This window comes from Streptomyces sp. NRRL F-5650, from assembly GCF_000721365.1.
Taxonomy (GTDB): Bacteria; Actinomycetota; Actinomycetes; order Streptomycetales; family Streptomycetaceae; genus Streptomyces; species Streptomyces ardesiacus.
In genome coordinates, this window is sequence record NZ_JOGV01000012.1 from 54,231 (window position 1) to 150,119 (window position 95,889).

The 95,889-nt window shown below is 69.9% G+C and carries 89 protein-coding genes, 1 tRNA gene and 1 riboswitch (1 of these 91 cut by a window edge); of the genes, 44 read left to right on the forward strand and 46 right to left on the reverse strand.

What is annotated here, in order from left to right; all coding sequences use genetic code 11:
• The 3 genes in view from IG88_RS38680 to IG88_RS0114330 are tightly spaced (at most 3 nt apart) and all read left to right on the forward strand, a layout consistent with a single transcriptional unit that may run on beyond the window.
• Positions 1 to 763 carry the 3' portion of an N-acetylmuramoyl-L-alanine amidase gene (locus IG88_RS38680; RefSeq protein ID WP_234332146.1) on the forward strand. Its footprint begins 83 nt before the window's first position, so only the last 763 of its 846 coding nucleotides appear in the window; the start codon falls outside the window, past its left edge; its stop codon occupies positions 761 to 763.
• Between the two features lie 3 nt (positions 764 to 766).
• Positions 767 to 1,021, forward strand: coding sequence for a hypothetical protein (locus tag IG88_RS0114325; protein WP_031039932.1), 255 nt, complete (start codon positions 767 to 769; stop codon positions 1,019 to 1,021).
• Positions 1,021 to 1,281 (forward strand): hypothetical protein, encoded by a 261-nt coding sequence (locus IG88_RS0114330; RefSeq protein WP_031039933.1) that lies wholly within the window; start codon positions 1,021 to 1,023, stop codon positions 1,279 to 1,281. Before IG88_RS0114325 ends, IG88_RS0114330 begins: the two co-directional genes overlap by 1 nt.
• A 42-nt stretch (positions 1,282 to 1,323) precedes the next feature.
• Here the strand turns inward: IG88_RS0114330 and IG88_RS0114335 are convergent, their stop codons facing one another.
• Positions 1,324 to 1,923 (reverse strand): DUF5919 domain-containing protein, encoded by a 600-nt coding sequence (locus tag IG88_RS0114335; protein ID WP_031039935.1) that lies wholly within the window; start codon positions 1,921 to 1,923, stop codon positions 1,324 to 1,326.
• 308 nt (positions 1,924 to 2,231) lie between these two features.
• Between IG88_RS0114335 and IG88_RS0114340 the strand changes: the two genes are divergently transcribed.
• Positions 2,232 to 2,819 carry a hypothetical protein gene (locus IG88_RS0114340; RefSeq protein ID WP_037835894.1) on the forward strand — a complete coding sequence of 196 codons (588 nt, stop codon included), beginning with the start codon at positions 2,232 to 2,234 and terminating at the stop codon, positions 2,817 to 2,819.
• Here IG88_RS0114340 and IG88_RS41180 read toward each other — a convergent pair.
• A complete protein-coding gene (locus tag IG88_RS41180; RefSeq protein ID WP_078861493.1) occupies positions 2,773 to 3,096 on the reverse strand; it encodes a hypothetical protein in 324 nt (107 codons plus the stop codon). The two genes, IG88_RS0114340 and IG88_RS41180, sit on opposite strands and share 47 nt — an antisense overlap.
• A 35-nt stretch (positions 3,097 to 3,131) precedes the next feature.
• A complete protein-coding gene (locus IG88_RS0114345) occupies positions 3,132 to 3,377 on the reverse strand; it encodes a GntR family transcriptional regulator (protein ID WP_031039942.1) in 246 nt (81 codons plus the stop codon).
• 175 nt (positions 3,378 to 3,552) lie between these two features.
• On the opposite strand from IG88_RS0114345, the gene IG88_RS0114350 reads away from it, so the two are divergent.
• The 3 genes from IG88_RS0114350 to IG88_RS0114360 all read left to right on the forward strand — a co-directional run bounded on the left by IG88_RS0114350 (position 3,553) and on the right by IG88_RS0114360 (position 4,577).
• Positions 3,553 to 3,903, forward strand: a complete 351-nt coding sequence (locus IG88_RS0114350) for a hypothetical protein (protein ID WP_031039946.1) — start codon at positions 3,553 to 3,555, stop codon at positions 3,901 to 3,903.
• Positions 3,900 to 4,103 (forward strand): hypothetical protein, encoded by a 204-nt coding sequence (locus IG88_RS0114355; RefSeq protein WP_031039949.1) that lies wholly within the window; start codon positions 3,900 to 3,902, stop codon positions 4,101 to 4,103. The genes IG88_RS0114350 and IG88_RS0114355 overlap by 4 nt, the downstream gene beginning before the upstream one ends.
• Before the next feature lie 72 nt (positions 4,104 to 4,175).
• On the forward strand, positions 4,176 to 4,577 hold the full coding sequence (locus IG88_RS0114360; RefSeq protein WP_031039952.1) for a hypothetical protein: 402 nt from the start codon (positions 4,176 to 4,178) through the stop codon (positions 4,575 to 4,577).
• Positions 4,578 to 4,704: 127 nt separating this feature from the next.
• On the opposite strand, the gene IG88_RS0114365 is transcribed toward IG88_RS0114360, so the two are convergent.
• Together IG88_RS0114365 and IG88_RS0114370 are read right to left on the reverse strand one after the other, a co-directional pair.
• Positions 4,705 to 4,944 (reverse strand): helix-turn-helix domain-containing protein, encoded by a 240-nt coding sequence (locus IG88_RS0114365; protein WP_031039954.1) that lies wholly within the window; start codon positions 4,942 to 4,944, stop codon positions 4,705 to 4,707.
• Between the two features lie 427 nt (positions 4,945 to 5,371).
• Complete coding sequence (locus IG88_RS0114370) at positions 5,372 to 6,340, reverse strand: hypothetical protein (RefSeq protein ID WP_158853936.1); 969 nt, start codon at positions 6,338 to 6,340, stop codon at positions 5,372 to 5,374.
• 137 nt (positions 6,341 to 6,477) lie between these two features.
• On the opposite strand from IG88_RS0114370, the gene IG88_RS0114375 reads away from it, so the two are divergent.
• A complete protein-coding gene (locus IG88_RS0114375; protein ID WP_158853939.1) occupies positions 6,478 to 6,699 on the forward strand; it encodes a hypothetical protein in 222 nt (73 codons plus the stop codon).
• A gap of 266 nt (positions 6,700 to 6,965) precedes the next feature.
• Here IG88_RS0114375 and IG88_RS0114380 read toward each other — a convergent pair.
• The 9 genes from IG88_RS0114380 to dnaA form a co-directional block, all read right to left on the reverse strand.
• A tRNA-Ile gene (locus tag IG88_RS0114380) sits at positions 6,966 to 7,039 on the reverse strand.
• Positions 7,040 to 7,150: 111 nt separating this feature from the next.
• On the reverse strand, positions 7,151 to 7,876 hold the full coding sequence (locus tag IG88_RS0114385; RefSeq protein ID WP_078861494.1) for a DUF3566 domain-containing protein: 726 nt from the start codon (positions 7,874 to 7,876) through the stop codon (positions 7,151 to 7,153).
• Positions 7,877 to 7,894: 18 nt separating this feature from the next.
• Positions 7,895 to 10,489, reverse strand: coding sequence for a DNA gyrase subunit A (gyrA, locus tag IG88_RS0114390; protein WP_031039962.1), 2,595 nt, complete (start codon positions 10,487 to 10,489; stop codon positions 7,895 to 7,897).
• 42 nt (positions 10,490 to 10,531) lie between these two features.
• Positions 10,532 to 12,589, reverse strand: coding sequence for a DNA topoisomerase (ATP-hydrolyzing) subunit B (gene gyrB, locus IG88_RS0114395; protein ID WP_199807453.1), 2,058 nt, complete (start codon positions 12,587 to 12,589; stop codon positions 10,532 to 10,534).
• 434 nt (positions 12,590 to 13,023) lie between these two features.
• The gene (locus IG88_RS0114400; protein ID WP_031039969.1) at positions 13,024 to 13,614 is read right to left on the reverse strand and encodes a DUF721 domain-containing protein; all 591 of its coding nucleotides are present in this window, start codon (positions 13,612 to 13,614) and stop codon (positions 13,024 to 13,026) included.
• Positions 13,611 to 14,732, reverse strand: coding sequence for a DNA replication/repair protein RecF (recF, locus tag IG88_RS0114405; protein WP_031039971.1), 1,122 nt, complete (start codon positions 14,730 to 14,732; stop codon positions 13,611 to 13,613). The genes IG88_RS0114400 and recF overlap by 4 nt, the downstream gene beginning before the upstream one ends.
• Positions 14,733 to 14,796: 64 nt before the next feature.
• Positions 14,797 to 15,675, reverse strand: coding sequence for a phosphogluconate dehydrogenase (NAD(+)-dependent, decarboxylating) (gnd, locus tag IG88_RS0114410; protein ID WP_031039975.1), 879 nt, complete (start codon positions 15,673 to 15,675; stop codon positions 14,797 to 14,799).
• A 197-nt stretch (positions 15,676 to 15,872) separates the two neighbouring features.
• Entirely contained in the window at positions 15,873 to 17,003 is a 1,131-nt protein-coding gene (gene dnaN, locus IG88_RS0114415) for a DNA polymerase III subunit beta (protein ID WP_031039978.1), read from the reverse strand.
• A gap of 913 nt (positions 17,004 to 17,916) precedes the next feature.
• Complete coding sequence (gene dnaA / locus IG88_RS0114420) at positions 17,917 to 19,884, reverse strand: chromosomal replication initiator protein DnaA (protein ID WP_031039981.1); 1,968 nt, start codon at positions 19,882 to 19,884, stop codon at positions 17,917 to 17,919.
• A gap of 377 nt (positions 19,885 to 20,261) precedes the next feature.
• Between dnaA and rpmH the strand changes: the two genes are divergently transcribed.
• The 9 genes from rpmH (at position 20,262) to IG88_RS0114465 (ending at position 27,218) form a co-directional block, all read left to right on the forward strand.
• Positions 20,262 to 20,399, forward strand: a complete 138-nt coding sequence (rpmH, locus tag IG88_RS0114425; RefSeq protein ID WP_003956500.1) for a 50S ribosomal protein L34 — start codon at positions 20,262 to 20,264, stop codon at positions 20,397 to 20,399.
• 21 nt (positions 20,400 to 20,420) lie between these two features.
• Positions 20,421 to 20,792: a ribonuclease P protein component gene (gene rnpA, locus IG88_RS38685; RefSeq protein WP_037799078.1), complete on the forward strand. Its 372-nt coding sequence runs from the start codon at positions 20,421 to 20,423 to the stop codon at positions 20,790 to 20,792.
• A complete protein-coding gene (gene yidD / locus IG88_RS0114435; RefSeq protein ID WP_031039985.1) occupies positions 20,789 to 21,163 on the forward strand; it encodes a membrane protein insertion efficiency factor YidD in 375 nt (124 codons plus the stop codon). Before rnpA ends, yidD begins: the two co-directional genes overlap by 4 nt.
• A 3-nt stretch (positions 21,164 to 21,166) precedes the next feature.
• Positions 21,167 to 22,462: a membrane protein insertase YidC gene (yidC, locus tag IG88_RS0114440; protein ID WP_031039988.1), complete on the forward strand. Its 1,296-nt coding sequence runs from the start codon at positions 21,167 to 21,169 to the stop codon at positions 22,460 to 22,462.
• A gap of 15 nt (positions 22,463 to 22,477) precedes the next feature.
• Positions 22,478 to 22,990, forward strand: coding sequence for a protein jag (locus IG88_RS0114445; protein WP_031039991.1), 513 nt, complete (start codon positions 22,478 to 22,480; stop codon positions 22,988 to 22,990).
• A 126-nt stretch (positions 22,991 to 23,116) separates the two neighbouring features.
• Positions 23,117 to 23,836: a 16S rRNA (guanine(527)-N(7))-methyltransferase RsmG gene (gene rsmG / locus IG88_RS0114450; protein WP_031039993.1), complete on the forward strand. Its 720-nt coding sequence runs from the start codon at positions 23,117 to 23,119 to the stop codon at positions 23,834 to 23,836.
• A 264-nt stretch (positions 23,837 to 24,100) separates the two neighbouring features.
• Positions 24,101 to 25,174, forward strand: coding sequence for a ParA family protein (locus tag IG88_RS0114455; RefSeq protein WP_078861495.1), 1,074 nt, complete (start codon positions 24,101 to 24,103; stop codon positions 25,172 to 25,174).
• The gene (locus IG88_RS0114460) at positions 25,171 to 26,271 is read left to right on the forward strand and encodes a ParB/RepB/Spo0J family partition protein (protein WP_031039999.1); all 1,101 of its coding nucleotides are present in this window, start codon (positions 25,171 to 25,173) and stop codon (positions 26,269 to 26,271) included. The genes IG88_RS0114455 and IG88_RS0114460 overlap by 4 nt, the downstream gene beginning before the upstream one ends.
• A gap of 329 nt (positions 26,272 to 26,600) precedes the next feature.
• Entirely contained in the window at positions 26,601 to 27,218 is a 618-nt protein-coding gene (locus IG88_RS0114465) for a GNAT family N-acetyltransferase (protein ID WP_031040001.1), read from the forward strand.
• 75 nt (positions 27,219 to 27,293) lie between these two features.
• On the opposite strand, the gene trxA is transcribed toward IG88_RS0114465, so the two are convergent.
• The 7 genes from trxA to IG88_RS0114500 form a co-directional block, all read right to left on the reverse strand.
• A complete protein-coding gene (trxA, locus tag IG88_RS0114470; protein WP_031040003.1) occupies positions 27,294 to 27,626 on the reverse strand; it encodes a thioredoxin in 333 nt (110 codons plus the stop codon).
• A 40-nt stretch (positions 27,627 to 27,666) separates the two neighbouring features.
• Entirely contained in the window at positions 27,667 to 28,638 is a 972-nt protein-coding gene (gene trxB, locus IG88_RS0114475) for a thioredoxin-disulfide reductase (RefSeq protein WP_031040007.1), read from the reverse strand.
• A 159-nt stretch (positions 28,639 to 28,797) separates the two neighbouring features.
• On the reverse strand, positions 28,798 to 29,649 hold the full coding sequence (locus tag IG88_RS0114480) for an anti-sigma factor family protein (protein WP_031040011.1): 852 nt from the start codon (positions 29,647 to 29,649) through the stop codon (positions 28,798 to 28,800).
• Positions 29,650 to 29,666: 17 nt separating this feature from the next.
• On the reverse strand, positions 29,667 to 30,392 hold the full coding sequence (sigM, locus tag IG88_RS0114485; protein ID WP_031040013.1) for an RNA polymerase sigma factor SigM: 726 nt from the start codon (positions 30,390 to 30,392) through the stop codon (positions 29,667 to 29,669).
• 27 nt (positions 30,393 to 30,419) lie between these two features.
• Complete coding sequence (locus tag IG88_RS0114490) at positions 30,420 to 32,114, reverse strand: protein kinase family protein (protein WP_031040015.1); 1,695 nt, start codon at positions 32,112 to 32,114, stop codon at positions 30,420 to 30,422.
• Between the two features lie 138 nt (positions 32,115 to 32,252).
• The gene (murJ, locus tag IG88_RS0114495; RefSeq protein WP_031040016.1) at positions 32,253 to 34,658 is read right to left on the reverse strand and encodes a murein biosynthesis integral membrane protein MurJ; all 2,406 of its coding nucleotides are present in this window, start codon (positions 34,656 to 34,658) and stop codon (positions 32,253 to 32,255) included.
• Between the two features lie 44 nt (positions 34,659 to 34,702).
• On the reverse strand, positions 34,703 to 37,111 hold the full coding sequence (locus IG88_RS0114500) for a DUF6049 family protein (RefSeq protein WP_031040018.1): 2,409 nt from the start codon (positions 37,109 to 37,111) through the stop codon (positions 34,703 to 34,705).
• A 226-nt stretch (positions 37,112 to 37,337) separates the two neighbouring features.
• Here IG88_RS0114500 and IG88_RS0114505 point away from each other — a divergent pair, with 226 nt between their 5' ends.
• A complete protein-coding gene (locus tag IG88_RS0114505) occupies positions 37,338 to 38,783 on the forward strand; it encodes a CCA tRNA nucleotidyltransferase (protein ID WP_031040020.1) in 1,446 nt (481 codons plus the stop codon).
• A 53-nt stretch (positions 38,784 to 38,836) separates the two neighbouring features.
• Here the strand turns inward: IG88_RS0114505 and IG88_RS0114510 are convergent, their stop codons facing one another.
• The 4 genes from IG88_RS0114510 to IG88_RS0114525 form a co-directional block, all read right to left on the reverse strand.
• Entirely contained in the window at positions 38,837 to 39,430 is a 594-nt protein-coding gene (locus tag IG88_RS0114510) for an LppU/SCO3897 family protein (RefSeq protein ID WP_037835898.1), read from the reverse strand.
• Between the two features lie 46 nt (positions 39,431 to 39,476).
• Positions 39,477 to 40,739, reverse strand: a complete 1,263-nt coding sequence (locus IG88_RS0114515; RefSeq protein ID WP_031040025.1) for an MFS transporter — start codon at positions 40,737 to 40,739, stop codon at positions 39,477 to 39,479.
• Positions 40,740 to 40,818: 79 nt separating this feature from the next.
• Complete coding sequence (locus IG88_RS0114520; protein WP_031040027.1) at positions 40,819 to 41,901, reverse strand: inositol-3-phosphate synthase; 1,083 nt, start codon at positions 41,899 to 41,901, stop codon at positions 40,819 to 40,821.
• A 44-nt stretch (positions 41,902 to 41,945) separates the two neighbouring features.
• Positions 41,946 to 42,623, reverse strand: a complete 678-nt coding sequence (locus IG88_RS0114525) for a PadR family transcriptional regulator (RefSeq protein ID WP_019324689.1) — start codon at positions 42,621 to 42,623, stop codon at positions 41,946 to 41,948.
• Positions 42,624 to 42,975: 352 nt separating this feature from the next.
• Between IG88_RS0114525 and IG88_RS0114530 the strand changes: the two genes are divergently transcribed.
• Both IG88_RS0114530 and IG88_RS0114535 read left to right on the forward strand, forming a co-directional pair.
• A complete protein-coding gene (locus IG88_RS0114530; RefSeq protein ID WP_234332148.1) occupies positions 42,976 to 45,675 on the forward strand; it encodes a transglycosylase domain-containing protein in 2,700 nt (899 codons plus the stop codon).
• Between the two features lie 110 nt (positions 45,676 to 45,785).
• Positions 45,786 to 47,294: a glycosyltransferase family 87 protein gene (locus tag IG88_RS0114535; protein ID WP_031040032.1), complete on the forward strand. Its 1,509-nt coding sequence runs from the start codon at positions 45,786 to 45,788 to the stop codon at positions 47,292 to 47,294.
• Positions 47,295 to 47,391: 97 nt separating this feature from the next.
• Here the strand turns inward: IG88_RS0114535 and IG88_RS0114540 are convergent, their stop codons facing one another.
• The 3 genes from IG88_RS0114540 to IG88_RS0114550 form a co-directional block, all read right to left on the reverse strand.
• Positions 47,392 to 48,423: an alanine racemase gene (locus IG88_RS0114540; protein ID WP_031040035.1), complete on the reverse strand. Its 1,032-nt coding sequence runs from the start codon at positions 48,421 to 48,423 to the stop codon at positions 47,392 to 47,394.
• A gap of 61 nt (positions 48,424 to 48,484) precedes the next feature.
• Complete coding sequence (femX, locus tag IG88_RS0114545; RefSeq protein WP_031040037.1) at positions 48,485 to 49,606, reverse strand: peptidoglycan bridge formation glycyltransferase FemX; 1,122 nt, start codon at positions 49,604 to 49,606, stop codon at positions 48,485 to 48,487.
• A gap of 139 nt (positions 49,607 to 49,745) precedes the next feature.
• A complete protein-coding gene (locus tag IG88_RS0114550; protein ID WP_031040040.1) occupies positions 49,746 to 50,051 on the reverse strand; it encodes a hypothetical protein in 306 nt (101 codons plus the stop codon).
• Positions 50,052 to 50,327: 276 nt separating this feature from the next.
• On the opposite strand from IG88_RS0114550, the gene rpsF reads away from it, so the two are divergent.
• From rpsF to rplI, 4 genes are all read left to right on the forward strand, one after another.
• Positions 50,328 to 50,618 (forward strand): 30S ribosomal protein S6, encoded by a 291-nt coding sequence (rpsF, locus tag IG88_RS0114555; protein WP_019324683.1) that lies wholly within the window; start codon positions 50,328 to 50,330, stop codon positions 50,616 to 50,618.
• Positions 50,619 to 50,698: 80 nt separating this feature from the next.
• Positions 50,699 to 51,289 (forward strand): single-stranded DNA-binding protein, encoded by a 591-nt coding sequence (locus tag IG88_RS0114560; RefSeq protein WP_031040043.1) that lies wholly within the window; start codon positions 50,699 to 50,701, stop codon positions 51,287 to 51,289.
• A gap of 44 nt (positions 51,290 to 51,333) precedes the next feature.
• Complete coding sequence (rpsR, locus tag IG88_RS0114565) at positions 51,334 to 51,570, forward strand: 30S ribosomal protein S18 (RefSeq protein WP_003949403.1); 237 nt, start codon at positions 51,334 to 51,336, stop codon at positions 51,568 to 51,570.
• An 18-nt stretch (positions 51,571 to 51,588) separates the two neighbouring features.
• On the forward strand, positions 51,589 to 52,035 hold the full coding sequence (rplI, locus tag IG88_RS0114570; RefSeq protein WP_030403087.1) for a 50S ribosomal protein L9: 447 nt from the start codon (positions 51,589 to 51,591) through the stop codon (positions 52,033 to 52,035).
• 135 nt (positions 52,036 to 52,170) lie between these two features.
• On the opposite strand, the gene IG88_RS0114575 is transcribed toward rplI, so the two are convergent.
• A complete protein-coding gene (locus tag IG88_RS0114575) occupies positions 52,171 to 53,508 on the reverse strand; it encodes an MATE family efflux transporter (RefSeq protein ID WP_031040047.1) in 1,338 nt (445 codons plus the stop codon).
• Between the two features lie 459 nt (positions 53,509 to 53,967).
• Here IG88_RS0114575 and dnaB point away from each other — a divergent pair, with 459 nt between their 5' ends.
• Both dnaB and IG88_RS0114585 read left to right on the forward strand, forming a co-directional pair.
• Positions 53,968 to 55,446 carry a replicative DNA helicase gene (gene dnaB, locus IG88_RS0114580; protein ID WP_031040050.1) on the forward strand — a complete coding sequence of 493 codons (1,479 nt, stop codon included), beginning with the start codon at positions 53,968 to 53,970 and terminating at the stop codon, positions 55,444 to 55,446.
• Positions 55,447 to 55,540: 94 nt separating this feature from the next.
• Positions 55,541 to 56,926 carry a serine hydrolase domain-containing protein gene (locus tag IG88_RS0114585; protein ID WP_031040052.1) on the forward strand — a complete coding sequence of 462 codons (1,386 nt, stop codon included), beginning with the start codon at positions 55,541 to 55,543 and terminating at the stop codon, positions 56,924 to 56,926.
• A gap of 79 nt (positions 56,927 to 57,005) precedes the next feature.
• Here IG88_RS0114585 and IG88_RS0114590 read toward each other — a convergent pair whose 3' ends face one another.
• Complete coding sequence (locus IG88_RS0114590) at positions 57,006 to 57,458, reverse strand: GNAT family N-acetyltransferase (protein WP_031040056.1); 453 nt, start codon at positions 57,456 to 57,458, stop codon at positions 57,006 to 57,008.
• A gap of 21 nt (positions 57,459 to 57,479) precedes the next feature.
• Positions 57,480 to 57,944 (reverse strand): MarR family winged helix-turn-helix transcriptional regulator, encoded by a 465-nt coding sequence (locus IG88_RS0114595; protein WP_031040058.1) that lies wholly within the window; start codon positions 57,942 to 57,944, stop codon positions 57,480 to 57,482.
• 140 nt (positions 57,945 to 58,084) lie between these two features.
• On the opposite strand from IG88_RS0114595, the gene IG88_RS0114600 reads away from it, so the two are divergent.
• Positions 58,085 to 59,293, forward strand: a complete 1,209-nt coding sequence (locus tag IG88_RS0114600; protein WP_031040061.1) for an MFS transporter — start codon at positions 58,085 to 58,087, stop codon at positions 59,291 to 59,293.
• A 116-nt stretch (positions 59,294 to 59,409) separates the two neighbouring features.
• Positions 59,410 to 59,829: a GlcG/HbpS family heme-binding protein gene (locus tag IG88_RS0114605; protein ID WP_031040063.1), complete on the forward strand. Its 420-nt coding sequence runs from the start codon at positions 59,410 to 59,412 to the stop codon at positions 59,827 to 59,829.
• Between the two features lie 93 nt (positions 59,830 to 59,922).
• On the opposite strand, the gene IG88_RS0114610 is transcribed toward IG88_RS0114605, so the two are convergent.
• The 6 genes from IG88_RS0114610 to IG88_RS0114635 all read right to left on the reverse strand — a co-directional run bounded on the left by IG88_RS0114610 (position 59,923) and on the right by IG88_RS0114635 (position 64,600).
• Complete coding sequence (locus tag IG88_RS0114610; RefSeq protein WP_031040065.1) at positions 59,923 to 60,789, reverse strand: GNAT family N-acetyltransferase; 867 nt, start codon at positions 60,787 to 60,789, stop codon at positions 59,923 to 59,925.
• Between the two features lie 77 nt (positions 60,790 to 60,866).
• Positions 60,867 to 61,349, reverse strand: a complete 483-nt coding sequence (locus IG88_RS0114615) for an NUDIX domain-containing protein (RefSeq protein WP_031040069.1) — start codon at positions 61,347 to 61,349, stop codon at positions 60,867 to 60,869.
• 61 nt (positions 61,350 to 61,410) lie between these two features.
• Positions 61,411 to 62,316, reverse strand: a complete 906-nt coding sequence (locus tag IG88_RS0114620) for a LysR family transcriptional regulator (RefSeq protein WP_031040072.1) — start codon at positions 62,314 to 62,316, stop codon at positions 61,411 to 61,413.
• Positions 62,317 to 62,544: 228 nt separating this feature from the next.
• Entirely contained in the window at positions 62,545 to 63,723 is a 1,179-nt protein-coding gene (locus IG88_RS0114625) for a cystathionine gamma-lyase (RefSeq protein ID WP_031040076.1), read from the reverse strand.
• Positions 63,720 to 64,217 carry a low molecular weight protein-tyrosine-phosphatase gene (locus IG88_RS0114630; RefSeq protein WP_031040079.1) on the reverse strand — a complete coding sequence of 166 codons (498 nt, stop codon included), beginning with the start codon at positions 64,215 to 64,217 and terminating at the stop codon, positions 63,720 to 63,722. The genes IG88_RS0114625 and IG88_RS0114630 overlap by 4 nt, the downstream gene beginning before the upstream one ends.
• 5 nt (positions 64,218 to 64,222) lie before the next feature.
• Positions 64,223 to 64,600 carry a phage holin family protein gene (locus IG88_RS0114635; protein WP_031040082.1) on the reverse strand — a complete coding sequence of 126 codons (378 nt, stop codon included), beginning with the start codon at positions 64,598 to 64,600 and terminating at the stop codon, positions 64,223 to 64,225.
• A 59-nt stretch (positions 64,601 to 64,659) separates the two neighbouring features.
• Here IG88_RS0114635 and IG88_RS0114640 point away from each other — a divergent pair, with 59 nt between their 5' ends.
• The 4 genes from IG88_RS0114640 to IG88_RS0114655 all read left to right on the forward strand — a co-directional run bounded on the left by IG88_RS0114640 (position 64,660) and on the right by IG88_RS0114655 (position 66,910).
• Entirely contained in the window at positions 64,660 to 64,977 is a 318-nt protein-coding gene (locus IG88_RS0114640) for a cupin domain-containing protein (RefSeq protein ID WP_003975009.1), read from the forward strand.
• A gap of 141 nt (positions 64,978 to 65,118) precedes the next feature.
• Positions 65,119 to 65,331, forward strand: a complete 213-nt coding sequence (locus tag IG88_RS0114645) for a DUF5326 family protein (protein ID WP_030403101.1) — start codon at positions 65,119 to 65,121, stop codon at positions 65,329 to 65,331.
• A 327-nt stretch (positions 65,332 to 65,658) separates the two neighbouring features.
• Positions 65,659 to 66,372: an IclR family transcriptional regulator domain-containing protein gene (locus IG88_RS0114650; RefSeq protein ID WP_234332149.1), complete on the forward strand. Its 714-nt coding sequence runs from the start codon at positions 65,659 to 65,661 to the stop codon at positions 66,370 to 66,372.
• A gap of 100 nt (positions 66,373 to 66,472) precedes the next feature.
• A complete protein-coding gene (locus tag IG88_RS0114655; protein ID WP_007388906.1) occupies positions 66,473 to 66,910 on the forward strand; it encodes an SsgA family sporulation/cell division regulator in 438 nt (145 codons plus the stop codon).
• Between the two features lie 52 nt (positions 66,911 to 66,962).
• Here the strand turns inward: IG88_RS0114655 and IG88_RS0114660 are convergent, their stop codons facing one another.
• On the reverse strand, positions 66,963 to 68,447 hold the full coding sequence (locus IG88_RS0114660) for a YibE/F family protein (RefSeq protein WP_031040093.1): 1,485 nt from the start codon (positions 68,445 to 68,447) through the stop codon (positions 66,963 to 66,965).
• Positions 68,448 to 68,518: 71 nt separating this feature from the next.
• Positions 68,519 to 68,708, forward strand: a riboswitch (TPP riboswitch).
• On the opposite strand from IG88_RS0114660, the gene thiC reads away from it, so the two are divergent.
• Both thiC and IG88_RS0114670 read left to right on the forward strand, forming a co-directional pair.
• Positions 68,701 to 70,524 (forward strand): phosphomethylpyrimidine synthase ThiC, encoded by a 1,824-nt coding sequence (gene thiC, locus IG88_RS0114665; protein ID WP_031040097.1) that lies wholly within the window; start codon positions 68,701 to 68,703, stop codon positions 70,522 to 70,524. Its footprint overlaps the riboswitch before it by 8 nt.
• Positions 70,525 to 70,604: 80 nt before the next feature.
• Positions 70,605 to 72,125, forward strand: coding sequence for a VWA domain-containing protein (locus IG88_RS0114670; RefSeq protein ID WP_031040101.1), 1,521 nt, complete (start codon positions 70,605 to 70,607; stop codon positions 72,123 to 72,125).
• A gap of 24 nt (positions 72,126 to 72,149) precedes the next feature.
• On the opposite strand, the gene IG88_RS0114675 is transcribed toward IG88_RS0114670, so the two are convergent.
• The 3 genes from IG88_RS0114675 to IG88_RS0114685 form a co-directional block, all read right to left on the reverse strand.
• The gene (locus IG88_RS0114675; RefSeq protein WP_031040105.1) at positions 72,150 to 73,025 is read right to left on the reverse strand and encodes a hypothetical protein; all 876 of its coding nucleotides are present in this window, start codon (positions 73,023 to 73,025) and stop codon (positions 72,150 to 72,152) included.
• A gap of 181 nt (positions 73,026 to 73,206) precedes the next feature.
• A complete protein-coding gene (sppA, locus tag IG88_RS0114680; RefSeq protein WP_107452163.1) occupies positions 73,207 to 74,310 on the reverse strand; it encodes a Ser/Thr/Tyr protein phosphatase SppA in 1,104 nt (367 codons plus the stop codon).
• Between the two features lie 531 nt (positions 74,311 to 74,841).
• Positions 74,842 to 75,957, reverse strand: coding sequence for a LacI family DNA-binding transcriptional regulator (locus IG88_RS0114685; protein ID WP_063760613.1), 1,116 nt, complete (start codon positions 75,955 to 75,957; stop codon positions 74,842 to 74,844).
• A gap of 430 nt (positions 75,958 to 76,387) precedes the next feature.
• Between IG88_RS0114685 and hisC the strand changes: the two genes are divergently transcribed.
• The 6 genes from hisC to IG88_RS0114715 all read left to right on the forward strand — a co-directional run bounded on the left by hisC (position 76,388) and on the right by IG88_RS0114715 (position 86,883).
• The gene (gene hisC, locus IG88_RS0114690; RefSeq protein WP_031040112.1) at positions 76,388 to 77,467 is read left to right on the forward strand and encodes a histidinol-phosphate transaminase; all 1,080 of its coding nucleotides are present in this window, start codon (positions 76,388 to 76,390) and stop codon (positions 77,465 to 77,467) included.
• Positions 77,468 to 77,851: 384 nt separating this feature from the next.
• Complete coding sequence (locus IG88_RS0114695; protein ID WP_031040114.1) at positions 77,852 to 79,357, forward strand: cytochrome ubiquinol oxidase subunit I; 1,506 nt, start codon at positions 77,852 to 77,854, stop codon at positions 79,355 to 79,357.
• A gap of 20 nt (positions 79,358 to 79,377) precedes the next feature.
• Positions 79,378 to 80,382: a cytochrome d ubiquinol oxidase subunit II gene (gene cydB, locus IG88_RS0114700; protein WP_031040117.1), complete on the forward strand. Its 1,005-nt coding sequence runs from the start codon at positions 79,378 to 79,380 to the stop codon at positions 80,380 to 80,382.
• Positions 80,383 to 80,440: 58 nt separating this feature from the next.
• Positions 80,441 to 83,947, forward strand: coding sequence for a thiol reductant ABC exporter subunit CydD (cydD, locus tag IG88_RS0114705; protein WP_031040120.1), 3,507 nt, complete (start codon positions 80,441 to 80,443; stop codon positions 83,945 to 83,947).
• Positions 83,948 to 84,028: 81 nt separating this feature from the next.
• A complete protein-coding gene (locus IG88_RS0114710) occupies positions 84,029 to 85,708 on the forward strand; it encodes a GAF domain-containing protein (RefSeq protein WP_031040122.1) in 1,680 nt (559 codons plus the stop codon).
• Between the two features lie 122 nt (positions 85,709 to 85,830).
• Positions 85,831 to 86,883 (forward strand): M23 family metallopeptidase, encoded by a 1,053-nt coding sequence (locus IG88_RS0114715; protein WP_031040126.1) that lies wholly within the window; start codon positions 85,831 to 85,833, stop codon positions 86,881 to 86,883.
• A 46-nt stretch (positions 86,884 to 86,929) separates the two neighbouring features.
• Here the strand turns inward: IG88_RS0114715 and IG88_RS0114720 are convergent, their stop codons facing one another.
• The 5 genes from IG88_RS0114720 to IG88_RS0114740 form a co-directional block, all read right to left on the reverse strand.
• Positions 86,930 to 87,817, reverse strand: a complete 888-nt coding sequence (locus IG88_RS0114720) for an HAD family hydrolase (protein WP_031040129.1) — start codon at positions 87,815 to 87,817, stop codon at positions 86,930 to 86,932.
• Between the two features lie 75 nt (positions 87,818 to 87,892).
• The gene (locus tag IG88_RS0114725) at positions 87,893 to 88,798 is read right to left on the reverse strand and encodes an LLM class flavin-dependent oxidoreductase (RefSeq protein ID WP_031040131.1); all 906 of its coding nucleotides are present in this window, start codon (positions 88,796 to 88,798) and stop codon (positions 87,893 to 87,895) included.
• Between the two features lie 51 nt (positions 88,799 to 88,849).
• Positions 88,850 to 89,308, reverse strand: a complete 459-nt coding sequence (locus tag IG88_RS0114730) for a hypothetical protein (protein WP_031040132.1) — start codon at positions 89,306 to 89,308, stop codon at positions 88,850 to 88,852.
• A 6-nt stretch (positions 89,309 to 89,314) separates the two neighbouring features.
• Positions 89,315 to 89,902 (reverse strand): RNA 2'-phosphotransferase, encoded by a 588-nt coding sequence (locus IG88_RS0114735; RefSeq protein WP_037835903.1) that lies wholly within the window; start codon positions 89,900 to 89,902, stop codon positions 89,315 to 89,317.
• Positions 89,903 to 90,013: 111 nt separating this feature from the next.
• Entirely contained in the window at positions 90,014 to 91,771 is a 1,758-nt protein-coding gene (locus tag IG88_RS0114740; protein ID WP_031040136.1) for an SDR family oxidoreductase, read from the reverse strand.
• Between the two features lie 277 nt (positions 91,772 to 92,048).
• Here IG88_RS0114740 and IG88_RS0114745 point away from each other — a divergent pair, with 277 nt between their 5' ends.
• From IG88_RS0114745 to IG88_RS0114760, 4 genes are read left to right on the forward strand one after another with little or no spacing between them, the layout of a single operon-like run.
• Positions 92,049 to 93,011, forward strand: coding sequence for an ABC transporter ATP-binding protein (locus IG88_RS0114745; protein ID WP_030403121.1), 963 nt, complete (start codon positions 92,049 to 92,051; stop codon positions 93,009 to 93,011).
• A complete protein-coding gene (locus tag IG88_RS0114750) occupies positions 93,001 to 93,909 on the forward strand; it encodes a membrane protein (RefSeq protein ID WP_031040139.1) in 909 nt (302 codons plus the stop codon). Before IG88_RS0114745 ends, IG88_RS0114750 begins: the two co-directional genes overlap by 11 nt.
• Complete coding sequence (locus tag IG88_RS0114755) at positions 93,906 to 94,817, forward strand: ABC transporter ATP-binding protein (protein ID WP_031040141.1); 912 nt, start codon at positions 93,906 to 93,908, stop codon at positions 94,815 to 94,817. The genes IG88_RS0114750 and IG88_RS0114755 overlap by 4 nt, the downstream gene beginning before the upstream one ends.
• Before the next feature lie 11 nt (positions 94,818 to 94,828).
• Complete coding sequence (locus tag IG88_RS0114760) at positions 94,829 to 95,548, forward strand: ABC transporter permease (RefSeq protein WP_030403124.1); 720 nt, start codon at positions 94,829 to 94,831, stop codon at positions 95,546 to 95,548.
• Positions 95,549 to 95,889 lie beyond the last annotated feature (341 nt).

A 95,889-nucleotide genomic window follows, 5' to 3' on the forward strand; every position in this document is an offset into this window, starting at 1 on the left:
CCGACCGCCGTCGGAGCACAACCGGAACCACAAGGGCGCGTGGGGCCCCGTCCACGGGGTGATGATCCACCACACCGTGACCCGCGGCCACGACAGCACCGTGGACATCTGCCGAAAGGGCTACGCCAGCCTGCCCGGCCCGCTGTGCCACGGCGTGATCTGCAAGCAGGGCCACGTCCACGTCGTCGGCTACGGCCGCGCCAACCACGCCGGCCTCGGCGACGGCGACGTGCTCCGCGCCGTCATCGCCGAGAAGGCGCTGCCCCCGGACAACGAGGCCGACACCGACGGCAACCGGCACTTCTACGGCTTCGAGTGCGAGAACCTCGGCGACGGCAAGGACCCCTGGCCCGCCGCCCAGCTCCTCGCGATCGAGCGGGCGGCCGCCGCAATCTGCCGCCACCACGGCTGGGACGAGCGGTCCGTCATCGGCCACCTGGAGTGGCAGCCCGGAAAGGTCGACCCGCGCGGCTTCACCATGGCGTCGATGCGCGCCCGGGTCGCCGCCCGCCTCCACGGCAAGACCCCGACCAACAGCAAGCAGGAGGACCCCATGGCGGGCTACAGCAAGGCCGAGATCGGCGACGCAGTCCTGTACAGGGACAACATCGCGGCCCCGGAGTTCGCGCCGGACGTCAAGAAGAACCCGAAGTGGTCACTGTCCAGCTACATCCGCTCCATCTACAACGCGGTCATCACCATCCGCGACGAGCTGCGGGCCCTCCGCAAGGCCGTCGACGCCCTCGCCCAGAAGGAGTCCTGACCCATGCCTGAGCTGCACTTCGACGGTGAGACCGTCGTGAAGACCGCGAGCACCTACGGCCGCGACCTCCTGGAGCGCGTCCTGTCCACCTTCCTCCAGAGCTTCATCGGCGGCGTCGTCGTCACCACTCCGCTGGACGGCAGCATGTGGTACGCCGCCGGAGCGGGCGGGGTCGGCGCCGTCCTCGCCCTCGGCAAGGGGTTGGTGGCCCGCTGGCGCGACGTCACCAACAGCGCCTCCCTTGCCAAGGGGGTGTAGTGACACCGCAGGACCCGGGCGTCTACATCCCGCCCGCGCAGATGTACACGGAGCTGAGATCCCTGAGCGACGGCCTGACCCGAGTAGAGACCAAGCTGGACGGCATCGGGCAGGGCCTCACAGACCTCGGCAAGGACGTCGCCGACCACGAGACCCGCCTCCGCGCCCTGGAGCGCGGACGCTGGCCCCTGCCGACCATCGCCGCGCTGACCGGCGTGGCTGGCGCAGCGACCGGTGCCCTTGCCCTCTTCGCCCGATGACCGCGGCCCCGCTCTCCCAACTGGGAGGGCGGGGCCGCTTCGTCATGTCTGGGGAGCAGTGGCGCTTGAGGCCGGCACCCCTCGGCTCCACAGCTCTTCAGCGTGCTCGGAGAACCGGTCGAACAGCCCGCCCTGCCCGCGACGCCGCACGTGCATCAGCGGGGAGTCGTGGCCGACGACGCGCGCCAGGTGGGGCGTGATGAGCGCCTGGTCGTCGAAGCGGAAGACGCTCAGGCTCACGTGGTTCATGGCGTCCTCGGCGGCCGAGTACCGCACCTCGATCTGCGGGATGTCGGCCAGCTTGGCCAGCTCCTCCAGGGACATGTGGATGCGCGTGGACACGGTGAGGGCGACGCCCTCGATGGCCTCACGCTGCCTGGTGACGTCGCCGGCGGGGTCGCCGAGCAGGAACCGCACCCGGCACCCGGACGCCGCCTTCTGCCGCAGCGTCGCCGAGAATGCGGGGACCTGGGTCCACAGGAAGTAGTTGGTGTACCCGGCGAAGAGCAGCTCCTCGGAAGCGTCCTCGATCAGCTCCGTCCAGACGGTCGACGGGCAGGCGGACCGGTACGGGTACGTCTGGATGACTTCGAGGTCCCCGCCGGTCTTCAGCCGGTCCCTGACGGCCTTGGGCCACAGCATGTCTGCGTCCACTCCCAACACGATCGCCACCTCGTCCCGCGTCCGTGGATGCGGGACGCGACTCGGGTCAGATACCCAGCGATCCACGGTCTTGACGCTCACCCCGACTCTACGGGCCAGCCGAGACCGGGATAATCCGGCCGTCTCGATAGCGCGCTGCAGCTCCTGATGCAAGGTCACCCCCGGGGACGTTTGGGCCACTTCGGACGGTAGCGCGTGGCGTCCCAAACGGACCCCATCTGTCAGTACAACCGTCCCAACCGCCAGCCCACCATGACGGTCACCAGCAACCCCCAACGGAGGTAGCAGTGGCCATCACCCTGACTCGTCCCGCGCCGGAGACGGTCGCCGAGCGGGCCCGCGAGATCCACACCGCGTGGATGGAGGACCCGGAGATGCCCGCCGTCCTCGACGGCTGCAAGAAGTACAGCAGCGACTGGACCGACGACTACGGCCAGGTCCTCATCCCCGAGTACAACGTCGAGCGCGACGCCCCGCCGCTCATCGACGACGCCCTGCGCGTCATGGCGCTGAAGAGCGCGGTGTACGAGATGACCGACGGCGACGAGCTGGCGGCCGAGCTGCCGGTCCCGGTGCCGGTCGACACCGCGGTGCACGCGCTGTGCGCCCAGTTCACCGCCCTGTCCCGGGTGCAGCAGCGGACGGGCCGCCTGTTCGTGCACAGCACGGTCCGCGAGCACGAGGCCGGCCGCGGGTGGCGGCTCGGCGACTACACGCACCAGGCGTACCGCGCCACGTTCGGGCCGGTCGACGAGCGGTACTGGATCGACGAGCCGGAGGCCGAGCGCCGCCGCCAGGTCCTCGACGAGAAGTACGCGTCGATCGGGATCACCGAGCGCGGGATGGCCTCCACCATCGACTACGCCGCGGCGTAGCCGACTGGTCCGCAGGCTCCGCCTCCAGCGGCTTCGGAGGCGGAGCCTGCCGGTCTGGCTCCAGCCCGATCTTGTGCGGGTGCACGCAGGCAGGCGTCCCGTCGGCGGTGTACCGGCGGCCGTCGTCCGGGTCGAACGGTGCCTCCCAGGTTGGCCGGTCGTAGATGACGAAGGCGTCGCGCGGGAAGCGCAGGCTGGGGCAGATCCCGCACACTGGCCGATCGTCGTGGTCGGAGTCGGGGTCGATGTACGGCTGCTGCGCGGCGGCGTCGTCCATGTCGGGAGGCTACCGACTGGGCCGCTCACTCGGAGTCATGCTCGGGGCGGCTCGTCAACCACGTAAGAGCCCTTGCCCCGCACGGTCCGGACCAGGCCGCGGTCGACGAGCAGCTGCACGGCGGCGCGAGCCGTCGGCCGGGACACCCCGAACTCGTCCACGATCTGCGCCTCCGAGGGGATGCGCCGGCGGGGCGGGTAGGTGCCGTCGGCGATCCGCGCGGTGAGCACCGTCGCGATCTGCTCGTACAGGGGGTCGGGCCCGTCCAGGTCCACGGTCATATCTCGACCGTAGGAGCGATACGACAATGCTTCTCGTCGTGTGACGTCACCTGACAACAGGTTACAAGCGGAGTAGCTTCGACAGAGAAGACCCCCGCGACCGTGCGACCGGTCCGGGGGCGTGGCCGACTGCGAAGGAGTCGACAGGATGCACCGTACCGGCCGCTCTGCCCTGATGGCAGAGGCCCTTTCCACTCTCGACATTCCGCCCACCGTCGCCGCCGTGCTCGCGCTACCCTCCGGTCTCACCGCCGCCCAGGCCCGCGGCGCCGTCTGCGTCTGGGGCACCGAGCGACTCACCGCTGAAACGGCCGTCGACCTCGGCGAGTACGTGGGGTCCGAAGGGCGGCTGTTCCTGCGCGCCTGCCGCACCCACGCCGCCGACTGCGCGTACCGCGCGCACCGCGGTCTCCTCGATCACGCGCCCGGCTGCGACGACTGCCGCAGGGAGCTGGCGCCCGGCGAGCCCGTCGTGTGCGAGACGGCGCGCGTCCTGTACCGCCTCGTGAGGGAAGGCCGCCGATGAGCCAGTCCGACTCCAGCCTCGCCGCCGCCCGCGCCGCCGGGTACTGCTGGCGGGTGTTCGGCCCACGGGGCCTGCACTGCACGCGGCACATCGGGCATGAGGGCGACTGCTACGACAAGTACGACGCTGCGACCCTGCGCGCCCGCGCCCTCGCAGAAGACTCCGCTCCCGACGCGCAGAAACGCCGGCCGCGCCGGTAGCGGACACTGCGGCCCGCCTCCGTACCCCTCGTCGAGGGCAGACCGCTCACCCTGCGATCAAAGGAAGGCCGAATGAGCGGCTACCGATGCACCGCCACGACCGAGGTACACGCCGCCACCCGGGCCGCCGCGGAGACGATCGGCTCGCCCCGCGACGGCATCGACTGGACGTCGGACACCATCCTCCAGTGCCTCATCGAGGACGTGGCCCACGACTTCCACGCCGCGTTCCTCCGCACCGGCGCGCGCCCCGACTCGAACGTCTTCCTGTGCTGGACCGACGGCTCGCCGGACCAGAGCCTTGCAGACCTGGACTGCTGCCTGGGTAGACGCACCCCGATGGACACGGGGTGCACGATCTTCGCGCACCACCCGGGGCTGTGCGAGTGGGCGTACATCGACCCGCCGTACATCGCCGTGACCGCGCGCGCCGACCAGCTGCTGAAGGAGCTGGGCATATCCCCGCCCACCTGACTCCTGCTGGCGTCACAGGGCGGACGTGGCGCCAGCAGGTCGGCTGTCACCGGCGTGCCCTCGGGCCGCCGTCGCGCCGGTGACCGGGGCGGCCCGTTCCTCGCCTCCCCCGTCGGGGGCGGGCCGCTCAGCGCCGCGTCAGCTCCTCCAACTCCACGCCCATGGCGTCGGCAATGCGGATCAGCGTGTCCAGCTTGGGCGAGGAGTGTCCCTGCTCGATGCGGCTGTACGTGGCGACGTCGATGCCACTCCTGCCGCAGACGTCCAGCTGACTCAGGTTCAGGTGCTCGCGCACGCGCCGGATGCGTTCCCCGACCTGGCGGCGGCGGGCGATGACCCGGTCATCGGGTGGGGTGGGGCGCGGCACGCGTCCACCCCACCCGGCCCATGATCAAATGTGATTAGGGTTGACCCTAATTTCTGCGATCTTGATAGTGGTCGAATGCACCACAGAGAACCATGAGACCTCCGACCGAGCCCGCAGGCTGGTCGGAGAAGGTGGCGGCAGCGTGATGTGCCTCCGCTGCCGCCGCGAGCGCCAGCCACTCCCGGCTGAGCGCGATCGCCCCGTCCTCCGTACTGGAGGGCGGGGCGATCCCTTTACGCTCCGACGACCCCCGCCGAATCTCGCGGCGGGGGTCGCCCTTCCGACCGGAGACCTCCCGAGTACCCCGGCCGGGCTTGTCTGGGGCTGTGCCTCAGGCGGACGGAATGCACACGTCCGCCTCCCCTACCAGCACTGTACCCAGCGCGTCCGCTGATCTACAGCATGTAGACGAGTGGGTGTGACCTCCTCACTCGACCCGGCCACCCTGAGTCCTTCCGTACCAGGCCATGAGCTGGAACGTCGTACGGAGGCTCAGCGCCTGGCGGGCGGACGCGATCTCCTTGTCCACGGCCCGACGGCTGAGGCCGATGCGCGGACCGACCTGCTGCTGGGAGTAGCCGGCGGCCAGCTCCCGGAGGATGCGCCACTGCCGCTCGCTCAGCGGCGAGGCGTTGACACCGATGTCTTGCCACCGCGTGGCCCGGTGCCAGAACAGGTCGAAGAGGGACCGCGTCCAGGCGACAGACGCTCTGTCGAAGACGTGCCAGCCGGAGTTGCCTTCCGCCCCGGGGATCACGTGATTGTCGATGAACAGGTGCTGCCGGTCGACGAGGATCACCCGAGGCCCCGGCGCGCTGGAGGCACGCACCTCGGCACCGTCCTTCATCATGGCGGCCACGTAGTCGCGGGTTTGGCCGTGCTCGTGGGCACTGCGGTGGTAGAGCGACCGGACCTGGACGCCGCGGAGCAGGGCGGAGCGGGTGCGCTCGACGCCTAGGCGCAGGATGGCGGGGTCACGGTCGGCTGGCTCGCCGGGCTGGACCGAGCAGATCTCGGTGGCGGCCGCCGCACAGACCTCGCCCACGCGGGCGTTCATCTGGGGGGCCGAGGCCAGGAACTCGGAGCCCGGGCCGCCGTAGAGGCGGTGTGGGTCGAAGTCTTCGGCCAGGCGCTCCAGGACGGGTACCTGATTGAGCCGCTGCACGATGGTGCTGAGTCCGTGCAGGGCGGCTGCCGTGACGCTCTGGGCGGCTGCGCGCGGGTCGTGTGGGATGTAGCGGCCGGGCGTGTAGGGGTCAGGGTCGACGAGTCGCATGGCGATCAGGCGGGCGACGTCGTAGCCGTCGGGCGGTTGCTGCGTCTCGGCTATGCGCCGGTACGCCTCGACGTCGTGCTGGGTGAGTGGGTCCTGCTGGCCCGTGTCCAACTCGCTCACGTTCGCCCCCTGTTGCGCGTGCGGATTTCTGCATATGCAGTTTTCCGTACGGCTGGCCGCTTGGACCTCACCGATCTCGCATGCAACTCTAACGTTCAGTAACAGAGATTCGTAAGCGCGTTCGAAATGAGGTCAGCATGACTCCACGTCTCCGACTTGTGGGCGCTTCCGCGCTGCTGGCCCTGGCCGCCCTTGTCACCCCAGCAGCCGCGGCCGCGGCCACGCCCGCCACCCCCCTGGCGCAGGATGTCGGCTGGGGCGTCGCCTCGACCGGCACCGGCGATCAGGCCGAGCCCGAAGAGGGCGAGGCCGCGCCGGCGCCGACCGACAATGCCGCGAGCGACGTCGGCTGGGGCTGAAGCCCCTCCCACAGACTCCGGTCGGCTCGCTCGGGAGGCTATGCCGCACCGGAACCAGAGACGCCCCCTGCCGCGAGATTCGGCAGGGGGCGTCTTGCTGCACAGAGTAGAGGGTGAGCAACCGGTTCCGCGACAGCAGGAAGTTGCAGGTCCCGGGGCCCACGGATCAAGTTACGGGGTAGTAGCGGGGTAACAAGATCAACCAATGTAGACGGCCGGTAGATCCTGGAGATCTACCGGCCGTTCTACCTGGCGCTTTGCCGCTGTGGGGCTAACAGGATTTGAACCTGTGGCCTCATCCTTATCAGGGATGCGCTCTAACCAACTGAGCTATAGCCCCGCCGCGCTCTGCGGTGTGTGTCCCGCGCGCTGACTCCTGAAGATTAGCGCACGAGGCGGGCAGTCCCAAAATCGGTTGTCGCGCGGCCGACGAGCACGATCGGCTCGCGGATCACTCGTCCTCGGCGAGGGTCAGTTCCACCCCGCCGACGAAGCCGGCGGACAGGTTGTAGATGAACGCGCCGAGGGTCGCCAGGGCCGTCGCGAGGACGACGTCGATCACCGCGATGATCGTCGTGAACATCAGCACGTTGGGCAGCGACAGGAAGGACTGCAGGTCGAAGCCGTTGGACTCGTTGGAGCCGGTGGCCTCGGCGATCGTGCCGCCGACCGTGGAGAAGACGCCCATGGCGTCCATGACCATCCACAGCACGGCGGACGCGACGATGGTGCAGATGCCGAGGGCGATGGAGAGCAGGAAGCTGACCTTCATCACCGACCAGGGGTCGGCCTTCGACACCCGCAGGCGCGCCTTGCGGACGCGGGGCGTGGTGCGGGCGCCGGTGCGCGGGCGGCGCACGGCGGACGCGTTGCCGCCCTGGGTCTGGTAGGCCTGCGGCGGGTGGTAGGGCCCGCCGGGCTGCTGCGGCTGCCGCTCCCCCGGCAGCGGTGAGGCCGCCTGCCGGGTCCGCTGGCCTCGGGTGTCCGTCACAGTTCCCCCCTGGGATCCATGCGTTGAGGACGAGCTCCCCGAGTGCGAGTCGGTCGCTCCGTCGTCGATCTTGCGCAGTTGAGTCGTGTGCGAATCCGTCGCACGCGCGGCGGAGCCACGGCCGCCGCCGCCCGTTTCCGTACCCGTGGGGGTACCGGCCGATCCGGCGCCCGTGGCTCCGCTCACGATGACTCTCTCCTCGTGTTACTCGGCCGAGGGCGCCTCGCCCTCGTCCGTGCCGGTGGTCGCGGCACCCTCGGCGGTCTCGTCGACGGCCACATCGCCGTCGACCTCCTCCGCCTCGCGTCCCGCCTCGGCGTTGCGTGCGATGCCGACGACGGCATCGCGCTTGCCCAGATTGATCAGTTGGACGCCCATGGTGTCACGGCCGGTCTCCCTGACCTCGCTGACTCGCGTACGAATCACACCGCCCGAGAGTGTGATGGCGAGGATCTCGTCGCTCTCCTCGACCACCAGCGCGCCCACGAGCGACCCGCGGTCCTCGACGATCTTGGCGGCCTTGATGCCGAGGCCGCCGCGACCCTGGACGCGGTACTCGTCGACGGAGGTGCGCTTCGCGTAACCGCCGTCGGTGGCAGTGAACACGAACGTACCGGCTCGAACAACATTCATCGAGAGCAGCTCGTCCCCTTCGCGGAAACTCATGCCCTTGACGCCCGAGGTGGCACGTCCCATCGGCCGCAGCGTGTCGTCCGACGCGGTGAACCTGATCGACTGTGCCTTCTTGCTGATCAGCAGCAGATCGTCCTCGGCCGAGACCAGTTCGGCCCCGATCAGCTCGTCGTCGCTTCCGTCCGCCTGCTCCCGCAGGTTGATGGCGATGACACCGCCCGAGCGCGGCGAGTCGTAGTCCTTCAGCGGCGTCTTCTTCACCAGGCCGGCCTTGGTGGCCAGGACCAGGTAGGGCGTCGCCTCGTAGTCGCGGATCGCGCGGATCTGGGCGATCGTCTCGTCCGGCTGGAAGGCCAGCAGGTTCGCCACGTGCTGGCCGCGCGCGTCCCGGCCGGCGTCCGGCAGCTCGTAGGCCTTGGCCCGGTACACGCGGCCCTTGTTCGTGAAGAACAGCAGCCAGTGGTGCGTGGTGGACACGAAGAAGTGGTTGACGATGTCGTCTTCCTTGAGCTTCGTGCCGCGCACGCCCTTGCCGCCGCGCTTCTGCGCCCGGTAGTCGTCGGTCTTGGTGCGCTTGATGTACCCGCCACGCGTGACCGTGACGACGATGTCCTCCTCGGCGATCAGGTCCTCGATGGACATGTCGCCCTCGTACGGGATCAGCTTGGTCTTGCGGTCGTCGCCGTACTTCTCGACGAGCGCCGTCAGCTCCTCGCTGACGATGCCGCGCTGGCGGACGGGGGAGGCGAGGATCTCGTTGTACTCGTTGATCTTCGCCTGGAGCTCGTCGTGCTCCCGGACGATCTTCTGCCGCTCCAGGGCCGCCAGGCGGCGGAGCTGCATCTCGAGGATCGCGTTGGCCTGGATGTCGTCGATCTCCAGGAGGTCCATCAGGCCCCCGCGCGCGATCTCGACGGTCTCACTGCGCCGGATCAGCGCGATGACCTCGTCGATGGCGTCCAGGGCCTTGAGCAGGCCGCGCAGGATGTGCGCCCGCTCCTCTGCCTTGCGCAGCCGGAAGCGCGTACGGCGGACGATGACCTCGATCTGGTGGTTCACCCAGTGGCGGATGAACGCGTCCAGGGAGAGGGTGCGCGGCACGCCGTCGACCAGGGCCAGCATGTTGGCGCCGAAGTTGGTCTGCAGGTCGGTGTGCTTGTACAGGTTGTTCAGGACGACCTTGGCGACCGCGTCCCGCTTGAGGACGATGACCAGGCGCTGGCCGGTGCGGGAGGACGTCTCGTCGCGGACGTCGGCGATGCCGCCGATCTTGCCGTCCTTCACCAGGTCGGCGATCTTCTGGGCGAGGTTGTCCGGGTTGACCTGGTACGGCAGCTCCGTGACCACCAGGCACTGGCGGTTCTGGATCTCCTCGACCTCGACGACCGCGCGCATGGTGATCGAGCCGCGGCCGGTGCGGTAGGCCTCCTCGATGCCCTTGCGGCCCACGACCAGGGCGCCCGTCGGGAAGTCGGGGCCCTTGATCCGCTCGATGAGCGCGTCCAGCAGCTCCTCGTGCGAGGCCTCGTAGTTGTCCAGGTACCACTGGGCGCCGGCCGCGACCTCGCGCAGGTTGTGCGGCGGGATGTTGGTCGCCATGCCGACCGCGATGCCCGCCGAGCCGTTGATCAGCAGGTTCGGGAAGCGGGCGGGCAGGACGGTGGGCTCCTGGGAGCGGCCGTCGTAGTTGTCCGTGAAGTCGACGGTCTCCTCGTCGATGTCCCGGACCATCTCCATCGACAGCGGCGCCATCTTGCACTCGGTGTAGCGCATGGCCGCCGCCGGGTCGTTGCCCGGCGAGCCGAAGTTGCCGTTGGAGTCGACGAGCGGCATCCGCATCGACCAGGGCTGGGCGAGGCGGACCAGGGCGTCGTAGATGGAGCTGTCGCCGTGGGGGTGGTAGTTGCCCATGACGTCGCCGACGACGCGGGCGCACTTGTAGAAGCCGCGCTCGGGGCGGTAGCCGCCGTCGTACATGGCGTACAGCACGCGCCGGTGCACGGGCTTGAGGCCGTCGCGGACGTCGGGCAGCGCACGCGACACGATGACGGACATCGCGTAGTCGAGGTAGGAGCGCTGCATCTCCGTCTCGAGCCCGACGGGCTCGACACGCATCGCCAGGGCGTCACCCTCGGGCGTGGTCACAGGGGTGTTCTCGTCGGTCATTGCTGGTGAAGGTCCTTCCTGGTGCGGTCAGCCGTGACCGACTCAGATGTCGAGGAAGCGGACGTCCTTGGCGTTGCGCTGGATGAACGCGCGGCGGGCCTCGACGTCCTCGCCCATCAGCACCGAGAACAGGTCGTCCGCCTGTGCGGCGTCGTCGAGCGTGACCTGGCCGAGCACGCGGTGCTCCTGGTCCATGGTCGTGATGCGCAGCTCCTCGGCGTTCATCTCGCCGAGGCCCTTGAAGCGCTGTACGGAGTCCTCACGGATGCGCTTGCCGGCCTGGCGGCCCATCTCGATCAGCGCGTCGCGCTCGCGGTCGGAGTACGCGTACTCGAAGTCGTCCCGGCCCCACTTGATCTTGTACAGCGGCGGGCGGGACAGGTACACGTGCCCGGACTCGACCAGCGGCCGCATGAAGCGGAACAGGAAGGTCAGCAGCAGGGTGTTGATGTGCTGGCCGTCGACGTCGGCGTCCGCCATAAGAATGATCTTGTGATAGCGGAGCTTCTCGATGTCGAAGTCCTCGTGCACGCCCGTGCCGAACGCGGAGATCATCGCCTGGATCTCCTGGTTCTGCAGGATCCGGTCGATGCGCGCCTTCTCGACGTTGAGGATCTTGCCGCGGATCGGGAGGATCGCCTGGTACTGCGGGTTGCGGCCGGACTTGGCCGAACCGCCGGCGGAGTCTCCCTCGACGATGAAGATCTCGCACTTGGTCGGGTCGTTCGACTGGCAGTCGGACAGCTTGCCCGGCAGCGACGCCGACTCCAGCAGGCCCTTGCGGCGCGTCAGGTCACGGGCCTTGCGGGCCGCCACGCGCGCGTGGGCCGCCTGGATGCCCTTGCGGATGATGTCCGCGGCCTCGTTGGGGTTGCGGTCGAGCCAGTCGGTCAGGTGCTCGTAGACGATCTTCTGGACGAAGGTCTTCACCTCGGTGTTGCCCAGCTTCGTCTTGGTCTGGCCCTCGAACTGGGGCTCGCCCAGCTTCACCGAGATGATCGCGGTCAGACCCTCGCGGATGTCGTCACCCGTGAGGTTGTCGTCCTTCTCGCGCAGCAGCTTCTTGTCGCGCGCGTACTTGTTGATCAGCGAGGTGAGCGCCGCGCGGAAGCCCTCCTCGTGCGTACCGCCCTCGTGGGTGTGGATGATGTTGGCGAACGAGTACACGCCCTCGGTGTAGCCGCCGTTCCACTGCATCGCGACCTCGAGGGACAGGTTCTTGTCCTTGTCCTCGGCCTCGAGGTCGATCACGGTGGGGTGGACCAGCTCTCCCTTGCGGGAGTTGAGGTACGTCACGAAGTCGACGATGCCGCCCTCGTAGTGGTACGAGACGCTCTTGACCTCGTGCTTCTCGTCCTCGCCCGCCTCGTCCGCACCGGCGGTGGCCTTCGCCGACTCGCGCTCGTCGGTGAGGTTGATCTTCAGGCCCTTGTTGAGGAAGGCCATCTCCTGGAAGCGCCGGGAAAGCGTCTCGAAGGAGTAGTCGGTGGTCTCGAAGATGTCCCCGTCGGCCCAGAAGGTGACCGACGTGCCGGTCTCCTCGGTGGCCTCGTGCCGGGCGAGCGACGCCGTGGGGACGCCGAGCTTGTACTCCTGCGTCCAGCGGTAGCCGTCGGTCTTGACCTCCACCGCCACCCTCGTGGACAGGGCGTTGACGACGGAGACGCCCACACCGTGCAGACCACCGGAGACCGCGTAGCCGCCGCCGCCGAACTTGCCGCCCGCGTGCAGCACCGTCAGCACGACCTCGACGGCGGGCTTCCCCTCGGAGGGGACGATGCCCACCGGGATGCCACGGCCGTTGTCGACGACCCGGACGCCGCCGTCGGCGAGGATCGTGACGTCGATCGTGTCCGCGTGACCGGCCAGCGCCTCGTCGACGGAGTTGTCCACGACCTCCTGCACCAGGTGGTGCAGGCCCCGCTCACCGGTCGAGCCGATGTACATACCGGGTCGCTTGCGGACCGCGTCCAGACCCTCGAGGACGGTGATGGCACTGGCGTCGTACGAGGCGGGGTCGCCGTGCGAGGCGCTCACCGCGTCGTTCACGTCGGTGTCGGTGGACGGGTTGTTCTCGTTGGGGTTGCCGGAATCGGCCACGAAGCGCCCTTTCTGGCACAGCACGAGCCGGGCTCGTCGGCAGGTTGCCGGAGCGGCTGCGGCATGTTGCGTTGGTAAGCCTTGATCAGCGTTGCTCAGCTAGTCCCGGACGGTCCCCACGGTCGGGGCGGGATTCTCTCTCATTCTACCGGTACCACTGACACTGATGGGGGTTTGCCGGTACCTGAGTCCGCATGTGCCGCCCTGAACGAGCCTTGTCCGACTCCCGATATGCGGAAGGGGGCCTCAAGAGGCTCACAACGGCACTCAGCGCTTCGAGGCGTCAACCCTTTGCTACTTGGGAGTCAGCTCGCGGCACACGGTCCCGCGCGGTGGTACGGCGGAGCCCGCGCCGGCGTTTCGGCCCGGTCACCGACGGCCGATTTTGTGAGGTACATCACGCATCTCTGACGGGGTTCCGGGCCGTGCCCACCTCACCCGTAGGTGTCCCCCGGACCCTGGCTGCCGGGCGCCCGCAGCGGCCCGTAACGCCGCCCGGGACCGCCGGCACCACCGGGTCCGAGCACCTTGATCATCCGTACCGACCCGTGCCCCAGGTCCTCGTTGAGACGGGCGACCAGCGTCGGCGCGAGGAGCCGAAGGTTGGTCGCCCAGGCCGTCGAGTCGCAGCGCACCACCAGCACCCGCTCGTCCTCGTCGTACCGCTCCGGCACGCAGTGCTTGGCCACGTCGTAGCCGACGATCTGCGGCCAGCGGCCCATCACCCCGCCCACCGCCGCGGGGGTCTCCCAGCCGCGCTCGGTGATGAGCCGGTTGATCGCCGAGCCCAGGGCCATGGGGTCACGGCCGTCGGCCCGCGCCCCGGAGCGCAGACCGCCCCGGCGCGCCTGCTTCTTCTGCTGGGCCGCGTCCCCACGCGCGCGTGCCGCCTCCCGCGCCGCCCTGAGCGCCACGCGCGCGAGGTCGACGCCGGACGGCTCCGGGCCGGCCTTCCCGGGGCCTGTCCCGTGGTCCTGCCTGCGCCCGCCGAGGGGGCTGCCGGGGCCCGGCTCGTCGGGGCTCATGCGCGCTCCACCGTGCCCTCCGCGACCGTGAACCGCGCCCCCGCGAGCACGTGCGGGACGTCGTCGTCGACCGCCGCCGTCACCAGCACCTGCTCGCCGGGCGCCACCAGCTCCGCCAGCCGCTCCCGGCGTCGCGCGTCCAGCTCGGCGAAGACGTCGTCCAGGACCAGCACCGGCTCGTTGCCCTCGGCCCGCAGCAGGTCGAACGAGGCCAGCCGCAGCGCCAGCGCGTACGACCACGACTCCCCGTGGGAGGCGTAGCCCTTGGCGGGCAGCGAGCCGAGCTTGAGCAGCAGGTCGTCGCGGTGCGGACCGACCAGGGTGACGCCCCGCTCGATCTCCTGCTTGCGGGCCTCGCCGAGCGCGGCCATGAGCTGCTCGTAGAGGTCCTCGCGCGTGTGCGCCTCGCCGGGTGCCGACGGCTTGTACTCCAGCGCGAGGGGCCCGCCGCCCGGGGCGAGCTGCTCGTACGCCTTGTCGGCCAGCGGCTGCACGGCCGCGATCAGGTCGAGGCGCTGGGCGAGGAGTTCGGCGCCCGCGCGCGCGAGGTGCTGGTCCCAGACGTCGAGCGTGGACAGGTCCATCGTCCGGCCCCCGTGCCGGCGGGCGAGCGCGGCCGACTTCAGCAAGGTGTTGCGCTGCTTGAGGACCCGGTCGTAGTCGGAGCGCACCCCGGCCATCCGCGGCGAGCGGGCGGTGATCAGCTCGTCCAGGAAGCGGCGCCGCTCGCCGGGGTCGCCCTTCACCAGCGCCAGGTCCTCCGGCGCGAACAGCACGGTGCGCACGATGCCGAGCACGTCACGCGGTCTGACCTGCGAGGACCTGTTGATGCGGGCGCGGTTGGCCTTGCCCGGGTTCAGCTCCAGCTCGATGAGCTGCTGCCGCTCGCCCTGCCGGACCTGGGCGCGGATCACGGCCCGCTCGGCGCCCATGCGCACCAGGGGGGCGTCGGAGGAGACCCGGTGGCTGCCGAGGGTGGCGAGGTAGCCGACCGCCTCGACGAGGTTGGTCTTGCCCTGTCCATTGGGGCCGACGAAGGCGGTGACGCCCGGGTCCAGGGGCACCTCGACCCGGGCGTACGAACGGAAGTCGGCCAGCGACAGATGCGTGACGTGCATGGTCGTGCGCCGACCTCCCCAGCCTCCGGGTGCGGACCCTCGGGCGTTGACCTTCGGGTGTTGCTTACTTCTTCTTCTCGACCGCGTGGCCGCCGAACTGGTTGCGCAGCGCGGCGATCATCTTCATCTGCGGCGAGTCGTCCTGCCGGGACGCGAACCGCGCGAAGAGCGAGGCCGTGATCGCGGGCAGCGGCACCGCGTTGTCGATCGCCGCCTCCACAGTCCAGCGTCCCTCACCGGAGTCCTGTGCATAACCCCGGAGCCCGTCCAGGTGCTCGTCGTCGTCGAGCGCGTTGACCGCGAGGTCGAGGAGCCAGGAGCGGATCACCGTGCCCTCCTGCCAGGAGCGGAAGACCTCGCGGACGTTCTCCACGGAGTCGACCTTCTCCAGCAGCTCCCAGCCCTCGGCGTAGGCCTGCATCATGGCGTACTCGATGCCGTTGTGGACCATCTTCGCGAAGTGGCCCGCGCCCACCTTGCCGGCGTGCACGGCGCCGAAGTCGCCCTCCGGCTTGAGGGCGTCGAAGACCGGCTGCACCTTGGCGACGTTCTCCGCGTCGCCGCCGTACATCAGCGCGTAGCCGTTCTCCAGGCCCCACACGCCGCCGGAGACGCCGCAGTCGACGAAGCCTATGCCCTTGGCCGCCAGCTCCTCGGCGTGCTTCTCGTCGTCCGTCCAGCGGGAGTTGCCGCCGTCCACGACGACGTCGCCGGGCTCCAGCAGCTCGCCGAGCCGGTCGACGGTGTCCTGGGTGGCCCCGCCGGCCGGGACCATCACCCACACCACACGCGGGGCGCTGAGCTTGCCCACCAGCTCTTCCAGGCTGTGGACGTCGGCGAGGTCCGGATTGCGGTCGTATCCGACGACGGTGTGGCCCGCGCGGCGGATCCGCTCGCGCATGTTGCCGCCCATCTTGCCGAGGCCGACGAGACCGAGCTCCATCAGTTGCGTTCCTTAGGTGTGCGAGGTGGCAAGGCGGCACCTCCGAACCCGTCGGCCGGGTGCCGCGGCACTTTCGTACCCACGTCGACCCTAAACCCGGACGCCCGTGCACAGTTGTGGGCATACGCGCTCAGGCGTATGCCCCCACCTGCGGGTTCGTCCCCATCCTGTGGACAGAGGCCGAGGAGCCCGTGGGCTCAGCCGCTCAGCCGCACCGGCATGATCAGGTACTTGTAGGCCTCGTCCGCCTCGGCGTCCACCGCGGGCTTGCCGCTGAGCAGGGCCGGCTTCGTGGACGTCGTGAAGGAGAGCTGGGCGACCGGGGAGTCGATCGCGCTCAGACCGTCCAGCAGGAAGGTCGGGTTGAAGGCGATCGAGATGTCGTCGCCCTCCAACTGGGCGTCGACCCTTTCCACAGCCTGTGCGTCGTCGCTGGAACCGGCCTCCAGGACGAGCACCCCCTGCTCGAAGCTGAGCCGCACCGGGGTGTTGCGCTCGGCGACCAGGGCCACGCGCTTGACGGCCTCCACGAAGGGGGCGGTCTCGATCACGGCGACGCTGTTGAACTCCGTCGGGAACAGCGTCTTGTACTTCGGGAGGTCGCCCTCCAGCAGACGCGTCGTCGTCCGGCGGCCGGCGCCCTCGAAACCGATCAGGCCCTCGCCCGCGCCGGAGCCGGACAGCGCCAGGATCACCTGGTCACCGCTGGTCAGCGCCTTGGCGGTGTCCTGGAGCGTCTTGGCGGGCACCAGGGCGACCGCGGAGATGTCCGGGTTCTCCGGCTTCCACAGGAACTCGCGGACCGCGAAGCGGTAGCGGTCGGTGGAGGCCAGCGTCACCGAGTCGCCCTCGATCTCGATGCGCACGCCGGTCAGGACGGGCAGCGTGTCGTCACGGCCCGCGGCGATCGCCACCTGCTGCACGGCGGAGGCGAAGACCTCGCCGGGGACCGTGCCGGTCGCCTCCGGCATCTGCGGCAGCGCCGGGTACTCCTCCACCGGGAGGGTGTGGAGGGTGAACCGCGAGGAGCCGCAGACCACCGTCGCCCGTACACCGTCTGTGGAAATCTCCACCGGACGGTTGGGGAGGGCTCGGGAGATGTCGGCGAGCAGGCGGCCGGAGACGAGGACCGTGCCCTCCTCCTCGATCTCCGCCTCCACGGACACCCGTGCCGAGACCTCGTAGTCGAAGCCGGACAGGCTGAGCTGCCCCTCCTCGGCCTTCAGCAGCAGGCCCGCGAGGACCGGCGCCGGCGGACGGGCCGGGAGGCTGCGCGCCGCCCAGGCCACTGCCTCCGCGAGTACGTCGCGTTCCACCCGGATCTTCACTGTTGCCGCCTCCTGCTGTTGCCGGCGCTGCTCGCCCTGCTTCGCCTTCGTCGTCTGACCGGTGTCGTCCGCCGCTGTGAGGGGCAGAACACCGGGGACCAGTCTGACGCACCCCACTGACAGTAGGTGCCGTTCGGGGTCAAGTCGTGACGAGGGGCGGTCGGGCTCGAGAGGGCGAGTTGTGCACAGGTCCCGCTTCGAAACGAATTCCGCTCTCTCTCTGGTCGTCAGTAGTAGTAGGGCCTGTGGATACCGTGGATAACCCTGTTTGCCCAGGTCAGAGCGGAAATTTTGTCCACGGGTCCTGTGGGCGGAGCCGGTGGACAACCGGGCACTTCTGTGGAGAACAGAAAGTTCTGCACACACCGTGCACAGGGAGAGGCGACTTCTCCCCAGAGCCGTCCCCAGCTTTACCCACGTTTCCCACAGCCCAACCAGGCAGCCTGGTGTGACGCCTTTCACTCGACGCGGTGACAGGGCGCGTCACGTTGCCGAACAGTGGACAGGCATGTGGAGAAGCTGGGGATCGCTGGGGACAACCGGCTCCAGCCTGTGGGTTGCCCGTGGACAACTGAATGCACAGCCTGTGGACCGTTTGGTTGTCCACAGGCTGTGGAGATCCTTCGTCCACGAATCCACAGGGAGCTGACCTGCCCTGATGATCTCCCAACAGCCTGGCCTGTGGACGAGATCGGGACAACTTCCCAGTCCCCAAGGTGTGGACGGAAAAAAGTGGCCGAATCTGTGGAGGACGGCCGTAACCCGGCAGGTATTCGAACAGCGGGCAGGACGCGCGTACGAGCAGGTGGGGGCCGGGAGAGGTTCCCAGAGGCACGCGAAAGGCGCCCCCGGAGTCCCGGAGGCGCCATGGGGGCCGTGTCGGTGGCCCGGCCGTCAGCCGTTCCTGGTGCCGTCAGCCGTTCTTGATGCGGTTGGTCAGCTCGGTCACCTGGTTGTAGATCGAGCGCCGCTCCGCCATCAGATTGCGGATCTTGCGGTCGGCGTGCATCACCGTGGTGTGGTCGCGCCCGCCGAAGAGCGCGCCGATCTTCGGCAGCGAGAGGTCCGTCAGCTCGCGGCACAGGTACATGGCGATCTGCCGGGCCGTCACGAGCTGACGGCCGCGGGAGCTGCCGCACAGGTCCTCCACCGTGAGGCCGAAGTAGTCGGCGGTCTCGCTCATGATCGCCGTCGAGGTGATCTCCGGGGTGGAGTCCTCGCCGCCGGGGATCAGGTCCTTGAGGACGATCTCGGTGAGGCCGAGGTCGACCGGCTGCCGGTTGAGCGACGCGAACGCCGTCACGCGGATCAGGGCGCCCTCCAGCTCGCGGATGTTGCGCGAGATCCGCGAGGCGATGAACTCCAGCACCTCCGGCGGCGCGTTGAGCTGCTCCTGCACCGCCTTCTTGCGCAGGATCGCGATGCGCGTCTCCAGCTCGGGCGGCTGGACGTCGGTGATCAGCCCCCACTCGAACCGGTTGCGGAGCCGGTCCTCCAGCGTGACCAATTGCTTGGGCGGCCGGTCACTGGAGAGCACGATCTGCTTGTTGGCGTTGTGGAGGGTGTTGAAGGTGTGGAAGAACTCCTCCTGCGTCGACTCCTTGTCCGCGAGGAACTGGATGTCGTCGACGAGCAGGATGTCCATCTCGCGGTAGCGCTTGCGGAAGCTGTCGCCCTTGCCGTCGCGGATGGAGTTGATGAACTCGTTGGTGAACTCCTCCGAGCTCACGTAGCGCACGCGCGTGCCCGGGTAGAGGCTGCGCGCGTAGTGCCCGATGGCGTGCAGGAGGTGGGTCTTGCCGAGCCCGGACTCCCCGTAGATGAACAGGGGGTTGTAGGCCTTCGCGGGTGCCTCGGCGACGGCGACGGCCGCCGCGTGGGCGAAGCGGTTGGAGGCACCGATGACGAAGGTGTCGAAGAGGTACTTCGGGTTCAGGCGCGCGGTCGGCTCACCCGGTCCGGTCGCCGGCGCGGGCTGGGCGGCCAGCGGACCGGGCGCCCCGGTGGCGGGCCCGGGGCCGACGGGGCCGCCGCGGTGGACGTGTCCCGAACCGGCCGGGGGCTCGGGCAGCTCCCGGCGCGGGCCGCGCTGGTCGTAGTCCCCGCGCTGCTGGTCGTAATCGCCGCGCTGCTGGTCGTAGTCGCCGCGCGGGGCGTCGTACTCGCCCCGGGACTGTTCGTACTCACCGCGCGGGGCGTCGTACGACGGGCGGTCCGGGGGCTGCGGCCGGTAGTCCTGCTGCTGGTACGGGGAGTGGGAGTCGTGGGAGGAGTACGGCGGTGGTTCCTGGCCGTACGGCTCCTGCGGCGGGGACGCGTAGGGGTCCCGTTCCGGGAAGCCGAGGCGCTGCTGCTGCCAGCCGTAGTCGTCCTGCTGGGCCGGCCGGGGCCAGGAGCCGGGCTCGGGGCGCTGGTACTCCTGCGGGTAGGCGGGCCGTGCGGTGGGGAGCTGGTCGGCGCGGCCGCGGCCGTAGCCCTCGTACTCGTCGCGGTAGTCCTCGCGGCCGCTCTGGCCGGGGGCGGGGAGCTCGGGCTCCTCGTAGCGGGGCTGCGGGCGGGACGGCGGGCCCTGCGGGGCTTGGGGTACCGGTCCGGCGGGCTCGCCCGCGCTGTCGTCGACGGTGATCGCGATACGGATCGGGCGACCGCACTCGCGGGTCAGGGTCTCGCTGACGACCGGGGCGAGGCGGCCCTCCAGTACGCCCTTCGCGAATTCGTTCGGTACGGCGAGCAGGGCGGTGTCGGCGACCAGCGCGAGCGGCTGGCAGCGGCGGATCCAGTGCTCGTCCTTCGACTCGACACCCTGCCCGCGGCCCTCTCCGAGGAGTTGCTCCAGTACGCGTGGCCACACTGCGGCAAGATCGGCAGGTACGTCAGCCACAGGGCACGCTCTCTCACGGGTCCCTCGAAGGTGTGATTCGAGGACGGGTCGGGATGAAAATCGGATGGGGCAGGGATAAGGGAACGAATCGGAGTTCAGCCACGGTAGTCAGCGCGGCCGGTAGGGTTCAAGTTGTTGTCCCCAGCCTGTGGACAAGTGTCTCCCGGTCACCGCTGGTTTGACCGAATGGCGCAGTCGCACGTACCGTAACCAGGTCGAGTTGTCGATGGCTGCTGCCGCCTGCCTCCGATGGGCACAGGTCACGTCCAAGGTGATCGAAAAGCGGTGCACTCGGGCGTAACGCGAGCTACTCGTGGGCGCACGGTGACAGCCAGGACGGCACCCCGCCACCACCCGATTCTTTCTGGAGCCCCCGAGTGAGCAAGCGCACCTTCCAGCCGAACAACCGTCGCCGCGCGAAGACCCACGGCTTCCGGCTGCGTATGCGTACCCGTGCCGGCCGCGCGATTCTCGCGTCCCGCCGCAGCAAGGGTCGCGCCCGTCTGTCCGCCTGATCCCGATCAGGTCATGACGTCGTGCTGCCCACCGAGAACCGGCTGAGGCGGCGCGAGGACTTCGCGACCGCGGTACGACGGGGCCGCCGGGCCGGCCGCCCGGCCCTTGTCGTCCACCTTCGAAGCGGTGCCACGGACCCGCACGCGCCTGGGGAGAGCGCTCCCCGGACACGTGCGGGTTTCGTCGTGAGCAAAGCCGTGGGTGGCGCGGTCGTGCGCAACAAGGTGAAGCGCAGGCTTCGCCATCTGATGCGCGACCGGATCGACCTGTTGCCCCCCGGTAGCCTGGTAGTCGTACGAGCGCTGCCCGGTGCGGGTGACGCCGACCATGCACACCTGGCCCGAGACCTGGACGCCGCCCTGGCGCGGCTACTGGGAGGGGGCGCGCGATGAAGTACCCGCTGCTGGCTCTGATCAAGCTCTACCAGTGGACGATCAGTCCGCTGCTGGGGCCGGTCTGCAAGTACTACCCGTCGTGTTCCCACTACGGCTACACGGCCATCGACCGGCACGGAGCCGTCAAGGGCACGGCACTCACCGCCTGGCGGATTCTGCGGTGCAATCCGTGGTCGCCGGGCGGAGTGGACCATGTTCCACCGCGCAAGCGCCCGCGGTGGCACGAAATGCTGCGTGCCGCCTGGCGGGCACGCAAGGGCGGGACCTCCGCCGCCGAACCGGCCACCGAAGGACGGCCTGCTCACCCGAGCCCGTCCGAGCCTTCGAGCCCGGCCGCAGAGACCTCGCCCCATGCCCAAGGAGCATGATTAGTGGACACGATTGCCAGCCTCTTCAGCTTTATCACCTGGCCCGTCTCCTGGGTCATCGTCCAGTTCCACACGGTGTACGGGGCGATCTTCGGACCTGACACCGGATGGGCCTGGGGCCTGTCCATCGTGTCCCTGGTGGTCCTCATCCGCATCTGCCTGATCCCGCTCTTCGTGAAGCAGATCAAGGCGACGCGCGGGATGCAGACGCTCCAGCCGGAGATGAAGAAGATCCAGGAGCGCTACAAGAACGACAAGCAGCGTCAGTCCGAAGAGATGATGAAGCTGTACAAGGAGACGGGTACGAACCCGCTCTCCTCGTGCCTTCCCATCCTGGCGCAGTCCCCGTTCTTCTTCGCCCTGTACCACGTGCTCAACGGCATCGCCTCCGGCGACACCATCGGCGCGGTCAACCAGAGCCTGCTCGAGAGCGCGCAGAAGGCACACATCTTCGGGGCCCCGCTGGCCTCGAAGTTCTTCAGCAGCGAGAGCGACGTCGCCGCCCTCAGCGCTTCCCTGACCGACGTCCGCGTCGTCACCGCGATCATGATCGTGCTGATGTCGGCCTCGCAGTTCTTCACCCAGCGCCAGCTGATGACGAAGAACGTCGACACCACCGTGAAGACGCCCTTCATGCAGCAGCAGAAGATGCTGATGTACGTCTTCCCCGTCATGTTCGCCGTCTTCGGTGTCAACTTCCCCGTCGGTGTCCTCGTCTACTGGCTGACCACCAACGTGTGGACCATGGGCCAGCAGATGTACGTCATCCGCAACAACCCGACGCCGGGCTCCAAGGCGCAGGCCGCCTACCTCGAGCGGCTGCACAAGAGCGTCACCGAGCACGGCAGGATCCGTGGCCGGGGCCAGAAGGCCATCGTGAAGGCGATCGTCGCCAAGGGCCGGGACCGCAACGAGGCCGAACGGAAGTTCATCAACGGGCTGAACAAGGCGGGCATGGCGGCCCAGGCCGACGGCAACGTGGTGAAGAGCGAGGCCGCCGTCGCCGCCCAGAGCGCGGACGGCTCGACCGTGGCCACCACGGGCCAGCCCAAGCGACAGCAGCCCAAGCGGCAGACCAAGTCCCAGCGCCAGGCCAAGACCGCCGGGGACGCCGAGCCGAAGACGTCGCTGACCAAGTCGGACGAGCCGCAGGACGCCAAGCCTGCCGACAAGCAGGACGCCAAGCCTGCCGGTGGTGCCAAGAAGCCGGCTCCGAAGTCCGGCAGCGGTGGCCGCAGCAGGGCACAGTCCGGTCAGCGCAAGGGCCCGCAGCGGCCCAAGTCCCCGTCGAAGAAGTAAGAAGGAGTCCATCCCGTGACGGAAGGCACCACCTCCGCCGCTGCCGAGGGTGCAGACACCCTGACCCGCCTCGAGCAGGAGGGCGACATCGCGGCGGACTACCTGGAGGGTCTGCTCGACATCGCCGACCTCGACGGCGACATCGACATGGACGTCGAGGCCGACCGCGCCTCCGTCTCGATCATCAGCGACAGCGGCAGCCGCGATCTGCAGAAGCTGGTCGGCCGGGACGGTGAGGTGCTGGAGGCTCTGCAGGAGCTCACGCGCCTCGCCGTGCACCGCGAGACCGGTGACCGCAGTCGGCTGATGCTGGACATCGCGGGTTACCGAGCGGGCAAGCGCGCCGAGCTGTCCGAGCTGGGCGCCAAGGCCGCGGCCGAGGTCAAGAGCAGTGGCGAGTCCGTGCGGCTCGAGCCGATGACGCCCTTCGAGCGCAAGGTCGTGCATGACGCGGTCAAGGCCGCGGGACTCCGGAGCGAGTCCGAGGGCGAGGAGCCGGAGCGCTTCGTCGTCGTGCTCCCTGCCTGATCGGTTCTCTCTCGTTCTCCGGCCCCGTCTGTTGCGCAGGCGGGGCCGAGTTTTGTCAGCCTGATAGTTCTGGTGGTTCTGGCACCGGCGCCCTCCGCGCCGGTGCCGTACGGAAGGACGGTCCCCGTGTCGGAGGCAGCGGAGCTCCCCCCTGTACCCGAGCAGGCACGTGACGTGTTCGGTGATCGCTACGCGGACGCGGTCCGCTATGCGGAACTGCTCGCCGAAGCGGGGGTGAAGCGCGGACTGATCGGCCCGCGTGAAGTGCCCCGGCTCTGGGAGCGGCACCTGCTGAACTGTGCGGTGCTCTCCGAGGTCGTCCCCGAGGCAGTGACGGTGTGCGACGTGGGCTCGGGTGCCGGCCTGCCCGGCATTCCCTTGGCTCTGGTACGGGAGGACCTGAAGATCACTCTCCTGGAGCCGCTGCTGCGCCGCACGAACTTCCTCACCGAGGTCGTGGAGCTGCTGGGCCTGGACCATGTCACGGTGGTGCGGGGTCGCGCCGAGGAGGTCATGGGCAAGCTGCCGCCGGTACATGTGGTGACGGCCCGTGCTGTCGCTCCACTGGACCGTCTAGCCACCTGGGGCATTCCGCTGCTGCGTCCGTACGGCGAGATGCTCGCCCTCAAGGGCGACACGGCGGAGGAGGAGCTGAAGGCGGCAACCGCGGCGCTGAGCAAGCTCGGAGCCGAAGAGACCTCCATCCTGCATGTGGGCGAGGGCGTCGTGGAGCCCATGTCCACCGTGGTGCGGGTCGAGGTTGGCGAGAGTCCCGGTGGTGTGCGTTTCGCGGCCAAGCGGGCCAAGGCTGCCCGGACCGGCCGGACGCGTCGGCGTCGGGGGTAGCGGCCCGCCCGTCCCGCCGTACTCCACACAAGCTGCCCTATCCGCGCGTGCCGGAGTGTCGCGTCAGTTCGTCTTCGGCTGCTGTGCATCGTGTTTCACGTGAAACGTCGCTCACTGCTGCACGGCATCATCAGTCGCGGTCGCGCTGCGGCCGATCCACGCGAACGGAAGCCTCTCGGGTCGCTCGGAGAAGGCGCGGAGTTGTCCACAGAGGTGGATTTCTCCACAGAAGCCCAGGCCTCACTGGTTCATGGCCCCGCAGGCATGGGAGGCTCTGTTCATAGCGAGCCTGAAGTCGAGGAGAGTGAATCCTTGCGGTCCGACGCCAATATCGCGGGACCGATGACCGATCCGGTCCCCGGCCCCCGTACCGAGTCGATGGGGGCGGATGTTTCACGTGAAACACCGCCTCCGATGGACGACACTCCGATCGGTCGTGCTGCCCAACTGGCGGTGGAGGCCCTGGGCCGCGCCGGCGATGGACTGCCGCGCCCCGAGCAGACCAGGGTCATGGTCGTGGCTAACCAGAAGGGCGGTGTGGGCAAGACGACGACGACCGTCAATCTCGCCGCCTCACTCGCCCTGCATGGCGCGCGAGTCCTGGTCGTCGACCTCGACCCCCAGGGCAATGCCTCCACCGCGCTGGGGATCGATCACCACGCCGATGTGCCGTCCATCTACGACGTGCTGGTCGAGAGCCGACCGCTCTCGGAAGTGGTGCAGCCGGTCCCTGATGTCGAGGGCCTGTTCTGTGCGCCGGCGACCATCGACCTTGCCGGCGCGGAGATCGAACTGGTCTCTCTGGTCGCCCGCGAGAGTCGGCTCCAGCGGGCGATCACGGCGTACGAGCAGCCGCTGGACTACATCCTCATCGACTGCCCGCCCTCCCTCGGCCTGCTGACGGTCAACGCGCTCGTCGCGGGCCAGGAGGTCCTGATCCCGATCCAGTGCGAGTACTACGCGCTGGAAGGTTTGGGACAGTTGCTGCGCAACGTGGACCTGGTCCGGGGACACCTCAATCCCACGCTGCACGTGTCGACGATCCTCCTCACCATGTACGACGGCCGGACACGGCTTGCGTCCCAGGTCGCTGACGAGGTTCGCAGCCACTTCGGTGAGGAGGTGCTGCGTACCAGCATTCCCCGCTCGGTCCGCATCTCGGAGGCCCCGAGCTACGGGCAGACGGTGCTGACCTACGATCCAGGATCGAGTGGAGCCCTCTCCTATCTGGAGGCGGCCCGTGAGATCGCGCTGAAGGGGGTGGGCGTCAGCTATGACGCGACCCACGCCCATGTCGGCGCTCAGAATGATCCGAACATGGTGGAGGGGATCCAGTGAGTGAACGACGGAGGGGGCTGGGCCGTGGTCTGGGCGCACTGATCCCCAACGCCCCGACCGAGAAGTCGGTTGCCTCGGCGGCGTTGGGCAACGCGGCTCCCGCGGCCCCGGGGACGATGCCCCTGCTGCCGAACGAACGCGGGGTGGCCGCTGCGAAGGTGGCCACGCTGCCCCATGTTTCACGTGAAACGGAGGAGCCGACGGTACCTCAGGGTGCTGAAGGGCTTCGCCCGCCCATGGGGGCACACTTCGCCGAGGTTCCGCTCGACGCGATCACGCCGAATCCGAAGCAGCCGCGCAAGGACTTCGACGACGATGCGCTGGCCGAGCTCGTCACCTCCATCAGGGAGGTCGGTCTGCTCCAGCCGGTCGTCGTGCGGCCCACGGAGCCCGGGCGCTACGAGCTCATCATGGGCGAGCGCCGTTTCCGGGCCTGCCGGGAGCTGGAGCTGGACGCCATCCCGGCGATCGTCCGGGCGACGGAGGACGAGAAGCTCCTCCTGGACGCGCTCCTGGAGAACCTGCACCGTGCGCAGTTGAACCCGCTGGAGGAGGCGTTCGCCTACGACCAGCTACTGAAGGACTTCAACTGCACGCACGACCAGTTGGCCGACCGCATCGGCCGTTCTCGTCCGCAGGTCTCCAACACGCTGCGTCTGCTGAAGCTCTCGCCGAAGGTGCAGAACCGGGTCGCCGCCGGAGTGCTGTCCGCAGGTCACGCGCGCGCCCTGCTGTCTGTCGACGACCCGGAGGAGCAGGACCGGCTGGCCCATCGCATCGTGGCCGAAGGTCTCTCGGTGCGGTCGGTCGAGGAGATCGTGACCCTGATGGGCTCCCGGCCGCAGAAGCCGCAGCGAGCCAAGGGACCGCGGGCCGGCTCGCTGGTCTCCCCGGCGCTCTCGGACCTGGCGACGCGGCTCTCGGACCGCTTCGAGACACGCGTCAAGGTCGACCTCGGGCAGAAGAAGGGCAAGATCACCGTGGAGTTTGCCTCCATGGACGATCTGGAGCGGATCCTCGGCAGTCTCGCCCCCGGCGAAGGTCCCGTACTGCAGAAGGGCCTCCTGGAGGACAAGGACGACGACGTCGAATCCTGATGTCGGGGCGACGGGGCTCCCGGTGGTGCTTCGAGAGCTTCAAGGGCGGGCCGTGTGCCGGTGCTTACCGGAACACGACCCGCCCTTTGCTCTGCGCCGGTGTCGAGGCCACCGCCTGGTGGATACGATGCGAGCGGGATGGCGTTGTCACCTGGCAGTACCTCTGAGAGGAAGGCAGGGGCCATGCGAACGATGAGCCGCACCGAACTGGTGAGCGCGGGCTTGGGGCTGGGCGCGGTCGGTGGGTTCGTCGGAAGCCTGCTCAGGGAACGGACCGCTCTGACAGCCGCCCGCGATGCGGCAGGCGAAGGAAGCGAGGAACAGCCTTCATGGGCCGCCGGCTCGTACCGCTCACGCTGGACAACCTTCAGGACCTTCCCTCACGCTGTCGCTCGTGCGTCTTCTGGGAACTGGATCCCGTCAGCGGTGAGGCCGCGGTAAAGGCGGGCACACCCGCTCTGGAGAAGGAGTCCTGGATCTCCGCTGTGCTACTGGACTGGGGATCCTGCGGCCGAGTGGTCTACGTCGATGACGTGCCGGTGGGTTTCGTTCTCTATGCACCCCCGGCGTATGTGCCGCGCTCTGCGGCCTTCCCCACCAGTCCGGTTTCCGCGGACGCGGTCCAACTGATCACCGCCTTCGTGACGCCTGGGTACCAGGGGCAGGGGCTCGGTCGGGTGATGGTCCAGACCGTCGCCAAGGATCTTCTGCGCCGGGGCTTCAAGGCGATCGAAGCGTTCGGGGATGCCCGCTGGAAAGAGCCCGCCTGCGTCCTGCCGGCGGATCACCTGCTGGCGGTTGGCTTCAAGACCGTGCGACCGCATCCCCGGTATCCGCGACTGCGGCTGGATCTTCGGTCCACGCTCTCCTGGAAGGAGGACGTGGAGATGGCGCTGGACCGCCTGCTCGGCGCCGTGCAGAAGGAACCGGTGTTGCGTCCGTTGTAGGGGCGCTGGGGAGGCCGCTGTAAGCCGAATGGGCCGACCCGTTCGGGTCGGCCCATTCGTGTTTCACGTGAAACGTCAGTCGGCGATGAAGTCCTGGAGGTCACGGACGATCGCGGCCTTCGGCTTGGCGCCGACGATGGTCTTGGCGACCTCGCCGCTCTGGTAGACGTTCAGGGTCGGGATGGACATGACGCCGTACTTGGCAGCCGTACCCGGGTTCTCGTCGATGTTCAGCTTGACGATCTCGATCTTGTCGCCGTACTCGGCGGCGATCGCCTCGAGGGAGGGCGCGATCTGGCGGCACGGTCCGCACCAGGCGGCCCAGAAGTCCACCAGGACGGGCTTGTCGTTCTTCAGGACGTCCTCCTCGAAGGAGGCATCGGTCACATGCTTCAGGGTGCCGGCCACGGCGGGCTCCTTTAACTGAGTGGTGCGGGGGATGGGGTGGTCAGACGGCGGCGGTCTTCTCGGGCTCCGCCTTGTCCTCGTCGCTGAGGGCGGCGAGGAAGCGCTCGGCGTCGAGCGCGGCGGAGCAGCCGGTGCCTGCGGCGGTGATCGCCTGGCGGTAGGTGTGGTCGACCACGTCACCGGCGCCGAAGACACCCGTCAGGTTGGTGCGGGTCGAGGGCGATTCGACCTTCAGGTAGCCCTCCGGGTCCAGATCGAGCTGGCCCTTGAAGAGCTCGGTGCGCGGGTCGTGGCCGATCGCGATGAACAGACCGGTCACCGGCAGGTCTGAGAGCTCCCCGGTCTTGACGTTGCGCAGCTTCAGGCCCGAGAGCTTCTGGTCGCCCTGGACCTCGGCCACCTCGCTGTCCCACACGAACGTGATCTTCGGGTCGGCGAAGGCACGCTCCTGCATCGCCTTGGAGGCGCGCAGCGTGTCGCGGCGGTGGACGATGGTCACGGACTTCGCGAAGCGGGAGAGGAACGTGGCCTCCTCCATCGCGGTGTCACCGCCGCCGATCACGGCGATGTCCTGGTCCTTGAAGAAGAAGCCGTCACAGGTCGCGCACCAGGAGACACCGCGGCCGGACAGGGCGTCCTCGTTCGGCAGACCGAGCTTGCGGTGCTGGGAGCCGGTGGTCACGATGACGGCCTTGGCCCGGTGGACGGTCCCCGCGGTGTCGGTGACGGTCTTGATCTCGCCGGTGAGGTCGACGCTGACGACGTCGTCCGGGATCAGCTCGGCACCGAAGCGCTCCGCCTGGGCCCGCATGTTGTCCATGAGCTCGGGGCCCATGATCCCGTCCTGGAAGCCGGGGAAGTTCTCGACCTCGGTGGTGTTCATCAGGGCGCCGCCCGCAGTGACGGCACCCTCGAACACCAGCGGCTTGAGCGACGCTCGCGCGGTGTAGAGCGCCGCCGTGTAGCCGGCGGGCCCGGAGCCGATGATGATCACGTTTCGGACGTCGCTCACGGCTTCATTCCTCGTCTCTGGACTGCGTCTTCAGGGCCGGGTGGAGCTGCACTCGGAACTCTCACCCCACCTAACGGATCCTACGGGGCGCGCATTCCCGCTGTGTCCGCGCACACGACGACGGGGTCGGGCCACCCGGGAGGGGGTCGGGCCCGACCGCTACGGGCGCGTGTAGGAGTGCTGCAGAAGGATCTTGGCCTCGCCGATGGCGGGCTGCTTCACACACGCCGCATCGGCAATGTAGGCGGTGACGCGGGTGTCCTTGGTGGCATCGGGCAGCACCACGAGCAATGCTTCCTTGCCCTGGTAGACGCCCTGCTCTGTCGCGATCGCCGCGTCGTCGCGCCCGATGCCCCTGCGGATGCACTCGGGCACGGTCGGCTGCTTGAAGACGTGATTTTCGGCGGTCTCGCCGCCGGTCTCGGACTCCATGCCGAAGCTCCGCGGTGTGCGCGACTCGTTCTGAGTGCTCCCGCCCGCCACGAGGCCGGTGACCTTGTCCTTGAGCTGCCCCTCGGAGAAGGTGTCCGCGAGTGTGGCGGTCTGCTGCTCGTGAGCGGTGTCGCCTGAAGGGCTCTTCCCGGTGAGGGAGGAGACGACGACCGAGCCGAGCCCGATGGCGGCAGCGGCGGCCACGGCGCCGAGTACAGCTACCCTTCGCCGCACGCCTCGCCGGCGATCCTTGCGTCCGGGGCCGGTGGAGGAGGGGCGGGGGTGCCCGGTCGGTCGGTCGACCGGTGTCGATGTTTCACGTGAAACATGCGCGTCGTCGGCCGCGGCCGGTCGCGGTTCGGCGGCCAGGGCGGCGTCGATACGGGCGGCCACGTCGTCCGGCATGGCGGCCGGGGGCGGCAGCGTGCCGAGCAGATCCTGAATCTCCCCCAGCGACGCGTAGACGTCCGCGCAGAGTGCGCAGCTCTCCAGATGCCGTCGTATGTCGATGGTCCGTGCGCTGGGGAGAATTCCTTCGGCGAGGTCGGAGATCTCCGCGACGTCCGGGTGCCCGGTCATGTCTGCCGTCGACGACGTCACGCTCGTCCACCTCCGCCCTTCACTGCGGCTGAATCGCTCGGCTCTGCCTCCGGCGGACCCGCACGCTGCGGTCCCGCTGCGGGTGGGACGGCTGTCCCCCGTGTCCGGTTCCGCTCCGTGCTCGGTTCCGTCCTCGCCTCGCTGCCGTCGGGCCGGAGGTGGGTGAGCAGGGGCAGGAGCCTGGCTCTGCCCCGGGCACACCGGCTCTTGATCGTCCCGGTCGGCACGTCGAGGATGCGGGCGGCTTCCACGACGGGATAGCCCTGCATGTCCACGAGGACGAGCGCGGCGCGCTGGTCGGCGGGCAGGGTGCTCAGGGCCCCGAGCAACTGGCGGTGCAGATCATTGCGCTCGGCGGGTGCGGAGGCCGACTCGTGCGGCTCCAGGAGCTGATCCAGGCGCTCGGTGTCATCGGTGGGTGCCGTCTTGCGCGACGCGGCCTTGCGGGCACGGTCCAGACAGGCGTTCACCGTGATCCGGTGCAGCCAGGTCGTGACGGCTGCCTGTCCGCGGAAGGTGTGCGCGGCCCGATAGGCGGAGACGAGCGCGTCCTGGACGGCGTCGGCGGCCTCCTCACGATCCCCCAGCGTCCGCAGGGCCACCGCCCAGAGCCGGTCGCGGTGACGGCGCACGAGTTCGCCGAAGGCATCGGGGTCGCCTTGGACGTGACGGGCGAGGAGGTCCTGGTCGGCCACTCGGTCATGACTCTCGCTGTCCGCCATCACACCCTCCCCTTGTGGTAGATGCCGTCAGCTGGTCACCGTGACGTCCGCCAGGCGGCCGCGCCATGTCCCGTCCGTCTGCACCGGCAGATGGGTGAGCCACACCAGGAGGTACCGGCTCTGGAGGGCCTTCTCGGGCTTGAGCTCCACCGTCGTCCCCGAACCCCCGGCGACCTTCTGATACGCGTCGAAAGAAGTCGGCTCCGCCGTGGCGTCCTTGCCCGCGCTGCGAAGCTCCACGGACGTGTTCCCGACGAAGGTGACGGTCACCTTTCCGACCTGCTGGACCTTGCCGAGGTCCAGGATGACGCCGACGCCGGGCTTGAGACGTCCGAAGTCGGAGCTGAGGTAGTAGTCCGTCTGCCAGTAGGTGGACTTGTCTCCGTCGTAGACGTTCCCGATGTCGGACGGCTTCTCGGACTGGTCGCCGAAGGGGTCGAAGTCCCGGGCACCAGTGATGGCGACCGGCTTGCCAGGCAACGGGGCCTGGGTGTTCTTGTCGTTGTCGCCGTCCACGGTCTGGGTCTGGTTCGGGTCGTCGGCGCTGCCGCCCCGGTCCATGAGGGCGTCCGCGAGCTGCCAGCTACCGAGACCGAGTGCGGCGATCAACAGAGCCGAGACGCCCCACTTGAGGGCCTTGCCGGTACGGCTCTGCAGCGGGGGCGGCGGCGTCGGAACGGGCTGCGTGGCACCGAGGTGCGGCGCCGGACGGCCGTACGCCCCCTGCTGGTAGGCCGTGCGCTGGTACTGGGGCGGGGCGGTGAACGCCGGCTCCGGCGGGCGGATGCGCGGCATCTCGCCGATCGCCTTCACCAGTTCCTCCGGCGTCGTGCACGGGGACTCGTGGCGGGAGGCGGTGGCGCCGTCGTTGGCGAGCGCCCGCATCGCCAGTTCGGACAGGCCGCGGTGGACGCCGGCCCGCACCTGGTCCGGAGGGATCAGACCGAGGTCCTTGGGCAGGCCCGCCAGACCGTGCGCGTCGGTCTCGTACGGCCAGCGCTGGGTGAGCGTGGCGTACAGAAGGGCGCCGATGGCCTCGGTGTCGGTGCGCTGCGGGGTGTCGGAACTGATGCCGCGCAGTGCGGCGTTGACGGCGAGGCCGCGGATCCGCCACTGGCCCGTCGAGGTTCGGAGCACCGCGTTGGGGTTGAGGCGCAGATGGGCGAGGCCCTCGCGGTGGGCGGCCGCCATGGCCGACGCGACCTGACTGACCATCTGGTAGGCGTCGTAGACCTCCAGCGGTCCGGAGGCGAGGAGCGCGGTCAGCTCGGTGGCGTCGGGGAGCCACTCGTGCACGACGTAGACGAGGTCGTTGTCCTCGACGGCGTCCAGGACCTGGACGAAGCGGGGGTCGCCGAGCAGGGCGGCGGAGCGGGCCGCGGCCAGCACGGAACGGGTACGCGCGTGGTCCGCCGGAAGGAGATGGACGCCGACGGCGCGGCGCAGCTTCTCGTCGACGGCCCGCCAACTGCTGAAGCCGTCCAGACGGGTGACGCACTCCTCGAGGCGGTAGCGTCTGGCGAGCTTGTGCCCGCTGTGCAGTTCGGGAGGCGAGGTCCTGCCGGTCTCCTCGCTCGTGGCGCTGCCCTGTGCCTCGTCGCTGTCCGTGTCCCGCTCCCGGTTGTTGGCCACCCCGTCGGCCGTGGACTGGTCCGCCTGTGCGGTCAGCGGCTCGTCACCGCTGTTGTCTGCCACGTCGACGGCAGTGCTCCGTTCCGCCACCGTCGTTCCTGCCTCCCCATTCCGTGCGCGTCGGCCGTCCCCGATCCGCGCGTCCGACGCCGAACCCAATTGTGCCCACAGTCCGCCGCTATGCACGACACACGGCAGCGGACGATGGTTGTGCGCCTACCCCGGGTCTCAGCGTCCCAGGCGTCCGCGCACCATGCCGACCAGAGAGTTGACCTCCTCGATGCGCATACGGCGGGCGGCGACGAAGAAGACACCGAAGAGGAGCACTCCGCCGGCCACCAGTGCTGCGACCGATCCCACGGCACCCTGGCCGAGCGCCTGGCTGATCGCGTAGCAGGCGGCACCGCCGATCAGGGCGGCCGGCACGGACGCGATGCACAGGCGGGCATAGGTGCGCATCACCCGGGCGCCGTCGAGGTCGCCACCGAGCCGCTTGCGCAGCCTGCGCCAGGCGACGCCCACGCCGATCACGTAGGCCAGGCCGTAGGAGGCGGCCATGCCGACCACGGCCCAGCGGGAGGGCAGCAGCAGGTAGCACAGGCCCGAAGCGGCGGCGTTGACCACGGCCACGATGACGGTGTTGTAGAAGGGCGTACGGGTGTCCTCGTAGGCGTAGAAGGCACGCAGGACGACGTACTGCACGGAGTACGGGATGAGACCGAGGCCGAAGGCCATCAGCATGTAGCCCATGTTGGTTGCCTCGCTGGTGCCCGAGGAGCCGAACATGAGCGTGCACATCGGGATGCCGAGCGCGAGGAAACCGAAGGACACGGGAACGATGGCCACGGCGGTGGTGCGCAGGCCCTGGGAGATGTCGTCCCGGACCGCTCCCCCGTCCTCCTCGGAGGCGGAACGGGAGATGCGGGGCAGGAGGGCGGCCATGAGGGAGACGGTGATGATGGCCTGAGGCAGGCCCCAGATGAGCTGAGCGTTGGCGTACGCGGCGAAGCCTGTGCCGTCGACGGGCGATGCCTTGCCCGCCGCGGTGGAGAGCTGGATGACGATCATGGCGCCCGCCTGGTTGGCGAGCACGAACAGAACCGTCCACTTGGCGAGGGTGATGGCCTTGCCGAGCCCGTGGCCCTTCCAGTCGAAACGGGGGCGGAGCCGGAAACCCGTCTCCCGCAGGTACGGGATCATGGCCAGGGACTGCACGATGAGGCCCAGCAGCACACCGATGCCGAGCAGGCGCTCGCCTTCCGGCGGGATGCTCGTGACCTTCATCCCCGAGCTCTCGGCGGTGCCGTAGACCCAGATGAACATGCCCAGGGTCACGATGATGACGATGTTGTTAAGGACCGGGGTCCACATCATCGCGCCGAACCTGCCGCGGGCGTTGAGGACCTGGCCCATCACCACGTGCAGACCCATGAAGAAGATGGACGGCAGGAAGTACCGGACGAAGGTGATGCCGACCTCGTTCGCAGCCGGATCGCTTGCCACCGGATTGGACAGGAGCCGGATCAGCAGGGGAGCGGCCAGGACCGTGATCAGCGTCAGGGCGCCCAGCGCCACCATGACAAGGGTCAGCAGACGGTTGGCGTAGGCCTCGCCACCGTCCTCGTCGTCCTTCATCGCGCGCACGAGCTGCGGGACGAAGACCGAGTTGAGTCCGCCGCCCACGGTGAGGATGTAGATCATCGTGGGGAGCTGGTAGGCGACCTGGAAGGTGTCACCGAGGAGGCCGACACCCAGCGCCGAGACGATCAGCGCCGACCTGACGAATCCGGTCAGCCGCGACACCATCGTGCCCGCCGCCATGACGGCGCTCGACTTCAGCAGTCCCCCCGCACGCCCGCTCTTCTTGGGCGCGGCGGCCGGCGGAGGCGCAGCGGCGGCCTCGGGTTCCTGGAGGGGAGCCTCGGCCGCCTCCGGGGTGGGCGCCACCGCGTACTGGCCGGGCGCGGGCGCCGCGTGCCGGCCGGGCGCCGGAGCGGCACCGCCGTACTGGGCGTGCGCCGGAGGGCTCCCGTACGGGCCGGGGCCCTGGTACCTGCCGTACTGTCCCTGAGCCGGTGAGGTGCCGTACTGCTCCGGGCCCGCCGTCCCGCCGTGCGGTGCCGGTCCGGGAGCGGACACGGGCGCCTGGTCGTTGTACGCGGGGTGGCCGCCGCCCTGCTGCTGGTCACGGAAGAGGTGGGCGAAGGCGTCCGGCTCGTGACGCTGGTCTCCGGCCTGGCCGACCAGGTCGTCCACGCCGACGAACTGGGTGGTGCGAGGGTCGTCGCCGTACGGCAGGTACCGCGTCGGGCCCTCCGGTTCGGGAGCCGGGGTCTGGGCCCAGAGGCGGGGGTCGGGGGCGTGGGGCGGCTGGGACGGCTGGGAGTACAGGGGCTGCTGCGGGTACGTGCCCGGGGGCGGCGGGGGGTGAGCGGCGCGGTCGTAGAGCGCCTCGGAGACCGGGTCCTGGGCGGAGAGGTCCTGCGCCCGGTAGGGGTCCTGGTCGTAGGCGTCCTGGAGGTACATGTCCGCGGGCTGCTGCGGCGGCGTCTGGCCTGGGTCCTGCGGCGGGCCCTGGGGGTGTCCCGAGCCGTCCGCGGCACGACCGCGGTCACCGTCGTACGGCGCGTTCATGGTTACCCCACCTCATCGTCCCGGGCCGACCGGCCACGACATCCTCAACGGTCCACTCTCTCACCCGTGCCGGACGGGTCGGCGCTTTCCGCTGCGGTGTCCGGTGTCGGGTCACTCGGCTGCTCCGGGTCGCCTGCCGGGGCCGGTGCCTCGGACTCCTGGGTGAGACGCGCTTGGGGGTCGTCCGGGTTCGCCGGGGCGTCCTCGGAGCTCTCGGACCTCTCCGGTGCGCCCGACGCGGTCTCGTTGCCGGTCTTCTCGGCGGCCCGGGCCGCGGCGCGCTTGCGCTGCGTGTACATCCGGAAGCCCGCCAGGACGAGCAACAGGACGCCGCCGCCGATGACGAGCATCACGGTGGCCGTGATCTCGGTGACCTTCACGTCGAAGGTGACGGGCTCGCCGTACGGCCGTCCGTCCGTCGTGTAGAGCTGGGCGATCACCGTCGCCCGGCCGTTGGCGTTGGCCGACGTGGTGAACTTCACCGACTGGCTGTGGCCGCCGGAGACCGAGATCGGCTGCTCCTGGTAGCGGGCACCGTCGATCTCGAGACGGGTGGGGTTCGTCGAGGTGAGCCGCAGGACCAGGGGGCCGACGTCCTGCACCAGGTTGTTCTGCACCGTCACCGGGATCGTGGCGCTGCGGCCGGAGAGCTTCGTCTCCGACTTGTCGATCAGTCTGACCCGGCCGGTCAGCCCGTCGAGGTACGACTTCACTCCGGCGCGGAACGACTCCGCGTCGGCGGCCCGGCCACGCCAGGACACGGAGGTCTCCCGGTTAAGGGCGCGGCCGAAGGGGGTCACGACCCGGGACGGGTCCGAGAGCACGACCTTGAAGCTTTCGAGCGCGTCCTGGGTCCGCGCGGTCTCCACGAAGGCCGACCTGGGCAGCTCCTTCTTGCGCAGCGCCGAGGGGTAGGCGGACGTGCCCGGGACCTTGGTGGTGGCGTCCGCGTCCGGCTTGGCCGCCGCGGCGGCCGCCAGCTTCTGGGACTGGGACCAGGTGCCGCTCTGCAGGGCCCGCAGCGCTTCGGCCATCGCGCGGGCCTGGCTGCCGGAGGGCATGCGCTGCGGGGCCACGACGACACTGCGCTGCTTGTCGGTCTGCAGGCCCAGGCCGAGGCTCTGGGCGAGGAAGTGCTGCACGGCGAGCGTGGAAGCGGACGCCGTGGTCAGGTCCCCCTCGAACGCCGTGGACAGCCGGGCGTCCGCCACGACGGCCGTGGTGCCGCCGCCGATGGGGCGGGCGGCGGACGGTGTGTAGGGCAGGCCGTTGGCCTCCTGGAGGCTGTCGCTGCGGGCGATCACCTTGTCGGCGCCCGCGGAGGTGGCCACCTTGATGATCGACCGGTCGACGGCGCCGTCCACGGGCCAGGCGAAGTCGGTGCTCGGCTTCACATGGAGGATCGGCTCGACGGTGTTGGCGACGACGTCCGTCGCGTCCTTGAGCTGGCTCAGGGAGCCGGTGACGTCCGTGCCGTTGTGGGCCAGGGACGCCAGGTCGGGGTCGGCGAAGGGGAGGGCCACGACCTCCTTGTCGGCCACCGCGTCCTGCAGGTTGGCGAGCCACTGCTTGGCGACCGCCTGGTGGGTTCCGGCGGTGGTCCTGTCCCCGTCCCGGACGCTGTAGCTGCCGGTCATCGCGTCGACGGACGCCAGCAGGTCCGGGTCGACCACCCAGGTGACGTCGAGGTCCTTGCCCAGGGCCACCATCTGGTCGAGACGGCCGCCGGGAGAGATCTCCTTCGCCAGGTCGTCGTTGAGGAAGACCGGTGTCTGCTCCTCGTTCGGCCCCGTTTCGGCGGCCATGTGTGTCGTCGAGACGAGCGGCCACAGCGCCGTGGTCTTGGTTCTGGTGCCGGCCCCGTCGGGCTGCCACGGCAGGAAGGTCCGCTGGATCCCGAGGACCTGCTGCCAGGGCTGGGCGGAGGTCTCGCCGGACAGCGAGACCGCGAACTCGTAGACGCCGTCGGAACCGAGGTTGAGGTCGTCCACCGGAACGGAGATGTTGAAGTGCTCGGCGACGCCGGGGGCGAGCTTGGAGAACTTCTCGGTGTACTTGTTGTCGATCTCCGGAGGGATGGAGCCCTGGATGTCGTCGCTGTCCTTGGCGATCGCGTCGACGGACGAGCGGGTGTCGATCTGCGGCCCGACGCGCAGGCCCACGTGGGCGTCGGTGACGGCTCGCTTGCCCTGGTTGGTCACGGTGCCCGACACGGTCACCGTGTCCCCGTCCGTGGGCGCGGAGGGGGTGAGCGAATCGACGGCCACCGCGACCGAGCCCGAGCCGGAGTCGGCGAGGGCGGCGGTCGCCTCCCGGGCGTGCGCCGGGGAGGCGGCGGAGATCTGGACCAGGCCGGCCAGCAACGGCGCCCCGGCGAGCAGTGCCGTGGTGCGCCGGAGCCACCGGCGGGCAGGTGAGGCACTGGTCCCCTGGAAGTCTGCCGCCTCGGCCACGCGCTCGCCCGTCCCTAGTCGTGATCAGTGGTCGTCGGAATGTGCGTCCACGCATGGTAACGATGTGCGGCGAAGGGAAGTGCCGCGGAGTGCGCCACAAGATCCGCTGCGGGAACGGGGTTCCGTGTATGTGCCCCTATAAAGGGAGCGGTGCCGAAGTGGGGGATTCGGTGCGCGCCCCATGGAGGCGCTTGTCTCCCGCACGGGCCACGTACCCTGTTCTGTTGTGCCGAACGCCAACGAAGCCAGCCCCAGTGTCCTGAGCCAGGAGCAGCACCGCGCGGTCAACGAGCCGCTGCGGATCGCCCCTGTCGCCGACGATCTAGCCCGCCGTTTCCAGGAGGCGGGGTTCTCGCTCGCCCTGGTCGGCGGCTCGGTCCGGGACGCCTTGCTCGGGCGGCTCGGCAACGACCTGGACTTCACCACCGACGCCCGCCCTCAGGACGTACTGAAGATCATGCGTCCGTGGGCCGACGCGGTCTGGGAGGTCGGCATCGCCTTCGGCACGGTCGGCGGGCAGAAGGACGGCTGGCAGATCGAGGTGACCACCTACCGCTCGGAGGCGTACGACCGCACGTCGCGCAAGCCCGAGGTGTCCTACGGCGACTCCATCGAGGAGGACCTCGTCCGGCGCGACTTCACCGTGAACGCTATGGCCGTCGCGCTTCCGGAGAAGGAGTTCATCGACCCGCACGGCGGACTCGACGACCTCGCGGCCGGCGTGCTGCGTACTCCGGGGACTCCCGAGGACTCCTTCTCGGACGACCCGCTCCGCATGATGCGGGCCGCGCGATTCGCCGCACAGCTCGACTTCGTGGTGGCTCCGGAGGTCGTCAAGGCGATGCGGGACATGGCCGGGCGCATCGACATCGTCTCGGCCGAGCGGGTCAGGGACGAACTGAACAAGCTCATCCTCTCCGCGCACCCCCGCAAGGGACTGACCCTGCTGGTGGAGACGGGCCTAGCCGAGCGGGTCCTGCCCGAGCTGCCGGCCCTGCGGCTGGAGCGTGACGAGCACCACCGGCACAAGGACGTCTACGACCACACGCTCATCGTCCTGGAACAGGCGATGGCCCTGGAGAACGAGGGCCCCGACCTGACCCTGCGCCTGGCCGCCCTGCTGCACGACATCGGCAAGCCGCGCACCCGTCGCTTCGAGAAGGACGGCCGGGTCTCGTTCCACCACCACGAGGTGGTCGGCGCCAAGATGACGAAGAAGCGCATGGTCGCGCTCAAGTACCCCAACGACCTGGTGAAGGACGTCTCGCGCCTGGTCGAGCTGCACCTGCGCTTCCACGGCTACGGCACCGGCGAGTGGACGGACTCCGCGGTCCGCCGCTATGTCCGGGACGCCGGGCCGCTGCTCGACCGCCTGCACAAGCTGACGCGGTCGGACTGCACGACGCGCAACAAGCGCAAGGCGTCGGCTCTCTCCCGTGCGTACGACGGTCTGGAGGAGCGCATCGCGCAGCTTCAGGAGCAGGAGGAGCTGGACGCGATCCGGCCGGACCTGGACGGCAACCAGATCATGGAGATCCTCGGTGTCCGGCCCGGCCCGGCCGTCGGCCAGGCGTACAAGCACCTGCTGGAGCTGCGCCTGGAGAACGGGCCGATGGGTCACGACGCGGCGGTGGCGGCGCTCAAGGACTGGTGGTCCGAGCAACAGTCATGACGAGGCGGAGGGATGTTTCACGTGAAACGTCCCTCCGCCCGAGCTGCTCTGCCCTACTTGTCCTTCAGGCAGAGCAGGAAGTCGCTGCCGCTGCCGCTCTCGGTGTACGAGTACTGGAAGTCCTTGGCCTCTTCCGAGCACTTGGTTTCGGCGGTGAGGGCCGAGAAGGAGCCCTCGATCTTGGCCAGCACCACGTACTGGGCCTTGGCGTCACCGCAGTCCACGACCTCGAGGTCCGGGTTGGTGTCGCTGCTGCTGCCCCTGTGCATGCAGTCCCCGACCGCAGCCGTGTCGGCGTCGTCCCGGCTGGCGATGTAGCCGCCGACCGCGACACCCACGACGACCACCGCGATGACGATGTTCTTGATCGTCTTGAAGCTCAGCTTGCGGCGGGCCGGCTGCGGCGGGACGGGGGCGTACGGGGCACCCTGCGGCGGGAAACCGGGCTGGCCGGCCTGCTGCGGGAAGCCCGGCTGTCCCTGGGCGTAGGGGTTCTGCCCCTGGGGCTGCTGCGGAGCCTGCGGCTGGTTCTGCGTGAACGGGTTGCCCTGAGGCGGCGGCTGGGTGGTCACTGGGGGTCCCCCTGAAATAGGTGCGTGTCGCGGACATGGCGCGAGATAAGACGCACGTAAGCTACCGGGTCCCACTGACAACTCTGTAGCCCGGTGGTGCTCTGTGTCACTGATGTGACACTTATCGGCCCTCATACCGTCCCATAGCTGCCGCAACTGCTCCGTAGATCACGGCGACCGTCACGACCAGCGGAACCGACCGGCCGTCCGGCGGCAGCATGAGCGCCGCCACCCCCGCCGCGCCCACGAAGGCCACGTTGAACAGCACGTCGTAGACGGAGAAGATCCGGCCGCGGAAGGTGTCGTCGACCGAGAACTGCACCACCGTGTCGGTCGCGATCTTCGCCCCCTGGGTCGTCAGGCCCAGCACGAACGCGGCGGCGAGCAGCGGCGCCGTGGCGAACGGGAGACCCAGCGCCGGCACCAGCACGGTGGCGACCGCCGCACAGACGGCCATCCAGCGACCAGGACCCAGTCGCCCCGCTGCCCAGGGCGTGACCACGGCGGCCGCGAAGAAACCCGCCCCGGACACCCCGAGCGCCAGTCCCAGCAGGGCGAGCCCCTCGTCGGTGCCGGAGGTCAGGGCGTACCGGCACAGCATCAGCAGCATGACCAGCAGGGCGCCGTAGCAGAACCGCATCAGTGTCATGCCGGCGAGCGCCCAGGCCGCTTCCCGGCGGGCGGGCGCGGCGAGATGCCGTACGCCTGCCGCGAGGTCGCGGACGGTGGCCGTGAGCGCCGAGGTCAGCCTCGGCGGCACGAGCTCCGGGTCGGGGCCCAGCAGTTCCACGGCGATCCGGAGCGACGCCAGGGCGCCGCACAGGTAGAGGGCCGCGCCGAGCAGCACCACTGCGGCGTCGGAGTCCGAGACCACGAGGCGTACGACGAACGCGAGGCCGCCGCCCGCCGTCGCGGCGAGGGTGCCGGCCGTCGGGGAGAGGGAGTTGGCGATCACCAGCCGCTCGGCGTCGACCACCCGGGGCAGCGCGGCGGACAGGCCCGCCAGGACGAAACGGTTGACGGCGGTGACGCAGAGGGCGGAGACGTAGAAGAGCCAGTCGGGGACGGAGGCGATCATCAGCACCGCCGTCACCGAGGCCAGCACGGCGCGCAGCAGGTTGCCGTACAGGAAGACCTGGCGGCGGCGCCAGCGGTCCAGCAGGACCCCGGCGAAGGGGCCGACCAGGGAGTACGGGAGGAGCAGCACCGCCATCGCGGAGGCGATCGCGGCTGCGGAAGTCTGTTTCTCCGGGGCGAAGACGACGTAGGTGGCGAGCGCGACCTGGTAGACGCCGTCGGCGCCCTGGGAGAGCAGACGGACGGCGAGCAGGTGCCGAAACCCCTTCAGGCGCAGCAGGATGCGCAGGTCACGGACGACGGCCATGGGGCACAGCCTCACATACGGGAAGGGTCCCCGGGTCATGCGACCCGGGGACCCTCGGCAGACCGGGGTCAGCGGCTTGTCAGCGCTCGACCTCGCCCGCGATGAACTTCTCGACGTTGGCGTGGGCCTCGTCGTCGAAGTACTGGACCGGCGGGGACTTCATGAAGTAGCTGGACGCCGACAGGATCGGGCCGCCGATGCCGCGGTCCTTGGCGATCTTCGCGGCGCGCAGGGCGTCGATGATGACACCGGCCGAGTTCGGGGAGTCCCAGACCTCGAGCTTGTACTCCAGGTTCAGCGGGACGTCGCCGAAGGCGCGGCCCTCGAGGCGGACGTAGGCCCACTTGCGGTCGTCCAGCCAGGCGACGTAGTCGGACGGGCCGATGTGGACGTTGTCCGCACCCAGGTCGCGGTCGGGGATCTGGGAGGTGACGGCCTGCGTCTTGGAGATCTTCTTGGACTCCAGGCGCTCGCGCTCGAGCATGTTCTTGAAGTCCATGTTGCCGCCGACGTTCAGCTGCATCGTGCGGTCCAGGACGACGCCCCGGTCCTCGAACAGCTTCGCCATGACGCGATGCGTGATGGTGGCGCCGACCTGCGACTTGATGTCGTCGCCGACGATCGGGACGCCCGCCTCGGTGAACTTGTCCGCCCACTCCTTGGTGCCGGCGATGAAGACCGGGAGGGCGTTGACGAAGGCGACCTTGGCGTCGATGGCGCACTGGGCGTAGTACTTCGCCGCGTCCTCGGAGCCGACGGGCAGGTAGCAGACCAGGACGTCGACCTGCTTGTCCTTGAGGACCTGGACGATGTCGACCGGCTCCTCGGCGGACTCCTCGATGGTCTGGCGGTAGTACTTGCCGAGACCGTCGTGGGTGTGGCCGCGCTGGACCTGGACGCCGGTGTTCGGCACGTCGCAGATCTTGATGGTGTTGTTCTCGGAGGCGCCGATGGCGTCCGCGAGGTCCAGGCCGACCTTCTTGGCGTCCACGTCGAAGGCGGCGACGAACTCGATGTCACGGACGTGGTAGTCGCCGAACTGGACGTGCATCAGACCGGGGACCTTGGACGCCGGGTCGGCGTCCTTGTAGTACTCGACGCCCTGCACCAGCGATGCGGCGCAGTTGCCCACACCGACGATGGCTACGCGAACCGAACCCATTCCGGTTGCTCCCTGTGTGTACGAGTGAGGCCCTGACTGGGCGCTCACGTGGCGGTGTCGCCGGGCGTATCCGGCCGGGGGTCGTCCCCCGGCCGGGGCAGGCCGCCCGTCGCTCCAGATGTCGTGTCCTGTTGAGCGGTCCCCTCGGCGGCGGAACCCCTGAGGTCCCGCCCCGCCCGCTCGCTCTCGATGAGCTCGTTCAGCCAGCGCACTTCGCGCTCCACGGACTCCATACCGTGGCGCTGGAGCTCGAGCGTGTAGTCGTCGAGTCGCTCCCGGGTGCGGGCCAGGGAGGCCCGCATCTTCTCCAGGCGCTCCTCCAGCCGGCTGCGCCGGCCCTCGAGTACGCGCATGCGTACGTCCCGCGACGTCTGGCCGAAGAACGCGAAGCGCGCGGCGAAGGTCTCGTCCTCGTACGCGTCCGGCCCCGTCTGGGACAGGAGCTGCTCGAAGTGTTCCTTGCCGTCGGCCGTCAACCGGTAGACGATCTTGGCGCGGCGTCCCGTGAGGGAAGCGGCGGCCTCGCCGACGTTCCCCGGTTCCTCGATCAACCAGCCGTTGGCGACCAGCGTCTTGAGGCAGGGATAGAGCGTCCCGTAGCTGAACGCCCGGAACACACCCAGCGAAGTGTTGAGCCGTTTACGCAGCTCATAGCCGTGCATCGGGGACTCGCGGAGCAGGCCGAGTACGGCGAACTCGAGGATGCCGGATCTCCGGCTCATCGTCGCCTCCTCTCGCCCTTATGCCGCGCTGATGTATCGACTCGATACATCAGCACGATAGAACGCCCCTCCGCGTGCGACAAGGGGGGAACTGGTGAACGGGATCACATCAGGGTTTCAACGCGAGCAAGTTGCCTGATTTGAGGTGAACTTCGGGCCTCGGAGGTTTTGACGGTGCGTAGTGTGTGCGCCATGCGAACCACCGGGAACCGAGCGACGCGTGGGGGCGTCCCTGTCCCCGGTGCAGTACGGGTGAATGCGGAAGGGGCCGCATCCGTACTTCGGGGGGACCGGAAACCAGCCGCCTTTACCAGGCGCGCAAGGGTGCGCCTGCCCGAGGAGTAGTCGTTCGATGAGCGAGCACCGTCGCAAACCGCCGCAGCCGCAGGGAGGCGGACGTGCCGCGGCCCGACGCGGTCAGTCCGGCTCGTCCTCCGGCCGCCGTGCGGCACCGCGAGGCGCCACAGGGTCTCCGTCCGGCTCGTACGGTCCGGAGAACGAGGAGCGTGCGTACGGCAGCCGTGCCGAAGCCCGGCGCGCGGCACAGCGGAACGGGGGCGGCCGTCGCAGAGCGGCCGAACCGGGCCGCGGCGGCCGGCGAGGGGCGTCCGGCGGCTCGGCGGCGGCCGGGCGCGGGCGTGCCGCCGCACCCGGCAAGAAGCGGCTGATCGACTACCCGCGCCACGACAAGGACGGGTGGCACCGCTGGGTGCCTTCCTGGAGGCTGGTCTCCGGGCTCTGCATCGCGTTCTTCGGCTGCCTGGTCGGCGCCGCCGGTCTCGCGTACGCCATGGTGACCATTCCTGTCATCGACGAGAGCGCCACGGCGCAGAACAACGTCTACTACTGGGCCGACAACACCCAGATGGTGGCCACGGGCGGTGACCGCAACCGCCAGAGCGTCGATCTCTCGCAGATCCCGAAGGAGATGCGCAACGCCGTCATCTCGCAGGAGAACAAGACGTTCTACTCCGACAGCGGCATCGACCCCAAGGGCATCGCCCGCGCCGTGTTCAACATGGCCAAGGGCGGTGACACGCAGGGTGGGTCCACCATCACCCAGCAGTACGTGAAGAACGCGATGCTGAACGACCAGTCGCAGACGATCTCCCGCAAGGTCAAGGAGATCTTCGTCTCGATCAAGGTCGGTGCCGACGTCTCCAAGGACGACATCCTCGAGGGCTACCTGAACTCGGCCTACTACGGCCGCGGCGCCTACGGCATCCAGGCGGCTTCGCGGGCGTACTTCAACGTCGACGCCGTCGACCTCAACCCGGGGCAGTGCGCCTTCCTGTCGGCGATGCTCAAGGGCGCGACCTACTACGACCCGGCGGGGTCGGTCTCCATCGACCCGGCGGCCACCCCGGAAGCCAACAAGAAGCGCGCCCACTCCCAGATGCAGGACACCCTGGACAAGATGGTGGAGTACGGGCACCTCAGCCAGGCGGAACGGGCCAAGTACACCGAGTTGCCCACCACGAAGAACCCGCAGTCGAACGCGAAGCTGGGCGGCCAGATCGGTTATCTCGTCCGGCTCGCCAAGTCCTCCGTGCTCAAGAGCGGCAAGGTGACGGAGCAGCAACTGGAGAAGGGCGGCTACTCGATCTACACGACCTTCGAGAAGAAGAAGGTCGACGAGATGGAGAAGGCCGTTCAGAAGGTCTACAAGGAGAAGATCGACCCCAAGAAGCGCCCCGAGACGGACACCCACGTGCAGTTCGGCGGGGCGTCCATCGACACCCGGACGGGGGCCATCAAGGCCATCTACGGCGGCGAGGACGCCACCAAGCACTTCACCAACAACGCCGACGTGACCGGTGCCCAGGTCGGTTCGACGTTCAAGCCGTTCGTGCTCGCGGCGGCGATGAAGTGGGGTGTGCGCGATCCGGACCTCGGCCCTGTCCAGGCCCAGGACGAGCGCACCATCGTCTCTCCGAAGAGCCTCTACAGCGGCAAGAACAATCTCAAGATCAATAACTACGACGGGTCGATCTGGGAGAACGAGAAGGGCGAGCAGTGGCGGCAGGAGAACGACGGTCAGGACAACGTCGGTGAGCCGCCGAACTACAAGATCGACCTCCGGGAGGCGATGCGGGAGTCGGTGAACTCCGCCTACGTGCAGCTCGGCATGGATGTGGGCCTGGACAAGGTGAAGGAGGCCGCCGTCGACTCCGGGCTCCTGGAGGACAGTCTGACCGGCGCCGACTTCCCGTCCTTCTCCCTCGGTATCTCGGACCCCAGTGCCATCCGCATGGCGGGCGCGTACGCCACCTTCGCGGACAGCGGCAAGCACCGTGAGCCGTACTCCGTCACCAAGGTGACGAGCAAGGACGGCACGATCTACACGCACAAGGTCGAGGAGAAGCAGGCATTCACGGCCCAGGTCGCGGACAACGTCACCGACATCCTGAAGACGGTCGTCCAGGACGGAACGGGTAAGAACGCCAGGCTTCCCGGCCGCGAGGTGGCGGGCAAGACCGGTACGACGGACGGCAACCGGTCCGCCTGGTTCGTGGGCTACACCCCGCAGCTCTCGACCGCGATCAGCATGTACCGCTACCCGGACGACGAGACGATGAAGGACCGCACGTTCCTGGAGATGTATGGGACGGGTGGCGAGAAGAAGATCCACGGTGCCTCCTTCCCGTCCACGATCTGGAAGGACTACATGTCGGAGGCGGTGAAGGGCTTGAAGGCGGAGAAGTTCCCGGCGCCGCAGCCCATCGGCGAGGTCGTCAACGCCGCCCCGTCGCCGACCCCGACGCCCTCCCCCTCCCCCTCCGCGTCCGAGACCGAGGAGACCACTCCGTCTCCGACTCCGTCACCCAGCGACACGGAGACCGCCCCCTCACCTCCCGCGCCGAGCAATACGTGCGGTGTCTTCGACTGGAACTGTGACGACGGGAGCAACCCCGGCAACGGCAACGGGGGCAATGGCCCGGGCGGCTCCGAGGGCAGTGAATCGCCTTCACCGACGTCCAGTGAGACGGGTGAAGAGGGCGACAACAACGGAAACAGCCGCGGAAACACCATCTGGGGCGCGAACGGTTAGCCGCAAGCCGGGTGTTTCACGTGAAACACCCATGAGTTTCACGTGAAACGGGGCCGCCGCACCCACGAGGGTGCGGCGGCCCCGGCGTGTTCCCGGGTGCGTACGGCAGGATGGCCCCCATGCCCAGCGCAGAATCGACGCCAGCGAGCGTGCACGAGCCGGACCCAGTACGGCCGACACAGCAGGACCCGGTTGCCGCGGCCGGCAGCGAACTGATCGGCGGCCCGATGGGCCGACGTGCCCTGCTCGGCACCTCCTGGTGGACCCCTGTGCGGGTGATCGCCCTCGTGGCGATCGGCATGTTCGCCCTGGGACTGGTCCAGAAAGCCCCGTGCTACAACGGCGCCTGGTTCTTCGGAGCAAGCTCGCAGTACACCCACGCGTGCTACTCGGACATCCCGCACCTCTACCAGGGCCGTGGGTTCGTCGACGGGCTCGTGCCGTACTTCGACAAGCTCCCCGGCGACATGGAGTACCTGGAGTACCCCGTGCTGACCGGTCTGTTCATGGAGGTCGCGTCCTGGCTCACGCCCGGCAGCGGCACCATCCAGGACCAGGAGCAGTGGTACTGGATGGTCAACGCCGGGTTGCTCATGGTCTGTGCGGCCGTCATCGCCGTCTGCGTGACGCGCACCCATGCCCGGCGCCCCTGGGACGGCCTGCTGGTCGCCCTGGCCCCCGCCTTCGCGCTGACCGCCACCGTCAACTGGGACCTGCTGGCGGTCGCCCTGACGGCCGCGGCCCTCCTCATGTGGTCCCGGGAGCGTCCGCTGGCCTTCGGCGTGCTGCTGGGCCTGGCCACGGCCGCCAAGCTCTACCCCTTCCTGATCCTCGGTCCCCTGCTCGTCCTGTGCTGGCGCGCGGGCAAATGGCGGCCGTTCGGAACAGCGCTGGGGGGCGCGGCCCTCGCCTGGCTCGTCGTGAACCTGCCGGTGATGCTCTTTGCCTTCGACGGCTGGTCGAAGTTCTACACGTTCAGCCAGGAACGGGGAGTGGACTTCGGGTCCTTCTGGCTGATCCTGGCCCAGAACTCCGACGACCCGCTCAGCACCGAGACCGTCAACACACTCGCCACGCTCCTGATGCTGCTGTGCTGCGGTGCCGTCGCGGCGCTCACGCTGGCCGCTCCCCGGCGCCCGCGGTTCGCGCAGCTCGCCTTCCTGATCGTCGCGGCCTTCATCCTCACCAACAAGGTCTACTCACCGCAGTACGTGCTCTGGCTGGTGCCGCTGGCCGTGCTGGCCCGGCCGAAATGGCAGGACTTCCTGATCTGGCAGGCGTGCGAGGTGGCGTACTTCCTCGGCATCTGGATGTACCTCGCGTACACGACCAGCGGCGACGCCCACAAGGGACTGCCGACGGACGGCTACCACTGGGCCATCGGCCTGCACCTGCTCGGGACCCTGTTCCTGTGCGCCATGGTCGTGCGCGACATCCTGATGCCGGACCGGGACCCAGTCCGGCGGACGGGCGAGGACGACCCGTCGGGCGGTGTGCTGGACGGCGCGGAGGACGTCTTCGTCCTGGGCCCCGCGGCTCGTACCGAGCCCCTGGCGCCCCACTTCGAGGGACCACAGGTGCACTGGGGCAAGGACCGCGAACCCGGCGGTTCGCTCTGAGCGAACGCGCGGCGCGAACACGCAAAAGGCCGTACACGACGGTCACGAGGATCGTCAGGACGTCGTGTACGGCCTGCGAGCCGGTACGGCCCGCTTGCTAGCGGTCGAGGATGCGGTCGAACTGCGTGGTGGTGTGCCGCAGGTGGGCCACCAGCTCGTCGCCCACCTTGGGCTCCGCCGCGTCCGAGGGGACGAACAGGATCGACACCTGCATGTGCGGCGGCTCCGCGAACCAGCGCTGCTTGCCGCTCCAGACGAACGGCGAGAGGTTCCGGTTGACCGTGGCGAGGCCGGCCCGGGCGACGCCCTTGGCCCGCGGCATGACGCCGTGCAGCGCCTTCGGCGCCTCCAGACCCACCCCGTGCGACGTGCCGCCCGCCACGACCACCAGGAAGCCGTCCGAAGCGGCCTTCTGCTGCCGGTAGCCGAAACGCTCGCCCTTGGTGACGCGTGTGACGTCCAGGACCGCGCCGCGGTACTCGGTGGCCTCGTGGTCGCCCAGCCACAGCCGGGTCCCGATCCGGGCGCGGAAGCGGGTCTGCGGGAACTGCTGCTGGAGCCGGGCCAGCTCGTCGGCCTTGAGGTGGCTGACGAACATGGTGTGCAGCGGCAGCCGGGCCGCGCGCAGCCGGTCCATCCAGCCGATGACCTCCTCGACGGCGTCCGAGCCGTCGGTACGGTCCAGCGGCAGGTGGATGGCGAAGCCCTCGAGCCGGACGTTCTCTATGGCGGCGTGCAGCTGCGGCAGGTCCTGCTCGCTGATGCCGTGCCGCTTCATCGAGGACATCACCTCGATGACCACCCGCGCGCCCACGAGGCCGTACACGCCGTCGATGGACGACACCGAGCGCACGACCCGGTCGGGCAGCGGGACGGGCTCCTCACCGCGCCGGTACGGCGTGAGGACCAGCAGGTCCCCGCCGAAGAAGTCCTTGATGCGGGCGGCCTCGTAGGTGGTGCCGACGGCCAGTACGTCCGAGCCCAGCCGCGTGGCCTCCTCCGCCAGCCGCTCGTGACCGAATCCGTAGCCGTTGCCCTTGCAGACCGGGACGAGCCCGGGGAACTGCTCCTGCACGTGCTTGTGGTGCGCCCGCCAGCGCGCGGTGTCGACGTAGAGCGTGAGCGCCATGGCCGGACCTGGAACCTTTCTCGTGGCTGTCAGAGGTGCGGATCGGGGATGGGCTGTGCGGTCAGCGCCGCGACATGTAGATGTCGAGCGCCTTGTGGAGCAGCTTGTTCAGCGGGAAGTCCCACTCGCCGAGGTACTCGGCCGCCTGACCGCCCGTACCCACCTTGAACTGGATCAGGCCGAAGAGGTGGTCGCTCTCGTCGAGGGAGTCGGAGATGCCGCGCAGGTCGTAGACGGTGGCGCCCAGCGCGTAGGCGTCGCGCAGCATCGCCCACTGCATGGCGTTGGACGGCCGGACCTCGCGGCCGATGTTGTCCGAGGCGCCGTAGGAGTACCAGACGTGCCCGCCGACGACCAGCATCGTCGCGGCCGACAGGTTCACCCCGTTGTGCCGGGCGAAGTACAGCCGCATGCGGTTCGGGTCCTCGTTGTTGAGGGCCGCCCACATGCGCTGGAAGTACGACAGCGGACGCGGCCGGAAGTGGTCGCGCACGGCCGTGATCTCGTACAGCCGCTGCCACTCCTCGAGGTCGTGGTAGCCGCCCTGGACCACCTCGACACCGGCCTTCTCCGCCTTCTTGATGTTGCGGCGCCACAACTGGTTGAAGTTCTTGTGGACCTCTTCCAGGGAGCGGTTGGCCAGCGGTACCTGGAAGACGTAGCGGGGCTGCACGTCACCGAAGCCGGCGCCGCCGTCCTCGCCCTGCTGCCAGCCCATGCGCCGCAGCTTGTCGGCCACCTCGAAGGCGCGGGGCTCGATGTGGTCCGCCTCTATGTCCCGCAGACGCTTGACGTCGGGGTCCTGGATGCCCTTCTTGATGGAAGCCGCGTCCCAGCGCCGGATGATCACCGGCGGACCCATCTTCACGGAGAAGGCGCCCTGCTGCTTGAGGTGCGCCAGCATCGGCTCCATCCACTCCTGGAGGTTCGGCGCGAACCAGTTGATGACCGGGCCCTCGGGGAGATAGGCGAGGTAACGCTTGATCTTGGGAAGCTGCCGGTAGAGGACGAGACCCACGCCGACCAGCTGACCGGTCCGGTCGTCGAACCAGCCGAGGTTCTCCGAGCGCCATTCCGCCTTGACGTCCGCCCATGCCGGGACCTGCATGTGACTCGCCGCAGGCAGACTCTGGATGTAGGCCAGATGCTGCTCGCGACTGATGGTCCTCAGGGTCAGGCTCATTCGGGGCGCTCCTCGGGCTGGTGTGTCCCCATGGGTTCAGGGGCTCCGGCTCTCGCGCGAAGCCTACTGCGCCCTGTGAGCGCCCCGTTCGGCGTACGGCTGGAAGAAGTGGCGCCGGCCGGGCGGCCGGCACCGCGGATCAGCCGACGAAGCCGCCGTGGTAGATGCCGAAGAACAGACCGAACGCGGAGGCGCCGAGACCCAGCACCAGCCCGAAGCGCTCCCGTGTCGTCTCGGAGACGTACTGGCCGTACCCGCCGCTCAGGACGCCCAGCAGCCCTGCCCAGGAGGTCAGGATGTGCAGCCCCCGGAAGCTCGCGGTGGCGAGGGCGAGAACGCCGAGGACCACGGTCACGGCCAGCAGCGCGTCCTGGAGGGGGTGTGGTCTGCCGTCCGTGGCTAGCAAGCCGGTCCGGGGCTTGGCGGGTCGCATGATGTGTGCCATGGAGAACCTCCTGCCGAAGGCAGTGTGTTTTCGCCCTCACATCCCTGACTACCGATTGTGTCCCCTCCGGGCCTGATTTCAACCGCAAGGCGGCGGCCGGGTACGCTGTACCTTCCGCACCGGTGTCTGTTGCCGGCCACGGACCGGGCCGCCTCCACGGAGGAGGCCCGATTGTCAGTGGGTCCTGGTTTACTCGTTGATGCCGGTGCGAACGCATCGCAACCCTCCTGCCACGGAACGACCGTGGCCGCTGAGTCCAAAGGAGGTGGGTTCCACATGCGTCACTACGAGGTGATGGTCATCCTCGACCCCGATCTCGAGGAGCGCTCTGTCTCCCCGCTGATCGAGAACTTCCTCTCTGTCGTCCGTGACGGCGGCGGAAAGGTCGAGAAGGTCGACACCTGGGGCCGTCGTCGTCTCTCGTACGAGATCAAGAAGAAGCCCGAGGGCATCTACTCGGTCATCGACCTGCAGGCCGAGCCTGCGGTCGTCAAGGAGCTCGACCGCCAGATGAACCTGAACGAGTCGGTCCTCCGGACCAAGGTCCTCCGTCCCGAGACCCACTGAGCCTCCCGCTCAGCTCGATCCCGGGATCCGAGTAGCAGCAACCAAGCAGCCAGAGCAGCAAACCCGCCGAGAGGTTCCCCATGGCAGGCGAGACCGTCATCACGGTCGTCGGCAATCTTGTCGACGACCCCGAGCTGCGCTTCACCCCGTCCGGTGCGGCCGTCGCGAAGTTCCGCGTCGCGTCGACCCCCCGCACCTTCGACCGCCAGACGAACGAGTGGAAGGACGGCGAGAGCCTCTTCCTCACCTGCTCGGTCTGGCGCCAGGCGGCGGAGAACGTCGCCGAGTCGCTCCAGCGAGGCATGCGCGTCATCGTGCAGGGCCGGCTGAAGCAGCGGTCCTACGAGGACCGTGAGGGCGTCAAGCGCACGGTCTACGAGCTGGACGTCGACGAGGTCGGTGCCAGCCTGCGCAACGCCACGGCCAAGGTCACCAAGACCTCGGGCCGCGGTGGCCAGGGCGGCTACGGCGGCGGTGGCGGCGGTGGCCAGGGTGGCGGCGGCTGGGGCGGCGGCCCCGGTGGCGGCCAGCAGGGCGGCGGCGCTCCCGCCGACGACCCCTGGGCGACCGGCGGTTCCGCCGGTGGCAACCAGGGCGGTGGCGGCGGCTGGGGTGGAAACTCCGGCGGCGGCGGCGGTGGCGGCGGCTACTCGGACGAGCCCCCCTTCTAGGCGGGCCCGTACCCCACACTTCTTGATCACACAGGAGAAACACCATGGCGAAGCCGCCTGTGCGCAAGCCGAAGAAGAAGGTCTGCGCGTTCTGCAAGGACAAGGTCACGTACGTGGACTACAAGGACACGAACATGCTGCGGAAGTTCATTTCCGACCGCGGCAAGATCCGTGCCCGCCGCGTGACCGGCAACTGCACCCAGCACCAGCGTGACGTCGCCACGGCCGTGAAGAACAGCCGTGAGATGGCGCTGCTGCCCTACACCTCCACCGCGCGATAAGGGAAGGGTGACCGAATCATGAAGATCATCCTCACCCACGAGGTTTCCGGCCTCGGTGCCGCGGGCGACGTCGTCGACGTCAAGGACGGCTACGCTCGCAACTACCTGATCCCGCGGAAGTTCGCGATCCGCTGGACCAAGGGTGGCGAGAAGGACGTCGAGCAGATCCGTCGTGCTCGCAAGATCCACGAGATCCAGACCATCGAGCAGGCCAACCAGGTGAAGGCCCAGCTCGAGGGTGTGAAGGTCCGTCTGGCCGTCCGCTCCGGCGACGCCGGTCGTCTCTTCGGCTCCGTCACCCCGGCCGACGTCGCTTCGGCGATCAAGGCCGCCGGTGGCCCCGAGGTCGACAAGCGCCGCATCGAGCTGGGCACGCCGATCAAGACCCTGGGCGCCCACGAGACGTCCGTGCGTCTGCACCCCGAGGTTGACGCCAAGGTCAGCATCGAGGTCGTCGCTGCCTGAGCACTGCTCTCGGTGAAGCGATGAGAAGGGCCGCATCCCCCGCTGGGAGATGCGGCCCTTCTCTGTGCGGTGGTCGGCAGCCGCGGTGAATGCGGAACGTCGCGTTTCTCCGTTTCTCCGTTTCACGTGAAACGTTCAGCGCGTCGCACCGGTGACGATCCAGCGACCCGATCGGGTACGCAGCCAGAGCGTGACCAGGCGCATCGCCATCATCAGCGTCATGGCCACCCACAGGGCGGTGAGCCCACCGCCGAGGGTGGGGACGAGCAGCGCCGCAGGAGTGAAGACCGCCAGGGTGAGCAGCATGGCCCAGGCAAGGTAGGGACCGTCGCCCGCGCCCATGAGAACACCGTCCAGGACGTAGACCACCCCGCAGACCGGCTGCGCGACGGCCACGATCACCAGTGCGGGCAGGGCGGCGTCCTTGACCATCGAGTCGCCGGTGAACAGCGGCAGGAACGCGGGGCGGGACAGCACTACGAGCAGGCCCAGCAGGGCTCCGACCGCGATGCCCCACTCCACCATCCTGCGGCAGGCCTCCCGCGCGCCCTGGGCGTCACCCGCACCCAGATACCGCCCGATGATGGCTTGCCCGGCGATGGCGATGGCGTCGAGAGCGAAGGCGAGCAGGCTCCACAGGGACAGGATGATCTGATGCGCGGCGATGTCGGCGTCACCGAGACGAGCCGCAACGGCCGTCGCGATCATGAGGATTGCCCGCAGGGAGAGCGTCCGCACGAGCAGGGGCACCCCGGCCTGGGCGGAGGCCCTGATGCCGGCCAGGTCCGGCCGCAGGGAGGCCCCGTATCGTCGGGCCCCGCGCACGACCACCCACAGATAGACCGCGGCCATGCCGAACTGGGCGATGACGGTGCCCCAGGCCGAACCGGCGATGCCGAGCCCGGCGCCGTAGACGAGCACGACATTGAGGACGGCGTTGGCGACGAAGCCGGCCACCGCCACGTACAGCGGGGTGCGGGTGTTCTGCAGCCCCCTGAGGACACCGGTCGAGGCCAGCACCACGAGCATGGCGGGGATGCCGAGCGCGGAGATCCGCAGGTAGGTCGTGGCATAGGGGCCCGCCGTCTCGGAGGCGCCGAAGAGTGCCACGAGGGAGGGGGCCGTGGGCAGGACGACCGCTATGACGGCGGCGCCGAGCAGCAATGCCAGCCAGATGCCGTCCATGCCCTGGCGGATCGCCGCTTGCAGGTCGCCCGCGCCGACGCGGCGGGAGACGGCCGCCGTCGTGGCGTAGGCGAGGAAGACGAAGACGCTGACGGCTGTGGTGAGCAAGGCCGAGGCGATGCCGAGTCCGGCCAGCTGGGCCGTTCCCAGATGACCGACGATGGCACTGTCGGCCATGACGAAAAGGGGCTCGGCGACGAGCGCGCCGAAGGCCGGGACGGCCAGCGCGACGATCTCTCTGTCGTGTCGGCGCCGGGCCGTCCGGGTGCGCGCGGGGGCCTGTGTCATGAGCACCAATCTAATCGTCCACAGGTAAGAGATGCAAAGCGATGGCAACCCTTACGAAGGCTCTCACCCCGTGTCCTTCTGGGTACGGGTTGAAGTGATCTTGGTCCGACCGGGCAAGTTTTTCTTCTGCACAGGCGGTGGACGGTAACGGTGCAGGTCAGACCCGCTTTCCGGGGACGGGTGCGGGCTTGTTCACAGGGCTGTCCACCGGGTCGTGCACAGGTTTTGCGGAGTTCTCCACAGCATCTGGCCCGTCGTCCACATGGCCTGTGGATAACCAGATTGGCTGACGGTGCCCGCGGGCCTACGGTTGTCCGGCGCCCGCTCCGTCCGTCGGCCGGTGAATCATCACAAAACCGACGCGCCAGAACCGGAGTTGGGCGTCTTATTTGTCGGTGCCGTGCCGTAGAAATGAGGGGCACGGCGAGGTCCGCTCGGCGGACGGGAGGAGGTGGCTCGGTGAGCATTTCCGAGCCCTTGGACGACCCGTGGGCCGACAGTGGCCCCAGTGATCGTCTGCCCGCTTCCCGCCGCCGCGGAGAGGGGGGCCGCGGCCGTGACGAGCAGCACCAGCGCGGTGCGGACACGGGCGCGTGGGACGGCGGTGCCCCGTCGTTCGAGCGGGTGCCGCCGCAGGACCTGGACGCCGAGCAGTCCGTTCTCGGCGGGATGCTGCTGTCCAAGGACGCCATCGCCGACGTCGTCGAGATCCTCAAGGGCCACGACTTCTACAAGCCGGCCCACGAGACGGTCTACCAGGCCATCCTCGACGTGTACGCCAAGGGCGAGCCGGCCGACCCGATCACGATCGCCGCCGAGCTCACCAAGCGCGGTGAGATCAACAAGGTCGGCGGCGCCTCGTATCTGCACACCCTCGTCCAGACCGTGCCGACGGCCGCGAACGCCGCGTACTACGCGGAGATCGTGCACGAGCGGGCGGTCCTTCGCCGCCTGGTGGAGGCCGGCACCCGGATCACGCAGATGGGGTACGCGGCCGACGACGACGTCGACGAGATCGTCAACCGCGCCCAGGCCGAGATCTACGCCGTCACCGAGCAGCGCACCAGCGAGGACTACCTGCCCCTCGGCGACATCATGGAGGGCGCGCTCGACGAGATCGAGGCGATCGGGTCGCGCAGCGGCGAGATGACCGGGGTGCCCACCGGGTTCACGGATTTCGACTCGCTGACCAACGGCCTGCACCCCGGCCAGATGATCGTCATCGCCGCGCGTCCCGCGATGGGCAAGTCGACCCTGGCGCTGGACTTCGCGCGAGCCGCATCGATCAAGAACAACCTGCCGAGCGTCATCTTCTCCCTCGAAATGGGGCGCAACGAGATCGCGATGCGTCTGCTGTCCGCCGAGGCCCGGGTCGCGCTGCACCACATGCGGTCGGGCACGATGACGGACGACGACTGGACCCGGCTGGCGCGCCGGATGCCCGATGTGTCGGCAGCCCCGCTCTACATCGACGACTCCCCGAACCTGTCGATGATGGAGATCCGCGCCAAGTGCCGTCGGCTCAAACAGCGCAACGACCTCAAGCTGGTCGTCATCGACTATCTCCAGCTGATGCAGTCCGGCGGTTCGAAGCGCGCCGAGAGCCGGCAGCAGGAGGTCTCGGACATGTCCCGCAACCTCAAGCTCCTGGCCAAGGAGCTGGAGATCCCGGTCATCGCGCTCTCCCAGCTGAACCGCGGCCCCGAGCAGCGTACGGACAAGAAGCCCATGGTCTCCGACCTGCGTGAGTCCGGCTCGATCGAGCAGGACGCCGACATGGTCATCCTGCTGCACCGCGAGGACGCCTACGAGAAGGAGTCGCCCCGCGCGGGCGAGGCCGACCTGATCGTGGCCAAGCACCGCAACGGCCCCACGGCGACGATCACGGTCGCCTTCCAGGGCCACTACTCGCGCTTCGTGGACATGGCACAGACCTGACGGACGGCCATGTGAGGTGTCTCTCCCATGTGGGGGGCCAGCGCCACGGAGAAATCGGCTCGACGTGAGGTGTTCGGGCCGGTGGACTGGGCGCATGACGACATTTCAGGAAGAGCTGCTTCCCGCCACCCGCCGGGCGCTGACACACCGCATCGCCGTGGCCCAGGCCGAGGGGCGTACGCCGTCGCTGGTCGCGGCGGTGGTCCGGGGCGGGCGGACCGTGTGGCACGGCGCGCGAACCTCGGTCGACGGGCACGGTCCGGATGCCAACGTGCAGTACCGGATCGGCTCGATCACCAAGACCTTCACCGCGGTCCTGGTCCTCCGGCTGCGTGACGAGGGTCTGCTCGATCTCGGGGACCCGCTGGAGAAGCACCTGCCGGGCACCGGCGCGGGGGAGGCCACGATCGCCGAACTGCTCGCGCACTCGGGCGGGCTGGCCGCCGAGTCGCCCGCCCCCTGGTGGGAGCGGACACCGGGTTCCCTGCGGCCCAGGCTCCCCGACGTGCTGGGCGAGCAGCCGCTCCTGCACCCGGTGGGCCGGCGCCACCACTATTCCAACCCCGGCTACACCTTGCTCGGCGCGCTGGTCGAGAAGCTGCGCGGGGCTCCGTGGGCGGAGGTCTTGCAGCGGGAGGTGCTGGACCCCCTGGGGCTGGAGCGTACGTCCGCGCGGCCCAGTGCCCCGCACGCCGACGGCTGGGCGGTGCACCCCTGGGCCGATGTGATGCTGGCCGAGCCCGCCGAGGACCTCGGGGTGATGGCTCCGGCCGGGCAGCTCTGGTCGACGACCGGGGACCTGGCGCGGTTCGCCGTCTTCCTGACGCAGGGAGACGACACCGTGCTCGACGTGGAGACCGTGCGGGAGATGCGGGCACCCGCCGCACCGGCCGAGGCGGCGGATGTCGTGGACGGTGCGGCCTACGGGCTGGGGCTGCAGCTCCAGCACCGGGACGGGCGGCTGCTGGTGGGCCATTCCGGCTCCTTGCCGGGCTTCCTGGCCAACCTCACGATCGACGTGGAGGACGACGTGGCCGCGGTGGTCCTGACCAACTGCACCTCCGGGCCCCTGATCGCCGAGGTGGGAGCCGATCTCGTGCGCATCGTCGCGGAGGCCGAGCCCCGGATCCCGGATCCGTGGCGTCCGTTGCGGGATGTCGACTCCTCCGTACTGGAGCTGGCGGGGCAGTGGTACTGGGGGACGCAGGCATTCGCCCTGCGGCTCGCCGCCGACGGAGGTGTCTCGCTGGGTCCGCTGTCGGGCCGGGGACGCCGTTCACGTTTCCGGGCGAACGGTGACGGTAGCTGGACGGGGCTGGAGGGCTACTACGCGGGGGAGGTGCTGCGAGCTGTGCGGCGCCCGGACGGAACCGTGGACCACCTGGACCTCGGCTCCTTCGTCTTCACGCGCCAGCCGTACGAAGAGGGTGCCGCCGTGCCCGGTGGTGTGGATCCCCGGGGATGGCAGGGAATCGGCTGACGGCCGTCCGGTGTGTGCGGCTCTGTTTCACGTGAAACAGAGCCGCACACGGTGAGGCCGGAAGCTGGGCTGCCAGTGATCAGAGCGGGAGCTTGAAGCCAGTGTGCGAGGGCGAGAAGCCCAGACGCTCGTAGAAGCGGTGGGCGTCGGTACGGGTCTTGTCGGACGTGAGCTGCACCAGGTGGCATCCCTGCCGCCGTGACTCGTCGATTGCCCACTCGATGAGTTGGGTGCCCAAGCCGCTTCCGCGCTCGTCGCCGTGGATACGGACGCCCTCGATGATCGAACGGGTGGCCCCGCGCCGGGACAGGCCGGGGACGATCGTGAGCTGGAGGGTGCCGACGACCCGGTCCTCCCGGACGGCCACCACCAGATGCTGGTTCGGGTCGGTCCGGAGCCGTTCGAAGGCGGCCAGGTACGGGCCCAGGTCGTCCGGTGATTCGCGCTGTGCGCCCAGGGGGTCGTCGGCGAGCATCGCGACGACTGCCGGGACGTCCTCGGCGGTGGTGGGGCGTATTTCCAGATCTCCCATGCCTGCACTCTAGAACTGGGTCTAGGCGGGCACGGGTGCCTTCAGAGTCTCCACCGCACGGACCAGCGGGGCGAGGTCGGGGTTGGCGGCCGCCTCGTCGAGGGCTTCGCGCAGGGCCAGGTCGTTGGTGGGCCGCGCCTCGCTCAGCAGGCGCAGGCCCGCCGCGGTGACGTTGGTGTAGATGCCGCGCCGGTCGGTGGGGCACAGGTAGCGCTCCAGCAGGCCCCGGTCCTCGAGCCGGGTGACCAGCCTGGTGGTCGCGCTCTGACTGAGGACGACTGCGTCGGCCACCTGCTTCATCTGCAGATGCCCCCCGTCGCCGTCGTGCTGCCGGCTCAGTACGTCGAGCAGTGAGTACTCGCGGACGCTCAGGTCATGCCCGGTCTGCAGAGCGCGCTCGATGTGGGCCTCGATCCTCCCGTGCAGCAGGGAAAGGGCGCACCACCCCTGGGAGAGAGCGGTGAGCGCCGGGTCCGTCGCCGTCATGTGGTTCCTCCGTCCAGGAGCGGCTGAAGCCAGGGTAGCCCAGGTGCGCAATTGCCTGCGCTTGCATATAGCCAGCGTATGCAATTATTGTCGGCGACTGCAAAGCGCTCCTGCAATGACTTGGGAAGGTGTACCCCTCCATGCCTCTCGCGCTTCTGGCCCTGGCGATCGGGGCCTTCGGGATCGGAACGACAGAGTTCGTGATCATGGGCTTGCTGCCCGAGGTCGCGAGCGACTACGGGGTCTCCATCCCCACCGCCGGCTACCTGGTGACCGGGTACGCGCTCGGCGTGATGTTCGGCGCCCCGCTGATGACGGTGCTCGGCACCCGGATCCCGCGCAAGCGGATGCTGATGCTGCTGATGGGCCTTTTCGTCGTCGGCAACGTGCTCTCCGCCCTCGCCCCGGTCTTCTCCGTCATGCTGATCGGCCGCGTGGTCGCCTCGCTCGCGCACGGCGCCTTCTTCGGCATCGGATCGGTCGTCGCGGCCGGTCTGGTCGCGCCGCACAAGAAGGCCGGCGCCATAGCGATGATGTTCACCGGCCTGACGGTCGCCAATGTCGTCGGCGTGCCGCTGGGAACACTGATCGGACAGTCCGTCGGCTGGCGTGTCACCTTCGCCGTCGTCGCCGCGCTCGGAGTCGTCGGCCTCGTCGGCGTCGCCAAGCTGGTCCCCGACGTGCCCAGGGCAGAGGGCGTGCGGCTGCGGCACGAGGTGGCCGCGTTCGGAAACGCCCAGGTCCTGCTCGCGATGGCCATGACCGTCCTTGGCTTCGGCGGGGTCTTCGCGGCCATCACCTACATCGCGCCGATGATGACCCAGGTCGCGGGCTTCGCCGACGGCTCGGTCACCTGGCTGCTGGTCCTCTTCGGCCTCGGCATGGTCGGCGGCAACCTCGTCGGCGGTCGGTTCGCCGACCGCGCCCTGATGCCCATGCTGTACATCTCCCTCGGCGCCCTGTCCGTCGTCCTCGCCCTCTTCACCCTCACCGCGCACAACAAGATCGCGTCCGCCGTGACCGTCGTCCTGATCGGTGCCCTGGGCTTCGCCACCGTCCCTCCGCTGCAAAAGCGCGTCCTGGACCACGCCCACGGCGCACCGACGCTGGCCTCCGCGGTGAACATCGGCGCCTTCAACCTCGGCAACGCGCTCTCCGCGTGGCTCGGCGGCGTCGTCATCGCGGCCGGATACGGATACACCGCTCCCAACTGGGTCGGCGCCGTGCTCGCCGCCGCCGCTCTGGTCCTCGCCGTCCTCTCGGCCGGCCTGGAACGGCGCGCGAGTGCGCCCGGGCCAGTCGTCGCGGGGTCCGTGCCCACCGAGCAGCGGGCCGCCGTCCACCACTGAACGTCCCCGGGCGGGTCGCGGGGTCAGGGCCGCTCCCGCGCCGCGCCTCACGGGCCACCGACGCCTCGCCGACCACCGAGGCACTTCACCACCCGGCACGACCAAGGAGAACGACCATGAGCACCACTGCCGTCACCCCGCTGACGACCCGGGATGCCGAAGCCCTCGTCACTGCCGCCCGCCAGGCCGCCGAGGCGGCCGGGGTGACCGTCAGCGTCACGGTCCTCGACGCCGGGGGGCACCTGCTCGCCTTCCGGCGCGACGACCGCGACGTGCTGATCTCGGGAGAGACCAGCACCCGCAAGGCCTACACGGCACTCCAGTTGAACGCCCCGACCGCCGACCTCGTCGACGCGGTGCAGCCCGGGGGCCTCTTCCACACCTTGCCCACGGCACTCGACCGGCCGCTGCTCTTCATCGCGGGCGGCGTACCCGTGCACCGAGAAGGCCGGCTGATCGGCGCGGTCGGAGTGGGCGGAGGCGCGCCCGAGCAGGACCACGGCTTCGCCTCGGCCGCCGTGCGAAGCCTCACCTGACAGCAGCGCCCCCGCAGCGGCCGTCCGTCCGGCGCCGGTTCCCGTGGCGCTCGTGAAGTGGCGGCGCCGTGCCGCGGTGACGGGGCGCCGAAGTCAGCCCGCCGCCACCGTGAGCGGCGCGAACCGCCGGGTCCAGTCCCCGGGCAGTTCGGTGATCCCGTAGTTCATGACCGCGTTGGCGGCGACCGTGGACAGCCCGTGCTCCTTCAGCCACGCCAGGAGTTCCTCGTGCCGCACGTCGACATCCGTGCGCAGCGGCCGGTCCGTGTGCTCGGCGAGCGAGTCGATCAGGGCTTTGGCCGTCTGGGTGTCACGGGCGATCAGCGGACCCACCACGTGGGTGTCCATGTTCGGCCAGGCCGCGGCGTACCCGGTGATCCGGCCGTCCTCCTCGGCGACGCGCAGTTGGTCGGCGAAGGCGGGCAGCCGCGTGACGATGTGGGTGCGGTCCTCGCCGAAAACCTCTTCGTCGAGCCGGAGGATCGCCGGAAGGTCCTCGGCGGTGGCCGCGCGCGTGAAGGGCTGCGGTTCCGGCCGGCCGGGGACGAAACGGCCGCGCACCATCTCCGCCTGGCCCGTCACCTTGAAACCGAGCTCCTCGTAGAGCGGCCGGCCGTACGGCGTCGCGTGCAGGGTGAGGGGAACGGCGCCCAGGGCATCGACGAGGTGGCGCATCAGCCGGCGTCCGACGCCCTGGCGGGCGTGCCGCTCGGCGACCAGCACCATGCCGATGGCTGCGAGCGCCGGACGCTCGTGGGGGCCGTACTCGGTGACGGTGCAGGCGGCGACGAGGCCGCCGTCGGGGTCGTCGATGCCGTATCCCCGTCCGGCCGTGAGGAGGAACCCCCACTTGTGCTCCTCGCGAGGCCACCCCCGGTCCTCGGACAGGTCGGCGCAGGCGGCGAGATCCCGGAGCGTCAGACGGCGGATCGGTGCAGAGGCGAGGAAAGGAGTCGGCACGCAGGTCAGGCTGTCCGACAGCGGCCGTCCGCGTCCACCCCTTTCCGGCGGGACGCACGGGCTTTCGGCCACGCCGTTCAGCCGAGGTCGGGGGCGTGCATGGCGCGCACACCCTCGATGTTGCCGTCCAGATAGTGCCGCAGCGACAGCGGTACGAGGTGGACCGAGGCGATTCCGACCCGGGTGAACGGCACCCTGACGATCTCGTACTCACCGGCGGGCTCGTCGACCTCGGGGCCGTGCCGCAGGGACGGATCCATGGATTCCAGTCTGCAGACGAAGAAGTGCTGCACCTTCACGCCGGTCGCGCCGCCGTCCTCACCGATGTGCTCCACGGTGTCCACGAAACAGGGCACCACATCAGTGATCTTCGCGCCGAGTTCCTCGTACACCTCGCGGTGCAGGGCGTCCACGACGGTGCTGTCGTCCGGTTCGACCCCGCCTCCGGGAGTGACCCAGTACGGGTCGACGCCGGGCTTGGTCCGCTTGATCAGGATCAGGTGGTCGCCGTCCAGCAGGACGGCGCGAGCGGTGCGCTTGACCACGGGTCGGACGGTCATGGGAGAAATGTGGCCCGGCTGGTTCCACGTGAAACATCGGGCGCACGCCCGGCCCGCCGGTTCAGTTCCAGGCCGCGGCCGCGGCCAGCAATCCCTCATGGGCCCGGCAGATGTGCGGAAGAGCCAGCGTGCCGGTGCGCGCCACCAGGAAGTACGTCCGCAACGGCGGTACCGGCGGATCGTGCAGGGCGACGACGTCACCGTGTTCCAACGCCCGGGCGCACAGGTAGCGGGGCAGCACGGCGAGCCCCGCGCCCGCGATGGCGCAGGCGAGAACCGCGCGCAGATCGGGAACGACGACGGTGGCCGGAGCGGCCGGCCGGGCGCCGAAGACGGAGGCCCAGTAGCGGGTGACGAACGGCAGCGACTCGTGCACCTCGACCACGGGGACGTCTGCCAGGGCCGAGGCGCCCGTGGCACCGAGCTTCTCGGCACCGGCCCGCTCCGCCCAGCCGGGCGCGGCGACCAGGACGTGCACCTCGTCGCAGAGCGGCGTCGACGTGAGCAGCGCGCCGCGGGGACGGGCCGTGCCGATGGCCAGATCGTGATGACCCGCCGCCAGACCCTCCAGGATCTCCTCGGTGTTGCCGAACGAGATACGCAGGGCGAAGGGCCGGCCGTCCTCCCCGGTGAGCTCCGACAGCGCGGGCAGCGCCCGTTCGGCGATGAACTCGGGGGGCCCGGCCAGGTGCAGGGTCCGCAGGGAGGAAGCGTCCGCCAGTGCGGCCTCGGCGACCTCCACCAGGGCGTCGAGGTGCGGCGCGGCCTTGTGGGCGAGTTCGTCACCGACGGTCGTCGGGGTCACCCCGCGGGCCTGCCGGAGGAACAGCGGGCGGCCGAGCTGACGCTCCAGCGTACGGATCTGCGAGGTGACGGCGGGCTGCGAGAGGCCGAGCAGGGCCGCAGCGCGGGTGAACGAACCCGCCCGGTGCACGGTGACGAAGGTACGGAGCAAGGCCAGATCCACGGAAAACCCGTCCCCTCTTCTGTTCTTCTCCGGCCCCCGCAGCGCCCAACTATAAATATGTCGATAGGTCGCTGTCGCCTGCGTGATTGGACACTGACATTCAGTCAACTAGCCTGGAGCGCACGGCTCTTCGCGCGTTGAAACGGAAGTGCGTGGGCCGCGAGGACGGTCCGAGCCACGAGGGGGGAGGCTCGGACCGTCCGGCACGCAGGGCGCAGCGCGGCGGCGTCAGTCCGCCGTTTCGTCCAGGGCGCGCAGCAGGTCCGCCACCAGGTCGTCGGGGTCCTCCGCACCCACCGAGAGCCGGATGAAGCCCTCCGGTACCGCGTCACCGCCCCAGCGCCCACGCCGCTCCGCGGTGGAGCGCACCCCGCCGAAGCTCGTGGCGCCCTCGACCAGGTGCAGGGCGTCGAGGAAACGATCGGCACGCGCGCGTGAGGGCAGCGTGAAGGAGACGACGCAGCCGTAGCGCCGCATCTGCTGCGAGGCGACCTTGTGGGACGGGTCCTCGGGCAGCCCGGGATAGCGCAGACCGGTGACCTCGGGCCGCCCCCGCAGTGCCTCGGCCACCTTGAGCGCGGTGGCGTCCTGCCGGTCCACACGGAGCTGCAGGGTGGCGATCGAGCGGTGTGCGAGCCAGGCCTCCATGGGCCCGGGGATCGCTCCGACGATCTTGCGCCAGCGCCGTACGGCGGTCATCGCCTCGGCGTCGCGGCCGGTCACGTAGCCCAGGAGGACGTCACCGTGACCGGTCAGCTGCTTGGTGCCACTCGCCACCGAGAAGTCCGCGCCGAGCTCCAGCGGACGCTGTCCGAGTGGTGTGGCGAGGGTGTTGTCGACGGCGACCAGGGCGCCGCGCGCGTGTGCCGCCTCGGCCAGCCGCCGTACGTCGCACACGTCGAGCCCCGGGTTCGACGGCGTCTCGATCCACAGCAGCTTCGCCCCGTCCAGGACGTCGAGCTGGGCGTCCCGGCCGGTGGGTGCGGTGCGCACCTCGATGCCGTACGCCTCCAACTGCGCACGCACCAGGGGCAGAGCCTGGTAGCCGTCGTCGGGGAGGACGGCGGTGTCCCCGGCGCGGAGCTGCGAGAAGAGCACCGAGGAGATCGCGGCCATGCCCGAGGCGAAGACGAGTGTCTCCACGTCCGTCCGGCCGGGTGCCTCCAGCTCGCCGATGGCGCGCTCGAGGTGGGTCCAGGTGGGATTCTCGTCGCGGCCGTAGGTGTACGGACCCGTCGGGTCGCCCGGCAGGTGGAAGTGGGCGGCGAATACCGGGCCAGGCAGGGTCGGCTCGTGCTTGACGGGTTCGGGCAGCCCGGCGCGCACCGCGCGTGTGCCGTCGCCGGGGCCGGAAGAGGACCCGCCGGTGGCCGCACCGTCGCCGTCGTTCGTAGCGGAGTGGCTCATGCCGCCCGTCCTTCCACTTGTTCGCGTACCGCGGCAAGCAGTCCGGTGCTCGCCGCCTCCACCATCTCAAGGCAGTCCTCGAAGCCGTCCTGGCCCCCGTAGTAGGGATCAGGGACGTCCAGGTCGCCGGCGTCGGCGGCGGCCGGGTCGTACGACCGCAGCAGGCGCACCTTGGCCGCGTCCCGCTCCGTGGGGGCGAGGCGCCGCAGGGTCCTCAGGTGCCCGGCGTCGAGGGCGACGACCAGGTCGAGACGGGAGAACCAGGACTGCTGGAACTGCCGGGCCGTGTGGTCGAGGCCGTAGCCGTGCTCCGCCAGGACGGTGATGGTGCGCGGGTCGGCGCCCTCGCCCTCGTGCCAGCCGTCGGTACCGGCGCTGTCGGCCTCGACCAGGTCGTCGAGCCCGGCGTCCGCCACGCGCGCGTGGAAGACGGCCTCGGCCATCGGGGAGCGGCAGATGTTGCCCGTACACACGAAACAGACGCGGTAGGTCATCGGGCTCAGTCCCCGTCGGGCAGGAACGCGTTGAGCGCCCAGGAGACGACCGAGATGATCAGGCCGCCCAGGACGGCGGTCCAGAACCCGTCGACGTGGAAACTCAGGTCGAGCTTGTCGGCCACCCACGACGTGAGCAACAGCATCAGCGCGTTCACCACCAGCGTGAACAGGCCGAGGGTCAGGATGAACAGCGGGAAGGTGAGCACCTGCACGATCGGCTTCACGACCATGTTGACCAGGCCGAACACCAGGGCGACCACGATCAGGGTGGCGGCCTTCTCCCCGGTGCTCCCCCCGGTCAGGGTGATCTTGTCGAGCAGCCACACGGCGACCGCGAGGGCTCCCGCGTTGGCGATCGTCTTGACTAGGAAATTCTTCATGTGTCTGATCGTGGCAGACACGATCGGAAACGACTGGTGAGGCAGGGACGGACGAGGCGATGAAGGCATTCCGGCTGGACGAACTGGAGGCGGAGCGCGCCGCCAACGACGGTGCCTACCTGCAGTTCCTGCGCGAGCGGAACATGTCGGTCGGCCTGTACGCCCTCGACGCGGGGACGACCGACCCCCAGAAGCCGCACGCCCAGGACGAGGTGTACTTCGTGGTGAGCGGGCGGGCCGCGATCACCGTGGGCATGGAGACCACGCAGGTCGCCCGCGGCAGCGTGGTCTACGTGCCGGCCGGTGTCGCCCACAAGTTCCACCACATCAGCGAGGACCTGCGCGTCCTGGTGGTGTTCTCTCCGCCGGAGAGCTGACCCCGGCCCCCGGGTTCCCTAGGGGATCGGTCAGGGGGAGACAAGGGATGCGGGGCCCCTGCCGAGGCGCTCGCGGCTCTAGCATCGAGTGCAGGACATCAGAGGATTCCCCAGAACTCCCGAAAGGCAAGGGCAACGGCGATGCGAGAGATCTTCACGGGACTGCCGTGGTGGGTGAAGTGGATCGCGGTGCCGGTCATCGCCCTGGTCGTGTTCGGCGGGCTGATCGCCACCGTGGTCGGGTTCGTGATCGGACTGCTGTTCAAGCTGCTGATCTTCGTGGCGCTCGTCGGCGGACTGATCTACGTCGTACGCAAGTTCATGTCGAGCTCCTCGTCGCGCAGCGACTGGTGAGAGGCGCGGGGCACCGGTGGCGGTAACAGGAACCACCGGTTCCCTCGGGCGGGGGAAGTTTCCCGGACGGGCCGCCGGTGAGCGGTGACCGGCGGTTAGAGTCCGGAACTCCACGCGGGGGCGACCTCGCGAACGGCGTACACCCCCACCCGTGTTCTCCGCACGGGCTGCCTCCTCGCGTTCCGGGAGTGACCCTTGGCCACGGCTGACACCGCATTCGGTCTGCACGCCCTCCCCGTGCAGCCCTGCTCGACGCCTCGGACACCCTCCGCGCCCGCCTCCGCCGACCCGCCCTCCGCGACCCTGATCGGTTCCGTGCAGCGGGCGATGCGCCTGCTCGAGTGCGTCGCCGCGCACGAGTACGGCGCCCCCGCCAAGCAGCTGGCCCGTGAGACGGGACTGGCGCTGCCCACGGCGTACCACCTGCTGCGCACGCTGGTGCACGAGGGTTACCTCCGCCGCGACAAGGGACTGTTCTTCCTCGGGGAGGCCGCTGAGCGGCTGAGCAGCACCGGGGCCGAGCAGAAACGTCGCAGCACGGTGGTCGACACCATGGCGCGCTGGCGCGACGCGATCGGCGTCCCCGTGTACTACGCCATGTACCGGGAGGGTGAGATCGAGGTCATGTGCGTCTCCGACACCCCGGGCAACCCGGCGGTCGAGGAGTGGGCGGACTTCCGGGAGACGGGGCACGCCCACGCCATCGGGCAGTGCCTGCTGTCCCAGTTGGACGAGGACGCCCGCCGCGACCACCTGCACCGCTACCCGGTGCGGCCGATCACGCCGTACACGGTGCGTGACGGCCACAGCCTGCTGAAGCGGCTGGAACGCATGCGCCGGATGACGCCGGTGACCGAGCGCCAGGAGTACGCGCTGGGGACGGTCTGCGCGGCGATTCCGATCACCGTCGGCACCACAGCGGCGACGATGGCCATCTCCCTGCCCCTCCACCAGGCGGACCGTTTGCTGCCCGCGGCCCAGCGTCTGCAGCACGAGGTGGGGCGGCGTCTGGGCTCGCTCGCCCTCTCTATCAGTATCTGAAAACTCACTCCTTGTGATCTGGTGTGTACGTTGAGCAAGATGCCACCAGTGTTAGAGGTTTGATTCTCGGACAGTCGACGGCGGATGACGGGGTAGGCGAATGGGCGAGTCCGTACAGGCAGAGGTCATGATGAGCTTTCTCGTGTCAGAGGAGCTCTCGTTTCGCATCCCGGTGGAGCTGCGGTACGAGACACGTGATCCCTACGCCGTACGACTGACCTTCCATCTGCCCGGAGACGCGCCGGTGACCTGGGCGTTCGGCCGGGAGCTGCTGGTCGACGGGGTGGGCCGGCCGTGCGGCGACGGCGACGTGCGTATCGCACCGGTCGACCCCGAGCCGTTGGCCGAAGTACTGATCCGCCTTCAGGTCGGCAGCGACCAGGCCCTGTTCCGCTCCTCTGCGGCCCCCCTCGTGGCCTTCCTCGACCGCACCGACAAGCTCGTCCCCCTCGGCCAGGAGGGTGCGCTCGCCGACTTCGACAGCCACCTCGACGAAGCCCTGGACCGCATCCTGGCGGAGGAGCAGAGCGCGGGCTGAACCGTTCCGGCACGCACACCCGCAGCGGGGGCGGGGTGCCTCGCCGGGCGCGTCAGCGCTTGCGGCGACGGCCCCGCCCGCTCCGCGCGGGCGCTCCCGCACCGGCTGCCGGCTCCGGGGCCCGCGTCGGCCGGTCAGCCGACACGACCAGGGCGGCGAGGGCGGTGGTGACCGGCACGGAGGCCACCAGACCGATCGAGCCGACCAGCGTACGCACGATCTCCTCAGCGACCAGCTCGCTGTTGGCGACCGTCCCCACCCCGCTCTGCGCGATCGAGAACAGCAGCAGCAGGGGCAGCGCGGCGCCGGCGTAGGCCAGGACGAGCGTGTTCACGACCGAGGCGATGTGGTCGCGGCCGATGCGGATGCCCGCGCGGTACAGGCCGCGCCAGCCCATCGCCGGGTTGGCCTCGTGGAGTTCCCAGACCGCCGAGGTCTGGGTGACCGTCACGTCGTCGAGGACACCGAGCGAACCGATGATGACCCCGGCGAGCAGCAGCCCGCTCATGTCGATGGACGGGTACAGCCCGTGGATGAGGCCGGTGTTGTCGTCCGTGTTGCCGGTGAGTGCGGCCCAGCCGATGAACAGCGACCCGAGCACGCCGATCAGCAGCAACGAGATCAGGGTGCCGAGCACGGCCACGGAGGTTCTGGCCGACAGCCCGTGACACAGGTACAGGGCGATCAGCATGATCGCACTGGACCCGATCACCGCCACGACCAGCGGATTCGAGCCCTGCAGGATCGCGGGCAGAATGAAGAAGTTCAGCAGCAGGAAACTGACCGCCAGCGAGATCAGGGCCATGAGGCCGCGCAGTCGTCCGACGACCACGACGGCGAGGGCGAAGATGCCGGCCAACAGGCCAAGGGGGAGTTGACGGTTGACGTCGGTCACCGAGTACTGCAGGTCCTTGGGCGCGGAGGGCTCGTAGGCGACCACCACCTTCTGTCCCTCGTGCAACTGCCGTGACTGGTCCGGCTGCACGATCTCGTCGAACGTACGGCCCTTGTCGTCCCCCGTGTCGACGCGGACGGTGGCCCGCTTGCATTCGCCCTCGGCCTGCTGCACCGCGGACGACCCCTCGGCGGTGGAGGTGTCGCCGGTCGGGGTGCCGGCCGAGGGATTGGCCGCCTGGCAGCTCAGCGCGACGACCTTGGTGACCGTGGCCTCCTGTGTCTGCCGGTCGAAGCCGACACCCGTGCGCTCGTGGGGCGGCGCACCGCCCGGCCACAGGACCGCGAGCCCGACCAACACGGCTGCGGCGAAGGGGATCAGGACCGCGGCGATGACCTTCCGCAGGTGCCGGGAGACGGGCGCCGCGGGCCCGTGGCTGTGCGCGTGCGAGTGCCCGTGCCCGCCCCCCGCGTCCCGTCCGCCGCCCTCCGGGGTGTGCCCGTGGTCAGCCTCCGGTCTGCCGCCGAGCGTGCCGTGAGGGACGACGGGGACAGGGCCGGTCGCACGGCCGTCGTCCTCTTCGGCGCCCGGTCCGCGGCCGGGCCGGTGCGGCGGGAAGGGGGGATGCTGCGGTGTGGTCACCGCCCGATCATCGCAAGAACGGGAGGGGCCCTCTGGTCACCGCGCCCGAATGGGCGCTAGCGTGGTGGCACCTTTGTACACGCGGGAGCTCGGAGCACCGGGCTGAGAGGGCGCTGACCTCCGTTCCAGCGATGTTTCACGGGAAACGTCTCCGAAGGCGAGTGACGTATCCCACGAAGTGCCGTGAGACGGAAGCCGCTGCGTCGACCGCCGAACCTGTTACCGGGTAATGCCGGCGTAGGGAGTAGGTCTCATGACCATCAAGGACGCACGCACGCCTGCCTCCGCACAGGACTCCGCGCAGAATTCCGCCTCGGCGGATGCCGCGGGGACCAGTGAAGCCACGGAGGCCGGGAAGTCCATCGGCTGGCACAAGGCGTACGTCGAGGGCTCGCGCCCCGATGTGCGGGTGCCGGTCCGTCAGGTGCACCTCACCAACGGGCAGTCGGTCACGTTGTACGACACCTCGGGCCCGTACACCGATCCACTCGTCGACACCGATGTCCGCAGGGGCCTGGCGCCGCTGCGGGAGAACTGGATCATCGCGCGCGGCGACACCGAGGAGTACGCGGGCCGTCCCGTCCGCCCCGAGGACGACGGCATCAAGCACACCTCGCCCCGCGGCGGCCTGCGGAACCTCGACGCCGTCTTCCCCGGCCGCCCGCGGCAGCCGCGCCGGGGCCGCGACGGCACCGCGGTGACGCAGCTCGCGTACGCGCGGCGCGGCGAGATCACCCCGGAGATGGAGTACGTGGCCGTCCGGGAGAACGTCTCGCCGGAGGTGGTCCGCGAGGAGATCGCGGCAGGGCGGGCCGTGCTGCCCGCCAACGTCAACCACCCGGAGATCGAGCCGATGATCATCGGCAAGCGGTTTCTGGTGAAGGTCAACGCCAACATCGGCAACTCGGCGGTGACGTCCTCCATCGAGGAGGAGGTCGACAAGATGACCTGGGCGACCCGGTGGGGCGCCGACACGGTCATGGACCTGTCCACCGGCCGCAACATCCACACCACACGCGAGTGGGTCCTGCGCAACTCCCCTGTACCGATCGGCACCGTGCCGCTTTACCAGGCCCTGGAGAAGGTCGACGGCCGGGCCGAGGAACTGTCCTGGGAGATCTACAAGGACACCGTGATCGAGCAGGCCGAGCAGGGCGTGGACTACATGACGGTACACGCGGGCGTACGCCTGCCGTACGTACCGCTGACCGCCAACCGCAAGACCGGCATCGTCTCGCGCGGCGGCTCGATCATGGCGGCCTGGTGCCTGGCGCACCACAAGGAGTCCTTCCTGTACGAGAACTTCGAGGAGCTCTGCAAGATTCTCGCCGCCTACGACGTCACGTACTCCCTCGGCGACGGCCTGCGTCCCGGGTCGATCGCGGACGCCAACGACGAGGCGCAGTTCGCCGAGTTGCGCACGCTCGGGGAACTCAACCGGATCGCCAAGCGTTTCAACGTACAGACCATGATCGAGGGCCCGGGACATGTCCCGATGCACAAGATCAAGGAGAACATCGACCTTCAGCAGGAGATCTGTGATGAAGCTCCGTTCTATACGCTCGGCCCGCTGACGACGGACGTCGCGCCGGCGTACGACCACATCACCTCCGGCATCGGTGCCGCGATGATCGCCTGGTGGGGCACGGCCATGCTCTGCTACGTCACGCCCAAGGAACACCTGGGGCTGCCCAACCGTGACGACGTCAAGACCGGCGTCATCACCTACAAGATCGCCGCCCATGCCGCCGACCTCGCCAAGGGCCACCCCGGTGCGCAGGAGTGGGACGACGCGCTGTCGGACGCCCGGTTCGAGTTCCGGTGGGAGGACCAGTTCAATCTGTCCCTCGACCCGGACACCGCGCGGGAGTTCCACGACGAGACACTGCCGGCCGAGCCCGCCAAGACGGCCCACTTCTGCTCCATGTGCGGGCCCAAGTTCTGTTCGATGAAGATCTCGCAGGACATCCGCCGGGAGCACGGCAGCAGCAGGGGCGAGATCGAGGAGGGCATGGCTCAGAAGTCGAAGGAGTTCGCGGCGGCGGGCAACCGCGTCTACCTGCCGATCGCGGACTGAGCGCAGCGGTGCGGGGAGGGGACAGGTCTGGGGGGCCGGCCCTCTCCCCGGCCGGGGTTGCCGCTCGGCAGACTGGACGCATGACAGCCACCTCACTGAGCAAGGGTGCCAACGTCGCCGTCGACTTCCCCGCGGTGCGCGTCGAACTGGTGTGGGCGGACGGGCCGGGCGTCCCGGAGGTCGATGCCTCGGCGTTGCTGCTCACCTCGTCCGGACGGGTGCGGGACGACGGCGACTTCGTCTTCTACAACCAGCCCCGTCACTCCTCCGGCGCGGTGCGGCACCTGGGCAAGCTGGGCGGTCCCGGGCCGGAGGCGGGCGTCACGAGCGATGCCGTCGAGGTGAATCTGCGTGCGGTGGAGGCTCCCGTCGAGCGCGTCGTGCTGTGCGCCTCGGCGGACGGCGGGACGTTCGGCCGGGTGCCGGGGCTGTCGCTGAGGATGCTGGACACCGGGACCGGCACCGAGCTGGCCCGGTTCGACATCACGGCCGGGCCGGAGACGGCCATGGTGGGCGGTGAGCTGTACCGGCGCCAGGGGAAGTGGAGGTTCCGCGCCGTCGGGCAGGGGTACGCCGCCGGACTCGCGGGACTGGCCACGGACTTCGGCATCACCGTGGACGACGCTCCCCCGGCTCCCGCCCCCGCCCCGGCCCCGGCTCCCGCCCCGGCCCCCGCTCCCGCGCCGGCGGTGGCACCGGTCCCACCTGCTGCCTCCGTGCCCGCGGCCCCCGCGGCGCCCGTACCACCGCCGGTTCCCCCGGTGCCAGCCGTACCGCCGCTCGTACGACCTGCCGTATCACCTGCCCTACCGCCGAGTGCGTCACCGGCCGCCGGTCCCCGTCCCACCAAGGGCGAGGAACACCTGCCCGTGGACATGCGCAAGCGGCTGTCCCTGCGCAAGGAGCAGGTCGCGGTGAGCCTGAGCAAGCACGGAGCGGCCGGGGTCACGGCACGCGTCCTCCTCGTACTGGACGCCTCCGGGTCCATGTCCTTCCTGTACTCCAAGGGCGTCGTCGCGGACGTCGTGGAGCGGATGGCCGCTGTGGCCGCGCAGTTGGACGACGACGGGGAGATGCAGGCGTGGACCTTCGCCTCGAACCCGGCGCGTCTGCCCGACCTGCGCCTGGGCGAGTTGCCCGAGTGGCTGCGGCTGCACGTACGCGTGGGGGAGATCGGCCTGTTCCGGCGGGGCAGGAAGAAGGGTCTGCACCCCGAGCAGGTCGACATGCGAGCGGTCGGCATCCAGAACGAGGAGCAGAAGGTGATCGCCGAGGTCCGGGCCTTCGTCCGGGACCACCCGGCACCGGTTCCGACCCTGGTGCTGTTCTTCTCCGACGGTGGTGTCTACCGCAACGCCGAGATCGAGCGGGAGCTGCGGGAGGCCGTGGAGGAACCCGTCTTCTGGCAGTTCGTCGGGCTGGGGCGCGCCAACTACGGGGTGCTGGAGCGTTTCGACACCCTGCCGGGCCGACGCGTCGACAACGTCGGCTTCTTCGCGGTCGACGACATCGCAACCGTGCCGGACCCCGAGCTGTACGACCGCCTGCTGTCCGAGTTCCCGTCCTGGGTCGCTGCCGCCGGCCGGGCGGGCATCCTCTGAGCCGCTGCCCGCCCGTGCCGGTGGCTATTCGGGCCGGTGTTCCGGACCCCCGAAGTCCGGGCTGCTGTAGTCCGGGCTGGAGTAGCTCGGACGCGAGCCCGCGTCGGATCCGCCGTCGGGGCTGGTGAATCCGGGACGGCCGTAGCCGAGGTGCGGCATGCGGCCGCCGTTCGGGGCCGTCGGTCCCGTGCGGGGCAGTGCGGCCGCGGTGCCCGGATCGTTGAGGGCCTCCCGCAGGAAGGGCAGGATGCCCCGCTCCAGCAGGGCCTCGTGCCAGGCGGCCCTGGCCCGGGCCACCTCCTCGTCCCGGGCGTCGTAGAAGCCGGACACGGCGGAAGGGCGGTTGCGCAGCGCGGTGATCAGCAGGCCCACGGCGGCGACGAGGATCGCCACCGCGGTGAAGCCGCCGAACACCCATCCCGTGGTGAGCATGGTCTGGGCGAAGGTCTGCCCCGGGTCCAGCACCTTCAGGACGTAGCCGACCAGCAGGAAGATCGCCGCGGCGGTGCCGGCCAGGACCGGCGCCAGGACGGCGACGACGGCGACGGCCCCCGCGCCGGTCGTCTCGGCCATCTCGCCCATGGTCGCGGCGAGTCCGCCCGCGCCCGCGCCCTGTTCCTGGGAGCCGGATCCGCTCGCGGTGGACGACGGGTGGGAGGGCGCGGGCCGGCGCATCTCCTCGCGGACCTTCACGTAGTGCTGGTACTCGCTCGTGGCCGCCGACGTGATGAGGGCGGTGGCGTTGAGTGCCATGGTGCGCAGTTGGTCGGAGCTGAGCCGCTGACCGGCAGCGGCGAGTTCCGGTCGGTGTGGTGCGGAGCGCAGCGCCTCGTCGAGGACCCGCTCGTACTCCTGGCGGTCCTCGTTCGACAGGTACTGCGGAACGCTGTTCATGTGCATCCCCCGATGCTCCGTAGGGCTTGGGGCTCGCATGCCAACGAGCCGTCGGGCAGAAACGGAGGGGAGCCTGCTACGGATAAGCCGATGGTAGAGCGGTGACGGTGGAGGGTGACAGGGGGTTTCCGGAAATTGGCTGCCGTCGGTACCGACGGCACCGCCGTAAAACCCCTCCCGGGAACGGTCAGGATTCCAGGGGGAGTTGCTGGACCAGCAGCTTTCCGGCCATGGTCACGCCGCCGTCCATCGCGATGGCCAGGCCGTCCGCATAGACGTGCGGTCCCTCGACCACGGTACGGGTGTCGTCCTCGCCGTCCTCGGAGCCGACCTCGCCCAGCAGGTAGGGGATGGGGCTGTGGCCGTGGACGATACGGCTGCCGCCGTAGGTGTCCAGCAGTGAGCGCACGGCGTCGGCGCCGCCCTCGTCGCGGAAGGAGAAGCGCTTGGTGAACTTGCGGAACAGGTCCCACACCTCCTCCGCGTCGTTGCGTGTGAGCGTCTCGCGGACCGTGTCGTTGACCTCTTCGATGGAACGGCCGTAGTCGAGGTACGTGGTGGCGTCCGAGTGGACCAGGAGGTGGTCGTCGACCTCCTCCATGGCGTCGAGGCGGGCCATCCACTGCAGGTGGTGGTCCTGGAGGCGGTCCATGTCGGTCTTCTGGCCGCCGTTCAGCAGCCAGGCGGCCTGGAAGGTGGCGGTGCCCGCGCCGGAGTTGACGGGGGTGTCGCCGAACCGCTTGGCGCCGAGCAGCAGCAGTTCGTGGTTGCCCATCAGCGCCTTGCAGTAGCCGCCGGCCGCGGCGGCCTCCGCGGACAGCCGCATCACGAGGTCGATGACGCCGATGCCGTCCGGGCCGCGGTCGGTGAAGTCGCCGAGGAACCACAGCCGCGAGGTGCCCGCGCACCACTGGCCGGCGTCGTCGACGAGGCCCTTCTCCCGCAGGGCGGCGAGCAGTTCGTCGAGGTAGCCGTGGACGTCGCCGACGACGAAGAGGGGTCCCTGGCCGGTTGCCTGCTGCTGCACCGCGACCGGCTCGGGGTCGACCGTGACCTGAACCGTGTCACCCCGACGGATGACGGGCAGATCGCGCTGAGTGGGCGTGTACCCCTCCGGCAGGGCCTCCTCGGCCGCCTCGGAGGGGGGCGCCGACTCGCCCGTGTGCGTGCCGGGGGCGGCGTAGGGAGCGGCACCGTGGACGTACGCGGGTACCCGGAAGTCCCGCACCGTCGCCGTCCGCTCCACCTCGGGTCCCTGACCGGCCCCCTGAGTCATCGACCCCTCCACCATCGCGCCGCATCTGCACCGCTTCGGACTGCCTGGTCGCAGCGGCCCGCGGTGTGTGGGCCCATCATAGGAATGCGGATCGCGCTGTGTGATGACCCAGGGGTGGTGAATCAGGACAGTACTGCGGTTCGCCGCGGCATTCGCCCCGATTGAGCCTGGCTTCGTCCGTACGCGACCGTGGCCCGCCGGTGTGCCGGAGGTGCCGGGTGTGGCGTGCGCCGCCCTGTTTCGCCGTCGCACCGTGTCGCCCTTCCGCGCCGTTCATTCCCGCCTCCCGGCCGGAACGCGCCACCGCGCGGTGCGTTGCTCCGCCGCGCGGTAGGCGCGTTCCGCGGCGCGTCGCGGCGTGTCGCTGCGGCGTGCGGCATGCCGCAACGGGTTCAGCGTGGGCTGCTGTGGCATGCGGCAGCGGGCGGTGGACGTACGGCGATGGGTCACCGGTCGGCGGCCGGGTCGCCGTACGACTCGGCCGGGCGTGAGACCGGGACCCGGATCCGCACCGCGCCGGGGCCCTGCGCCCTTGCCCTTGCCGCCCTACTCGCCCTCCGGCGACCGCGGCGGGCTGACCGTCGTGCGCGGCGGCCGCCGCCGCTGCGAGGACGTGCGCACGATCAGCTCGGTCGGTATCACCTGCTCGACCGGCTCGTCGGAGTTCAGCCCCTCGATCGCGTCGATGAGGACCTGGACCACGGCGGTGCCGATGCGCCGCGGTTTGAGCGACAGGGTGGTGATGGGCGGCTCGGTGCTGGCGTACACGGTGGACTCGCTGCAGCAGACCAGCAGCAGGTCCTCGGGGACGCGCAGTCCGTAGCGGCGGGCGGCGGCGAGCAGGTCGGTGCCGTTCGGGTCGAACAGGCCGTAGACGGCGTCGGGCCGGTCGGGGCGGGCCAGCAGCCGGTCGGCGGCGACCGCGCCCGCACACGGGTCGTGCGCGGGGTAGGCCTCGTACACCGGGTCCTGGCCGACGCGCTCGCACCAGCGCAGGTAGGCGGTGGTCGACAGGTGTGTGTACGTGTCGGTCGTGGTGCCGGTGAGCAGGCCGATCCTGCGGGCGCCGGCGTCGGCGAGGTGGTCGAGGATGCCGAGGACGGCCGCCTCGTGGTCGTTGTCGACCCAGGCGGTCACCGGCAGGGAGCCGACGGGTCGGCCGTCGGACACGACGGGTAAGCCCTGGCGCACCAGCTCGCTGACGACCGGATCGTGGTCCGAGGGGTCGATGACGACCGTGCCGTCGAGCGCGACGTTGGACCACACGTCGTGACGGGAGGTCGCCGGGAGGATGACGAGGGCGTAGCCGCGGGCGAGCGCGGCGGACGTGGCGGCGCGCGCCATCTCGGCGAAGTACGCGAACTCGGTGAAGGTGAAAGGTTCATCCCCGTACGTCGTCACGGTCAGGCCGATCAGTCCGGACTTGCCGGTGCGGAGCGTGCGGGCGGCGGCCGAGGGCCGGTAGCCCAGTCGGTCCGCGACCTCGCGCACATGGCGCCGGGTGGCATCCGGGAGTCGGCCCTTGCCGTTGAGGGCGTCGGAGACGGTAGTGATGGACACTCCGGCGGCGGCGGCCACGTCCCTGATACCCGCTCGACCCGGCCGGCTGCCTCGACGTGAGGTTTCCGCGCGGCTCACCTGGTGCTTCCCTGCTGCTGTCATGGCGAGCCGATAGTAGGGCTCATGGGGTGGGGTAGTGCGGACGCATATGCACGCGTTGACAGTCACGTTTCTGCATGATCATTTAAGGGTAACGCCCTTGGAAAGCAAGCCAGTTGGGTCCACTCATCCCATTACCTGACGCGTTGACCAGTGAGGGCCTGTGGGGTGGCTGATGTTGCGAAGAGGTCTCAACTCACCTGCACGAGGGATGCGCGCCACGGCGTGAGCCACCGGCGCGTAGATATATGTGCGGCGCGCCCCCCGAATCGTGCGCCTTCGTGTGCTGGTGTCCCTGATGCCGCTGTGACGGACGAGGCATCGTCGCCCCCGGACCGGGTCCGGTCGCACTCGCGCACCTATACGCAGCGACGGCGAATCCTCATAAGGTGAGAAGTATTCGATGCCGGTGGTGGTCATGAGGAGGACTGCGGTGAGCGAGAAGAGCCCCAAGCTGCGCGCCGAGCTGGAAGGGATTCCCACCTACAAGCCGGGCAAGCCCGCCGCGGCCGACGGCCCGGTGGCCTACAAGCTGTCCTCCAACGAGAACCCCTACCCGCCGCTGCCGGGGGTGATGGAGACGGTGACCGCCGCCGCCTCCTCCTTCAACCGGTACCCGGACATGGCCTGCACGTCGCTGATGGCCGAGCTGTCGGACCGCTTCGGTGTGCCCCTCTCCCACCTGGCCACCGGTACCGGCTCGGTCGGGGTGGCCCAGCAGTTGATCCAGGCGACCTCGGGCCCCGGCGACGAGGTGATCTATGCCTGGCGCTCCTTCGAGGCGTACCCGATCATCACACAGATCAGCGGTGCGACGTCCGTACAGGTGCCGCTGACGCCGGGCGAGGTGCACGACCTCGACGCGATGGCGGACGCGATCACCGACCGGACCCGGCTGATCTTCGTCTGCAACCCGAACAACCCGACGGGCACGGTGGTGCGGCGGGCGGAGCTGGAGCGCTTCCTGGACCGGGTACCGGGCGACGTGCTGGTGGTCCTGGACGAGGCCTACCGCGAGTTCATCCGCGACGCCGAGGTGCCGGACGGCGTGGAGTTCTACCGTGACCGGCCCAACGTCTGCGTCCTGCGGACCTTCTCCAAGGCATACGGCCTGGCCGGCCTGCGGGTCGGGTTCGCGATCGCCCACGAGCCGGTGGCGGCGGCGTTGCGCAAGACGGCGGTGCCCTTCGGGGTCAGCCAGATCGCGCAGGAGGCGGCGATCGCCTCACTGCGCGCCGAGGACGAGCTGATCGGCCGGGTCGGCTCGCTGGTGTGCGAGCGCACGCGCGTGGTCGACGCGCTGCGCGCGCAGGGCTGGACGGTGCCGGAGACCCACGCCAACTTCGTCTGGCTGCGGCTGGGGGAGCGCACGCTCGCCTTCGCCGAAGCCTGTGAGCAGGCCGGTGTGGTCGTGCGGCCCTTTGCGGGTGAGGGCGTGCGCGTGACGGTCGGCGAGAGCGAGGCGAACGACATCTTCCTGAAGGCGTCGGAGGAGTTCCGCAAGCAGCTCTAGACCTCACGAGGCGGGCACGACGAGGCGCGCACGACGACGTACACAACGCGCGCACGACGACGCGGGAATGACGACTCGCGGGACGGCTCATGCCGCCCCGCGAGTCGTCGTTTCGGCGTGCCTCGGCGTGCCCCCGAGTGGCGCGGAGCGCCGTGACCCCGCCGTCGGCCGGCGGCTTCGGATTCAACAGTTTGTGGAGATCCCTGCGAAGGGGTTGACGTCACAGGGGACCCCCCTTCCGGTGTCGAAAAGCAGTAGGTCATAATTGCTTGTGAATGTGAACGCGTTCACAAGCGTGTCCCGATTGCGCCTGTGTTGGGCGTGACAAACGCGCTCAAACCGCCGCTGACCACGGTGGTGTGGCGATGTGAGGAGAGTGAAGACGTGGACATGGCTCTGGCGCCGGAAACGCTGGCGCGATGGCAGTTCGGCATCACGACCGTCTACCACTTCCTGTTCGTCCCGCTGACGATCTCGCTGGCCGCCCTCACGGCCGGACTGCAGACCGCCTGGGTCCGTACGGAGAAGGAGAAGTACCTCAGGGCGACCAAGTTCTGGGGCAAGCTCTTCCTGATCAACATCGCGATGGGCGTCGTCACCGGCATCGTGCAGGAGTTCCAGTTCGGCATGAACTGGTCCGACTACTCCCGCTTCGTCGGCGACGTCTTCGGTGCCCCGCTCGCCTTCGAGGCGCTGATCGCCTTCTTCTTCGAGTCCACCTTCATCGGCCTGTGGATCTTCGGCTGGGACAAGCTGCCCAAGAAGATCCACCTGGCCTGCATATGGATGGTCTCGATCGGCACCCTGCTGTCCGCCTACTTCATCCTCGCGGCGAACTCCTGGATGCAGCACCCCGTCGGCTACCGGATCAACGAGGAGAAGGGCCGCGCCGAACTCACCGACTTCTGGCAGGTCCTCACCCAGAACACCACCCTCAACCAGGTGTTCCACAGCTTCTCGGCGGCCTTCCTCACAGGCGGCGCCTTCATGGTCGGCATCGCCGCCTTCCACCTGATGCGCAAGAAGCACATCCCGGTGATGCGGACCTCGCTCCGGCTCGGCCTGGTGACCCTGGCAGTCGGCGGCCTGCTCACCGCGGTCAGCGGCGACACCCTCGGCAAGGTCATGTACGAGCAGCAGCCGATGAAGATGGCCGCCGCCGAGGCCCTGTGGGACGGCGAGGAGCCGGCACCGTTCTCGGTCTTCGCCTACGGGGACGTCGACAAGGGGCACAACAAGGTGGCCCTGGAGATCCCCGGACTGCTCTCCTTCCTCGCACACAGCGACTTCGATTCCTACGTCCCCGGCATCAACGACACCAACAAGGCCCTCCAGGAACAGTTCGGCCCCGGTGACTACAAGCCCATCGTCCCCGTCGCCTACTGGGGCTTCCGCTGGATGATCGGCTTCGGCATGGCGTCCTTCTCGCTCGGCCTGCTGGGCCTGTGGCTGACACGGAAGCGGTTCCTGCTGCCACCGGCCCTGCGTACCGGGGAGGACGAGGTCCCGCATCTCGTGCTGCTCAAGAAGCCGCTCGGGGCGAGGCTCTCCCGGATGTACTGGCTGCTCGCCCTGTGGACGATGGCCTTCCCCCTGATAGCCAACTCCTGGGGCTGGATCTTCACGGAGATGGGCCGCCAGCCGTGGGTCGTCTACGGCGTCATGCAGACGCGCGACGCGGTCTCCCCCGGTGTCTCCACCGCCGAGGTCATCACCTCGATGTCCGTCTTCACCCTGCTGTACGCCGTCCTGGCCGTCATCGAGGTCAGGCTCCTGGCGAAGTACGTGAAGGCGGGACCGCCGGAGCTGACCGAGGACGACCTCAACCCGCCCACGAAGATCGGCGGCGACCTCCGTGACGCCGACAAGCCGATGGCCTTCTCGTACTAGGCCGAGGGAGCTGCACAGTCATGGAACTGCACGACGTCTGGTTCGTTCTGATCGCCGTCCTGTGGACCGGCTACTTCTTCCTGGAGGGCTTCGACTTCGGCGTCGGAGTGCTCACCAAGCTGCTCGCCCGGAACCGGGCCGAGAAGCGGGTGCTGATCAACACCATCGGTCCCGTGTGGGACGGCAACGAGGTGTGGCTGCTCACGGCCGGCGGTGCGACCTTCGCCGCCTTCCCGGAGTGGTACGCCACGCTCTTCTCCGGGTTCTACCTCCCCCTGCTGGTCATCCTGGTCTGCCTGATCGTCCGGGGAGTCGCCTTCGAGTACCGCGTGAAGCGGCCCGAGGAGACGTGGCAGCGCAACTGGGAGACAGCGATCTTCTGGACCTCGCTGATCCCCGCGTTCCTGTGGGGCGTGGCCTTCGGCAACATCGTCCACGGTGTGGAGATCGACCGGAACCTGGAGTACGTCGGCTCGGTCTGGGACCTGCTCAACCCGTACGCCCTGCTCGGCGGCCTGGTGACGCTGACGCTGTTCACCTTCCACGGAACGGTGTTCACCGCGCTCAAGACCGTCGGTGAGATCCGTGAACGGGCGCGGACCCTGGCCCTGCGCGTGGGACTGGTGACGGCGGTGCTGGCGCTCGCCTTCTTGCTGTGGACCCAGGCCGACAGTGGGAACGCCAAGAGCCTGGTCGCCCTCGTGGTGGCCGTCGCCGCCCTGGTCGCCGCGCTGCTGGCGAACCGGGCCGGGCGCGAGGGCTGGTCGTTCGCCCTGTCCGGGGTGACCATCGTGGCCGCCGTGGCGATGCTCTTCCTGACGCTCTTCCCGAACGTCATGCCGTCCACGCTGAACCCGGACTGGAGCCTCACGGTCACCAACGCTTCGTCCAGCGCCTACACGCTGAAGATCATGACCTGGCTGGCCGTGATCGCCACCCCGGTCGTCCTGCTCTACCAGGGCTGGACGTACTGGGTGTTCCGCAAGCGCATCGGTACCCAGCACCTCGCCGACGCCGCGCACTGAGTCCAGCGGGGGGCGTTTCACGTGAAACGCCCCCGTCGGGCAGGGAGGTCTGTTTCACGTGAAACCCATCGACCCACGTCTTCTGCGGTACGCCCGCGCCACCCGGCTCTTCCTGGCGGCGGTCGTCGCCCTGGGCGCCGTCGGAGCAGGGCTGCTCGTCGCGCAGGCGATGCTCATCGCCGAGGTGGTGGTGGGAGCCTTCCAGCACGACATGAGCGCCGCCGGGCTCCGTACCCCTCTCCTTCTGCTGGTGGCCGTGGCCTGTGGCCGCGCGTTGGTGGGCTGGCTCACCGAACTCGCCGCACACCGGGCGAGCGCGGCGGTGAAGTCGGAGCTGCGGGGCCGGCTGCTGGAGCGGGCCACCGCGCTCGGCCCCGGCTGGCTGAGCGGCCAGCGCACCGGATCGCTGGTCGCCCTCGCCACCCGTGGTGTCGACGCCCTCGACGACTACTTCTCGCGCTATCTCCCCCAACTGGGTCTCGCAGTCGTCGTGCCCGTGGCGGTGCTGGCCCGCATCGTCACCGAGGACTGGGTCTCGGCGGCCATCATCGTCGGCACCCTGCCCCTCATCCCGCTCTTCATGATGCTGATCGGCTGGGCCACCCAGTCCCGGATGGACCGTCAGTGGCGGCTGCTGTCGAGGCTGTCCGGGCACTTCCTGGACGTGGTCGCGGGGCTGCCGACGCTGAAGGTCTTCGGCCGGGCCAAGGCCCAGGCCGAGTCGATCAAACGGATCACCGGCGAGTACCGCCAGGCGACCATGCGGACCCTGCGGATCGCCTTCCTGTCGTCCTTCGCGCTGGAACTGCTCGCCACGCTGTCCGTGGCGCTCGTCGCCGTCACCATCGGCATGCGCCTGGTCCACGGAGACATGGAGCTGTACGACGGCCTGGTCGTGCTCGTCCTCGCACCCGAGGCGTACCTGCCACTGCGGCAGGTGGGCGCCCAGTACCACGCGGCGGCCGAGGGCCTCGCCGCCGCAGAGGACATCTTCTCGGTGCTGGAGCACCCCGTGCCGGCGTCGGGGACCGGCCGGGTTCCCTCGGAAGGTGCCCTGGCCTTCGAGAACGTGACGGTCCGCTATCCGGGACGCGGCGCGGACGCCGTCACGGACGTGAACCTCACCGTCGAGCCCGGAGAGACCGTGGCGCTCGTCGGCCCCAGCGGGGCGGGCAAGTCGACGCTCCTGAACGCCCTTCTCGGCTTCGTCTCCCCGGCCGCCGGGCGGGTCCGGGTCGGCGGAACCGACCTCGCCTCCCTCGACGTGGCTGCGTGGCACGCCCGCGTCGCCTGGGTGCCGCAGCATCCGCACCTGTACGCCGGCACCATCGCGGAGAACGTACGGCTGGCCCGGCCCGACGCCGACGACACCGCCCTGCGGCGGGCCCTGCGGGACGCGGGCGCCCTGGAGTTCGTGGACGCGCTGCCCGAGGGCACGGAGACGGTACTCGGGGAGGACGGAACCGGTCTGTCCGCCGGACAGCGGCAGCGGCTCGCGCTGGCCCGCGCGTTCCTCGCGGACCGGCCGGTGCTGCTGCTCGACGAGCCGACGGCGGCCCTGGACGGAGTCACCGAGGCCGAGGTCGTGGACGCCGTGCGCAGGCTGGCCCGGGGGCGGACGGTCCTGCTGGTGGTGCACCGTCCGGCGCTGCTGGAGGTGGCCGACCGGGTGGTGCGGCTGGAGACGCCGGTGAGCGTCGCCGCGTCCGGCGCCACCGACGTCCGACGGGCCGGTGCCGAGGAAAGCCCCCGCACCCCGGCTCCCGCCTCCTTCGGCGCACCGGAGCCCGCCGACGCCGCTCTCGATGCCCGCCGGGGCGGTGTCCTGTCCCGGGTCCGTGCCATGTCGGGTGCCCGGCGCGGGCGGCTGGGCCTCGCGCTGCTGCTCGGCAGCCTGGCCCTCGGCAGCGCCGTCGGCCTGATGGCGACCTCCGGTTACCTCATCTCGCGGGCCTCCGAACAGCCTCCGGTGCTGTACCTGATGGTGGCCGTGACGGCGACGCGCGCCTTCGGCATCGGGCGGGCCGTGTTCCGCTACGCGGAGCGTCTCGTGTCGCACGACGCCGTGCTGCGGATGCTGGCCGACACGCGGGTCGCCGTGTACCGGAGGCTGGAGCGGCTGGCTCCCGCCGGGCTGGGCCGCAGCCGCCGGGGCGACCTGCTGTCCCGGCTCGTCGCCGACGTCGACGCTCTTCAGGACTACTGGCTGCGCTGGCTGCTTCCCGTCGGCGGTGCGCTGGTCGTCTCCGTCGCGTCGGTCGGATTCACCGCCTGGCTGCTGCCGGAAGCGGGCGCCGTACTCGCGGCCGGCCTGCTCGCGGCCGGTGCCGGCGTCCCGCTCGTCACCGCCGCCGTGGCACGGCACGCCGAGCGCAGGCTCGCCCCCGCCCGGGGCGCGCTCGCCACCCGGGTGACGGACCTGCTCACCGGCACCGCCGAGCTGACCGTGGCCGGCGCCCTGCCCGGGCGGGCCGCCGAGGCACGGCGGGCCGACGGCGTGCTCACCCGGATCGCCTCGCGGGCCGCCACCGCGACCGCGCTGGGGGACGGACTCACGGCGCTCGTCTGCGGCCTGACGGTCGCGGGCGCCGCCCTCGTCGGAGTTCAGGCGGTCGCCGACGGCCGGCTGGCCGGCGTGGCCGTGGCCGTCGTCGTCCTCACCCCGCTGGCCGCCTTCGAGGCCGTACTCGGGTTGCCGCTCGCCGTGCAGTACCGGCAGCGCGTGCACCGGAGCGCCGAGCGCGTGTACGAGGTGCTCGACGCCCCGGAGCCGGTGCGGGAACCGGAGACGCCCCGGCAGGCACCCGCCTCGCCGTTCCCCGTGGTCCTCAAGGGCCTGTCCGCCCGGCACGCCGGTCAGGACCGGGACGCGCTGGCGGGGCTGGACCTGACGCTGGCGGAAGGCCGCCGCATCGCCGTGGTGGGACCGTCCGGGGCCGGCAAGACGACGCTGGCCCAGGTGCTGCTGCGCTTCCTCGACCCGGACGCGGGCTCCTTCACGCTGGCCGGTGTCGACGCCCGCGCCCTGGCCGGTGACGACGTACGGCGGCTCATCGGGCTGTGCGCCCAGGACGCGCACCTCTTCGACAGTTCGGTCCGCGAGAACCTGCTTCTGGCCAGGAAGGACGCGACCGAGGGCGAACTGCGCGACGCGCTGGCGCGGGCCCGGCTGCTGGAATGGGCCGACAGCCTGCCCGACGGCCTGGACACGCTGGTCGGGGAGCACGCGGCCCGGCTGTCCGGCGGGCAGCGCCAGCGACTGGCCCTGGCCCGGGCGCTGCTCGCCGACTTCCCCGTCCTGGTGCTCGACGAGCCCGCCGAGCACCTCGACCTGCCGACCGCCGACGCGCTCACCGCCGATCTGCTGGCCGCCACCGAAGGCCGTACGACCCTGCTGATCACGCACCGGCTGGCGGGGCTGCGGGAGGTGGACGAGGTGATCGTCCTCGACCGGGGCCGGGTCGTGCAACGGGGTACGTACGCGGAGCTGACGGCCGTACCCGGGGCGCTGCGGGAGCTGGCCCGGCGCGAGGAAGCGGCGGAACTGCTGGTGGGAGCGCCATGACCGGTCGAGCAGGCCATGGCTCCGGGAAGAGATACCAGAATCCGACTTTCCCTGACAAAAGGGCGTGATTAGGCTCGGGTCATGCCTCCAGTACCGCCCCCGGGCACCCCCCCGTCCCGTGCGGAGGTGTCGGCCGGACTCCTGGCACGGGTGCCGAAACTGCTGGACGCCATGCGGTCCGTCGGCAGCGGACGGGAGCTGCGCACCACGCTGCAGCGGATCTGCGAGACCGCCGCCGACCTGGCGCACGCCCGGTACGCGGCCGTCGTCGTCGACGAGGACGGCGGCTGGACGGCCGACGTCGTGCACCACGGCGCCGACGGGACGACCGTCGGCTGCGTCGGCCACCTCCCGGACGGCCGGGCGGACCTGCTCGGCACATGCGTCGGCGAGGCCGAGGCGGTGTGGCCCGCCGACCGGACCGAGGACCGGCGCTCGTGCACTCTCACCGCGCGGCACATGCCGAAGCACGGGTTCCTGAGAGTCCCCATCCGGGTGGACGGTGAGAGTGCCGGCACCCTCTGCCTGACCGACAAGCACGCGGGCGAACCCTTCAACGACCACGACCTCGCCGTGGTCCGGGTCCTGGCCGCGGAGGCCGGCATCGCCATCGGCAACGCGCGTCTGCACGAGGCCGCTCAGCAGCGGGAGCGCTGGATCGACGGATCGGTTGCCGTCACCACCGCCCTGCTGGCCGGAGGCGACATCGACGACGCCCTCCAGACCGTCGCCGAGCAGGCCCGTCGACTCGCCGGGGCCGCCGCCGGGATCGTGCTGCTGCCGGCCGACGAGGGCGGACTGGAGATCGTGGCCGTCGACGCGCCGCACCCCACGAACGCCCTCGGCGAGGTCATCCCGCCGGAGAACGGCATTGTCGCGGAACTGCTCGCCGGGCGGCCCGTGTTCGTGGACGACGCCGCTACCGACCCCCGCCTGGAGGACGGACCGGCGCGCTCGTACGGGCCGGTCATGCTGCTGCCGCTGTGCAGGGACGGGAACGTCCTCGGGAGCCTCGTCATGCCCCGCGCCCGGGGGGAGCGCCCGTTCACACGGACGGAGCGCGCCCTCGGCGACCGGTTCGCCTCGCAGGCGGCGCTGGCGCTCACCCTGGCGGAGGCCCAGCGCGACCGGGAACGGCTCGCCGTGTACGAGGACCGGGACCGGATCGCCCGGGACCTGCACGACCTCGTCATCCAGCGGCTCTTCGCGACGGGCATGATGCTGGAGAGCGCCCAGCGCAGGTCGGCCGCGCCGGACGTGCGGGAGGGGGTGGGCGGAGCCGTCGACGAACTCGACGTCACCATCCAGGAGATCCGCTCAGCGGTCTTCGCGCTGCAACAGCCGGCCGAGGCGCCGGCGGGGCTGCGCACCCGCGTCCTGCGCGAGATCACCATGGCCGCCGTGCCGCTGGGCTTCACGCCCACGCACCGCTTCGTCGGCCCGGTCGACACCGCCGTCGGCGACCTGACCGGCAAGAACCTCATCGCCGCACTGCGCGAAGCCCTGTCCAACGCCTTCCGGCACGCCCACGCGGGACGGATCGAGGTGGTCGTGGACGTGACGGCGACCCTGCGGGACGGCCGGCCGGGTGTCCGGCTGACCGTCGCGGACGACGGGGTCGGCATCCCGGCGGGCGGCCGGCGCAGCGGGCTGCACAACCTGGAGCGCCGTGCCGAGAGCCTGGGCGGCACCAGTCGGCTCGGGCCGGGCATCGGTGCGGACGGCACGGGCACGACGGTGCTGTGGGAAGCGCCGTACTGAGCACGTCCGGCGTCGTGGTGCCCCGGGTGCAGCAGCCGCACTGAGCCGTTCGCGGCAACGGGTCCCCCACTCGTACGACCCGGACGAGACCCGGGGCCCCGCGCCGGTCCACGATCGCTGACATGCCCTCACCCCGCCGGCGTCCGCTGCTCGTTCCGGTGCTGTTGTGCGCACTCGCTGTCCTCGCGGCCCGCCCCACCGACGGCACGGACGGGGACGACGGACCCGGCACCGCCCTCGGCCCGCAGGTGGCGCGCCTGTACGAGGAGGCCGCGACGGCCACCCGGCAGTACGAGGACGGGCGGCGCGCGGCCGAGGAACAACGGGCGAAGGCCCTGGAGTACGAGCGGCGGCTCGACGGGCAGCGGCGGAAGACCCACGCCCTGCGCGAGGACCTTGGCCGCATCGCCCGCGCCCAGTACCGCAGCGGCGGCGGTCTCCCCCTCACCGCGCGGATGCTGCTCGCCGACGACCCCGAGGAGATGATGCGCGGCCAGCGGGCGGTGTCCCGCGCGAATCAGGCCGTCGACCGGGCCGTCGGCGAGAACCTGCGGGCCGAGGCCCGGCTCACCGCCGACGAGGCCAGGGCGCAGGCGGCGTGGCGGACGCTGGAGAAGCGGAACGCCGGCCTGGCCCGGCTGAAGAAGAAGATCGAGGGCAAGCTGGAGGCGGCCCGGTCACGGCTGGAGGGACGGGCGGACTCCTCCGTCGCGGCCGGCTCGTGCCCCGGCGCGGTCCGTCTCGACCAGCCGGACATCACCGCCGGCCGGTCCTGGGTGGCACCGGTCGACACCTACGAGCTGTCGGCGTCGTTCGGCAGCGGTGGGTCCCGGTGGGCGAACCGGCACACCGGCCAGGACTTCGCGGTGCCGGTCGGGACACCGGTGCGGTCGGTCGGCGCGGGCCGGGTCCTGAAGGTGTCCTGCGGCGGGGCCTTCGGCATCCAGGTGGTCGTCCAGCACGCGGGCGGCTACTACACGCAGTACGCCCATCTCGCCGCCGTCGCCGTCGACCAGGGCGACCGGGTCCGCGCAGGGCAGTGGATCGGCCAGTCCGGCACCACCGGCAACTCCACGGGGCCCCACCTGCACTTCGAGGTGCGCGTCACACCCGAGATGGGCTCGGCCCTGGACCCGGTGCCGTGGCTGTCGGCGCGTGGGGTGCCGCTGGCGTGACGGGACTCGACGTGCCGAGGGGCGGGACGTCCGCGGGGGCGGGTCGTCAGGGCAGGTCCGCGAGCATCCGCTCGATCACCACGGCCACCCCGTCGTCGTTGTTGGCGACCGTCCGCCCCGATGCGGCGGCGACCACGTCCGGGTGCGCGTTGCCCATCGCGTACGACCGTCCCGCCCAGGTGAGCATCTCGACGTCGTTCGGCATGTCGCCGAAGGCGACGACCTCCTCGTGCGAGATGCCGCGCTCGGCGCAGCACAGGGCGAGCGTGCTGGCCTTGGAGACCTCGGGACCGCTGATCTCCAGCAGGGCGCTGGGGCTGGACCGGGTGACGTTGGCGCGGTCGCCGATGGCGAGGCGGGCCAGCGCGAGGAAGGCGTCGGGGTCCAGCTCCGGGTGGTAGGCGAGGATCTTGAGAACGGGCTCGGCGGCGGCGCGCCCGCCCGGGGCAAGGATCTTCTCGGCGGGCAGGAGGTCGTCGGGGTCCTCCATGTGCAGCTTCGGATAGGCCGGTTCCTGGTGGAAGCCGTACGTCTGCTCGACCGCGTACACCGTGCCGGGCGCCGCCTCCCGGAGCAGCCGTACGGCGTCCAGCGCGTTCTCCTGGGGCAGTGCGCGGACCTTCACGAACCGGTGCCTGCCGGGGCCACCGTGCAGGTCGACCACGGCGGCGCCGTTTCCGCAGATGGCGAGGCCGTGCCCGTGCACGTGGGCACTGACGACGTCCATCCAGCGGGCGGGGCGGCCGGTGACGAAGAAGACCTCGATGCCCGCCTTCTCCGCGGCGGCCAGCGCGGCGACCGTGCGCGGCGAGACCGACTTGTCGTCGCGCAGCAGGGTGCCGTCGAGGTCGGTGGCGATGAGGCGCGGACGGGTGGCGGCGGCCGGGGGCTCGGGCTTTCGGGTCGCTGAGGTCACCCGGTCATTGTCACGCATATGTGTGCACGCCCGTGCGCAGGTCCGCACATATGTGAGCTACGGCTCGCAAGCGTAGCTCTCCTCTCCCCGCCGTCACTCCTTCAACTGCGCCGGTGCCTCCATCGCGATCCGTTCGAAGACCTTCTCGTCCGCGGCGAAGTCCGAGTCGGCGATCGGCCAGTGGACGACGAGTTCGGTGAAGCCCAGGGCCCGGTGGCGTCCGGCGAAGTCCACGAACGCGTCCACGGATTCCAGCGGCCGGTTGCGCTCCGGGGTGAAGCCGGTGAGCAGCACCCGGTCCAGCTCGCCCACCTCGCGGCCGATCGCGGCACAGGCGTCGGCCAGCCGGTCCCCCTGCTGCCGCAGGGCCCGGTCCGACTGCTCGGCAGTGCCGCTCTCGAAGAGTTTCGGGTCGCCGGTGGTCACCCACGCCTGTCCGTGCCGTGCGGCGAGCGCCAGCCCCCGCGGACCGTTCGCGGCCACCGCGAACGGCAACCGGGGCCTCTGCACGCACCCCGGGATGTTGCGCGCCTCATGGGCCGAGTAGAAGTCGCCCACGTAGGACACGGCGTCCTCGGTCAGCAGCCGGTCCAGCAACGGCAGGAACTCGCCCAGCCGGTCCGCCCGCTCACGCGGAGTCCAGGGCTCCTGGCCCAGTGCCGTGGCGTCGAAACCGGTGCCGCCCGCTCCTATGCCGAGCGTGATCCGGCCACCGGAGATGTCGTCGAGGGAGATCAGTTCCTTGGCGAGCGTCACCGGGTGCCGGAAGTTCGGCGAGGTGACCAGGGTGCCCAGACGCAACCGTTCCGTGACGGCCGCGGCGGCGGTGAGGGTCGGGACGGCACCGAACCACGGGCCGTCCCTGAAGCTGCGCCAGGAGAGGTGGTCGTAGGTGTACGCGGTGTGGAAGCCGAGCTGCTCGGCCCTCGTCCAGGCCGACCGTCCGCCCTCGTGCCAGCGACGGTACGGAAGGATCACGGTGCTCAGGCGCAGGCTCATGCCTCCGACCTTATGCGGCCGGTCGCTGTTTCACGTGAAACGGCCTCCGCGTCACCGTACGCGGCTGTTCAGCCACGGCGTGAGCAGGATCATCGGCACGTACTCCCGGTGGGTGCGGTCGCCGGGCAGCGGAACGATCAGCCGGTATCCGGGCGGGAAGCGGCGTCCCTTGACGAACGCGCGGCCGCCGAAGACGGAACGCAGGAACGCGGGCACCTCGTCGCGCGGGATGTCCGGGAACTCCACGTTCTCGACGGTGATCAGTGCGTCGTCCTCCGGGAACAGCCGGACGCTCACCCGGGGAACGCCGCCGAACTCGACGAATGCCTCGTGCGGGAGGGAGCCGTCGGGATCGGTGGTCACTCCCACGCCCGCGGCGCTGCGGCGGGAGGTCTGGTCGGCGCCGATGTCGTCGGTGACCTCGATCTCCAGCGCGAACTCCCCGGCGACGGCACGGAGGGCGGTGACGGCGGACTGGGTGGTGGGGAGGTGTTCCATGCCCTCAACCATGCGGGGTCAGCGCCGAGCGGGAAAACGCAGGTAGCGGGGCGGGACGGACTGCGTCAGCCAGACCCCGTTCGCGCTGACGCGGAAGACGTGTCCGTCGCGGTGCATGGCGGCGGCGTCCACAGTGAGCACGACCGGCCGGCCGCGGCGCGCTCCGACCCCGGTCGCGGTGGCCCGGTCGGACGAGAGGTGGACGTCGTGCCGGTTCATGGGACGCAGCCCCTCGGCGCGGACGGCATCCAGATGCCGGCACACGGTCCCGTGGTAGAGGTACGGTGGCGGGGATGCCGGAGGCAGCCCGAGGTCCACGTCGATGCTGTGACCCTGGCTGGCGCGGATGCGGGTGCCCTCCACGGCGAAACGCCGTTTGTCGTTGGTGGCGACCACGTGGTCGAGCTCTTCGCGGGTGAAGCGGAAGCCGTGCGCGGCTGCAGCGGCGACCAGCGCGTCGATCTCGACCCAGCCGCCCTCGTCGAGCGTGAGCCCGATCCTCGCGGGTTGGTGGCGCAGGTGCTTCGACAGGTACTTGGACACCCTCACCGTGCGTCTGTCCTCGTGTGCGTCTCCGTGTCCGTCGTCCGTCTGGTTCTGCTGCATGGCACCAGCCTGCCTGGTGAGACGCGCCTCACGCGAAACTATTTCGCCGAGGAGGTTTGATCCACAGTCAAGTCGCGTTATCCACAGGCTGCTTGGCGCATCCTGTGGAAACTACAGAGGCGGCTTGACCCGGGCGACACGCCTCAGCATCCGTGGTGCGAAACGGGACATGAGGTGGGCTCCGCGCGCCTCCGGGGTCACCGGGACCACGGCCCTGTTGTGCACGACCGCTTCCAGGACGGCGTCGGCCACCTTCTCCGGCGGGTAGTTGCGCATTCCGTACAGCCGGGCGGTGCGCCGTTGGCGCCGCTTCTCCTCCTCGGCGTCCGCGCCCGCGAAGTGTGCCGTGGAGGTGATGCTGGTGTTGACCAGGCCGGGGCAGATCGCCGTGACACCGATGCCCTGATCGGCCAGCTCGGCCCTGAGGCACTCGCTCAGCATCAGCACCGCCGCTTTGGAGGCGCTGTAGGCGGGCAGCGCCCGGGAGGGCTGGAAGGCCGCCGCCGACGCGGTGTTGACGATGTGCCCGCCCTGCCCGCGCTCGGACATCTGCCGGCCGAACAGACGACAGCCGTGGATCACGCCCCACAGGTTGACGTCGAGGACCTTCTTCCAGTCCTCCGGCGTGGTGTCGAAGAAGGAGCCCGACAGGCCGATCCCGGCGTTGTTCACGAGCACGTCCACGACGCCGTACTCGGCGGCGGCCCTGGCCGCCAGCTTCTCCATGGCCTGGGCGTCGGAGACGTCCACGGCCTCGGCCCAGGCGGCCGGCGCGCCGATCAGCCGGGCCAGCTCCGCGGTCCGGGCGGCGGCCTCGGCGTCCCGGTCGACCGCCACGACGCGCGCGCCGGCCTCGGCGAACGCGAACGCCGTGGCCCGACCGATGCCGTTGCCCGCACCGGTCACCAGCACGAGTTGCCCGGCGAAGCGGTCCGCGTACTTCCCGTTCGCCGCGGTCTCGGAGCGGCCGTCCTCGACGGCGGTCACGAATTCCGTGATCCAGTCCGCCAGCCGGTCCGGCCGGGTGCGCGGGACCCAGTGCTGCGCGGGCAGCGTCCGTCGTGTGAGCCGAGGTGCCCACGTCTCCAGCCCGTCGTAGAGCCGCTCCGACAGGAACGCGTCACCGAGGGGCGTGACGAGCTGCACCGGCGCGTGTGCGTAGGCGTCCTCACGGGGCCTGCGCAGCCGGGGCCGGACGTTGTCCCGGTACAGCCATGCCCCGTGGGCCGCGTCCGACGGCAGGGAAGCGGTCGGGTAGTCGCCGGCGGGCACCTTCTCGACGCGCTCCAGGATGCCCGGCCAGCGCTTGCCGAGGGGGCCGCGCCAGGCCAGTTCGGGGAGGACCGGCGTGTGCAGCAGGTAGACGTACCAGGACTTGGCGCCCTGGCCGAGGAGCTGTCCGACCCGGCGCGGAGTGGGACGCCTGAGGCGCTTGTTGATCCAGTGGCCGAAGTGATCCAAGGAGGGGCCGGACATCGAGGTGAAGGAGGCGATACGGCCCTCGGTGCGCTTGACCGTGACGAACTCCCAGGACTGGACCGAGCCCCAGTCGTGGCCCACCAGGTGCACCGGACGGTCCGGGCTGACCGCGTCGGCCACGGCCAGGAAGTCGTCCGTCAGCTTCTCCAGCGTGAACCCGCCCCGCAGCGGGCTCGGCGCGGTGGACCGGCCGTGGCCACGGACGTCGTAGAGGACCACGTGGAAGCGGCCGGCCAGGCGGGCCGCGACCTCGGACCAGACTTCTTTGCTGTCCGGGTAGCCGTGCACCAGGACCACCGTCGGGCGGTGCGGATCGCCCAGTTCCACCACGCACAGCTCGACCCCGCCCGAGCGCACCCAGCGCTCCCGTGCTCCGTCCGGCACCGTCATCCCTCCTCCGCACGGCGCCGCACGTGCGGCAGCCCGTCGTCCAGCCTGAAGGCGCTTCCCCTGCTACTCGTCCGTAACGCGACGCCGCCGAATCTCCCAGTTGTTAGACCCATCGTCAATAGGGAGGTGCGCGGCGCCGTGGACGGGCCCGGGAGCCGTGCTGTGGCTCTCAGGTACGGCATCCCCTACGGGCGCGTACTACTCGAGTCTGAGGCGAAGACGGCTCTGCGGTCTGACGACCGCGGTGGCGTCCGTCACTACCGTCGTGGATGTGACTGTGATCGCGACCGAAAGCCTGAGCAAGCGGTTCCCCCGGGTGACCGCGCTCGACCGGCTGTCCGTGGATGTCGGACCCGGTGTGACCGGACTCGTCGGTGCCAACGGCGCCGGCAAGTCCACCCTGATCAAGATCCTGCTGGGTCTGTCTCCCGCCACCGAGGGCCGGGCCGAAGTGCTCGGACTCGATGTCGCCACCAAGGGCCCCGAGATCCGCGAGCGGGTCGGCTACATGCCGGAACACGACTGCCTGCCACCCGACGTCTCGGCCACCGAGTTCGTCGTCCACATGGCGCGCATGTCCGGCCTGCCGCCCACCGCCGCCCGCGAGCGCACGGCCGACACCCTGCGCCACGTCGGCCTCTACGAGGAACGCTACCGCCCCATCGGCGGCTACTCGACGGGCATGAAGCAACGCGTGAAGCTCGCCCAGGCCCTCGTCCACGACCCCCAGCTGGTCTTCCTCGACGAGCCGACCAACGGCCTCGACCCGGTCGGCCGCGACGAGATGCTCGGCCTCATCCGGCGCATTCACACGGACTTCGGCATCTCGGTCCTGGTCACCTCCCACCTGCTGGGCGAACTGGAACGCACCTGCGACCACGTCGTCGTCGTGGACGGCGGCAAGCTGCTGCGCTCCAGCTCCACCACGGACTTCACCCAGACCACCACGACCCTCGCCATCGAGGTCACCGACACCGACGAGCACCCCGACGGCACCCGCGCGGTGCGCGACGCGCTGGACGCGCGCGGGGTGAGCGTCCAGGACGGCAGCGGCCTGCCCGGTGCCGGCCACGTCCTGCTGCTCACCGCGGCGGGCGAGGAGACCTACGACCTCGTCCGGGACGTCATAGCCGACCTCGGCCTCGGCCTGGTCCGCATGGAGCAGCGCCGGCACCACATCTCGGAGGTCTTCACCGACAGCGACGCAGAACGGAAGGAGGCGGTCGGCCATGGCGGTTGAGCAGCCCGCAGCCACGGTCCCGGGTGACCAGACCCGCATCCACAACATCGGCTACCGCAGCTACGACGGCCCCCGCCTCGGCCGCGCCTATGCCCGCCGCTCGCTGTACTCGCAGTCCCTGCGCGGCGCCTACGGCCTCGGCCGCTCGGTCAAGTCCAAGGTGCTGCCGATGCTGCTGTTCGTGGTGATGTGCCTCCCGGCGGCCATCATGGTCGCGGTCGCCGTCGCTACCAAGGCCAACGACCTGCCCCTGGACTACACGCGCTACGCGATCGTCCTGCAGGCCGTGATCAGCCTCTACGTCGCGTCCCAGGCCCCGCAGTCCGTCTCGCGCGACCTGCGCTTCAAGACCGTTCCGCTGTACTTCTCCCGGCCGATCGAGACCTCCGACTACGTCCGAGCCAAGTACGCGTCGCTGGCCTCCGCCCTCTTCATCCTCACTGCCGCGCCCCTGCTGGTGCTCTACGTGGGCGCACTGCTCGCCAAACTCGACTTCGCGGACCAGACCAAGGGGTTCGCCCAGGGACTGGTCTCCGTGGCACTGCTCTCCCTGCTCTTCGCCGGCCTCGGCCTGGTCGTGGCCGCGGTCACCCCGCGCCGCGGTTTCGGTATCGCGGCCGTCATCGCCGTCCTGACCATCACCTACGGCGCGGTCTCCACGCTCCAGGCCATCGCGGACGTCCAGGGCAGCTCCGGAGCCGTCGCCTGGATAGGCCTGTTCTCGCCGATCACCCTCATCGACGGAGTGCAGTCCGCCTTCCTGGGCGCCACCTCGGCCTTCCCCGGCGGGGTCGGCCCGAGCAACGGTGAGGGCGCCGTCTACGTCCTCGTCACCCTCGGCCTGATCGCCGGCGCCTACGGCCTGCTGCTGCGCCGCTACAAGAAGGTGGGACTGTGACCACGCTGAGCATCGACCACGTCTCCCGCTGGTTCGGCAACGTGGTCGCCGTCAACGACATCACCATGACGATCGGCCCCGGCGTCACGGGCCTGCTGGGTCCGAACGGCGCGGGAAAGTCCACCCTCATCAACATGATGGGCGGCTTCCTCGCCCCCTCCACCGGCAGCGTCACCCTCGACGGGCAGCCGGTCTGGCGCAACGAGGACATCTACCAGCACATCGGCATCGTCCCCGAGCGGGAGGCGATGTACGACTTCCTCACCGGGCGCGAGTTCGTCCTCGCCAACGCCGAACTGCACGGCCTGGGCGCCAAGGCGGCCGACGAGGCGCTCGCCACGGTGGAGATGGCCTACGCCCAGGACCGGAAGATCGCCACCTACTCCAAGGGCATGCGCCAGCGCGTGAAGATGGCCTCCGCCCTCGTCCACCAGCCGTCGCTGCTCCTGCTCGACGAGCCGTTCAACGGCATGGACCCGCGCCAGCGCATGCAGCTCATGGACCTGCTGCGGCGCATGGGCGACGAGGGCCGCACCGTGCTGTTCTCCTCCCACATCCTCGAAGAGGTCGAACAGCTCGCCTGGCACATCGAGGTCATCGTCGCCGGACGCCACGCGGCCAGCGGCGACTTCCGCAAGATCCGCCGCTTGATGACCGACCGGCCGCACCGCTACCTGGTGCGTTCCAGCGACGACCGGGCTCTCGCGGCAGCGCTGATCGCCGACCCGTCGACGTCCGGCATAGAGGTCGATCACGCCGAAGGCGCGCTGCGCATCCAGGCCGTCGACTTCGGCAGGTTCACGGCCCTGCTGCCCAAGGTCGCCCGCGACCACGGCATCCGACTCCTCACGGTCTCGCCCTCCGACGAGTCCCTCGAGTCCGTCTTCTCGTATCTCGTCGCGGCGTAGGAGGCCGAAGAATGTACGACCCCACAGTCGCCCGGCTCACCTACCGGGCCCTGCTCGGCCGCCGCCGGGCCCTCATCCTCGGCGCGCTCCCCCTGCTGCTGCTCGTCATCGCCGTCGCGGTGCGGGCGCTGGCCGGGGCGGACGACCAGACCGCCGCGGACGTCCTGGGCGGCTTCGCCCTCGCCACCATGGTGCCGATCATCGGTGTCATCGCCGGCACGGGCGCCATCGGCCCCGAGATCGACGACGGCTCGGTGGTGTACCTGCTGTCCAAGCCGATCAAGCGGCCGACGATCATCTTCACCAAGCTGATCGTCGCCATAGCCGTGACGATGGTCTTCTCCGCCGTGCCCACCCTCCTCGCCGGTCTGATCCTCAACGGGAACGGCCAGCAGGTGGCCGTCGCCTACACGATCGCCACGCTGGTCGCGTCCATCGCCTACGCCGCGCTGTTCCTGCTGCTGGGCACGGTGTCCCGGCACGCGGTGGTCTTCGGGCTCGTCTACGCCCTGGTCTGGGAGGCCCTGTTCGGCTCTCTGGTGCCGGGGGCCCGCACGCTGAGCGTCCAGCAGTGGTCGCTGGCGGTGGCCGAGAAGGTCGCCGACGGGAACCTGGTGACCTCCGACGTCGGCCTGCCCACCGCGACGGTGCTGCTCGTCGCGGTGACCGTGCTCGCCACCTGGTACGCCGGGCAGAAGCTGCGGTCCCTGACCCTCGCCGGGGAGGAGTGAGCGGGCCGCCCGGGCACGGAGCCCGTTGCGGACGCGGTGGCCCGCGAGCCGTCGGTAACGCGGCCTACGTCCGCTTTTAATCGGTGGCGCCCGGCTTTCCGCAGGGGCACTGTGGGGGATGCACGAGGCCGGACGGCGTCGGCGGCAACGGAAGGCCGCTTCGAGCACGTGGGACACCCCGCGTGGGCCGACCGACGGGGACGCCGACGCCGCCCGGACCGTGCGCCAGGACGACACGGAGGCGTCCCCCCCCGTTACCGTTTTCGCGGCTCCGCAATGGAGCCTCCGGCCTTCGGGTCCGGCATGACTTCCCCCTCCTGTTGTTGATGATCCGGGGGGTG

Coding starts and splice junctions, on each gene's coding strand:
- sigM (WP_031040013.1), bottom strand. CDS start 30,392: ATGGCGGACAGCGAGAGTCATGACCGAGTGGCCGACCAGGACCTCCTC.
- IG88_RS0114465 (WP_031040001.1), top strand. CDS start 26,601: ATGGGCCGCCGGCTCGTACCGCTCACGCTGGACAACCTTCAGGACCTT.
- IG88_RS0114585 (WP_031040052.1), top strand. CDS start 55,541: ATGACGACATTTCAGGAAGAGCTGCTTCCCGCCACCCGCCGGGCGCTG.
- IG88_RS0114525 (WP_019324689.1), bottom strand. CDS start 42,623: ATGAGCCGGAGATCCGGCATCCTCGAGTTCGCCGTACTCGGCCTGCTC.
- IG88_RS0114595 (WP_031040058.1), bottom strand. CDS start 57,944: ATGACGGCGACGGACCCGGCGCTCACCGCTCTCTCCCAGGGGTGGTGC.
- recF (WP_031039971.1), bottom strand. CDS start 14,732: ATGCACGTCACGCATCTGTCGCTGGCCGACTTCCGTTCGTACGCCCGG.
- IG88_RS0114760 (WP_030403124.1), top strand. CDS start 94,829: ATGTACGACCCCACAGTCGCCCGGCTCACCTACCGGGCCCTGCTCGGC.
- IG88_RS0114730 (WP_031040132.1), bottom strand. CDS start 89,308: ATGGTTGAGGGCATGGAACACCTCCCCACCACCCAGTCCGCCGTCACC.
- IG88_RS0114685 (WP_063760613.1), bottom strand. CDS start 75,957: ATGACAGCAGCAGGGAAGCACCAGGTGAGCCGCGCGGAAACCTCACGT.
- IG88_RS0114560 (WP_031040043.1), top strand. CDS start 50,699: ATGGCAGGCGAGACCGTCATCACGGTCGTCGGCAATCTTGTCGACGAC.
- IG88_RS0114630 (WP_031040079.1), bottom strand. CDS start 64,217: ATGACCTACCGCGTCTGTTTCGTGTGTACGGGCAACATCTGCCGCTCC.
- gnd (WP_031039975.1), bottom strand. CDS start 15,675: ATGGAGCTCGGTCTCGTCGGCCTCGGCAAGATGGGCGGCAACATGCGC.
- IG88_RS0114540 (WP_031040035.1), bottom strand. CDS start 48,423: ATGGCGCTCACGCTCTACGTCGACACCGCGCGCTGGCGGGCGCACCAC.
- thiC (WP_031040097.1), top strand. CDS start 68,701: ATGACCATCAAGGACGCACGCACGCCTGCCTCCGCACAGGACTCCGCG.
- IG88_RS0114520 (WP_031040027.1), bottom strand. CDS start 41,901: ATGGGTTCGGTTCGCGTAGCCATCGTCGGTGTGGGCAACTGCGCCGCA.
- IG88_RS0114590 (WP_031040056.1), bottom strand. CDS start 57,458: ATGGGAGATCTGGAAATACGCCCCACCACCGCCGAGGACGTCCCGGCA.
- IG88_RS0114375 (WP_158853939.1), top strand. CDS start 6,478: ATGACTCCACGTCTCCGACTTGTGGGCGCTTCCGCGCTGCTGGCCCTG.
- IG88_RS41180 (WP_078861493.1), bottom strand. CDS start 3,096: ATGGACGACGCCGCCGCGCAGCAGCCGTACATCGACCCCGACTCCGAC.
- IG88_RS0114735 (WP_037835903.1), bottom strand. CDS start 89,902: ATGCAGCAGAACCAGACGGACGACGGACACGGAGACGCACACGAGGAC.
- IG88_RS0114515 (WP_031040025.1), bottom strand. CDS start 40,739: ATGGCCGTCGTCCGTGACCTGCGCATCCTGCTGCGCCTGAAGGGGTTT.
- IG88_RS0114675 (WP_031040105.1), bottom strand. CDS start 73,025: ATGCACATGAACAGCGTTCCGCAGTACCTGTCGAACGAGGACCGCCAG.
- IG88_RS0114635 (WP_031040082.1), bottom strand. CDS start 64,600: ATGAAGAATTTCCTAGTCAAGACGATCGCCAACGCGGGAGCCCTCGCG.
- IG88_RS0114670 (WP_031040101.1), top strand. CDS start 70,605: ATGACAGCCACCTCACTGAGCAAGGGTGCCAACGTCGCCGTCGACTTC.
- IG88_RS0114640 (WP_003975009.1), top strand. CDS start 64,660: ATGAAGGCATTCCGGCTGGACGAACTGGAGGCGGAGCGCGCCGCCAAC.
- IG88_RS0114345 (WP_031039942.1), bottom strand. CDS start 3,377: ATGACCGTGGACCTGGACGGGCCCGACCCCCTGTACGAGCAGATCGCG.
- IG88_RS0114725 (WP_031040131.1), bottom strand. CDS start 88,798: ATGAGCCTGCGCCTGAGCACCGTGATCCTTCCGTACCGTCGCTGGCAC.
- gyrA (WP_031039962.1), bottom strand. CDS start 10,489: ATGACCGACGAGAACACCCCTGTGACCACGCCCGAGGGTGACGCCCTG.
- rpsR (WP_003949403.1), top strand. CDS start 51,334: ATGGCGAAGCCGCCTGTGCGCAAGCCGAAGAAGAAGGTCTGCGCGTTC.
- IG88_RS0114655 (WP_007388906.1), top strand. CDS start 66,473: ATGGGCGAGTCCGTACAGGCAGAGGTCATGATGAGCTTTCTCGTGTCA.
- sppA (WP_107452163.1), bottom strand. CDS start 74,310: ATGGTGGAGGGGTCGATGACTCAGGGGGCCGGTCAGGGACCCGAGGTG.
- IG88_RS0114600 (WP_031040061.1), top strand. CDS start 58,085: ATGCCTCTCGCGCTTCTGGCCCTGGCGATCGGGGCCTTCGGGATCGGA.
- rpsF (WP_019324683.1), top strand. CDS start 50,328: ATGCGTCACTACGAGGTGATGGTCATCCTCGACCCCGATCTCGAGGAG.
- IG88_RS0114335 (WP_031039935.1), bottom strand. CDS start 1,923: ATGCTGTGGCCCAAGGCCGTCAGGGACCGGCTGAAGACCGGCGGGGAC.
- IG88_RS0114325 (WP_031039932.1), top strand. CDS start 767: ATGCCTGAGCTGCACTTCGACGGTGAGACCGTCGTGAAGACCGCGAGC.
- IG88_RS0114645 (WP_030403101.1), top strand. CDS start 65,119: ATGCGAGAGATCTTCACGGGACTGCCGTGGTGGGTGAAGTGGATCGCG.
- yidD (WP_031039985.1), top strand. CDS start 20,789: ATGAAGTACCCGCTGCTGGCTCTGATCAAGCTCTACCAGTGGACGATC.
- IG88_RS0114400 (WP_031039969.1), bottom strand. CDS start 13,614: ATGAGCCCCGACGAGCCGGGCCCCGGCAGCCCCCTCGGCGGGCGCAGG.
- rplI (WP_030403087.1), top strand. CDS start 51,589: ATGAAGATCATCCTCACCCACGAGGTTTCCGGCCTCGGTGCCGCGGGC.
- IG88_RS0114455 (WP_078861495.1), top strand. CDS start 24,101: ATGGGAGGCTCTGTTCATAGCGAGCCTGAAGTCGAGGAGAGTGAATCC.
- IG88_RS0114360 (WP_031039952.1), top strand. CDS start 4,176: ATGAGCGGCTACCGATGCACCGCCACGACCGAGGTACACGCCGCCACC.
- IG88_RS0114720 (WP_031040129.1), bottom strand. CDS start 87,817: ATGCGTGACAATGACCGGGTGACCTCAGCGACCCGAAAGCCCGAGCCC.
- IG88_RS0114605 (WP_031040063.1), top strand. CDS start 59,410: ATGAGCACCACTGCCGTCACCCCGCTGACGACCCGGGATGCCGAAGCC.
- IG88_RS0114530 (WP_234332148.1), top strand. CDS start 42,976: ATGAGCGAGCACCGTCGCAAACCGCCGCAGCCGCAGGGAGGCGGACGT.
- IG88_RS0114550 (WP_031040040.1), bottom strand. CDS start 50,051: ATGGCACACATCATGCGACCCGCCAAGCCCCGGACCGGCTTGCTAGCC.
- IG88_RS0114715 (WP_031040126.1), top strand. CDS start 85,831: ATGCCCTCACCCCGCCGGCGTCCGCTGCTCGTTCCGGTGCTGTTGTGC.
- IG88_RS0114750 (WP_031040139.1), top strand. CDS start 93,001: ATGGCGGTTGAGCAGCCCGCAGCCACGGTCCCGGGTGACCAGACCCGC.
- IG88_RS0114575 (WP_031040047.1), bottom strand. CDS start 53,508: ATGACACAGGCCCCCGCGCGCACCCGGACGGCCCGGCGCCGACACGAC.
- IG88_RS0114355 (WP_031039949.1), top strand. CDS start 3,900: ATGAGCCAGTCCGACTCCAGCCTCGCCGCCGCCCGCGCCGCCGGGTAC.
- femX (WP_031040037.1), bottom strand. CDS start 49,606: ATGAGCCTGACCCTGAGGACCATCAGTCGCGAGCAGCATCTGGCCTAC.
- IG88_RS0114710 (WP_031040122.1), top strand. CDS start 84,029: ATGCCTCCAGTACCGCCCCCGGGCACCCCCCCGTCCCGTGCGGAGGTG.
- murJ (WP_031040016.1), bottom strand. CDS start 34,658: ATGAACGCGCCGTACGACGGTGACCGCGGTCGTGCCGCGGACGGCTCG.
- IG88_RS0114650 (WP_234332149.1), top strand. CDS start 65,659: ATGCGCCTGCTCGAGTGCGTCGCCGCGCACGAGTACGGCGCCCCCGCC.
- IG88_RS0114615 (WP_031040069.1), bottom strand. CDS start 61,349: ATGACCGTCCGACCCGTGGTCAAGCGCACCGCTCGCGCCGTCCTGCTG.
- IG88_RS0114625 (WP_031040076.1), bottom strand. CDS start 63,723: ATGAGCCACTCCGCTACGAACGACGGCGACGGTGCGGCCACCGGCGGG.
- IG88_RS0114740 (WP_031040136.1), bottom strand. CDS start 91,771: ATGACGGTGCCGGACGGAGCACGGGAGCGCTGGGTGCGCTCGGGCGGG.
- cydB (WP_031040117.1), top strand. CDS start 79,378: ATGGAACTGCACGACGTCTGGTTCGTTCTGATCGCCGTCCTGTGGACC.
- IG88_RS0114350 (WP_031039946.1), top strand. CDS start 3,553: ATGGCAGAGGCCCTTTCCACTCTCGACATTCCGCCCACCGTCGCCGCC.
- IG88_RS0114480 (WP_031040011.1), bottom strand. CDS start 29,649: ATGACCGGGCACCCGGACGTCGCGGAGATCTCCGACCTCGCCGAAGGA.
- IG88_RS0114535 (WP_031040032.1), top strand. CDS start 45,786: ATGGCCCCCATGCCCAGCGCAGAATCGACGCCAGCGAGCGTGCACGAG.